The following is a 115,343-nucleotide window of genomic DNA, read 5'->3' as shown; positions in this document are numbered from 1 at the left end:
TGATAGACTCTCCTGATTTCCTCAGTTCTTTCCCGGTCTTCCCCTACAGCTTTATGGGACTCGAATGATATGGCATGTACCTGGGTCTGTTCCAACATTTTTTTCAATTGTTTCCGTGAATTCTTATTTACACTTCCGATCACTGTAAGGACCGGCGAGCTTGAATTAGGAATCTTCAATCGATTTTCCTTGTGTGGTATGGAATAATGGTCAGGCAGGTAATTGGCGATCCCTGCCGATCCCGCCCATGCCACGTCAATATTCATTTCCTTTGTATAATTCAATATGTCTTTCAAATGCTGCTCTTCGGTTGCATCGATGATGATATACGTTATCGAATCCTTTGCAAAACCTAATAACATACTGTTCACATGGTTTTTGCCTTTGTCCAAATCCTTCACTGTAATTGTACCAATTTTATGTGATGTCTGGGCGCCAATCAACTCTGGCAGATAAGATTGGGTCACAGGCGTTTTTGGGTCCTTGGAAATCTCTGTTTCTCCAAGAGGAATACCATTTAAATAGTGGGTAGAATCCAGAATTGATCTTCCATTTTTAGGATAACCCGGAGCGATCATGACTAAATCCGGCCTTACAGCATCATAGATGGCATCGATTTCAGCACCGATATTTCCGCGCATTGTCGAATCTAGCTTTTTGAAGATCGTTGAGAAGCCAGCCCGCTTTAAAAAGCCTGCCGCTGCCTTGACTTTATCATAAGCATCCTGCCTCTCAAGTGAGCGGCTGTCTGTATCAAATACGACGGCATCATAATCCCGTACATTTTCTTCATCCAATCCAAATAGTACGGTCGTTTTAAGACCATGTCGAGCCAATTGGACTCCGCTATCATTGGCGCCAGTTAAATCATCCGCAATAATCGCTAATTTCATTTAAATCCCCTCCAAAGCATGGGCTAGCCTAATTATTGTATTTAGCCACTCCACCCTTCTTATCCAAATGCTTGGATAGGAAGCCGATGAATATCGGGAGAAGAATAGCTGTTGTCACGACACTTGCTGCAATTTGTACAGTAGCAAGCTCCGCATGGATCCCGAATGAAGCATTCGCTGCCACGATAGCCACCGGAGTCCCGACGGCGTTACCCGCAGTGGAGCCTTCAGAAGCACCGACAATCGGGTTCCATCCTATCCACTTAAAGATCAGATACCCTCCTCCACCAGTTAGGAGAACTGTAATCACACCAAGCAATACTCCACTTAATCCACCTTGGATTATCGCTGTGAAATTAATCCCCATACCTAATGAAAAAGCAAAGAATGGAACAAGCTTATCGCTTCCTTTAGAAAGAAAATCTTTCATCTCGGAATCCAAATTCCCTAATACCACCCCGACTAGCAGCGGAAGCAATACGGCTATGAACGAAGTTGGAGAGAACATGCCATCAGCGAAGCCCATTGTCCCGAAAATAGCAAGCGCTACCATTGTTAAGAATGGACCATCACTTAAAGCGAGAAATGGGTAGGCGGCCTTGTCTTCTTCTTTCCCATACTGACCGGCTAATGCAATATAAAGCCCGCCATTGGAATTTGTCATGGCTGCAATAATTGCCAATGGTGCCATCCCTAAGAACAATCCGTTACTATCTGCCAGCCAGAACCCAATTAGGCCGACCAGTGCTCCTAACACCCACTTATATGTTAAAAGTGTAACGCCCTTTTTCACCGAAGTGCCTGCTGTACGAAGATTGATTTGCGTTCCGGCAATTAAGAGGAATAATGCTATCAAAGCACTTGAACTGTTCACGAACAGTGCTTCCGTAAATCCGCCAATCCTTAATAGACTAGGAAATAATGTATTGATAGTGGCTGCCAGCAATAGCGGAACAACCATCATCCCCCCTGGGATACGATCAAGCGTTGCTTTAATTCTCATAATAAAAACCCCTTTGTTTTATTATTAAAGCGCTTACAATATTCATATTAAAATATGATGTTAATAAAAGCAACACTTATAAAAATATAAAACTACTTTTATAAAAACAGTTTAAAAATGCAACACATTAATCAAAAAAAACAAACTTAAAGTCATTCTTTAAGTTTGCGCCATAATGTTGCCCGGTTGATACCCAATCGTTCAGCAGTTTTCGTTTGATTATAATTTTCCTCTTTAAGAACTCGCTGAATGATATACTTTTCCATTTCTTTTAGTGTCGCTTTTTGCGAAACGAAGATATCAGTCGGAATGTTATTATCTTCTATTATTTTCTGAAGGGTTTCCCTTCGTATCACATACTCTTTTTCATTTAAAGCTATTTGCTTAATTAACTGTTTTAAATCGTCGATGTTGTTAGGATACGAATACTCTTCCAGAAGAGCAAGAGCATCACTTTTTATATTCATTGCAGTTGTTCCATACGTTTGATGATAATAGGATAAAAAGAATTTCGTTAAGTCTCCTATATCGCTCTTTCGTTGCGATAAATCCTGCATATGAATCGTGTTTATTGCAAAATGCCCAGCAATGGATTCGTTGACTTGACCATTTGATACAATGAATATCGATAGACTTTTTCTGCAGCAAATGCTTAGAAATTCTCTTAATGGTTCATAATCATTTAGACAATCGATATTCTTCAGAGTTATGGTGCGGATATGCTCAAGAGGCAGTTTGTTAAGATCAGCTTCCTTGAATTCTTTGAAATCAATTATAAGAAGCTTTCCATTTTTAGCTTGTTCATTATGTATATAATGTACAAGAAACTCCTTACCCGTCCCTCGATTTCCTTTTAGGTGAATGATTTCATGATTCTTATAGAGCGATGTTACATTATTTATGAGAACTGTATCCATGGCAATCGGTTCTGAGATGGAAGCTGCCTTAATCTGCACCCCTTTTTGATCGAATCGTTTCATCGAACTGGCATCTAATACATAAACACCATATGATGAGTACAAACCATCATGCCAAAAGCCGTCCACATCTATACTTCTGCCATCCTGTGAAAAACTGGTATGAAGCTGCTTACTTACGTTCACTTCTCCATTCATGGTTCTATATTGATCATCGCTCAATGGGTTGGAATCAAAATCCGTTAAATGCTCATACACGATTTGATTATCACTATTTAAAATGACGATATTATGGACTTCTTTAACTAAAAGCCTTTCATACATCCTATTGATGTCGCTTTTGTAATGAAGATAGGCAATCATTTCCCTAGCATCATTGATGGCCCTTATGATAGATTCCTTTCCCGATTGAATGAGGAATCCTTTCATGCCATAAGAGATGGTAGTATTTATAGTAATCACATCACCAACAATCTGTTTATAGCCCTCGTTTTTCAAAGTCAAGATGAGAGGAGCTACATCTTTTGATTCACGGACCGTATAAACCTGTAAAGGAAGGTCCAATAAGTCGATAATCGATTGGGCGCCTGATGTTATATTTGAAAATCCTACGATGGCCGTTTTATCTTTAAGCTCACTGGCCAATGTCAGGGATCGGATCATATCATAACCGGAAAGGTGCATGTCAATCACTGGGATATTGACCGATTTCTTAATTAACTTGGCCGTTCCTCCCCGGCTGATTATGGCATCCGCTCCGTTTTCCGCTTCCAATTTTGCAAGTTCAACACCCTTTTCCAAGTCGCCTATGGAATACCCTATTTCCAAGTCTGGATAAAGAGGCAAACACGCTTTTATAATTGGAATCATTGATTCATACGGCGCAATGATATGTACTTTCATACACATAACCTACTTTCTTATATATCCGAACCCTACCCTTTGTATGGCAGGGATTTAAGAGCCCTTACTGAGAATTCATTATACCATTATTCTCTTTTCACTTCCTAAAAAGACGATCCTAGTTAATCATGCAAGAGCGGACCATTCTTTCTTTTCGTTACCGCTTTAACAAAAGTGCTTCATTCCATGATAAACTATGTCATATAAAAATGTACGAAATGTACAGCTGCATTTTGTACTGCGGTTTTACTTTCTCAAAAGAAAAGAAAGCCCTTTCATAAACATACATACTAGGAGGGATCATGATGAACACTCGAAGGAATATTTATTTTTTCCATGCACCGAATGCAGAGATGCTTAGCAAGATTGAATACTTGTCAGACTTGGCGAAGCAACATTCGTATGAAGTCATCCAGGATTTCACAAAAGCAAACATCATCGTAAGCATCGGTGATGACGGCACATTCCTGCAGGCAGCCCGTAAAACCGGGTTCAGGGATGACTGTTTATATGCTGGCATTTCCACCACAGGTAACTTGAATATGTATTGCGATTTCCACTTGGAAGATACGGATAAAATGATCGATGCCATGACTAGAGAGCAAATCGAGGTGCGTAAATATCCAACCATCGATATCCAATTGGACGATCAGCCCTCCTTTTATGCCCTTAATGAACTCAGTATCCGGTCTTCCATCACCAAAACGTTCATCATGGATATTTTCATTGATCGACTCCATTTTGAAACTTTTCGCGGGGACGGAATCATCATTGCTACTCCGACCGGAAGCACCGCCTATAATAAATCGGTCAATGGGGCGGTTGTCGATCCCCTTCTCCCTTGCTTTCAAGTGAGCGAGCTTGCTTCCATCAATAATAATACCTATCGGACCTTAGGTTCCTCATTCATTCTTAGCGGTGATAGGACTTTGACCATCCACCTTGAACAAAACGGACCAAGCTATCCGATCATCGGAATGGACAATGAAGCCTTAAGCATCAATCATGTCGAACAGGTAAAGGTCCGGTTAAGCGGTAAAGTCATCAAGACCGTTAAGCTAAAAGACAATTCCTTTTGGGAAAAGGTTAAAAGGACCTTCCTTTGAACGTACTAAAAAGGTACCGGATATGATAGCCGGTACCTTTAAATATGATAAAAATCTTTCGTATTTTGATAAAGGGTTTCATAAACATCCTCAATCGGCAATCCTTTAATTGAAGCAATTTGACGCACACTGTCATGCATCATGCCGGGATGGGTCCATTTCCCTTCGAAAACCCCTTCAAACGGCCATGGGCCATCCGTTTCAATCATCATCAGCTTAAGTGGGTATGCCGAAATTAATTCCTGTATTTCCCTCTCATAACAAACATCAGGTGTAATCGAAATGCGGTAGCCCTTTTCGGCCATTCTTTCGACTGTGCGGATATCTCCTTTAAACCAATGAAAGTGCGCCTTTGTGATTTGATGCTTATCCAAAAGGTCGCAAACGATAGGTGCATCTTCATGGACGGCATGAAGGATAACCGGCTTTTCCATCTCTTTAGCAAAAGCCAGGAACTTCTCCAATATCACTATATACGCTGAGTTATCCATATCGGGATTTTCCTGCCTTAGATAATAGGGCAGTCCAACCTCACCTATGGCAACCATATCTTGACGATGTTCCCGCATCCAGTTCAATAATTCGTTCACTTCTTCATCACTCGGGAGGGGCTGCTCTGGATGAAAGCCAAAGGCTGGCTTAACTCGGGAATCCTCCAGTGAAAGCTGATAATTGTTAATAGAAGAAGCCAAATTCATGGAAACAGTCAGCAAGGATTGCAAATGAACCTTTTCCATGTCAGTCAGAATCTGCTTCCGCTTAACAACATCATATTTATCCAAATGGATATGGCTGTCGATGATTCTCAAATTTAATAGCCTCCTTACTTAAGTAGAAAGAGTTGGCATTAATGCTGCATATAACTCTCTTTTCAAATGAAAAAATTCATCACTAAGAAGCTGTTCTTCACTTCTTGGCCTTGGAAACGGAACTTTGACTTCTTTGATGACCGCAGCCGGTTTTGCAGATAACACATAAATTCTATCGGATAGGAAAACCGCTTCATCTATGCTATGCGTAACAAAAAGCACCGACCTCCGATTTTCCTCCCAAACCGACAACAGCCATTTTTGCATTTGCAATCTTGTCAGTTCATCCAAGGCAGAAAAGGGTTCGTCCAGGCACATCAAGTCCTGTGGACTTAAGATACTCCGGATGAATGCGGACCTTTGCTTCATGCCTCCTGATAATTCATGCGGATATGCTTTCTCATACTCTTCTAATCCAGCTTTCATCAATAGGGCTTTTGCCTTTTCTTTATCTCTGATCCCAGCAAGTTCACTTCCCAGCAAAACATTTTCCAATACCGTTCTCCAAGGTAAAAGGGAAGGCTGCTGCGGCATATAGCTGATATGGCCCTTTAAACCATTTATCTTTTTACCATCCAGTGAAATGATGCCATGATCCGGCTTCAAAATACCTCCGATCAAGTGGAACAAAGTACTTTTACCGCTGCCCGATGGCCCAAGGATCGTGACAAATTCCCCATCATCCACACGAAAATTCATGTTCTCCAATATATTCTGTTTACCATCGAAAGAATAGGAGACATCTTTAATTTCCAGCTTCATCCTTGCCGCCCTCCTTTCTCTTCCAAGAAACTAAGTATTTCTCCAGGAAGGTGATGATTCCAAAAAAGACCAGGCTCATTCCCATAATGATGAAAATGGCAACAAACACCCGGTCTGTCCTGAACGCAGAGGACGCGAGCGTCATATAAACACCAATCCCCGATTTTGCCCCGAGCCACTCTGAAATAACCGCACCCATTACGCTATAGGTGGCCGAAATTTTCAGGCCGGAGAAAATGAACGGGATTGAGTGAGGAAATTCCAGCTTCCAAAATAACTGGTTTTTCCCCGCTCCCATCATCTTGAAATAATGCTTAAGTTCGTATGGTGTCTGGCGAAAACCGTCCAATGATGCAACCGCAACCGGAAAAAAACATACGAGCGAAATCACTATTAGCTTAGGCAGCATGCCAAAGCCAAACCAGATCACCAATAGCGGGGCCAAAACTATGATAGGTATATTTTGTGATAGTATGAGCAGAGGATAAACCGCGTCCTTCACACCTGGAAATAGGTGTAAGGTTGCAGCAACCAATAAGCCGATGCAGCTACCAATAAAAAAACCCGACAACGCAAGCTCGGTTGTCGATATAAGGTGTCCGTAAAGATTGCGCGACGACTCAATTCCTTCAATGAAAATGGCCGATGGAGCGGGAAGCAGCCATTGTTCAACCTTCAATAAGACTGTCACTGACTCCCAAACTATCAGCAACAATAATAAAAGAAAGAAGGGAGCCCCCTTCTTCCAAATTCCCCTTCCGATCATGCCCGATATTTCTCCGTTAACGTATCCATCGTAATCCCGCTTGGTTGATATAATATTTTCACTTGGGAAATGACATTCGGCGATCCTATTTCAATCATTCTTACATTCATTTTTTCTATCACGGCAAAAAGTTCGGAAAGCTCGCCCTCCATTGTCGTTTCAAGGGGGTGAACCTCATACTTGACACCAGATTCTTCAATGATCTTGATTGCTTCATCGACCATAGGGATGACATTTTCCCCTTTAGGAATAATTTGTATACTAATTAATGAATTGGCCATCGTATTTCCTCCTATTTTGGTAAAAATTCATTGGTAAATGCCTTTTCAGGATCGAAATCACCTTCAAGAAGCTTGTTTTCTGTCATCCAATCACTGTAATTCTTCCAGATTTCCAGTTTTTGTTCACCCCAACGCGGAGCATCATCCTGATACTTGGCTGCAAGCCACTCCTGGCTTTTCTTAACTAGTTTTGCATCAAGATCCGGCGCAGACTTAATTAACATGTCTGCTGCATCAGCAGGATTCTTAATCGCAAACTGGTACCCTTTTGATGCTGCATGAACGAATGCTTTAACAGTTTCGGGATCTTCTTTTATCATCTTTTCATTTGTAGTCAAAACAGGAGTATAGTAATCAAGCTTATCAGAGTATTCGGTTAAGTAAACCATATTAAGCTTTTCATTTCGCAACTCAGCCTCAATGCCTGTCCATCCATAATAAATCCAGGCAAAATCTATATCCCTTTTAACCGAAGTGAAAAAATCCATGTCTCCTGTATTGACTATATCCACTTTATTTACATCCGCATTTTCTTTTTTCATGAGTGAATCAATAATGGCCTTTTCAACCGGAGAACCCCAGCCACCATACGTTTTCCCTTCAAAATCCTTGGGAGTTTTAATGTCCTTTGCCTCAGGGGAAGCGAATCCAGAGGTATTATGCTGGATGACTGCAGCAATCGAAACAATTGGCACGCCCTGCACGCGGGCCTGTGTTATGCCCTCCTGGTAGCTCACGCCAAATTCAGATTTTCCTGAAGCGACAAGCTTATCCGCTCCAGCTTCACCTGGCATGATAATTTCCACATCAAGACCTTGCTCTTTAAAGTAACCTTTTTCCTTTGCAACATACAATCCTGTATGGTTTGTATTCGGTGTCCAATCGAGCACGACCGATACCTTTTTTAATTCTTCATTTTTAGATGCTTCTTCTTTTTCATTAGTTCCGCCTGCACCACATCCAGCCAAAAGGAACAACGAAGTTAACAGTGGTAAGAATTTATTCAAGTTATTATCCTCCTACACATCATATAAGATCCATATGCCGGAACCATAATGGGGCTCCAGGGTCTATTCAAATACTGGATAAAAAGCAAAAAACGCCCGAAGATGAATTCGGACGTTAACATACAAAACAGAAAGTCAGTAATAATATGTTCCCTCCGCTGGCATCACCCAGATCAGGTTCAAAGAGTCAGCATCTAAAGGATGCAATCTCAGCCAGCAGTACTGGCCCCCCTACATTTCTCGCACATATGAACTTTTCTCTCTCATTATATCAATTCATAGGGAAAAGGGAATACTAATTTGCTTCTTATCACTAATTTGAAAGGTATTCCTTACTCTTAAGGATATCTAGCAAAACATCTTTTGGAACGAAAATCATTGAAATCAATGTAATTCTGCCTCTTTTCATTCCAATCATTCTTGACTGCAGCGGTGGCTGACAATTTCTAAATAGTCATTTCTTTGCATGCATTCATATAATGAGCATTATCTGTAGACATTTATGTTTACTGGTTTTATAAACCGTTAATTTAATAAGCAAAAGGTGGATATGATCATGATAAAGATTAATCACAGATGGTTAGATGTCAGTCACATCCAACCAGGAATAGCATCTGCTGAGTCGCTTGAAATTCTCCAATTGCTGGATGAAGATACTAACGTTTTTGAATACCGGAATTTTGGAGAGTTTAATTTCGATATACAGCTGAGGAACCGAGTCATAGAAGCAGCTATTGCGTTGGATAAAAGCGGTCCAGAATTTTCCACACTTGAGGAATCTCAATCCAATCAACAATATTGGCACCTTTCAAAGGATGGCACCTTTACCCTTCAGCCAGGGATTCTCCCTCATGCTGCACTCGTTGACATTTTCATGAATGGAAGGCTTTATGCCTTCGAATGCGGGACAGCAATCGTCGTCACTTTTTTAAAGGCCATTTTGGATTCAATCGGCCCTAGGAATTTCGATTACCTTTTTTCAAACCTATTTTTATATGACTGGCGCCCTCCACAGAACATGGAACTTAATATTCACAAAGGGAGGGATTATTTACCAGGCGATTGTGTTTACTTCATAAACCCTGATCATGACGAGACAACTCCTGAATGGCAAGGTGAAAATGCCATATTATTAGGGAATAACCTCTTTTATGGCCACGGGATCGGGATAACGACGTCACAGGGAATCATCGATGAATTAAATAGCAATAGAAAGCCGTACGCAACCATATCAGCATTCCTGACAACGCATATCATTTTCCTGGATAGTTCCTTCTATAGACAATTCCAACTAAATATCCCCCGAGCAAAGCCCGATCACTGTCCTGCCAGCCTTTCCAATTGTATTGTTTCTGAAATAGGTTCGAAGATTTACCTTTCATGACCTCTTTGTTTTATATACCCGCATAAAAAAATGCTTGGGGAGAGATCTCCTCCCAAGCATTTTTTCTTATTCATGCACCAATATTCCCTTTGCCTTTAAGCCTGCGGGCATTCGCCTGACCCCATTTCGTTATGGATAGTGTATAAACGGCCAAGGCTGACCATATGAACAAAAAGGCTAAAAGATGTGCTTTGGTAAAACTTTCATGATAGATGAATACGCCTATTAATAAAGATAAGGTCGGAGCGATATACTGAAAAATGCCAAGCATCGATAACGGGATCTTCTCCGCCCCTTTCGCAAAATATAAAAGAGGCAAGGCCGTGGCAATCCCGCCGCCCACCAGCAGCAAGCTTGTGCTTCCCGCTGTAAAGAACTGCATTTCTGATTGGTTCATCAAGTAAATCAGGTAACCTAGGGCCAGAGGCGTTACCATCATTGTTTCAAGAGTCAGCCCGATCGCCGCTTCAGCCTTGATCATTTTTTTTGCCAGACCGTATAATCCAAAGGTCATGGCCAAAACAAGAGAGATCCACGGGATCGTGCCGAAATGAATGCCCAGGATCAAGACTCCGATTCCTGCAAGCAGGAATGAAATGATTTGGGCCCCGCTCAATTTTTCTTTTAAGACTATCACTCCCAATAGTACACTGACTAGCGGATTGATATAATATCCAAGGCTCGTGTCGAGGATCCGTCCTGTATTAACGGCCCAGATGAACACTCCCCAATTAGCTGTAACAAGCAGTGACGCCGTAAGTAATGCCACAAAGAGTTTGGGATTTCCCAATATGTTTTTGACATAGACAAGAAACGCCTGCCATTTTTTCATGAACATCAATAAAACCAGCATGAACACGAAAGACCATAATACCCTCTGAGCTAAAATTTCTATTGCACCGACTCCCTGAAGGAACTTCCAGTAAATCGGCACGATTCCCCACATCATGTAAGAAAGGGCTGCATAAATCGCCCCTTCTTTTTGTTCATCCACTTTCATAACAAGCCTTCTTTCCATTTACATTCCTTTATCTAATTCCATCTAACAATTTTGTATTTCCATTTCTTTTTTTGCAACTGTTAATTTTTATCATACATGATTTTATCATCGATGACCGTCATGACCGCCTCAGCTTTTAGGAGGTCATCCGGCGCAACAGCAAAGACATCCAGATTAAACACGGTAAAATCGGCATCGTACCCTTTATTGATCACACCGCGGCGTTTTTCCTGGCCGATTGCTGCAGCACTCCCTTTGGTATACAATGCGAAAGCCTCGTAAACGGAAAGCCTTTCAGACAAGCCATATACGGTATGGTCCTCACTATTGATTTTCATCCTTGTGACAGCTGCATGAATGCCCAAAATTGGATTTAATGGCTCAATGGGTGCATCCGACCCACCCGCACAAATGATGCCCAAATTCAAATAGGTTTTCCAGGCATATGAGGATTCCAACAGATTGGCTGGAACCTTTTCTTCCACCCACGGAAAATCGGACGGGACGAAGCCCGGTTGGATATCAAAGATTAACGGCAGCTTTGCCGCCCGCTGCAACAGCTCCGGCCGGACGATCTGTGCATGGATGAGCCGGTCCCTCTGTCCCTCTTGCGGGGGGAGTGCCTCAATTGCATTCAAGACGTATTCAAAAGCGAGATCGCCAATCGCATGGACAGCAATCGGCATTCCGGCAGCCCTTGCTTTTTTCACCCATTCCTGAAGCTCGTTTTCAGTAAATATCGCGACTCCATTCGTATTCTTTTGATCTACATAAGGCTCGCTCAACAGGGCTGTTCGTCCCCCTAAGGAGCCATCCGTAAATATCTTCATGCTGTCGAATTTAATATATCGCGTACCTTTCTGATAACCGCCTCCTGCTGCCAGCATTTCTTCAAACGCTTCATGATGGACAAGCAAGTTCGCGCGAAAGGCCATTTCCCGGTCCTCGATTACCGATTTAAACGCCTGATATGTCGGCATGAAGCCATTATAGTAATGGAGGTCCTCAGTATGTCCGCCAGTCAAACCTAGCTTATATGCGTCTTCTATGGCCTCTGTGAGTGCGTTTTCGATATACTCTTGATCAATGCCGGGAAGACTGTCTAAAATAAGGTTCTGTGCCTGACTTTCTTTAAATAAACCATTTAAACGTCCGTCAGGATAACGGCAAATCACCCCGCCTGAAGGTTCTTTAATATCTTCTTTAATATCCGCTTCCAAAAGGGCGCGGGAATTGACCACCAAGGCATGACGGCAAATCCTTTTCAATACGATGGGATGTTCCGTCGATATCACATCGAGCTCATCCCGTAATATCAATTCAGGACTCGGCCATTCGTTTTCATTCCACCCTTCGGCAACGATCCACTTTCCAGCCGGGGTCTTTGAGCACTTTTCCTTCAAGGATTTCATGATCGACTCCCTGCTATCCATCAAAGAAAGGTCTAAACGAAGCAGCCTTTCACCATGCCCGACCAAATGAAGGTGACTATCCACTAACCCCGGCAGCATCGTTTGTCCTTTTAAGTCGATTTCCCTGGAAATATTGCCGGCATACTCATTTTTCAAATAGCCCTGGCTGCCGGTATCAACAATTACCCCCTTTTCAGTGTAGACTGCCTCCACTTGATCATTTTCTTTAATCATCGTATAAATCGACCCATTGAACCATAACGTTCCCACCGGCTTTACACTCCTTATTAAATGATTGTTACTGTGCAGATATGCAGTAAGTGTACCATCTCATATCACGAATTCCCATATTTATGCTTTTATCCAAGCCCCTGTCAATAAAAAACGCCAGCCTTGGAGGCTGACGGTCATGCATTTCGATCAATTGTTAAGGAGTGCTTCTTCCCTTTTCCGTAAATCCACCCGTTTGATTTTACCTGATGTCGTTTTGGGCAGCTCTTCTAAAAATTCGATTTTCCTTGGATATTTATATGGGGCAGTCAATTCTTTCACGTGCGATTGAAGCGTCTTGATCAAGTCCTGGCTGTTCGGATCGATATCATCCATCAAGACGACATACGCCTTGACCACATTTCCCCTTATTTCATCAGGACTTGCTATAACGGCACACTCTTTAACATATGGATGCTTAACGAGTGCATCTTCCACTTCAAACGGTCCAATCGTATATCCCGAGCTGATGATGATATCATCGGAACGACCCTCAAACCAGAAGTAACCATCCTCATCCTTTTTCGCCTGATCGCCAGTGATATAATAATCCCCACGGAATTGCTGCGATGTCCGCTCGGGATCTTTAAAATATTCTTTAAAGAGTGCAGGTGTATCGACATGTACGGCAATATCCCCCACTACACCAGGAGAACAGGGCTTACCGGAATCATCAATGATATCCACATGGTTGCCCGGTGTCGGTTTGCCCATGGAGCCCAATTTAATTTCCATTCCTTTTGTTACACCTACCAACAGGGTATTTTCGGTCTGTCCATATCCATCACGCACTTCAATATGGAAATGGTTTTTAAAGACCTCGAACACTTTTTGATTTAAAGGCTCTCCCGCTGATACAGCACTATGAAGATGGGATAAATCATAGTCATCAAGGTTTTCCACCTTTGCAATCAATCGATACTCGGTTGGTGTGCAGCATAATGCATTCACTTTGTAGTCCTGAAGCAACTGTAGATACTTTTTCGCCTCGAACTTCCCATGGTAAGCAAGACCGGTCGCTCCCGTTCCTAGAACCGCCAGGAAAGGACTCCAAATCCACTTTTGCCACCCTGGACCCGCAGTTGCCCAAACCACATCCGTTTCGCTGATGCCGAGCCAGTTTGCAGCAGACGTTTTCAAATGTGCATAAGCCCAGCCATGTGTATGGACGACCCCTTTTGGATTTCCTGTCGTTCCGGAAGTATACGATAAGAACGCCATATCCCCACTCTTCGTGTCGGCCATTGTCAGCTGATCGGATTCTTTGCCGGCAAGCTCATTCAAATCCAACCAATTTTCGATTCGTTTTCCGATTGAGAATTTCAGAAGGATTTCCGCTCCTTCTATTTCATTCAATTCATGAGTATATTCATGATAACTGATGATTCCTTTAACATCACCATGGTTGACTCGATACTGCAAGTCTTTCGCACGAAGCATTTCCGAACAAGGTATGACAATCATGCCAATTTTCAATGCGGCTAAATACACTTGATATGCTTCCACCAAACGAGGAATTATGATAAGGACCGTGTCACCTTTACCCAGTCCTTTTTTCTTTAAGGCATTTCCAATTTTATTTGCACTTTTTAATAAATTCTCATATGTAAGTTGTTTTTTATCTCCGGTTTCGTTCTCCCAGAGTACGGCAACTTTTTCTGGATCTTTTGCATAACGTTCCATTTCACTCACTAAGTTGTAATGTTCCGGAGCCAATAAGTCTTCACGCTTCATATTCTTCCCCTCCAATTATGAACTCTTAGTACCTACTCATTATACAAGATACTTCTCTAATATTTCTATTTATTTTTACAAATAAATAAAGAGAGCGGGTTTAGGAATCCACTCTCTTATAGCCTTTTGACAACTCTTAAAGTGAGTTTGTCTGCAGTTTTTCTTTTTAAAAATTCCGCTGATTTCAGAAACCTGCTCTCTTTCCGCCGACTGTCTGCCAAGCCTCCTCGGCGCAAGCGCCTGTGGGGTCTTGGCTAGCCAGTTATTCGGCAGGAGTGTCGCAAATTTCTTCCATCCTTTAAGAAATACTGTAAAAAACTATGAAGGATAAACTAGTTTACTTTTAAAATTTTGGTTCGGGGCGAGAGCAATTCGGAACTCCTTTTGCCGGAAAATTGATGGAACCGCCAGACTGTAGACGAATTGGAGAAGATTAGCCAGTTTCCCTACAATATTTCTTAAAATAGAAGTTCCAGTGATTGGAACGTAAGGTACGAGACTCCTGCGGGAAAAGCGTGGCCAAGGGAGACCCCGCAGGCGAGCGCCGAGGAGGCTCCCGGACCGCCCGCGGAAAGCGAGTGCCTGGAGTGGAAATCATTACACATACCCCCTTTCGGAAATCCGCTCTCTTTCCGCCGACTGTCTGCCAAGCCTCCTCGGCACAAGCGCCTGCGGGGTCTTGGCTAGCCAGTTATTCGGCAGGAGTGTCGCAAATCTCTTCCATCCAATAAGGTTTCATATTATATAAAACAGTAAACAATTATGTAGTAAAACTAAGGAATTTATTAAATCGTTAATTATTCAGCCGTCCACGAATTCAGTCCGCAAACGTAAAGAGAGCGGGTGTTAAAACCCGCTCTCTGTAGCCATATTTATTAAATTATCTGTTGAAGCCTCCGCCTAATTGTTGTTCAGCCATTTGAACAAGGCGTTTTGTGATTTCTCCACCAACTGAACCGTTAGCGCGAGATGTTGTGTCGGCACCAAGTTGTACGCCGAATTCTGTAGCGATTTCATATTTCATTTGTTGTAGAGCTTGTTCCACTCCAGGTACCAATAATTCGTTTGAGCTGTTGTTGTTTGCCATGTGTTTTTCACCTCCTTGTGATTATAGAGTGTGTTAAAACACATGGCTTCATTCGCACTATTTTATTGGTAATTACAGGATATTAAAATAAGTCTTCCATCGCTTCATCCTTATCGAAAGTCTGACCAGGTTTAACTGTCAATACTTCTGTTTCGGAGACTGCTTTTTCAATCAAGGAATCAAAGTCGACGAAGCTTTCATAGTAATTGACTTTTTCACGTTTCGGTTTCGTTTTTGGGCTTGCCGGCGTAAAGACCGTACAGCAATCCTCATACGGCAGATTGGATATTTCAAAAGTATCAAGCTCTCTTGCAATTTTGATGATTTCCGTTTTATCCATGGTAATCAGGGGGCGCAGGATCGGTGTATTCGTCACCTCATTGATGGCGAACATGCTGCTCATCGTCTGGCTCGCAACCTGCCCAAGGCTTTCACCGGTAATCAGTGCCATGGCTTCTTCCTTTTCACGAATTCGATCGGCGACCCGCATCATTAAACGACGGGTAGTAGTCATTGAGTAGTTTTCCGGGATTTGCTTTTGAACCAATAATTGGATTTCCGTAAATGGAACGATATGCACTTTCATGCTTCCATTTATTTCGGCAAGCTTGCCCGCCAAATCAATGACCTTTTGACGTGAACGTTCGCTCGTGAACGGTGGGCTGTAGAAATGGATAGCTTCCACGTCCAATCCCCGTTTCATCGAAAGGAATCCCGCAACAGGGCTATCAATCCCGCCTGAAAGCATCAGCATCGCCTTTCCGCTTGACCCGAATGGAAGACCGCCTGCCCCCTGGATGATTTCACCTGTCAAATACACGGCTTCTCGTCTCACTTCCACTAACAGGTTCAAATCAGGGTTCTTTACATCCACTTTTAAATCCTCTGTATTTCGAAGCAAATGCCCGCCGATTGCCCTGTTAATTTCATCGGTATTAAATGGAAAATCCTTATCCGCGCGTTTTGTCGTGATCTTGAACGTTTTTACCTCTTCAAGAGTATGATTCAGGTAATACAATGCTGCCGTTTTCATCACTTCCAGATCACGCTCTATTTTTATCGCAGGGCTTAATGACTGAATTCCAAAAATGCCTTTCAATCGTTCAATGACAGGCTTATGGTCAGCACCGTTCAGGAGTACGTACATCCGCTCCCGGTTGGCTGTAAGCACTACACCTTCAATATCTTTTAAACTCCAGCGAATATGTGCCTTCATTTTGTCTACAAAGCCTTTACGGTTTCTTTTTTTCGTGGAGATTTCTCCATAACGGATAATTATATGATCAAATTTCATTTTGCAACCCTCATTATTTTTTCTAAATTAGCGACTATTTTCTGTATCGCCGCCAGAACTTGCTTTGCTTCTTCCATTTCATTGCCATAGGTAGTACTGATTCGGATGACGCTTTCGGAACGAGCCGAATTATGGAACATTGCATCCACCGTTTTGCTTATCGTCCTTTTTTTCGAAGAACAGGCACTAGTTGTCGAAACATATATTCCTTCCGATTCTAGTGCATGCAGCAATACCTCGGATTTAAGTCCGGGAACGGAAAAATTCACAATATGTGGTGCCCCTTCTTCAGGACTGTTAACCAATACCCCGTCCATTTCCTTCAAACCTTTATATAAATAAGTTTTGATTTGCTGCAGCTTATCATGATACAGCAATTGATTGTTCATACTAATACGCAAAGCCTTCGATAGGGCGACGATTCCCGCAACATTTTCGGTACCGCTCCTGATTTTCGTTTCTTGATTGCCGCCATGGAAAAGCGGATCGATCCGAACGCCTTCACGAACATAAAGGATGCCCGTCCCCTTCAAGCCGTGGACCTTGTGGCCGGAAATTGTACATAAATCCACATTGGCATCAAGCAATGATAAAGAAACTTTGCCTGCTCCCTGCACATTATCGACATGAAAGAGCACGTTTGGGTAATGTTTTATCAATTTGCCGATTTCAGCAATCGGCTGTATCGAGCCAACTTCATTATTAACATGCATGACGGAAACCAGAATGGTATCCTCCCTCAATGCATCCTTTAGGTCCATTACATCAATTTGCCCAAATTCATTAACGGGAAGATATGTGATCTCATAACCCATTTTCGTCAATGATTGGCATGCATCTTCTACAGAAGGATGTTCAATCGCTGTCGTGATTATGTGTTTGCCGCGATTTCCCTGAAAGTGTGCGGTTCCTTTAATGGCAAGATTATTTCCTTCCGTCCCCCCGGAAGTGAAATATATTTCCGAACTCTTCACCTTTAATAAATCAGCGATTTGCTTTCTTGCAGCGGAAAGCAGTTTTTCGGATTGCACCCCAAGTCCATGAAGTGAAGAGGGGTTCCCGAAATAGTCCGAAGTAACCTTCATGAATGATTCGATTACTTCGGGATATGGTTTTGTTGTTGCACTATTATCAAAATAAATCATGGGCTCACCTTCCATGTTTTTGTATCTATGATGGTCACTCTACTAAATATAAGTTTCAATGTTGCTGTTGCAACATCTAATATTAACATAATTGAATTTGAAAGAGAATGTAAAACACTGGTCCATGAATGATAGGAGAATTGCTTCTTTTTATTCCTCAGAATGATTTAAACTTCCCACCTGTCTATTCACGGTCCATCCGGTAAAAGAAAAAAACCCGCCTTGGCGGGTTTTTAGGAAAGGACTTCTTCTATGTTCGCCCCGATTTTTCGTAAACTGCCTGGGTCGACCTTTTCTATGGCCGTTGCTGCCGTTTCCAACGCTGCTTGATATTCATAGCTTCGGAATTTCGCCTCGGCTTCCCTAAGGCTCTCGGCAACCATATCGTGACTGCTTCGATAGCGATTTCCGAATTGGATCACCTTTTCGGCCAAATACATATGTTCGATTAATTCTTGGGCTTTTTCGTGGACCCTATTCACCTGTTGAACCGCTTTTTCCAAATAAATATAAACAGCTGCCATGTCAAGCGGCTTTTCTTCAAGTTTCCCCTGGACATCATCCATGCTTTCTTTGGCATCAGATAGCACCAATTTATACTCTTCCGGAAGACCCGGAATATTGCTTTTTGCAATTAATCGTCCAGTATCGACCATTTTACGTTTCAATTCAGCCAGTGAATCCCTGGCATCCATTTCATCTTTCCGTAAAGCCTGTAATTTAATCGTGAAGTCTTTCTGATTTTCCTGTAATTCCTTCAACTGTACAGCCAGCCCCTGCATCTCTTCGCTGATAAGGGAGCTTGCCATCACATTATCCTCCATTTTCAATACAAGCAATTGATGGCGTTTCGAAATCTGGGCAATCTGCTTTTCCATTTTCCGTTGTGCATCGAGCTCATTTTCCGTCAGATGATATGTGTGTTGAACATGTATGGTTTCAACTTTAAGTTTATCGTTTTCATATTCAAGGTCACTAATCGTTTTCCTGAGAACTTCATCATTTTTCAAGATATACTGTTTTGAAAGTACTTCTTTTTCCAAAAGGTCATAAAGCACCTCAATGCTTTCGCGCATATCTTTAATGCCTTTATCCACTGCTTCCGTTTCGGCATTTTCCAATTGTGTTTTATATAGTTCCAGCTCTTCCTCAAGCCGGGATATTTCCTGCTCGAATTGGATATGGCTCAACAGATACCCCTGTCCTGACATCTCCTCATAACCATCCTTCAATTCTTGAAGCTGGGAATGCAGCTCGGATTGGCTATCTACCAATAATTTCGGGAGCATTTCCATTTTAACCGACAGAACCGCCAATTTTTCCTTAATGGATAGAACAAGCTCCCTCGCATTCAAATAATTGCCATTCACGGTCTCTTCGTCATACTTTTGAAGGATCTGCAATACTTCATCCAAGGTACTTTCCAGCTTATCAGCAGCTTTCCCGTAATTATGCCTATGTGCAAGCAGGGATTTCTTCAATTGACGGTAGGATTCCTTGATATCCTCAATTTCCAATCGGTTTTTTTCCTCACTGCCTACGAGTTCATTCAGTTCGTATAAGATCTTTTTGATCATTTCCTCGATTTCATTCAGCTTGACTGTAATTTTGCGCTGTACTTCTTTTGATCGGCTGAAACGGTATTTATCGACGAATTCCTCGGCATCGAATAAAAGCTCTTCGACTTCGGGCATATGATCAGTAATGATGGCGTCCCATTCAATGCGCCAGTTTTCGAACATTTCCTCTGTTTCACCTGTCATGTTCAATTGTTTGACTTTAGAAAGCTCTTCCAGCACGGGGCGGTGCATGATGCTTATTTTCCAGGATTCCAGTCGATCGATTTCTTTAAAATATCTCTTTTTGAAAAAATAACCCCAAATGATGAAAATCAAAATTAATACAATTACCCCAATTATGTAATCCATGGTAAGCCCCCTGTTCTAATCCTTACAGTCTTGCCCGTTTATATATCAATTTTAAAAATGTTAAATTTAATGCTTTTATGATACCATGTTAGCAATAATTTTTGACGAGAAAAATGTTTTTTTTGTAGAAAATTGCTACAAATACCTGTTTTTTGGGAGGGAAGGACCATGAAAGCTGACGGTCATGTGCACACTCCGTTTTGCCCTCACGGCTCTACGGATAAATTCGATGAATATATTACGCGGGGAATCGAACTAGGATTAAAGGAAATCACATTTACGGAACATGCTCCATTGCCACGAAATTTTCAAGATCCTACGCCTGAAAAAGACAGCGGCATGGACGCTGCCCTGCTCCTGGATTACTTTCAAGAGCTCCGCGTACTTAAAGAACGCCATAAAGACAAAATCCTGATCAAAACAGGTCTGGAGGTTGACTTTATAGAGGGTTATGAAAAAGAAACAAAAGAATTCCTCGACGAAATCGGAGAATTCCTTGATGATAGTATACTTTCCGTCCACTTCATCAAGCATCAAAGCAGTTGGCACTGCATCGATTTCAGCGAAAATGGGTTTGGTGAGATTGCCAATGAACTAGGTTCAGTGGAATCGGTGTATGCCAAATATTACGATACTCTGGAAAAATCAATAACAACTGATTTAGGCATTTATAAACCAAAACGGATCGGGCATATTACGCTTGTCCATAAATTCCAGCATCGATATCCGCCGGCTTCTAGTTTTGACGAGCGGGTTTACAAGGTGCTCGACATGATCAAAGAACAAAGGTACGAACTAGATTATAATGGAGCCGGGCAGGTAAAGCCGCTATGCCGTGAACCATACCCTCCTGAACGGTTTGCAAAGCGTGCTTTCGATCTCGGCATTCCGCTTATTTACGGTTCCGATGCACATCAGGCTAAGGATTTGGGTCAGGGCCATCAGGCACTGATTGAAGGGTTCAATGGGTAACTCATGTATACACTTCAGCTCCGCCCGGCTAACAGTGGCTGTAGGTCGATGAAAAGGGTATCCTGCAAAAAACGTCCGACTTCATTGGCATATATATTCGTGTAGTAGGCTTCCTGCGGGAACACATGAAGCACATCCATCGCATAATGGGTATGCAGGACAGGGGCCGTCAATAAACCCTTCAACTGCAGCATATACATGGGAACCGAGACCTGCTGGAAACTCCTGCTCTTGATCCCCTGTTCCAAAATATATTGAAAATAAGACTTTTCCTTTGTAAAATAAGTCGAATGAATTTCACGATTTAAATTGGAATCGAGTGAAGATTCCCCATATATGAACCGTGCAGCAAGGAAGTTTTCCCTCTGGAAAGCGAGAATATCCTTTACAAGATTCATCAAGCAATGCTGCGGACCTTTTAGTTCCAGCAGTGTCATGTTCGTCTCAAGGACCAGGATATACTCTTCTAAATAGGAAGTGAAACAGAATTCCAGCAACCCCTGCTTATTCTTGAAATAGTAGGCAATATTCGCAGCGTTCACTTTGGCTTTATTCGCAATATCCCGTATGGATGTAGCATGATAGCCTTTTAAATGAAATAAATGCAATGCAGCTTCCACAATGGCTTGTTTCGTTGGCGTCTGGCGATTCATTCAGGCAATCCCTCGCTTTCTTTGAGACAAGTCTTGTGGACTATTTCTTCACGGAAGAGCCTGAATCCTTTAGTAAGTTCTCGACAATTTCCCAACAATAAAGCAACATGATTAGAAAGTGCTGTAAAAATATGCGGAAGACAGGTGAACGCTTTTGTTTAATGTCGAAATGTATCAAGGAAAAAAAGAAAATAACTATGATCTGGTCCAAAAGCAGCTTCTTGCCTTAATTGAAGATGAAACGAACCGGATAGCCAATTTAAGCAATGCGGCAGCTTTACTTAATCAGTTTCTTGATGAGATTAACTGGGTCGGCTTCTATTTATACGAAGAAGGCCAATTAATTTTGGGACCCTTCCAGGGCCTTCCAGCCTGTGTCCGCATTCCAATGGGCAGGGGCGTTTGCGGGACTTCAGCGGCGACTGAAAAAACCCTTCGCATAGAGGATGTCCACCAATTCCCTGGACATATCGCCTGTGATGCGGCATCAAGATCTGAAATTGTCATACCGCTCATAAAGGATGGCAAATTGATCGGTGTCCTCGATATCGACAGTCCGGTCACGGACCGTTTTGACGAAATGGATCAGCAAGGACTGGAGAAGTTCGCTGAAATCCTTTCCAGGCATCTATAAAGTTAAAGGGAGCGGCAATCCTTGCCTGCTCCCTTTTCCATTAAAGGCCCCATGTACATGTACCCGGTCCTTCCTGAATTCTTCACAATATATAACGCCTCATCGGCCCATTTGATATTTTTCTCCATTCATTATCACGCTTACATTGAAAAAACCTCACTAAAAAATTGCAGTTTTTAAATTTACCTGCTGCGATTCTCTTTATCTACGCCTTTTAATTAATCACAACTGGCCTTGACTCATTGAGCCAAATATTATACAATACTCTTTGTGTAAAATATTGCAGCCTATGTGACAGCCTTTATGTTCTCATTTTGTTCCTCAATACAGAGGTGTATCTCGTAACCCTCTGCTGCTAGGGCGAAGGTACATGAAAACAAAATGGTCATAATCGTACATTCACACGGTTTTTATTTTACCAAAATAAAAACATTTAAAGGAGGAGTCATCCTATGGCTCGTTATACTGGCCCAAGCTGGAAACTATCCCGTCGTTTAGGAATTTCCCTAACAGGTACTGGTAAAGAATTAGAAAAACGCCCTTATGCTCCAGGACAACATGGTCCTAACCAACGTAGAAAAATTTCTGAATACGGAATGCAACTACAAGAGAAACAAAAACTTCGTCACATGTACGGAATCACTGAACGTCAATTCCGCACAATGTTCGACCGCGCTGGCAAACTTAAAGGTGTACATGGTGAAAACTTCATGATTCTTCTTGAATCACGTCTTGATAACCTAGTTTACCGTCTTGGTTTAGCTCGTACACGTCGTCAAGCACGTCAACTTGTTAACCACGGTCACATCACTGTAGACGGAAGCCGCGTAGACATTCCATCTTACAAAGTGTCTCTTGGACAAACAATTTCAGTTCGTGAAAAATCACGTAACTTCTCAATCATTAAAGAATCAGTTGAAGCAACTAACTTCGTTCCTGATTTCCTTACTTTTGATGCTGAGAAATTAGAAGGTACTTTCACTCGTTTACCAGAACGTTCTGAATTGCCTGCTGAAATTAACGAAGCTCTTATCGTTGAGTTCTACTCTCGTTAATAACTTCAAAAACCCCATCCTTGGATGGGGTTTTTTTTGCATCTAAACACCCCTGCATGAGAAAGCCCGGCTGTAATTCAGCCGGGCCTTGAACAATCATTTCACTAATGTATATTTCTTTTTGCCGCGACGAACCAGGATGAACTCCCCTTCAATCTTAGAAGCTTCCGTCACTACATATTGCAGATCAGTCACTTTCTCCCCATTTATGGAGATTGCCCCATTCTGAATATCTTCCCGGGCTTGACGCTTTGATGGCGAAATTTTCGCTTCAACGATTAAATCGACCAAACCGATATCTTCCTTGCTTTCACGTTTGAAGCTAGGAACATCTTTGAAGCCCAATTTGATTTCCGCCGCACTTAAATTCTTCACCTCTCCGCTGAATAGGGCTGCAGAGATTTTGATTGCCTGGTCAAGAGCTTCCTGACCATGAATCAAACGGGTCATTTCTTCCCCTAAAGCTTTTTGCGCTTTACGCAAATGCGGTTCGGACTGTACGGATTGCTCTAACTCTTCAATCACCTCACGAGATAGGAATGTGAAGAATTTCAGGTATTTCACGACATCAGCATCGGCTGTATTGATCCAGAATTGGTAAAATTCATACGGAGTCGTCTTTTCAGGATCAAGCCAAATCGCTCCGCCTTCCGTTTTACCGAATTTCGTTCCATCCGCTTTCGTTACGAGCGGGATCGTCATACCGAATGCTTTTGCATCCTCATCATTGGATTTCCGGATCATTTCCAGCCCAGTCGTAATATTGCCCCATTGATCACTGCCGCCAATTTGCAATTTACAGTTGTAATTGCTGTATAAATGGCCGAAATCAATTCCTTGTAAGATCGTGTACGCGAATTCAGTAAAGGAAATTCCCGTATCCAAGCGGGAAGCAACCGTATCTTTTGCCAGCATGTAGTTAATGCCGATGTATTTCCCGTAATCACGCAAGAACGTGACCATATCGATTTTACCTATCCAGTCATAGTTATTGACCATGATCGCACCATTTTCACCTTCGAATTCAAAGATGTGGGATAGCTGCCCTTTTATGCAGTCGGCATTATAGAGCACTTTTTCCAGCGTTTGCAGCTGGCGTTCCTCTTTTTTACCGCTTGGATCACCGATAAGTCCAGTCGCACCACCCACTAATACAATGGGACGATGGCCATGCTGCTGGAAACGGCGCAATGTCAAGAATGGCAATAGATGTCCGATATGCATACTATCCGCAGTTGGATCGACACCACAGTATAAAGAAATTTTCTCTTTTTCTAAAAGGTTCTTAAACCCCTCTTCATCCGTTTGTTGATAAATAATCCCTCTCCATTCGAGGTCTTTAAGCAATTCCATTTAATATTCCTCCTCATCTTAGAAAAAAACCGCAAAAAGCACACAAAAACGCCCCTTCATAAATATGAAGGGACGAATGAATTCGCGGTACCACCCAACTTGAGGACATACTATGCCCTCCGCTCAAGACGAATAACGGTCGTCAACCGTTTCCTGCTACTAATCATTTCACAGCAAATGCTCCAGGAAGTAATTCATCATACTATTTGTACCGATTTCCACTAACCACCGGCTCTCTGAAACAGGGATAGTCTGACTACTGGGTCCTATCATCGCGATCATTTAATCATTTTATTGTTGTTAATAAACTTTTATCATACATAAGATTCCTTGTCAACATACCCTTACAGATTATAGAAAAATAAGAAAGATGCCCTTTCCCCTACCTGTTGTATGCTATAATATATGTGATTTCAGGGGGTATGATACGATGAATAATAATCAAAAAGATAGATTTCTAACAGTCTGGAAGCAGCTGACCCGTTTTTTTCAAAATGAAAAAACACATAAGAACGCGCGGGTTACATACCAAGTCATTTGGAATTTAACGCTGATCTTCATTATTGTGGGGATTCTAGGATTCTCATTCGCCGGCGGCGTCGGAGCCGGCTATTTCGCTGCCCTCGTCAATGATGAGCCGGTACGCTCAAAAGAAGATTTGAAAAAAGACATTTACAATTATGAAGAGACCTCTGAGGTATACTTTGCTGATGAAGTATACTTGGGCAAGCTTAAGAGTGACCTTGAGCGTGAAGAAGTGTCCATCGATAAAGTTTCCGAGCATCTAAAAAATGCAGTCATCGCTACTGAAGATGAGTATTTTTATGAGCATGACGGGGTTGTTCCGAAAGCTATCCTGCGTGCGATTTACCAGGAATTTTCGAATGCAACCGTCCAATCGGGAGGAAGTACATTAACACAGCAGCTCATTAAAAACCAGGTCCTGACCAACGAAGTATCGTTTGAACGGAAAGCAAAAGAAATCCTGCTTGCGCTCCGGGTCGAAAAATTCTTTGAAAAGGAAGAGATTTTGGAAACGTACTTAAACGTCTCCACTTTGGGACGAAACTCTTCAGGCCGTAACATCGCCGGGGTCGAGTCCGCCGCTGAAGGTATTTTTGGCGTGGAGGCCAAAGATCTGACACTGCCCCAATCAGCCTTTATCGCTGGATTGCCGCAAAGCCCTTTCGGATATACACCATATACCCAGAAAGGAAAATTGAAGGAAAATCAAGAGCCCGGCATCAACCGGATGAAAACCGTTTTAAAGCGGATGTATAGTAACGGATACATAACAAAAGCAGAATATGATAAAGCAAACGCATACGACATTACAAAAGACTTTATCGGTAAAACGGAGATGCCGTCGGAGAAATATCCATGGCTCACCTATGAAATCGAAAAACGCTCCATCGAAATCCTATCTGTCAGTCTGGCAAAAGAAGATGGATATGAAGAGAAAGATTTAAAGAATGATGATTTAAAAGCTCAATATCTAGCACTTGCCGATCGTAAGCTGCGGCAAAACGGCTATCAGATTTATACGACAATCGATAAAAAGATTTATGACAAGATGCAGGAAGTTACGAAAAACTATCCGAATTATGGATACGATAAAACGGCACAAGTCGTCGATCCAGATACGAAGGAAATGAAAACGGTGAGTGAGCCCGTTGAAGCCGGGGCCATTCTCATCGAAAATAAAACAGGAAAAATCATCAGTTTCGTAGGCGGCCGTGATTTCAAGCGGGAACAGACGAACCACGCCACCGCATCATTGCGATCGAACGGATCAACGATGAAGCCCCTGGTGATATATGGCCCAGGCATCGAGCTAGGCAAGATCTCGCCTGGCAGCGTATCGGCTAATGTGCCGATCTCCATTCCAACAGGCGGCAAACCGTGGAGTCCAGGAAACTATGGCGGCGGCAGCTATACGGGAGTATCGACTGCCCGCGAGGCCCTGAAGAATTCCTACAATATCCCGGCAGCGCTCTTTTACAAGAAAATAATCAACCTGAGCCCCGCTTCGTATTTGGAAAAAATGGGCTTCTCCACCGTGACGAAAGGGGATTACTCCAATCTTGCCTTGTCATTAGGTGCGATGGAAAAAGGTGTAACCGTTGAAGAAAACGTCAATGCATTTGGTACATTTGCCAATTCAGGAGAATTCATCGATGCTTATATGATCGATAAGATCGTTTCGAAAGATGGCAAAGTCATCTATCAGCATAAAGTGAAACCAGTGGATGTTTTCTCTCCGCAATCCGCTTACTTGACGCTTGATATGATGCGTGATGTCGTAAACAGCGGGACGGCGTCCTCGGTCAGGAACCGACTTGCCTTCTCAAGCGATTGGGCAGGTAAGACCGGTACTTCACAAAACTATTGGGACGCTTGGTTCGTCGCTACGAATCCCAATGTATCATTCGGTACATGGCTGGGATATGATACACCGAAATCCTTGCAAGGGACCTATAATGGTCTTGAATATAATAAACGTAATATGTATTATTGGGCAGATCTGATCAATGCCGCATATAAAGTCGACCCTAAACTCATTGACCCCGATAAGCGTTTTGAAATGCCGGGCGGAATTGTCAGCCGTTCCTTCTGTGGCGTTTCAGGACTGCTTCCTTCAAGCTCATGCCAAAAGGCCGGGCTTGTCAAATCGGATTTATTCATCGCGAAATATGCTCCATCCAGGGCGGATGATAGTTTCATAGATGGACAATATGTATCAGTCGGCAGCAAACGCTACGCAGCCCTTCCGCAAACGCCTGGCGAATTCACAAGCGGCGGGTTCATGTTGAATCCAGATTCATTTGCAGATATCGGATTGAGATATGTCGTTGACCCGGGCTCCGTGATTCCTGGAGCCGAAAAATCAGGAAATGTCGTCGGGGCGACAGCGAAATTGAATGATAATGGCAAGGCACCAGATCCCCTATCCATAACGATCGGTAACGATAAAATTACATGGGGCTTGCATGATGAAGGAGATGTCGTCGGTTATCGTGTCTATAAAGACGGCAAGAAAGTGGCGAGCATCAATGCTGGGGAGAGCCTTGTTTATAAAGTCGGCTCAGGCGGTTCCTATTATGTAACGGCCGTAGACATAGTCGGCAAAGAATCAGCCCCTTCTCAACGTGTTGAAAGCGGCGCTAAAAAGACCGGTTCAAAAGAAGATTCCACAAAAACTAAAGATGATCGTGGAAAAGATAAAATAGCTAACGAAGATAAAAAAACAGACTCAAAAGAAGAGAACGGTTCAGGTAAAGATAAAGAAAAAGAACCAGAAAAAGAAACGCAAACGGATAATAATAAAGAGCCAGCTCAAGATAAAGATCAAAACAAAGAGAATACAGATCAGGAAAATCAAGAGACCGACAAAGAGCAAGACACCGTCAATGATAAAGAGCAAGACACGGATAAAGCTGAAGAAGAGGAAGAATGACACTCTTTCTTGAACTAAAAACAGGCTGTCGGTTACCCCGACAGCCTGTTTCCTTATACTCTCCCCAAAAAGGCATCCATGGAAGTGACCATGGATGCCTTTTCCTTCTCAATAATCAGTAAGACTAAGTTTTCAATCCTCCATCGATGATAAATCGCCAGTTGGCAGATCAAGTTCCCAAGCTTTCAAGACACGACGCATGATTTTACCGCTTCTTGTTTTAGGAAGTTTATCCCTGAATTCAATTTCACGAGGTGCCGCATGTGCTGCTAGACCATGCTTTACAAATGTACGAATTTCCTCAATCAATTCATCGTTTGCCTCGTATCCGTCACGAAGTGCGATGAACGCTTTGATAATTTCCCCCCGAACCGGATCCGGCTTACCGATGACCCCCGCTTCGGCTACGGCTGGATGCTCGACCAATTTGCTTTCCACTTCGAAAGGACCTACCCTCTCCCCTGCCGTCATGATGACATCATCAACACGGCCTTGGAACCAGAAATAACCATCTTCATCCATATATGCGGAATCTCCTGAAACATACCAATCACCTGGCATAAAGTAAGATTCATATTTAGCTTCATTCTTCCAGACGGTCTTCATCATCGAAGGCCAGCCTTTCTTGATGGCAAGGTTCCCCATTCTATGCGGCGGAAGCTCGTTGCCTTGATCATCCACTATTGCCGCCTTCACACCTGGAATCGGTTTGCCCATCGAGCCAGGTTTGATTTCCAGGCAAGGATAATTGCAGATGACCTGTGCCCCGGTCTCCGTCATCCACCATGTATCATGGATACGGTGATTGAATACCTTCATTCCCCAGCGCACCACTTCCGGGTTCAACGGTTCACCCACACTTAATATATGGCGGAGAGAACTCAAATCGAACCGCTTAACGATTTCGTCACCTGCGCCCATCAGCATCCTGAAGGCAGTCGGGGCACTATACCATACCGTGACACCAAAGTCCTCCAAGGTCTTGTACCAGGATTCAGGCTTGAACCGCCCGCCTACAATGACATTCGAGGTCCCTGTCAGCCAAGGTCCAAATATCCCATAAGACGTCCCTGTCACCCATCCAGGGTCCGCTGTGCACCAATACACGTCCTCATCCTGCAAATCAAGGACCCACCTTGCCGTTTGATAATGCTGGATCATCGCATTATGAACGTGCAGCACTCCTTTTGGTTTGCCTGTGGAACCTGAGGTGTAGTGAAGAATCAGCCCGTCATTCCGATCCACCCATTCAATTTCGAATTTTTTGTCGGCTTCTTTTAATTTTTTATTGAAGTTATGGTAATTTCCTTCTTCTTTTATATTTTCCCCCACCAAGAAAATATGCTTTAAATGGGGTAATTCATCCACCGGGACACGCGGCAAAAGTTCAGGTGTCGTCACTATCACACTTGCCTCACTATCTTCAAGACGGTCCCTTATGGCTCCTTCCATGAAGGCTTCGAACAACGGCCCTACGACCGCTCCCGTTTTAATCGCACCCAACAATGCAAAATAAAGCTCCGGGGAGCGAGGCATGAAGATGAAAACACGATCTCCTTTTTCCACATTGGCAATGTTCTTGAACACATTGGCCGCTTGATTCGTATAATCTTTCATTTCCTTGAATGTATACTTTTCATTTCTTTTATCGTCTTTGTAATAAAGGGCCACTTTATTCTTTTTGTATGTTTCGACATGGCGGTCAATGGCTTCATACGCAAGATTCACTTTACCGGTTTCAGACCAGGAGAATTCCTTTTCCGTCTCAGACCAGTCAAACTTATTGTATTTTTCATCATAATTCTTTAAATTAAAATTACCTTCCACTACTGGTAACGCTTTCACATTCATACGACAAACTCCCCCTTCATTCGGCTCTATATTTTTATTATAGTATAAGAATCGAATTATCTCAATTTTTAAAATATTGAATACTTCCATATAAGGGAAATCCCTTCTTGGTGAATTTTGAAAGCAACTGGTATATTGTTATGGTTAAGGCGAATCCATATGATGGCCGTGAAAGACGAAGCACTGTAACAAAAGCGCCTTGAACTTTCTGAATTATGCCCCTCGTTTTCATGTATAATTTATGTAAGCTTTCCATTCGGTCAGTTTTTAAAAGCAATGCTTCGTATACTCCGGAATGCGAGAGTGTAAGATTACTATATAACAAGGGTGGTGAAAGAATGGAATATAGTAAGACCTTTTACACTAAGGAACTGCAGACATTAAGCGGAACGCTCATCATCGAGGGGCCGTTAAGCGGCGAAAAAATGTCCGCTTATGAGTTTCACGAAGACTTGGTCGCCTTTCGCCCGCCTGCTTTGCAGCATAAAGCGTTAATAGAGATTGCAGACTTGCCTGAGGGCAGGATCTTTATCGCCCGTGAAAATGAAACAATCGTGGGTTATGTAACTTACTTATATCCCGATCCCTTGGAGCGCTGGTCTGAAATCAAGATGGAGGACCTGATTGAGCTTGGTGCAATCGAGGTCATCCCTAAATACCGGGGTGCCTCCGTCGGGAAAAACCTAATCCGCCTTTCCATGGAAGACGATTCGGTTGAAGACTTCATCATCATCACCACTGAATACTATTGGCATTGGGATTTGAAAGGGACAGGTCTGAATATATGGGACTATCGCAAGGTCATGGAAAAAATGATGAGTGCCGGTGGTTTGGTCTACTTTGCAACAGATGACCCTGAAATCAGTTCCCACCCGGCCAACTGTCTGATGGCCCGTATTGGCAAAAGGGTCCCGCCGGAATCCATCCAGAAATTCGACCAATTGCGTTTTATGAATCGGTTTATGTATTAAAGAGGCGAGTAAGAGGAGGAAGGAAAATGATTGTTGAAACAATAATGAATGAGGATATTATCACCCTCACTCCAACCGATACAATCCATAGCGCTGTCTTGATCATCAAGGAGAAGCGAATTCGCCATATCCCGATTGTCGATGACAGCTTTCAACTTGTGGGATTAGTCAGCGACCGTGATATTCGGGATGCTGCCCCTTCTATATTCCGTACCGAAGAATACAAAAATGATTTACAAAAACCACTATCAAGCATCATGAAAACGGAAATAATCACAGGGCACCCGCTGGATTTCGTGGAAGAAATCGGGGCTGTTTTCTGTGATAACAATATCAGCTGCCTTCCAATCGTAAAGGGAAGGAAGTTAGTGGGAATCATAACCGGTTCTGATTTACTTCATTCATACGTTGAGTTGACTGGAGTCAATCAGCCCGGTTCCCAAATCGAAATCAGAATCCCGGATAAGGCAGGTTCCCTTCATGATATTGCCCATATTTTCAAAAGGCGCAATACGAATATCCTGAGCACCCTCGTTTATCCTGAAAAAAATGGAACCGACTATAAAATTCTTGTAATTCGTGTACAGACGATGAATCCATTTATGGTGGTGGAGGATTTGAAGAAAGAAGGCTATACCGTTTTATGGCCTAGTCTACCGGGGTTTTCACATGAATGATACATCCCTTTTCGTATATTCGGATGAACTCCTTACCTACAAATTCAACGATGAGCATCCATTCAATCAAAAACGGCTTAAACTCACGCTTGATTTATTAAAAAAACACCATGCAATCAATGATGATCAAATTATCAAGCCCAGAATGGCAACCGATGCAGAATTGGAACTGATTCATGATCACCATTATGTAAACGCTGTCAGGTTGGCAGGCCAGGGAAAGCTCCCCCCTGAAAAGGCTGTGAATTATGGGCTAGGAACGGAGGATACCCCCATCTTCCCCAAAATGCACGAAGCAAGTGCATTGCTTGTAGGCGGTACCTTAACGGCTGTGGATGCCGTCATGACCGGCCAGTCCCTGCACGCACTTAATCTTGGCGGTGGCCTGCATCACGGTTTCCGCGGAAAAGCCTCGGGCTTTTGCATTTACAACGATAGTTCGGTCGCGATTAAATACCTGCAAAAAAAATATGGGGCGCGTGTCTTGTATGTCGATACCGATGCACATCATGGTGATGGAGTCCAATGGTCATTTTATGATGACCCGGATGTTTGTACACTATCCATCCATGAAACGGGCCGCTACTTATTTCCCGGCACCGGCAATATTAACGAGCGAGGCCAGGGAAAAGGCTACGGCTATTCATTCAACATCCCGGTCGATGCGTTCACTGAAGATGAATCATGGCTCGATTGCTACATGGCTTCCTTTAAAGAAGTCATTGAATTCTTCAAACCGGATGTCATATTAACGCAAAACGGAGCCGACTCCCATTATTACGATCCGCTCACCCATTTATCAGCCACCATGAAAATTTATAGGGAAATACCAAAGCTGGCCCACGAAATGGCCCATAAGTATTGTGAAGGACGGTGGATTGCAGTGGGCGGCGGCGGATATGATATATGGCGCGTCGTCCCGAGGGCTTGGGCGAGGGTCTGGCTTGAAATGACGAATAATGATATATCAGGTCCCCTATCAAAGGAATGGCTCGATTGCTGGCAGCCTGAGTCCCCTGTTCCCCTGCCGAATGAATGGGATGACATGGAGGATATATATGAACCCATTCCGAGGAAGCCTGAAATTACCGAGAAGAATGCCCTGACGCTTGAAAAGGTCCTTTATCCCATCAGGTCTTCCAGGCAAACAACGAAAAGCAATGAACAAAGTTAACCAAAAGATCGTTGAAAAACGATCTTTTTTGTTCGGGGCAAACATTTGAGAAACAAAAAGAGAGTGCCCTCGGGACACTCTCCAAACCAGTTTATTTCGTTGATTGACGGTTTTCAATCCGATGTGGCAGGATCACTTTTTCAAGACCTTCCTCCACTTGTTCTTTATTCATCAACTTTGTAAGAAGCCTCATCGCAACCGCACCAATATCATATAAAGGTTGAACGATCGTCGTGATTTGCGGACGCACCATCAAGGTCAATCTCGTGTTATCGAAGCTGATCACTTCAAAGTCTTCCGGTACATTAAACCCTTTGTCCTGAGCGGCATGGACAATTCCAAGCGCCATTTCATCAGCACCGGCTATGAATGCTGTCGGTCTGTCTTCAGCTTCCAGGTACTTTTCAAAAGATTCAATTCCTGAATCATATGTATAATCACCTTCAACGACATAACTTTCATCAAATGGAAGCCCAGCTTCTTTCAATCCTCGTTTATAACCAGTCAATTTCATTTCATTAATCAACGCCGAAGGGTTTCCGCTTACAAAAGCGATATGCTTGTGGCCTTTTTTAGCGAAGAAGGTCACTGCGTCGAATGCCGCCGCCTCATAATCAATATTGACCGATGGAACTTGTCCGCTTTCATCCACCGAGCCTGCCAGAACGATTGGAACAGGTGAATTCTTAAACTCTTTGACATGCTCATCAGAAATGTTGCCGCCCATGAATACGATACCATCCACTTGTTTTCCAAGCATCGTATTCAGCAAATGGAATTCCTTATCTATATTCTCATCAGAACTGCTTAGAATGATATTGTATTTATACATGGTGGCTATATCTTCTATGCCCCGTGCCAATTCTGCAAAAAAGATGCTTGAGATATCCGGGATGATGACCCCGACTGTAGTCGTTTTCTTTGAGGCAAGTCCCCTTGCCACTGCATTGGGACGGTACCCTAACTTCTCAATTACATCTGAAACTTTCTTCCTTGTTGCAGGCTTTACATTTGGATTCCCGTTAACTACGCGGGAAACGGTGGCCATGGAAACATTCGCCTCACGCGCCACATCATAAATGGTTATATTATTCATTTATCCATTCCTCCATTTCTTTCATTTTCCCCATAAAAGACCCGAATTATTTCGGAAAATAATCTTTTATGCGTTTTTCTCTATAAGGAAGATTATTTTAGGAACGATCTGCCTAACAAAAAATGCAGTCCTACTCTCTTCTCAGTCAAATATTCAATACCCTATTCAAGTATAAAATTCACATAGATATCACTTTATGTATGACTCAATCTTCCGAACAGTTCTCATTCTTGTTATTTATCATACGATAGTCGAATCTTTCCTGCAATCCAATAGTGCTCATTTCGAAGCTTTTTCTGCAAAAACTAGTATTTTACCATTAAAAAAAGCCCTTGCCAAGTTGGTAAGGGCCGTAAATAGATCATTTAAAGAATTTCTTAGCTTATACAGTTACCCAGTTCAAACGTTTAATCTCTTCGTAGAATTCATCAAATTGTTTGAAGTCCATTTGCTGTGCAGAATCCGATAAAGCAACGGAAGGATCTGGATGCACTTCAGCCATAACACCGTCAGCACCGATTGCAAGAGCCGCCTTAGCCGTAGGAAGCAGAAGATCGCGACGTCCAGTTGAATGCGTTACATCAACCATGACCGGTAAATGAGTTTCTTGTTTTAAAATCGGTACAGCAGAGATATCAAGTGTATTTCTTGTTGCTTTTTCGTAAGTACGGATACCGCGCTCACAAAGGATGATGTTGCCATTGCCCTGCGACATGATGTATTCCGCTGCATGAATGAACTCTTCAATCGTTGCCGCCAGTCCACGTTTTAAAAGAACTGGTTTATTTACAGCACCTGCCGCTTTTAGCAAGTCGAAGTTTTGCATGTTGCGCGCCCCGATTTGGATGACATCGATATGATCGATTGCCGCTTCGATATCGTTGGCACTCACGATTTCACTGATTACAGCCAAGCCGTATTCATCAGCAACACGTTTAAGTATTTGTAATCCTTCCAAACCAAGCCCTTGGAAGTCATATGGAGATGTACGTGGCTTAAATGCACCGCCGCGCATCAATTTCAAACCTTTAGCTTTAATGACTTCCGCCACCGCAGCTGTCTGTTCATAAGATTCAACGGCACATGGTCCGAAAACGAAGCTAGGGATCCCGTTACCGACCAATTCACCCTTAATGTCGATGATCGTGTCTTCAGCCTTTTGTTTTCTCGATACAAGAAGCGTTTTCTTCTGATCATCTTTTTGTAACTCCAAGCCCAATTTAAAGATTTCTTTGAAAATATGTTTAATCGAACCAAGATCAAGCGGTCCTTGATTATTGGCTTCGATAAGATCCAGCATTGTTCTTTCACGGACCGGATCGTAACGGTTTACACCTTGTTTTTCTTTAACGCGACCAATTTCCTGTACAAGTTCAGCACGTTGATTAATAAGATGTAATAACTGAAGGTTCACATCATCCAGTTGATTACGAAGTCCATCAAGCTCTTTGTTGCTCATTACAAATCCATCCCTTCGTTTTTTAAAATAGAAATCGGTTCAGCGGACTCAAACTAAAAAAAATCCCATCCGGATCCTCGAACATCCACCCCGATTGTTTTATCAATGAAAAATTTAGAATATTTCATGTATGATTAAATCAATTATAAATGAAGTGTCCATAAATGTCACTATATTTTTCTTTAATAATTAAACGCTTTTAAGCATTAAAGTTATAAATGCATAAAACTAGGTGCCGCTCATGCCAGAAAAACGATTACACAGAATATTGAAACACGATCCGTTGTAGGAATTATATTGGAAATAGAACAGGAAAGCTATCATTTAATTGATCATTTTTCACAAGAGCATAGAAAAGTTTAAATCTTCTGCCACTTGTCCGAAGCCGAGAAATGTTTAAAGAGGTTTTACGGAAAGGCCTTCCTAGAAAAGGTTTCCCCAGGATTAACATCCTTAGGCCCGCCAATCAATGGAATAATAAAAGGCCGGACCCCTTACCAAAGGGATCCAGCCTTCCATTCATTCTGTAATGGCCTTGCTCAATGAATCATATGTAATCCGCCAATGAGATTCATTCCAGACAGGTTTTCCACTTTTAAAAAGGATGGCCTGAGGTGATTGATGTTTGACCTCAAAGGTTTCTGCTACATAATTGGATAGTGGACGAGCTTCCTGGACGGCCAAATAGGCCGTTTTAAGTTGTTCGTTCCCTAAGATGTACCTCTCATATTGTTCAAATGCTTCAGCGCTGACAGGGCATGTTACGCTATGCTTGAAAAGCAGGAATGTATCCTCTTTTAGAAGCTCATTGAATTGTTCTTCTGTTTCGATTTTGCTCATGACCATATAGCAGTCTCCTTTCCTTGTCATATAAATTTTACCATCAAAAAGGCGATGAAGCCATCGAAGCACTTCACCGCCTTATTCTTCGTCCCTTAATGACTCTTCATTCCCATTAAAGAAGCCAGGGAGTTTAATTCTTTAGTTTACTCTCCGTTTCATCAAATGCCTTTTTCGCTTCATCAAGTTTTAATTTTGCCGCATTCTTGTTTCCGCTTGTTGGATCTGCTGAATTATTTTCCGAATCATTGCCGTTAGCAAAGTTCGTTTCGACGGATACGATAGGAGCATCGGTAGTTCCGGTTACATCAATATCCTTATTGCTTGAATTCGTTGTATCATCAGCAGCGTCGCCGTTTTCTTTTCCTGTTTTCAGGCTCTTCACTTTGTTGACGATATTCGAAGATTTATTGGAAACGATTTCCGTGACGGAGCTTGTTTTTTCTTTTGCAGTATCAGCAAGGACTGTACCTTTTTCCATTGCCGTTTGTCTTAATCTTTCTGTTTTCTCGGAAATGTTTCTAGCTTGTTCATTGAAGTCATTCCTTAATTCCTTGCCTGTTTTCGGAGCCATGAACAATGCTGTAGCCGCTCCGATCATCCCGCCGATCAAGGCGCCAATCATAAAGTCCTTCGAATTGATCGAGTCGCGTTCGTCCTCATAAGATTTCTGATAGTCCTTTGCCGCAAATTCTTTTTGAGTCATAATACATTCCCCTTTCAATTTTCAGTTCATTTTTTATTTAACTAGATTTTAGGATCTAGAACGTAAAAACCTTTTTTTAGGCAGGTTATCTGTTTCAAGCGCTTCCCTTTCTAACTCCGCCCTTTCGGTTGGAGTCGGGGCAGCCTGTTTGCTTCTGGCCTTCCACTTGTCTCTGATCTCCATGGCAACATTACTCCATTGTACAATTTGTGAGATTCGGTCTTGATTATTATCAATCTCAGCCTGCACTTTATGGGAAACCTTTTGGATGGAAGAATTGAAGCTGGAGATGGATGTGCCTACATCCTTCACCGCATCCACCACCGTGTTCAGGTTTTCTGACTTGTGCTGCAAATCTTCAGCCAACGTATTCGTTTTATGTAATAACTGAGTAGTTTCGAGCGTTATGCCCTGCATTTGGCTCTCTAGTCCTGTCAGCGTCCGGGCCACACTGTCCAGGGTAGTTTGAAGTGATGTCAGTACCTTTGTTAGGAAAATAACGAGTACCAAAAAAGCTATCGCTGCAACAGCAGCACTTACGTATAAAATAATCTCCATTGGAACACCTCCGAAAAAAATCGACTTATTTAATAGCTGTTAGATATTAATTACCCCTTCCCTAATATTATAAACGTATTTATTTTTTCAATATACCCTATCAAACCCTAATCTGGAAATATTGTTGTCTGCATCCAGTTCCTCCGTAAGTTCATGGGTCACACTTATGGCAGGAAATCGGGTATGATAGAAAAGATAAGTCGAATTTAAACAATGGAGGTATTTTTTATGAAAGATCCCAGAATTGAAACATTGTCCAAAAACTTAATCAATTATTCCGTGAAGCTTCAAAAAGGTGAAAAAATCTTGATCGAAAACTTTGGTTTGCAGCGTGAGCTTGTTAACGCACTTGTGAATGAAGCCTATGCAGCAGGTGGTTACCCATTCGTCCTTTTAAAGGATCACCAAGTGGATCGTGCCTTGCTGATGGGTGCCAAAGAAGAACAGTACAAGATGATGGGTGAGTTTGAAGCAAACGTAATGAACCAGATGGATGCCTATATCGGGCTTCGTGCCGGGGATAATATCAATGAACATTCCGATGTCCCTTCAGAGAAGATGGCGATTCATGGACAGACAGTCGGTAAAGTACATAGAAATATCCGCGTGCCAAAAACAAAATGGGTCGTGCTTCGCTACCCGACAAATTCCATGGCCCAATTAGCCAAAATGAGCACAGAAGCATTCGAAGACTTTTATTTCGAAGTCTGCAACCTCGACTATGGCAAAATGAGCGCAGCGATGGACAACCTTGTTGAATTGATGGATAAAACGGATAAGGTCCGCTTAACTGGGCCCGGTACGGACCTAACTTTCTCCATCAAAGACATTAAAGCCATCAAATGTGCGGGTGAGCTGAACATTCCTGACGGTGAAGTATATACGGCTCCGGTTAAAGATTCCATCAATGGAGTTATTTCGTATAATACTCCGTCCCCTTATCAGGGTTTTACTTTTGAAAACGTGAAGTTAACATTCAAGGATGGAAAAATCGTTGAAGCGGTTGCGAATGATACGGAACGCATCAACAAAATTTTTGATACTGATGAAGGCGCACGATATGTCGGTGAATTTGCAATTGGTGTAAATCCTTATATTCTACACCCGATGCAAGATATCCTCTTTGATGAAAAAATTGATGGAAGTTTTCATTTCACTCCCGGACAATGCTATGATGATGCCTTTAACGGAAACCATTCAGACATTCACTGGGACCTGGTCAATATCCAGCGGCCTGAATATGGCGGAGGGGAAATCCATTTTGATGACGTCTTGATACGTAAGGACGGACGCTTCGTTTTACCGGAACTGGAAAATTTAAATCCAGAAAATTTAAAATAACGTAAAATAAAAAAAACGACCGACCCGCTCTAACGGGACGATCGTTTTTTTATTTTACCTGCAGTGAATGCTCATAGGCTGCTTGGAACTTTTGAATGTCCCCTGCACCCATGAATAAAACGACACTGTTTTCATGATTTTGCAATATTGATGTTGTGTTCTCCGTAATCAGCTCGGCTCCGGGAATCTTATCTTGAAGGTCTTCAATCGATAACTTCCCTTGATGTTCACGAGCAGATCCAAAAATTTCACATAAGTATACTTTGTCGGCCAAATTCAAGCTGTCGGCGAATTCATCAAGGAAAGCCTGAGTTCTCGAGAAAGTATGCGGCTGGAATACCGCAACAACTTCACGCTCTGGATATTTCTGACGCGCCGAGTCGACAGTTGCAGAGATCTCGGTCGGATGATGTGCATAATCATCAATGATGATCTGACTTCCGATTTCTTTTTCTGAGAACCGGCGTTTAACTCCGCCAAAAGTCCGCAATTGGGCTTTCACAGCTTCCGTATCCAAGTTTTCATATTTACAAAGTGCAATGACACCAAGTGCATTCAACACATTATGCTTTCCAAAAGTAGGAATAGTGAATGTATCATAGTAATTGTTCCTTACATGCACATCAAAAGTCGTGCCATCCGGAGTGACGGAAACATTTTTCGCTTGAAAATCATTTCCTTCTGCAAATCCGTAAAAAATAACCGGTACTTTCGCCTGAATATGTGGTAAATGTTCATCATCCCCGCACGCAATGATGCCTTTGTTGACTTGAAGGGCCATCGTTTGGAAAGCCTCGAACACGTCTTCGACATTGGCATAATAATCAGGATGATCAAAATCGATATTCGTCATGATTGCATAATCCGGATAATAGGAAAGGAAATGACGGCGATATTCACATGCTTCGAATACGAAGTAATCAGAATTCACGATTCCTTTACCCGTTCCATCCCCAATCAAGAAGGATGTCGGTTTAGCGCCCCCCATCACATGGGCAAGTAAGCCGGTCGTCGATGTTTTACCATGCGCTCCCGTAACCGCCACGCTGATGAAGTTTTTCATGAAATCACCTAGGAAACGGTGATAACGGATGATCGGCAAATCAAGTTCTTTTGCCTTCACGATTTCCGGATGACTATCCGGAAACGCATTTCCTGCAATGATGGTCATTCCAGGTTGAATATTTTCCTCGTTGAAAGGAAGGATTTTAATCCCGGCTTTTTCTAATGCCAATTGTGTAAAAAATTCTTTTTCGTAATCGGAACCCTGCACTTCAATATTCATATCATGCAGTATTTGTGCAAGAGCACTCATACCCGACCCTTTAATTCCCACAAAATGGTAAGCAGTCATAAAGCGAACCTCCACCAATCGTCTACCTGTATGACAGTATATGACGTCATCTTTTATTTGTTTTTTCATTACGAGACTTGTTAGTAACGCAATTTCTTCATAGGTTTTTCAAGCTTATATTTTCAATCATTCATCAACAAAAAACTATTATATCACTTTTTTATTCATTCATCCATGTCAGGCAGATGCCAATTTATCAAATCATTGGCTTTTCCCTTAATTAAAGTGATAAAAAAGGGTTTTCACCCCTTCACATTATATACAATTTCCTTTTATTAGGTTCTCTTAATTAACATGTAAAAATTCCAGTTCTTCTTCCGTAATCAATACATCCCTGGGCCTTGAACCCCTGGATTCGGAAACTACTCCATGTTGCTCCATCATTTCAATTAGGCGCGATGCACGGTTATAACCGACACGGAAGCGCCTTTGGACACTAGAAGCAGATGCAGCCTGCTGGCTCACGACAAATTCACAGGCCTCGAAAAACAGTTCATCCGCTTCTTCCGTGACTTGGGCCCTGTTCAGCAAGTCTTCCTGCTCGAACAGGTATTTTGGCTGCTGCTCCAGTTTAACATGGTTAACGACCTGGTCGATTTCTTCATCACTAACAAAAGTCCCTTGCAGGCGCACCGTTTTTGAAGAGCCGTTTTCAGCGAATAACATATCTCCTCTTCCCAATAATTTTTCTGCACCGCCGCTATCGATGATCGTACGGGAGTCGACTTGTGAAGAAACCGAAAAAGCGATCCTTGTCGGGATATTTGCCTTGATCAATCCAGTTATGACATCGACTGAAGGTCTTTGAGTGGCTACAATCAAATGGATGCCGCAGGCACGGGCCTTTTGGGCAATCCGGCAAATTGCTTCCTCTACATCAGCCGGGGACATCATCATTAGATCCGCAAGCTCATCGATGATCACCAGGATATAAGGCAGCTTGCTTGAATATTGACCGGCTTTTTCCGCTTGGTCATTAAAGCGGGTGATATCACGGACACCGGCATGTACAAACAATTCATAACGCCGTTCCATCTCCTCTACAGCCCACTTCAACGCAGCCGTAGCGGCTTTTACATCGGTTATGACTGGACTGACCAAATGCGGGATCCGGTTATATGGGGCGAGCTCAACCATTTTCGGATCGATCAACAGCAATTTCAACTCCTGCGGTGTCGCTTTATAAAGCAAGCTTACCAGCATGGTGTTGATACAGACACTTTTCCCCGACCCCGTTTGCCCGGCTATCAATCCATGCGGCATCTTTCTCAAATCGGTGATGATTGGCTGACCGGATATATCGAGCCCTAAGGCCACAGCAAGCGGTGATTCATGCTCTTGAAACTCAGTACTTTCCAAAACCTCCCGCAAAAATACCGGTTTGCTTTTCCTGTTCGGAATCTCTATGCCAATTGTATGTTTACCCGGAATAGGCGCTTCCATCCGCATATCTTGAGCAGCAAGGCTTAGTTTGATGTCATCCATCAGGTTCGTCACTTTATTCACCTTCACTCCCGGTTCCGGATGCACCTCGAAACGGGTTACTGCCGGTCCTTGAGTGACATTGACGACCTTTGCACGGACATTGAAATTTTTCAATGTCTCATCAAGTAATAAAGTCTGTTCCTCGAGCCACACATCATCATGCACAGCATAAGTGGGAGGTGTCAGCAATTCGATATTAGGAAACACATAGTATGGATTTTCATTTTCATCCGCTTCGACGGAGCCAAAAACTGCCGGGATTTCGCCCTTACTGCCTTCTGCCGCTTCCTCTGTATATACTGCTTCTTGATACCCGTGTCCAGAAATCGGGGATTCCTGTTCCAAGAGCGGCTTAGGGTTGGAACCGATGTTGGATTCGACTGTATTTTCAGGCACAGCAGCGACGGTTTCGGAACCAACCTTAGCGTCCGAAAAGGTAAGTGATATGGCCGGAGTCTGCTCTTTCGGAATAACTCTGCCTTCCTCCTGTTTCCGTTCAGGAATGGCGGTTGGTTTCGCTTGTCCTGCCTCTGTTTGGGCAGAATCATCCATTGGCCGCTTATCAGGTGATACTACTGCCCTTTCCGAATTAAGGCTTTTTTTTTCCGGCATCATTTTATTCATGAAGTCATTTTTTTTCCGATCTTGCTTAAGCATCATCACATTAAATGGGATATGTTTTTTCGGACGTTTGTGCTGCACTTCAGGTATTGCCTCAGATGGGTCTTCAGGCATTGTCCCTTGACTAACGGATGGTTGATTTGATTGTACAGCAATCTCCCCAGGAACCGATATCGCTTCAGGCGGTGTGTCGTCCGTCTGTTCCATGATGGATACAGCGACTTCGCGTCCAAATTCTACTTCGTCCTGTTCAATAGCCTCTTTTTCCACCGCAGGCTCAATTATGTTGGGCTCGATTACTGCTTGTTCTGGCAGTGTCTCAATGGAATTCCTGCGAAAGAAAGCGGGTATCTCTGAATCTTCCAGTTTTTCTTCCGCTTGTTCCGGTATAAGAACGGATGGTTCTGTCGTCAATTCCTCATGTGACACTTCTTTTGGAATTTCAGGAATCGATGCTGGAATCCCGATATCGGGTTCTTCCTTTTTTAGGACGGGCATTTTGCTTTCTAATTCATATTCGACAATTTCTTCAGAAACGACTGTTTTTTTTTCCGGACGACGGAACCCATAAATGGGTGAAGGGATTTCCGTCGGACGGAATGGAGTATTTGAAGGGACTATTTTTGAGACTTCCTCCCGTTCGAAGTTTCTCCGTTTTGGTTCAGGATCCCTCACAGGCCTTCTTGTTTCTTTGGCCGCGCTCCCCTTTTTGGGTTCATGATCTTCCCTGTTTCTTTCCCTAGGCTTTCTTTTGCTCTGTTCACGATCTGGAATGAGCGGAAACTTGAACTGCCCTTTTGGATATTGAAACAGGATTTTCGTATCAGGGTCTGGCGTCTGCGACATTTTTTCCACTTTTTGATTGTAAACCTTTATTTCTTCTTCCTTTGACTTCGCAAGCTTTGAAAAATCCATTTTCCTTAATGTCTCTTCATCAAGCGGTTCATCTATAATAATCTCTTCAATTTCAATAATTTCCTCTGCTTGGAACCATTTTTTCATCTTATTTAGCCATTTCAAAACTATCACTCTTTCTACATCTGTAGTTATGTAACTAATTCTACCAGTTATTTTAAAAATATCGAGAAAATTTAAGCTAAATTGGGATTAGTATCTATTTTTTTATCGCACTCTTACTAACTTAACGTATTTCGCAGAACTCCTACCCTATTAAACCCCTTCTGGTATGAGTTTAAACCTGCACTTCGTGAAATAACATTAGCCCTTAGTCTACTATTTAAATAAAACACCGCTGTTAAATCGCGTTTACAAAGAGATTAAGTTTTCATGCGGCGCAAGAAGCAGACTGGTCAATTCATTGAAGCATCCTTCACGAAACCTCCGGTGGCATCCTGAAACCCATAAAACACCGTTCGTTAATACCGAACGGTGTTTTGTGGGTTTCCTCACTTTTTTGCAAACAAATATACCAATGGAACTATTCCCATTCATAAAAATCGCATACAACTTGGGCCACTGATTTGGATGCGATCAAAAGGGCATCTTCATCAATGTCGAATTTGGGATGGTGATTGAAATATGCCTTCTCCACCCCTTTTGGTTTACAGCCAATGTAAAAGAAGCAGCCAGGAATCTTTTCTGCATAATACGAAAAATCCTCTGAACCAGAGAAAACCGGAAATTCCATAACCTTTTTAATATCTTTGTCTTTCATGCTTTCCAGGCTATTTTTCACGAATCCAGTCAATTCAGGGTCATTATATAACGGAGGATAATCAGGCACATATGTTAGTTCGCACTGAACATCAAATTCCGTTTCTATCCCTTTAACGATGCGGTGGATTTCCCTATCGATCAGCTGTTGGGTCTCTGCTGTCATATAACGGACATCCCCTTCAATTTCTATACGATCTTTAATGACATTAAAGCTTCCTTTTCCATCGAAGGAGCCGATTGTGACCACGCCCATATCAAAAGGGTTCAAGCGGCGGCTGATCACGGTTTGTACGGCTGTCACGAAATGGGCGCCTGCCACAATGGCATCATTGGCCATATGCGGGGACGAACCATGGCCGCCTACACCCTTAATCGCCAGCTTGAAATAGGTCCGTCCAGCCATCGAATAGCCGCCGTGATACCCGACAACCCCTGCAGGATGGGACGGAAATAAATGGATTCCAAAAACGGCATCAAGTTCATCCAAAAACCCTGATTCCATAATGCTCTTTGCTCCACCTGGGGGTGTTTCTTCTGCATGTTGATGGATTATTTTAATCGTACCGGATAGGGAATCTTTAAGCTCATTGATGCAGTCTGCCAGAACCAATAAATAAGCGGTATGCCCATCATGTCCGCAGGCATGCATGACACCTTCATTTTTTGAACGGAACGGGACATCCGCTTCTTCTGTAATCGGCAACGCATCGAAATCCGCACGGAGACCTATCGTTTTCCCAGGTTTTCCGCCTTCGATCGTTACGATGATCCCTAATCCATTTCCTACATTCGTTTGAATCGACACATCCTTACCCTTATAAAAATCAATGATATATTGTGCCGTTTTTTCTTCTTTGAAGGATAGTTCCGGGTTCTCGTGTAAATGACGGCGGATTTGAACCATTTCCCCTTTACGGGCTTCCAGCATGTTCATTAATTTGCTTTTCACGTTCACGTTTATTCTCCCCCTTATTTCAAGTTGAGCATATTAGTAAGTTCCATGTTCGGTGCATGCCTTCCGATACAAAGTGCCAATTAAAAAAGGGCAGAGAAGGATTGCGTAAACTTACCGCTCCCCTTCTCTGTCCTTTTCACCTGAGAGTTTAGCTCCATTTTTGGTCATGGAGATTTCCCCTTTGGTGGCACACTGCTTCCTGCGCACTCTCCAGAGCTGCGTCCAGCTGCGGTTCCATTTACCTGAGAGATTTGCTCCAAGGGATCTTTTTGGAACTTGCTCCTTCGGTGGCTCAATGCTTGCACTCTCCCACAACATTCATCCGCTTGTTCTTTTTATATTCTCAAAATATTCCAATTATATTATCGCCGATTAAAAAATAAATATCAACTCTGAGTTATAAACTCTATTAAACTTTAAAAGGACCGCTGCCAGATGCTGACACGGTCCTTTTGTGATTCATTATTGTTCAGGCTTTTTGTTTTTACCCATAATGAAGATGGGCTCCAACTCATTTTCTTCGTAAAGGAATGATAGAGCCGTTATCGGAACATGACCGCTGGCAAAGAAGCTCATCGCCATTTGCGCAAGAATATCATAGCCCGTATCATTCTTCACATCGGCAATGATGATGACATCCTGATGGGGAATGGCCACAGCCATGGTTCCCTCGATCTTGTCCTTCATTTCCCGAAGCCATGATTCATTTAAAATCCTGCTGGCATCATATCCATCATTCGTGTTCAAAAAATAAAATGCATTACCTGCAACGATATCCGACTTCATTTCAGTGGTGAGGGAACGGGCATTGAATAGGGCAATTTCACGGATCCTGTCACCCTGCCAATTTTCCCGTTGAATCATCTTTTCATCTATAAGACGGTAGGTTTTCCCTAAATCAAGGGCATAAAAAACCCGGGTTTCAGCCGTATGCTCATCGAATAAAAACGGATTTCCTTCTTCGGATTCCATTGGAAAGGAGGTCGAGCGGATGACTGGGAAAATGAATTTCTCCTTGCCTTCCATACTGTGTTCTTCCCCCATCACATTCAGGGCCTCTTCCACGTAATAGGTAATTTCATCGATGGCCTTTTCCTGTACGTTTTCATAGTTAGCAAGCACAGGAGGCAACTCGATGGTGATCCCCTTCCCGGTCTTCACATTTTCCACCCGTAACGTATCTTGCTTGCTATCGAATTTGAATGAGCGATTCTCATCTTTTAAACGCTCCTTCAAGATATTTTTCAGCTTCGTGCTGTCCATTTTCATGACTGACCCTCCTCTTCATTGAAAAATCCCCAGCGAGAAGGGGAAATTGATTATAGTGATTGAATGAATTCCTCAATTTGTTCTTGCGTTTTGCGATCCTTGCTCACAAATCTGCCTAGCTCCTTGCCATTATCATACGCAATGAAACTTGGTATACCGAATACATCATTAGCCGCACACACATCGATGAATTCATCACGGTCCACATAAATGAATGTAAAGTCAGGAAATTTCGTTTCAATCTCCGGCATTATCGGTTCGATTACACGGCAATCTCCACACCATGTTGCTGAAAAAAGAAAGATATGTTTGCCTTCATTTTTAAATGCATCATATTGCTCTACTGTTTGTAATTTTTCCATTTGTATATTCCTCCTGCTCTAAATGACACCTTATTTTTTATAATCCCATCATACCAGAGTCTCCAGGAATCAACCATTAATACGGATCGGTTGAAAGTCACTGGTCCTCTTATTTCTGGGGCACGGATGAAACGATTTCCATCATTTGTTTTGCATCGGTTTTTAATTGGTCTTTATCCGTTTCGGTTGTCAGCTTCACTCCGCCGATCCCCACTGCAAGCTCATACTTTTCTTTCGGTATCTCTTTAATCGAAATAAAGCCGAATTTATCATCGGTTTGAAAAGAATGCAGTACTTCAAATTGATCCTCTTGTTCCTTTATGGCCAAATATAACACGGAGCTGTCTTCTTTTTCATTCGGATTGACAAATAATATATAAATCTTATCACCTTTTTGTAAAATCAAATTATTATCATGTTCTTCCACAACTTTAAAATCGTTTGGCAGATAGACCTGAATTAGGCCTGCCTCTTGATTGGGCTGTTTTTCATCGTCACGAAAAGCCACTTCAGCAGCCTTCATTGCCTTTTCGGTTTGTCTTTCGATACCTGAGCAGCCCACGATCAAACTGCTTATCAACAGGAAAACAAGAAAATTCTTATTCGATAAAGCCATCGTCATTCCTCCAGCCGTCTCTTTTACTACCATATGGATAATATTATCCTTATTTACGGAATTCATCCATTTTCTAAAAAACATGGTACAATGAAAGCAATTTTATTATCGAGGAGGAAAACAATGAAGTTAATCGTGTATCTTGCTGGGGAGATCCATTCAAATTGGAGAAGCGAGTTGAGAGATAAGGCCGCTGCACTGAAGCTTCCTTTAGAATTCGTCGGCCCGATGGAAAATCATGAACGCTCCGATAATATCGGTGAAGATATCCTCGGGGAACAGCCGAATCCTATCCTGAAGGATGCGGCCGCTTCCCAAATCAATAATTTACGGACAGGTCTTTTGATGAAAAAAGCCGATCTTGTCGTCGCCCTGTTTGGTGAGAAATATAAACAGTGGAATACTGCCATGGACGCAAGCACCGCCGTTTCCCTGGGTAAACCGCTTATTTTGATTCGCCCGGAATCCCATCACCATGCTTTAAAGGAATTATCGGAAAAGGCGAGTGTCACGGTCGAATCCGTGAACCAAGCCATGAAGGTGCTTTCTTATATTTTTGAAGAAGGGCTGTAAATCTCCCTGTCCCTTAACCTTCCAGCTCAAGTATGAAGGATTTTTGTTTACCCAAATAAAAAGCTTGCAGGAGAAAGTTAGATTCCTAACCTCACCTGCAAGCGAAAAACGAATAAATTTTGATGGTTGAACACTATTTCTTTTTAATGGGAATCCAAATTTCGGAGTAATAGTCTGGGTTTGAAGCGTCGTCATTCGTGTATACTTCCAATTCGGGAGTGCCGGCATGTTCATGACCGCTGGAAGGAAACCATTCGGAAAAAATTCGCTTCCAAGCTTGTTGGATGCTATCAGGCATAGGTCCGTGAACTTCAAATACACCCCACTTGGAAGCCGGTATCGTAAGGGTCGAAAACTCTTCAGGCGCTTCCCCGGCATACTCTGCACCTATCCAATAATCCATCGTTTCATTTTTTTCCACAGCCCGCTTATCGATACATACACCAAGCAAGCCATTTATTTGGCCATTGTTCAGCTTCGCTAACCTATCTCCTGTTCCATCCGAATTGACTTTCTCCCACAACTTTGGAATCCCGATCAAATTCTCTTCATTGACCAAGGAAAACTCTTGCTTGATTCCAATCAATTGAAAGGAATCTCTTTCAAGGATATTGTATTTCATCGGTTTTGCCCCTTTCAGAATAACCTGTATCATCAGGCGTTCATAGAATTTCAGCTTCCCCATAAACTTTCGGGCTTCGCTTGGAGATACCCCATGCTGCCTTCGAAAAGCCTTTGAGAATGCCTCGGGGTTGTCATAGCCGTACTTGTAGGCTAAATCAATGACCTTGCCATTTGTGGATGAAATCTCCTGGGCCGCCAAGGTCAGTCTTCGACGCCGGATATATTCACCAATGGAAATATCCGTTAAAATGGTGAATGTCCGTTGAAAATGAAAAGCTGAAGCATTCGCCTGCCTGGAAATGCTCTCGATTGTCAGGTCCTCCAATAAGTGCTCTTCGATATAGTCGATGGCCTTTTGGATTGATTCAACCCACCACATATCCGCTCACCCCTTGTCACTATATTAGCAAAGCCGCTCAATAAAACCCTGTCTTATTCTGCTCTGTTTTGGCAGTGTTCGTTTCCATCATTCGAAGCCCGCCTTTCCATGGCAGTGATTCAAAAATCCTGCTTTTTCATTTTCAGCTTATATTCGTATTGACCGGCTAACATCCTCATGATATGAAGGAACATTTCGCCCCTAGTGATTCGCTCATTTGTAAATACGCCGATCGCTCCTTCCTTTTTGCTAATATTCTCTTGCCTTGTGAAGGCATCCATCACCGGGCCCAACTCTTCACCGTCCAGCAGCCTCCCGGCAACAATTCCCGGTACCGGGATTCTCGCTCCGGCAGCTACAAAGACCTCGCCGTCCCTCGTGGCCATTGCACCCCAATTGCACAGAAACAGGGCTTGTCCCATTTTCACGACACCGCCTTCAAGTCCGATACCCATATCGGCATCACTGTGAATCAAGCAATTCCGGGCACGTGTCATTGCCCCCTCCATCGTTTCCTCGTCTGAAAAAGGCTGTTCCGGGACCCCGCTCTCCACTTGAAGCGAAATGATTTTAGCATCTTCATATACACCAAGCACGGCACTTATTTTCGCCGGATTCTTACTGCCTACTGCTATTTTCAATATAATTACCTTCCTTCTATGTAAAAAAAAGCTGATGGAAAAGGATTCATGACAGCATCCCTTTCCATTTCAGCTTCCTCCATCAACCGTTTTTTATCAAGGTCTCGAATGTCGTTTTATCACAGGAACGAACCAATTTACCAATCAGTTCTCGTGCAGCGGCATAATCATCAATATGAATCATGGATGCATGTGTATGAATATAGCGGGAACAAATGCCAATCACCCCGCTTGGAATGCCTTCGTTTGAAATATGGACTTGCCCTGCATCCGTGCCGCCTTGGGAAACGAAATATTGATACGGAATCTCATTCGACTCTGCCGTATCAAGGATGAATTCCCTCATGCCGCGATGCGTTACCATCGAACGATCGAAAATGCGTAGCAGTGCCCCTTTTCCAAGCTGACCAAATTCACTTTTACTGCCGGACATATCGTTCGCCGGACTTGCATCCAATGCGAAGAAAAGATCCGGTTTGATCATATGAGCTGCAGTTTGAGCGCCCCGTAATCCCACTTCCTCCTGGACAGTTGCCCCGGAATATAAGACATTCGGTAACGTTTCACCTTTTAAATCTTTTAACAATTCAATCGCAAGTCCGCAGCCGTAACGATTATCCCACGCTTTTGCGAGGATTTTCTTCTCATTGGCCATCGGCGTGAATGGACAAATCGGTACAATCTGCTGACCTGGCTTAATACCGATCCTCTTAACATCTTCCTTATCATCCGCCCCGATATCAATCAGCATATTTTTGATATCCATTGGTTTTGAGCGTTGCGACTCATCAAGCAAATGAGGCGGAATCGAACCGATGACACCAATGACAGGACCGTTATCAGTTATGATTTCGACTCTTTGGGCCAAAAGCACTTGACTCCACCAGCCTCCTAGGGTCTGAAAGCGGATCATTCCATTTTCCGTTACGGAGGTAACCATGAATCCCACTTCATCCATGTGCCCGGCAACTAGTACAGTCGGACCATCCTCATTGCCTCTTTTTACGCCAAATATTCCGCCAAGGCGATCTTGGACGATTTCATCGGAATACTTTTCCAGCTCACTTTTCATGAAACTCCGAACTGCATGTTCATTTCCCGAGGCTCCCGGTAATTCCGTCAATGTTTTAAAAAGCTCCAAAGTCTCATGATTCATTTTTCTACCCCTAACCTATGTATTGTTTCTTACTATTTTACAGAACTTAGCATCGTGTTACACTAGAAAGTTCTAATTTATCAGTTAATGGGTAAAATTTCAAATTATTAGTCAAATAAAGCGTTCTTCTGTATACTGGAAGAAGTGATTTTAAAAAATGCAATGGAGGAGAAATCAATGAATTGGAAAACGTTTTTACTGGGTACTGCAGCCGGGTTTGCTGCGGGCTATGCGACAAAACAACTATTGGATCAATCTAGTAAACCTTCTCCCGATAAAGTCTTGGCCCAAGTGAAGGAAACAGTCAAAAAAGATGGAAATATATATGGCTCATGGATCTTGATGAAGCCGGAAAACTATTCAAAAAATGATTTGGACTATGAAGTGTACAAAGGCGGGATCACCAGAAACACAGAGGGTAAACGCGAGCAATTCGAATTTGTTGCAGATGCTTCAACAGGAACGATATTGGAGCTTAATGCGCAAAATGATTGAAACATAAAAGGAGGTCCGTCAAAATGACGTCCTCCTTTTGCTTTACCGCTTCCGCTTCAATTCGTCTATTATCTCCTTACCCGTTCCATCCCATTTGATGGCACAGTATTGTGCATCATGGTAAAAGCTGTACCAAGACCCATTTTCCAGTCCGGATTTCATCCACTTTTCCTTCGCTTCGATGGAAGTCATCGGATAATCATCATATGCGAGGACCCAGAGGACATTCGCATGGGCATGCGTCGGCATAATATCTGCCATGTGAATCAATCTATCCCCGGCATCCTCAATGATGATGATCGCATGGCCATCACTATGTCCCCCAGTATGGATCATTTTAATACCGTCCGTAATTTCCTGCTCACCTTCAAAAGGACGTACAAGAGAAGCGACAGCCTCCCAGTTTTCTGCCCAATATGTACTTTTTGATCGAATATTCGGGTTTTTCATTTCATCCCATTCAGTTTGGGTTGTAATGATTTCTGCACGCTCGAAAACAGGCACCCAAGTATCACCATCACGTTTCGTCAAACCGCAGGCATGGTCGAAATGTAGATGGGTCATTAAAATGTAATCGATATCATTTGGCTGAAGCCCAAGTCTGCCAAGATCTTCGACAAGATTGGATTCCTCCGTCACCCCAAAATTCCGTTTCTGCTTGTCATTCAGCTTTCCATTGCCAATACCGGAATCTATAAGCATGTTCAATCCATTAGCCTGCACCAAAATCGGATCCGTTCTTAGTTCGATTTGGTTATTTTCGTTAACAGGATACTTCTTGGACCAAAGCGGCTTCGGTACAACACCGAACATCGCACCGCCATCCAAGTGAGTCACACCGCCATTCAACCATGTTAATTTAATTTCCCCTATTTGCATCTTTTCCATTATACCCCTCCTCTTCCTATAGTTTAACACCCACTTCCATATATTGAAATTGATAACGATCAAGTCATCCTTGTGATAGAAATACACCCGATAAACAGATAAAAAACCAGATGCTGTGCACCTGGTTTTTTATCTATTTATGATTATTGGAACATTGCTTCCAATCTGTATATCCGGTTGCCTTTACTCGAGAACTTTTCTTCATATTCAGTCATGATATTGCCTTCAAAATTGCTGTTATGCAGATCAAGGCTTACATATTTCAAGAGCATGCCGTATTCGGAAATACTCTTCAAGGAAGATTCGAATAACCCTTGGTTATCCGTCTTGAAGTGGATCTCGCCATTGTCTGGCAGGATGCCTTCATATACTTCGAGGAAGGTCTTATACGTTAACCGACGTTTTGCATGACGTGATTTCGGCCACGGATCAGAGAAGTTCAAGTAGACGCGATCCACGTCACCTTTTGCAAAATAATCCCCCAAGTTCGCTGCGTCAACATTCAACAGCTTTAGATTTGGAACATCCGCTTCAATCAGCAAGTCCAATGCAGCTACAATGACGCTTCCATATACTTCAATTCCAATGAAATTCACATCAGGATGGGCTTTTGCCATTTCTGTGATGAATCGGCCTTTGCCCGTACCCACTTCAATATATAACGGATTATCGTTACCGAAAACTTCATGCCATTTACCTTTATGGCTCACTGGCTGCTGAATTACATATTGTGGAAAATCATTCAAACGGTCTTCAGCCCAAGGTTTATTTCTTAAACGCATGATGACACCCCTATTTATAATATAATCGTTCAAACCATACCACGAGTGGATGGATTCCTGCAAGTTGATTTTTTCAGGAAAAATCCTGCATGCACCGACTTAACAAATAAAAAAACTGCCGGCCATCCAGGCGACAGTCTCTGTAGTTTTCATGTATAAAACTTTCCGCAAAACACACCATAAATAAGTGAAGGGCAGGCAAGAACCACCTGAGAATCCCTTGAATCCATATTTAAGAAAGGAGAGGTATTATATGCCGCTTTCCCATGAACATCAAATGTCACTATTGAAAGATATATTGACCAATCATCAATCAGACTGCTGCGGATCCGTTTCTGAATGTGAACAGGTTGAAAGGCTCGTCAAATCCTTAATGATCAATATGGATATAGACAGCAATGTAAAAACGGTACTGACGGAGATTTACGAATACAGCCAGACTGGCATCGGTACCGCCGATTTAGATGCACATATTTCAACCCACCAGAACGACTTGTCCCAGTGGGTGGATGATATAGATCAATTCTGATCAGCCAACCATCAATAATGCTTCCAGTTTTTGCAGTAATTCATTTCTTTCCTCGTACCGCTTTCTGCGATGATGCCATTGGATGGAAAGCACAAGTTGTGAAACCGTGTGCCATTTCATCCTCATCTCCAGGCCTGCGTCTAGCTTCTTGCCGTATCGGGCAAGCCATTGATTCCATTCTTCCCTTGGGACATATGAATACAGGAGTATGCCGAGGTCAATGGCTGGATCGCCAATGACCGCTCCGTCCCAATCAATCAGGAACAATCCGTCGGTTTCGGTCATGAGCCAATTATTATGGTTCACATCACAATGACAGACGACTTTTTCGTCGCATTCAATCAACAGGAGATTATTTTGTAAAAAATGGATGGCCTGCTTGATTATCGGAATATCCGTAACATCCGAAGATAACCCGGTTTCTATGTCTGTAAGTATACTTTCAGGTCGTAAAGGGGATTTCCCAAGCCTTTTGAGCATGCTTAACAAAGGATCGGATTGATGAATTTTTTGAAGCAGCTTTGCGACTCTTATATTGTTCATTTCCTGCTGAGATAGCTCCCTGCCTTCCATCCAATGCTGGGCCGTAATTACATCCCCGTTTTCCAGGCGTTTTGTCCACATTAACTTTGGAACAATGCCCTCAGCTGAAAGAACAGCTAAAAATGGCGATGAATTTCGTTTAAGGAAGAGCTTCTGCCCCTCTTTCTCGGCAATAAAGGCTTCTCCCGTAGCTCCTCCAGCAGGGGATATATCCCACTCCTGACCTAATAAATGTTCCAACTGGTTCACCTTCGATTTCCTCGCTTAATCATACAAATGTGGGTACGTTCACCTAGTGTATGTATTACCACTACTTTGAGTCCATGTTTTATAAAAAATCCGCCTGCTGGCGAAGCTGCATATATACTTGCATCGGGATGATACCCGCAATTAAAAACATCCTCATTTTAGAGAAATAAAAAAATAGCTATTGAGCAATTAAACAATAGCCATAAATTAAATTTTAGTTGAAAAACGGTTTCTTCGTCAAGTACTATAAAACGATTATACGCATAAAACAAAAACAAATAAATCATTTCATATTTTTGTATCGGTTATCACCCTTGAACATGACGCGCAATTTCTCTTTCAGAACCACTGCAGCTACTTCGTTCCTACCAACAATTTCCCCGTCAGACTGGATTTTTACTGAACCTTGATTCTTCATTTTTATCATTTTACCAGAAAAAGAATCAACATTTTTAATGTTGAGGTGACCGCCCCATAAAACGGTGATGAAAACGGTTAATAATTTCAACATAGTAATATCATGGACTGCAATCACGTTCAACCTGCCATCATCCACCTTCGACAATGGTGAAATTTTCATTCCACCTCCAAAGTAGGGCTGGTTCGCAATAACGATGAACCATACCTTTTTCAAAAGATGCCGTTTTCCATCAATGATCAATTCCATGCAGCTGGGCTTGTAAGAAAATAACATTTTTATAAAAATCAACAGATAAATTAATTTACCCGCTCTGACAAAATTAAACCATTTTTTCAGGGGGGCACGGTTTGCTTCATCGGAAATTTCAGCATCAATGCCCATTCCCAGGCTGTTCACAAAATAACCCACCTTGCCATTCGTCTCGAACTGTCCAATATCAATGGTATTAAAGGCATTATCCTGAAATAAGGAAAGGGCTTCTTCCATATTCTCAGTTTTTTGAATGCCCCTTACATAATCATTGCCGGACCCAGCCGCAAGGGAGCCGATGATTGCGTGAGGGAAACCAATGGCGCCATTTATCATTTCATTAATCGTGCCATCTCCCCCAACAGCAATCACCCGGGTATCCTGATTAGTCCCTGATAGTATTTCCTTCGTCAATCTTAGCGCATGCCCCTTTTCCCGTGTGAAAAACACCTCATGGGGAACAGCTTTTGATTTCAGTATTTCCTCGGCTTTTTTCCAAATCTTTAAACTCGCTTCATTTCCAGCCACTGGATTGACAATGAAATACACCGTTTCATTAAGGTGCGGCATATTCATTTCCTTCTGGTTGGTTATATTCGGCTTCCCATTCCGGTCGCAGGCTTGATGTAGTTTGGCAATATTCAAGCAATGCCTGCGCCCCTTTTAACTGCTGTGCCTTAAGAGGAGACGATATTGCCCGCATCCTTTCAAACCATTCCGGGAAGGTCCGTTTATCCAATACCGTAATATCATAAGGGGCTTCGGGATAATCGACATATCCATTCCGGGATAAAATCACCTTTTTTATCGGCATGTTCACTTCATATAGCTCAAATAACTGGGAGACGATGTTCGTCATCCGATTTGCGCCCAACAAAGGATTAAGCACTTTTTTATCTGGATGCTTATGATGCCTGCGGACCCAGAACCGATCACTCGAACCGATGAATGCAGCGTCTTCTTCCGCTTCCAGAAAAGTGATGCACCAAGCATCAACAGGGGTCAATAAAATGACTTCGACTTCAACAGGCGCATTTTTCAATAGAAAGATAGGTTTATATAATACGAGAAACGTATCCGGAAAACGCTGCAGAAAAAAGCGGAGCCTCTCATCCAAAATGAATGATTGGTCCACAAATGACTTTTCATGAAGCGTCGAACTACCCCACTTCATTTGAAAGCGGAGTAATTGATTTAAATAATTTTGCTTTAATTCATCCAGACTGGCCGGACGGAACGGAAATCTTAATGAAAAAACATTAGCATCTTCATTCTGTGCCGGTATTGGCAGTTCTTCTGCTTCTGTCTCCTGTTTACCTGCCCGGTGGAAGATGCCTTTAACCTTTTTCAACAGGCCCTTCGACTCTTCCTGAGGCGGATCGAATTTGACTTGTGTTTCAGAAAGCTCGCTATACAACCGATCTAGCTCGCCCGCATTATAAGCAGCCTTCAATTTATCCCATTGCTGTTTTTTCAAACGTGCAAATTGCGTTGGATAACGATAAATATCCTGCTCATACCGGGAAATATAATCCTGCATCTTTATGAGCTGTGCCATTTGACCACCACCCATCTCTCTATTTTTGAAGGTTTATCGTGAAAACCTTCTCGTATGAAGGGGAAGCTCCAAGATGTGTTTGATATAACGCAACCTGATCTGCTTCAAAATGCTTATCCTTCAAATTCGCTATCTGGCGGACGCTCTCCAACGAAAAGGGACTTTCACCCTCGAATTTTCTTGCCAGCGTTATATGAGGCTTAAAAGGCTTTTTATCAAGTTCAAAACCCGCTTCGATACAAGAATTATAGACTTTCCTTTGGATGGCAAATAGCCTATCTTGCTGCTTGACGCCTGCCCAAAGGATCCTTGGACTGTCACTCCTGCCAAAACCGCCGATATCGCCGAGTTCCAAGCCGAATGAAGCCTCATTGGAAAGCTCGCTTTCCACACGCCCCATAGCATCCTCTTTCAATGTATCGGGAGCATTTCCCAAAAATGCCATCGTAATATGATAATCGGCTGGATGCAGCCATTTCTTAAATGGAAATTCTGGCTTCATTTGTTCCGTAACAGCATTTAAAGAAGCCTTAATATCATCAGGCAATACTAAAGCAAAGAAAAAATGAGTATTCATGGTCACGTTCATTCCTTCCTATTTTCCCTTTAATTTTACCATAATTCCCATTGCATATACCTTTTCTTGGGCTTCCTAATAAATATTCCCTCCATCAGGAATATTCCAAATCTTACTTACTATGAAAGCGGTCCAGGAGGGATTTTTTCGGGCTGGGTCGGATTATAGCCGAGTTGGGTCGGATTATCCGCGAGCTGGGTCGGATTATCTCCGCGCTAGGTCGGATTATACCCGAGCTGGGTCGGATTATACCCGAGTTGGGTCGGATTATCCGCGCACAAGGTCGAATGATCACCCCGCTAGGTTGGATTATCCGCGCACAAGGTCGAATGATCAACCCGCTGGGCCGGATTATCCGCGCACAAGGTCGAATGATCAACCCGCTGGGCCGGATTAACGAAACACACAGCAAAAATCCAAACAAAAAAGGACCAAAGATTGGTCCTTCCCTGCTTCTTTTAACTGAAAACTGTTTCGTAAAGCAGGAACAAGTTCAGTCCAATGATAAGGACAGCTATAAGCCAAGCTACGCTCGAGGTGATTTTATGGTTGACCAGGCTGCCCATGATTTTTTTATTGCTTGTAAACAAGATCAAGGGCACTAGGGCAAACGCGATGCCAAACGAGAGTACAACTTGGCTCATCACAAGTGCTTTGGATGGATTCACTCCCCATAATATTATGAGCAGGGGCGGAACGGTTGTAATGATCCTTCTCAAATAAATGGGTATATGTCTTTTAATGAATCCCTGCATGACTACATCACCGGTCATTACACCAACGGATGAGCTGGATAAGCCGGCAAATAAAAGTCCTATTCCAAAAAACATCGCGACTGATGGTCCAAGCATGGCCCCGAACTGTTGGTAGGCAACATCCAAGTCCTCAACCAGTGCTCCATTCTTATGAAATAGGGCAGCTGAAACGATGACCATGGCGGCATTGATCGCACCTGCAATCAACATGGCGATGACAATGTCAATGAGCTCAAAACGATAAATCCTTTTTCTTTCCAAATCGTTTACTCCGACTATTCTTCTTTGCGTCAAAGATGAATGAAGGTATATCGCATGGGGCATAACGGTGGCTCCAAGCATACCGGCTGAAAGTAAAATACTGTCCACTCCCTCAAACTTTGGAGTGAAGAGTCCTAAAACAACGGCTGATGTATCAGGTTTTGCATAAAAAACTTGAGCACCAAATGCTATCACAACTACAAATATCATGACAGTGATCAGAGCTTCGAATGTACGATAACCCCTGCGCTGGATTTCCAAAATGGCAAAGGAACCAATCGCTGCAATTATTGCCGATGTGATAAGCGGTAAGTCAAATAGCAAATAAATCCCTAGTGCAGCTCCTATGAATTCAGCCAGGTCGGTTGCCATTATAACGGCTTCGGCCTGAATCCATAAGAAGAAAGATGTTTTTTTCGAAAATTTTTCCCTGCATAACTCTGGAAGGTTCTTTCCAGTGGCTATTCCCAATTTAGCTGATAGTGATTGTATTAGCACAGCCATTAAATTGGATGCGAAGATAACCCATAATAGCGTATAGCCATATTTTGATCCGGCTGTAATATTGGTCGCATAATTCCCTGGATCAATATAGGCCACAGCTGCTATAAAGGCAGGCCCTAGATAGGGAAGAAGTTTTTTTATTCCTCTCGAAGAAGATTGATGCAACGCATCGGACATATCTATGTCAACTCCTTTTTATACGCAACTTAAATTGTTGCGACAGGTAAACTTTTTAGGTTATTAGCAAGTATATTCCTGGTTCTTGAAAATGTCAAAAAGGGAGGATTGCATATGGAGTAATTAACTCGGAGATGTCTATCTCGCTTCCGACTACACATAAAAAAACCCCTTTGCCAATAGTGGCAAAGGGGCTTTTTTTTCTAGTTAACGGAACCGCATTGCTTTTCGATTTCCTCGGAAAACAGTTTCTGCAGTCTTCGGGTAATCGGACCGGGTTCCCCGGCTGCAATCGATTGGCCATCGATGTTTATAATTGGTGTCACTTCGACGCTAGTGCTTGTATAAAGGACTTCGTCGGCTGCCATCATGTCTTCGACCGTGAAGGCTTCTTCGACATAGGGAATCCCATGATCCGCGCAAAGCTTCAGCATCACCTGACGGGTAATTCCATTCAGGATCAAGTTTGTGGCCGGATGCGTTTTAAGTTGCCCATCCACCACGATTGATACATTTGACGAACTACCCTCCGTCACCGTACCATCACGATGCTGGATCGCTTCATCACAGCCTGCTTCGATCGCTTGCTGTTTAGCCATTATATTACCAAGTAGATTTAAACTCTTGATATTACAGCGCAGCCAGCGTATATCGTCGGTGGTAACAGCATTGACCCCTGGCTTCATTTTGCCTGTATAAGGCATTTCCTTTGTATAGGCGACAAAGACCGGTTCCACCTCTGCAGTTGGAAAAGAGTGTGTACGCGCAGATACTCCTCTTGTCAGCTGCATATAGACGATACCGTCCTTCAGTTGATTTTCAGCGATCAGCTTTTTCATGCGGGTTTTGATTTCCGCTATGGTTAAGGGAACCTTCATCTGTATCAACTTCGCACTGTCGATCAGACGGTTCAAATGCATGTCCCCTGTAAATAATTCACCATTATAAACCCGGATGACTTCATAGACGCCATCACCGAATTGATATCCCCGGTCTTCAATATCTACCTTTACTTCGGACCTGCTTTTAAGGTCGCCGTTAAAAATGATTTTTCCCATGTCTTCTCCCTCTTTACCTCTTATTTAGCCAATTCATGAATGGCACGTGCATAAATGGACGTAGCCTTAAGCATATCCTCAATATCAATATATTCATCTTTCTGATGCGCAATGTCTTCGCTGCCTGGGAAAAGTGGGCCAAATGCAACGCCTTCTTTCAATGAACGGGCATATGTGCCGCCGCCAATCGAAAGAAGCTCGGCTTTATCACCTGTCTCCGCTTCATACACTTCCTGCAAGGTCTTGATCAAGAAGCTTTCACTGTCCACATAATGTGGAGTTGAATGCGAATTAGTCTTCACTTTCAAATTATATGCCGCAAGCCTTTCTTCCAGCGCCGCCTTTTGCTGTTCCCACTCAAACGTGACCGGATAACGCATGCTGAAACCGATCGAGCTGTCGCCTTGTTTAGAATAATTGAAAACGCCGGCATTGATCGTCAATTCTCCTGTTTGCTCATCCGAATAAGCCACACCTAAATTATTTCCGCGGGAATCTTCGAACAAACGATCCTTGATGAAAGTGAAGTAAGCTTTCGCATGCGGATCAAGAGTGAGATCAGCTAAAAATACGGCTAAATGTAGACCTGCATTTCTTCCGTTGTTCGGTTCCATCGCGTGTGCCGAGACACCATTCATTTCAAGCAGCACTTGATTTTTTTGCGGAACGGCTTGCCCCTCCAATGAGTACTTTTGCAAATAATCCTGATAGTTTGCCGCCACTTCAGCAGTGTTGTCCGTTTCCACAATAGCCGTCGCAAAATCCGGTACCATATTCGTCCTTCGACCTGAAGAAAACTCGATGACATTCACGTCTGAGTTCGTGCCATTTCCTGCATCGGCAGGATGGATAACCGAGAAATCCCAGATTCCTTTTTCCGCACTGATGATCGGGAAATCAGCATCTGGTGCGAAGCCTATCGAGGGCATTTCCTCCACTTCAAAGTACCGGTCAACGCAGCGCCAATTCGATTCTTCATCGGTTCCAATGATCATCCTCACACGTTTGTTCAAAGGTTCTCCTAGCTCCCGGACCAGCTTCATCGCATGATAGGCAGCCATCGTCGGCCCTTTATCATCGATTGCACCGCGAGCATATATGCGGCCATTGCGGATTTCAGCGCCGAACGGCTCCGAACTCCAGCCATCTCCCTCAGGTACCACGTCGACATGGCATAATATCCCGATTAACTCCTCGCCTTCACCCATTTCAATATGACCAGCAACATTATCGACATTTTTCACAGTGAAACCGTCTTTTTCGCCTAATTGAAGCATGAATTCAAGAGCTTCCTTCACCCCTTTACCGAATGGGGCCTCCTCTGTAGGATTTTCCTCATCCAGTACACTTTTTATTTTCAATAAGTTTTGAGTATCCAGTAATAAGTCCATTTTCCGTTTTTCAACTTCTTCTCGCCAATTCAATTCACTCAAAATACGACAACTCCTCTTTTATATATATTTTTCATTTTATCACTTTTACTACCACATTCGCCAAGCGTTGCTACCTATTCTTCGTATTCCCGTATTATTGCTACCGTCAAACTACCGATAAAAGCCCTTACATAAATAAAAAACACCCCGTTGATTTCCTCTCCAGGCACTTGCTTTCCACGGGCGTTCCGGGAGCCTCCTCGGCGCTATACGCCTCCGGGGTCTCCCTTGGACGCGCTTTTCCCGCAAGAGTCTCGCACACCTGTTCCTTCAACAAAAATTTAGATAGACTTCCTTTTGTCTACAAAAAAACACCCTCTTTTATTAAAAAGAGGATGATTTCATTAAACTATCGGCATCCATAAGCTTTGTAACTTTTCGGTTTAGCCTTGGGATATATAATGCTAAAAACAAAGAACGTCCTAAACTGAAAGCCAGGAATGCAAGCCATAATCCATGATTGCCATGATTGCTGACTGCTGCGAATTGGACTATTAGAAAAGCCATTAGTGCAAGGAGCATCGAGTTCCTTACTGGAACGGCTTCAGTCGCTCCGGTGAACACTCCATAAAAAATGAGTCCGATAAAGGCAGTGAACGGGAATAGAACTATCCAAAGTCCATATTCATGGGCCAATTCGATGACGCCGGGAATATCCGTGAAAAGGAGAATGACCTCATCGCTGAATAGATAGTAAGATGCGGCAAGTATGAACGAAGCATACAAGCCCCACCGTGCCGATAGTGAGAGTGTTTTTTTATAAAGGTTTATATCCCTCGAACCAATCGCCTTCCCGACCAGAAGACTCGATGCATTCGCGAAGCCATCAAAGCAATAGGCCATCAGGTAATGGATTTGAATGAGTACGGCGTTTGCCGCCAGTGTCTCTGTCCCGAAAGTGGCTCCCTTGGCCGTAAAAAGATTGAAAACCGTGATCAGGCAAATGGTCCTGATGAATAAATCCCTGTTGACCACCATCATTTTTTTCAGGGAAGCCCGATCGAACCCCTCCCGGAATGAAAATGAATCCGGTACGTTGACCGCTTTCCGGATCACCCACAAGCCCAGGAAAAACGCGGCAATCTCTGATATCAATGAAGCGGCAGCAACCCCTGATACAGACCATGAAAAGCCATTTACAAAAACGAGGCATAAGACTATATTCATCACGTTCATGAAAACTTGAATGAACAAAGATGTTTTTATCCTGGATTTCCCGATTAACCAGCCTAAGATGACATAATTCAATAGCGCAAAAGGTGCCCCCCATATCCGGATGCCGAAATAGTCTGCGGCAAAGGCGGAAACGTCCGATTCCGGACCGATTGCGCCTAACGAAACATTCAAAATGGGCTTCTGGATCACGATAAAAAGCAGACCGATGATCGCTGCTATGAAAAATGGCCGAACCAAGGCCATCAGGCTTTGCTTTTCATCCCTTGCCCCCTCCGCTTGTGCAGCGAAGGCAGATGTACTGACCCGAAGAAAACCAAAAAGCCAATACATCGTATTAAAAATAATGGTTCCGACAGCCACCCCGCCAATATAGGCGGGATCGCTCAACTTTCCAACCACAGCCGTATCGACCGCACCGAGCAAGGGCGTACTCATCGTCGAAATCGTAAGCGGGATGGCCAAGGAAAGATACATTCTGTTATTCATAAAATGATGACCTCCAATGTACAGAAAAGTTCTGAAAAGTTAGAATTGGAATGACGTTATAAAAATTTGTATCCAAAGTACAAAAAGTTTGCAGTATTCCATTTTAATCACTAGAATTGAACATATGGTGCTCCCCAACATGCATACGATGCCTCTACAAGATTACTTGTTAATCGGTTCAAATAGAACGGATTAAGCTATTTTAGATATTGATGATCTACGGTATCAAATTTGTAGATTAAAAGATTGATAACGCTCTCAACATGGGAATTCCTTTTTCCACAAACGTACATGAATTTTTTTACCCAGCAAGAAAAAGCAAAATCGCAAGCGAAAAAATAAAAAGCTTGACGGATTTTAAAAGGAGTTATAGTATTGCTCGTTGATAATATAACTTTTGAACTATGCTTGAACATATATTCATCGTTATAACAACCAATTAGGAGTGATCATGATGGGAAGATTGACTAATAAAGTAGCCATTATCACTGGCGGAGCATCTGGTATGGGCAGGGAAATGGTTGACCTATTCACAAAAGAAGGAGCACAAGTCATTGCTGCTGATATCAATGAAAAAGCTGTAGCTGTTGTGAATGAATTGGATAACGTCCATGGAGCTGTACTTGATGTATCTTCAGACGAAAGCTGGAAAAAAGTGACGGATGAAGTTATCGCTAAATTTGGCAAGATCGACATTTTGGTTAACAATGCCGGTATCTCAACGGAAAAAGGCATTAACGATACGTCATTGGCCGATTGGCAGCTAATGTTAAGCATCAATGGATTTGGACCATTCCTTGGAATGAAACACGTTGTTCCTTACATGGCTAAAGAAGGTAAAGGCGCAGTCGTGAACATTTCTTCCTTTACTGCTCAAATCGGAATGGGCTTAAACTCTTATTCTGCTTCAAAAGGTGCCGTTCGTGCTATTTCCAAGGCTGCCGCAACGCAATATGGCCGCATGGGTGTCCGTGTCAACGCTGTATTCCCTGGTATCATCGAAACACCGATGACTCAAAAATTAGAAGAGTCAAAAGAGTTAGTGAACCAAATGATCAAGGCAACACCATTACAACGCTTGGGCCAGCCGGCGGATATTGCAAATGCCGTGCTTTATCTTGCTTCCGATGACGCTTCATACGTAACTGGTGCCGAGCTTGTCATCGACGGTGGATACTCAGCTCAATAATTATAGGCAGAAATGGAAAAACCCGTTTCTGGAATCCAGAAACGGGTTTTTCTGATTCAATAAAGAAATTTTGAAGTTGAAATGATTTAAGTTAACACACCAATGAAATAGCCAAAAGTCGTAAATACCAAACACCAGCTGAAAGCACCTGCTCCGGCAAAGATAAAGTACTTTCGTTTCCCCATTCCATTCATACCGGAAATGTAACTGGCGAAGTGACGGACTCCTGGGATGAAATAGGCTATGATAATGGTCCAAGGACCGTATTTATTGAACCATTTCTCCAATTTTTCCAACCTCGCGGGGGTCATTTTGATCCACTTACCATACTTCCTCAAAAAAGGCTTCCCTACCTTTTTCCCGATGAAATAACTGAAAAGCATCCCGGATATCGATCCAAGGAAACTGACAAGGAATGCTCCCTGGACATTCAAAACGGAAATGGATGACAAATAGCCGACAAAAGTCATCATGAACTCATCAGGAACCGGCAAGCCGATAATCCCAATGGCCAACAGCGCATATATCGCGAAATAACCATAGTTTGATATTAAATCCTTTACTATATCCATCTATAGTACTCCATCTCAGCACCCTTTTTTAAAGTAATCCAATTTCTTATGCGGGCCTGGGTAACGTGATTACTTCTTTTTAATAGGATAACCTAATTTAACCCAAATGAGTTGATTTTCATAAAAAAAGATAAAAAAAGTAGAATTGACACGTTTTTTGTTGAAAAACCTGTATGACAATGGAATGTAAAACGCAACAATAAAGCGGACTCTAAACCTGAGTCCGCTTCTTCTTATTTCACAATCTTTATTTCATTGATCGGCCAATACACTAGATTCGCCTTGCCTACAATTTCATCGACGGAAATCGTGCCGATTTCACGGCTATCCAAACTATTTTGGCGATTGTCCCCCATAAGGAACAGCTGACCTTCCGGCACAGTCATGCTGCCTGTAATATCTTCGAGCTTGAAGGATTCAGTCAGCGGCACCCCTGCCATCTGATTCTTATATTTGTCCAAGTATGGTTCTTCATAAGCTTTCCCATTAATATAAAGCGTATCATCTTTATATTCAATATGGTCTCCTGGCAGACCGATAACCCTTTTTATATAATCTTTATCTACCGTTGCATGAAAAACGACAATATCAAACCGGTCGATATTATCGATACTCGTTCCAAACTTGGTAAGAACAATTCTCTCGTGGTCTTGCAGAGTCGGCATCATTGACTCACCGTCCACGACAATCGGTGCAAAAATATACGTTCGAATTAAAAAAGCTAGAATGACTGCAATCAATATCGCTTTTATCCATGAAAAAACTTCTTTTCTATTTTCCAATCGAAGTCCCTCTCTCTGTTTTTTATTCATGCCATTATATCATAATCCTTTAATGATCACGTCATACAAATACCCACATTTTACACATTATCAATTACTTCCATTTTTCATATTGGATATCGATGCTTTCCAACTCTATTTCCCTGCGCTGCATTTTGGCTGGACAAATCGCATTATATGTACGTACTTTCTCATTTATTTCATCAATTCGTTTCATTATTTCAGATTCAGGTCCATTCATTTTTTTCAATCGAACCAATCCGGATAACTCTTCCCGAATTTCTTTTTGCCATTTTATCCAAAGCGGAAGGTAGCCGGCATCCTTGGCCTTTGCCAAGAAATTGTCATATATATTTCCCGATAACGCCGACTCCGGAAGCGGTTTTCCAAAGCCAGGATTATTCTTCAACCCGCCGTCACGTTCATATTCCTTAAAAATCTGATCCATCCAGTTTACATGCCCGTGTTCTTTGCCCATAAACAATCCCCCTTCAGATCACTTCATGTTACATCTATTTACAATTATAACATTTTTATCAATATCCACTCCACCCTGAAAGACACTTTCTACTATTATATATGCATACCTTTCAGCCAAATACATTTAGACATCAAAAAAGGATTCCCTATGACGGGAATCCTACAGACTGTAAACAAACTCGTTGAAAATCAAGTTTATCTACAGTTTTTATGAGGGTTTGTAAAATCTCGGATGTCGATTGAAACGTAGGGCACTCGCTTTCCGCGGGCGGTCCGTTAGCCTCCTCGGCGCTTTTGCGCCTGTGGGGTCTACCCTCGACTCGCTTTTCCAGCAGGAGTCTCGCACACCCGCTCCAATCAACTTTTTTTGAAATTCAGATAAACCCTTGCCTACAAATTCAAGGATTCCCCCTATTGCGGGAATCCTTTTTTGCCATCTATTTAACTGTGATTTTCCTTTTTACTTCTGCCTTGTTCTTCGATTTATCCGTAACTGTGTAAGTCAATGTATAGTTACCTTTTTTCTTCGTATTCACAGTCCCTGTTATTTTGATCTTACTTGATAAACTTCCATCAAGATTATCTTTCGCAGATACACCTGATTTAGGATTGAATGTCGAGTTATAGGCAATGGTTTTGCTTTTGGCACCGGAAATGACCGGCTTGGTGCTGTCTACCGTAATCTTTCTTGTGACTGTCGCAGTATTTTTCGATGAATCAGTGATTGTATACTTTAATGTATACGTTCCCTTTTTCTTCGTATTCACCGTACCTGTCACTTTGATTTTACTTGTCATGTTGCCATCAAGGTTATCTTTCGCAGAAACACCTGATTTAGGGTTGAATGTCGAATAATAGGCAACTGTCTTACTATTGGCTCCCGAGATGACTGGCTTGGTGCCATCAATCGTGATCTTCCTTGTAACTGTCGCTGCATTTTTCGATGAATCGGTGACCGTATACTTCAATGTATAGGTCCCCTTTTTCTTCGTATTGACTGTACCCGTCACTTTGATTTTACTAGTCAAGTTGCCATCGGCATTATCCTTGGCACTCACGTTCGTTTTTGGACTGAATGAAGAATTAAGTTTGATGGTTTTATTCCCGGCACCTGAAATCACTGGCTTGACTTGATCATAAACAGTTATTTTCCTTGTGACCTTGGCAACATTCCCAGCCTTGTCGGCTACCGTATAAGTCAAATTATAGGTGCCCACTTTCTTGGTATCCACCTTACCTTCGACACGTATGACACTCGTTAAGTCACCATCTTTATCATCCTTCGCCTTTATGCCGGTTTTAGGATTGAAGGTTGAGTTGAATGGTATCGATTTACCGGCAGCTCCTGAAATCACAGGCATATCCGTATCCTTGACAATCGATGGCCCATTGGAGATGTAAGCCGATGAAACATACCCCTTAATACTGTTGTCTTCCGTTTGTACGGGGTAAAAGACAAATTTATTTCCCGTAGATTCGTGATAATCAAAATTCCCTGTGATGATCATGCTTGTATTTGGTGGCACACGTACTGCACCTGCCGTAGTGCTTATTTTTTTCCTGATATTCGCACTGGATGTCGTCACAACTTTGTCTCCTGCCTTGAACCAATAAACGGAGTCATGCGTTTGATCTGTCAGTGTGTATTCAAGATTTTTAAAGATGATATTTTCGGTGCTTTCCCGGTCATATTGAAAGTCCGTTGTTTTGAATGGATATTTGGCCAGTTTTGTGCCATCCAAATAACTTTGTTTTTCTATCTCAGCAAAAACTTCCTCTTGGTAGGCACTCGCATTTCTTTGTCCGTTTTCCTGGTAAAGAGGACTGTTCACCGGTTTTGTCCCATTGTATGCCATGACAGGGAAATACCAATTTTCGATGACCCTGCGTCCTGCACCTTTGATCTTCGGCAAATCACTTCTTGAATACATGCCACTCAGGACCTCGACGCCTGCCTCGATATTGTAGACTATATCATTTTCCAGCTTTTTCTGATCATATCCAGTTTTATTGGTAAGCTGCATTAGACCGATACCGCCATCGTCGGATTTAATCGGTTTACCGTCCTCATTAAATTGCCTCCAATCCCCGTTTTCCTGTGTAGCCACCGCTTTTACCACTTCAGGGGGGATTTCAGCCTCTATTGCTGCATTCGTCAGTAAGCAGTTAATCTGCTTATGGGAAGGATTTTCATTGGGTTGAATCTCACCGAATGATGAACACGCATTGGTAATACCAGACTCCGCAAAAGCCTGTCCATTGAACAATCCGAGTGTTAAACAGGTCAGTGCCCCAACCTTCAATAATGGTATTTTCATTGATCGAACTCCAGTCTATTTATATTTAAATCTATAATAATAGTAACATGATAGACTGGTTATTGCAGGTATAAAAAGGTATATACTCCTATAATATCCTTACAGCAAATAAAGGAGCTTACCCGCATTTTCGGGCCAGCTCCTTTATTTTCAAATCACAGAACTATGTATGGTGTCGTATTATACGATCACTTCCACCGTTTCCCTCGGCTTCCTTACAAGGCACATGATTCCCGGTACGATGAAGAAGATAAGCGGCCAAACATGAAAGATCGTCAGAATGCCCGTAATGATCAATAAGATTCCGGCTCCCTTCGCTTTGCCGCCTTTTAATAGAAAGATAGCAATCAAACCGCCTGCCAAGGCAATGAACAGCGATATGATTCCAGCCCATAATAAGCCCATGAAAAGTTTGACTGACATATCTATCTCAGATGAAGAAAACTCCTGAGAATCTGTCATTAATGAGTAGTCCACCATTTCTTTCAAATCGATACTGTTGATATAAACGGCCGTTATGATCGTCACGATTAAAAAAATTGCAGCGATGCTCACGCCTATGATACTTAATACGTATTCCCATGTCCGTTTCATTTGCTTCGCCTCCCTGGAAAAGTCACTTATATATAATACCCAATCCGGGAAGGAATAAAAGACTTTTATTCTTTACTTCTTAAAATCTTACGAGCGTCCATTTGGCAAGGCTAATCCAATCTACCCCTGCCATAACTCGCAAACAGGAAACCGACCCGGAGATACGGCCGTCACTCATCCTTCTTTTTCAATCGTTCATTTAATTCATCTCTTTTATTTTCAAGGTTATTCATTTTTGTCATATGTTTTATAAAGAAACGGATCGACTTCACAACCATTACGAATAGCAGAACTAGCAGGGCAAGGTAGAATAATTGCCATAAAATATCAACAATATTAAACATTAAGTCACCCCCTGTCTATGAATGGTAAACATCAATTCTGGCCAATAAAAGCAGTAAGTGATGCCTTTTTAAACTTTCCGCATTTTGTTATGTCCCGTAATTAAATGATAACACGATAGACCATAACACTGAATGCAAACAACAGTTCTGCAGGAATGATTAACGAAGCCCCTCCAAAGGAAATAGACTCTGTTATTATCAGAGCCTATAAAACATACCTATTCACGATTAACTCCACCAATTGTTCGACAGACGGTTCATTGGGCATCATATCCAATGTAAATCCATAGTCTTTAAGTCTATTGCCGGTACTTTCCCCGATTACCCCAATGGAGGCTTGATTTAGCAGCCCTTCAACATCCACGTCTGCCTTGTTCCCATATTGCATCAGCATATCAACAGAATGCCGATTCGAAAAAAGCACCGTTCCGACAGCTTTCCCGTCCAGCATTCTCGGAAGGATTTCAAGGAATCTTTCATCGACGAATTTATCGATTGATTGAAAATAGTCTCCGTCCCCATGGTCCGGATCTCTTTGATCTCTGTTTCGATCTCCGACAACCAACAGTGTTCCGGCTTTCGCCATCTCGGATTTGAGTTCTGCCATCAGTCCCCGTTGCTGTAAAGCCTTTTTTGATTTCCTTGATAACACATAAAGTTTCGAAGAAATCCGTCGGAAATCAATAGCATGTTCAGTGAGTGAATCCAAGAATCCATGGACACTTTCGGGGGAAGTGAAGAGTATTCGATCATACGAAAGAAAAGAGAGCAGCTGACTTTCTTCCATTTTCACTTTTGCCGCATTCCATTTAGGAAACTCGATGACTTCGCCGCCAAGTTCTTGCAGGGCTTCTGCCAAGGAACTCTTTGCCGTTCCGGTCCGGGCCACTAAAAACCGCTGTCCATATAGTGGCTTCTTTTCGAACCATTGCAGTTTGCCCCTTAGTGAAATGATATCCCCGACCAAGGTGATCGCAGGATTGCCAAGCGACCTTTCACTTACCCTTTCGACGATATCAGCCAAGGTCCCCTCGACACTTTCCTGACTTCCATATGTGCCCCATTGGATGACGAGTGCCGGCGTGTTCCCCGGCTTTCCATGATTGATCAAATTTTCACGGATATAAGGAAGATTGGCCACACCCATATAAAAGGCGACCGTATCTATACTTTTCACAAGCCCGTTCCAATCTATATCCTTCTTCGTTCGGTCATGGCCCGTCACCATCGCAAAGGAGCGTCCGAAATCCCGATGTGTGACGGGTACTCCTGCGTATATCGATGCAGCAATGCTGGACGTAACCCCCGGAATGACTTCGAATGGGATTCCCTCATCCTTCAACGATTCCGCTTCCTCCCCGACTCTTCCAAAAACGGCAGGGTCACCGCCTTTCAAACGGACGACCCGCTGCCCTGCCTGTGCTTTGGAAACAAGCAGCTCATTGATTTCCCCTTGACTGATGCCAGTAGTATAAGGTGTCTTGCCACAATATATCAATTCACACTTGAGGGTGGCAGCCTCCAACAGTTTGGGATTTAGCAATCTGTCATACAAAATGACGTCCGCTTTTTCAATCGCTTTTTGACCCTTTACGGTAATCAGGCCCATATCACCCGGACCTGCACCCACAAAATAGACCTTGCCATTGGCCATGCTGAACTCACCCCTATCTGCTTGCTATTCCCTGATAATATTTCACCAGCTCCACCATTGCACTGCCCATCCGTTGATCTTCAGGATAAATGACCCGCTCTATCCCTTCATCGATTACCACCTGCGCCGTTACCTTTCCGACCGCAAGAGCAATTACATCTGATGCAAACAGGTCGGCTATCTTATCCTCCACACCTTGTTCACGGACAAATCTCATTAAATTTCGCGGCTGCGGTGCACTCGTGAACACAACCGAATCGATTTTGCCTTCAAGGAGTTCTTGGATCAGCTGCTGCATCGTTTCCTTTTCGGGCGGTATATGTTCATATGGCAGGATTTCTTTATGCTCCACTTTTTGTTCATCCAACCAGTTCATCAAAAGTGGCGCCGGATCGCCGTGAAGCTGCAAAGCGACCTTTACACCTCCTGGCAGATGGCCTTCCAGATTGCGAACAAGCCCTGCCGTACTGCCATCATCATCACGGATTAATGGCTGCAGGCCAAGCTTTTTCAGCATATTCACCGTTTTATAGCCCCTAGCTGCAATTTTCATAGACTGCAAGGCTTCTACGAAACGATCTCCCGCTTCCATCTTCACGGCCGTTTTATATAATAATTCCGTCCCCACTCCCGTCGTGAGGATAATCCAATCGAACTCCCCTTCCATCAACCGGGTGACATCCTCTTCCAAATGGGAATCATCAAGGAATACCGTCCCCTGTGCCGGGCGAACGAGCGGGACTCCCCCAAGATTTTGAACGATTTTACTAAGTTCTTCCGTCTTCCTTGCTCCCAATAAAGCAACGGTCCTGCCATTAAGCTTACTCATCCATGCCCCTCCTATATGTACATTCAATTAAATCCATCTCACCCATTATACAAATTTTCAGTCTTTGAAACTATAAAAAACCAATTCCATATCAAAATCAACGCTTTTTCTTTCTTTTATCCTATATGAAATCAATCGAAAGATGAATTAGCAGCACCTTGCTTTTTTTAAGTCCCACCCTCGTAAGTTTCGGGCTTTTACTCGTGAGTTTGGAGCAAATACTCGTGAGTTTCCAAGAAAGTAAAACTGATCTGGAGTTCACTCCAGGTTGTATACTGTGTTCATCATTTAAAAATAATTATGTAAGGGGATATAGTTTGCCTGAACACCGGCAATAAAAAAGCTGCCATCAGGACAGCGATTTACTTTTGTTAATTCTTGTTTAGTGCCCTTTGGGCAATATGTTTCTGTTCTTTTTTCACAAAAACATCATATTGAGTGGTTTCATCGCGATTTTGAAAGCTTTCAGAGCCTAAATTCATAGGCGTTTTCGTTTTGAATTGTATCCCTTCCCTTTCCAATTTCGCAACCGCCTTAAAATAATTTTCATTCCCGAATGCTGAATAAATACATGTCCAATATTTATAGGAAATTAGTTTGGCAGTTACTGCACATGCAATCACGAAGACTAGTATTCCAATCATTATATACACCATTTAGCTCCCTTTCATTTCGGACTTTTTTGAAAAGCCATCCTGTACACTATATTCTTTGCCATATATAACATTTCCTTTTTAAGTAAAAAAGGAGACCCCAGTTTCGGGTCTCCTTCTTCATATCTTCATTATTTTTCCGGCACGTTACATGAATCGTCCGTACAAGCGTCGCCTGTTGCTGGATCATTCACGATCGTAAGCGGATTTTCCTCAGCCCATACTTTTTTTAGCGTATCCAGGAACGCTTCTGTTGGCTGGGCACCAGAAATTCCATACTTGCGGTTAATGACGAAGAATGGCACTCCTGTAATACCAAGCAGGCTTCCTTCTTGCTCATTTCCCCTAACCTCTGCAGTGAATGCCGTTCCTGCCAGCATGGCCTCCGTCTCGGACTTTTCAAGGCCAACCTCTTCAGCCAAACTAGCCAATGTAGCGTGATCTCCAATATGTTTGCCTTCCGTAAAGTAAGCTTTAAATAGGCGTTCATTCATTTCTTTCTCTTTACCTTTTGATTCAGCAAAATGCATCAAGCGGTGGGCATCGAACGAATTCGTTAAGACCACTTTGTCCAAATGATAATCGAGTCCCAATTCTTTGGCCTGTTGAGTCAGGTTTTGGCTGTTTGCTTCCACCTGTGCTTGAGACATGCCGTATTTCTTGGCCAGCATTTCATTTTGAGTCATATTGATATCCCGTTCAGCTTCTGGGTTCAACTCAAAACTCCGAAATGAAACCTCTACCTGTTCTTTATTTTCAAACTGCTTTAACGCCTCTTCGAATCGACGCTTTCCTATATAACAGAACGGACATTGATAATCCGACCAAATTTCCACCTTCATGTAAATACCTCCTTATTTCAAATGCAATCGCATTAAGCACATTATATATTCCTAGGTATCCTCTTGCAAGGATATTACCCTAGACACTCATTTTCAAAATTGGTAAAGTCGACTTTTTTCATGAATTCTTCCAATGTATAGCCCTTTAGCAGGCGCAATGTTTCCTTTTCGGCTTCGTTCATGATCTCCTCCAAAGCCGTATCCAGCTGTTTCACGACTTCACCGCATTCGCTCGTTTCCATACAAACAAGACATTCCGGCCGTACCGCTTGATACACATCGGCCAAAGTCAGCTGAGAGGCAGGCACCTTCAAGCTGTATCCGCCTTCCCGCCCTTCCTTTGTTTCGACGATCCCCTCAGCTGCAAGCTGAGCCATCACCCTTCTTAAAAAAGTGGCATGTGACTTCACCTTTAAAGCGATTGCCGAACTTGTCAGGAGCTTTTCGCTTTGTGCGAGCCAAACCAGAGAGTGAATGGCAATAGCGAACCGCGGCGGCCCAATTTGATTGTTTCGATTACCTGAAGACAAGATTATCCCCCCTTATACTCTTATCCATTGTAAGGCCATTATACTATGTTACGTTCTCTCGAACAAATAGGCCCCTTTGACTTAATAGGCACAATCATATAGTCTGAATAGTAAATCTTTATTACAGGATAACTTCCATGAAGGAAAATACCCCTATTTACTCGTCATCCTTGGGGCAATGCTTTGGGGAACGACCGGAACGGCCCAGTCATTCGCCCCCGATGGAGCCCATCCCATTGCAATAGGTGGTGCGCTGCTTGCGCTGGGGGCCGGAGCTTCATATACGGTATACAAACTGGTTAGTTAGGATTTTTTCGTAGCCCAGGTGAAATCGTCAAAGAGATGATTCCGCATAAGAGCCGACTCCGATCCATTACATGGGGATATTGATGAACCAGGAGCTGTCCTAAAGTGAAAAAAAGTCAGGATAATCTCCTGGCTTTTTTTCACTTTACTTACTATTGAATCAGCCTTTGAGTTTTACTAAGTAAAACAAAAACCAGACGGCATGGTTTTGTTCATCCGCGGCAGCACGCCGGAACGCCTTTCTAATGGTTCTATCAGCCGCACCATCTGCGACATCCTGATAAAAATCTACTGTTTCCTGTTCATCTTGAACGGCAAATTCCAATCCAGCTGCATAGGAGTCCGGGCATGGTTCCGTCACTTTAGGCTGTGGCTGCATCCCGGTCAAGCTGTTGTATATCCGGGTGAATGCTTGAAAATGTTTTATTTCATCTTCCCTTATTTCAATGATTTGTTTCCTCTGCTTTTCATCCGGCGCTAATGCTGCCAATTTCTCATAACACTGGATGGCACTGTACTCGCCATTTATCGCCTTTTCAAGCTGAATCAACATATCCTGCTGTCTGTTCCAATCACCTTCATACATATCATGCCCATACATGGCATAACCCCTCTCTGTTCTTTATCCCATATAGTATGAATAACAGAGAACCAGGTGCCCATCAAATAAATGTTTGCCTTCAAAATATGAATTTGAAGAGAATTCTCACCGCCCACGTTTTCTGCCATTTGGCTGTATAAATAAAAGAGGAATGGGATCTTATGATGGAATATATGGCTTTAAGGCCTTTTTACATGAAAAGGGTGTCTTCGTACAGGCAAAACACCCCTTTCAACTTCTACTGAATGATTTGTACATTTTCATATAAATAAGCTTCTTCGGGTGCCTTTATTTTATTCGACTCTTTTAAATCGATCACCGGTACGGGTTCCCCTTTATAGCTTCCTTTTTTTAATGTTCCTGTAATCGTATACCAATCATTCGTCTTCATTCCTTCCACATTCCCGTTTACCATATATCCGTATAACGTCGCATCGACCACACAGCAGGACATGGAGAGGCGGGAGATGGCCATTTGTTTTTTCGTAAATGTATCCTCACGGTATATGAACCCCGAAATCTCTATTTCCTTACCCTCTATCGTATCGAGGTTGTTCAGTAAATCATCCAGCACTTCAAAATAATTATCATCGGTTACGGAGATTTTCTCCCCATTCGCATGTTTCCCTGAATCATAAGAACTTACCATCTGTGCCTGCTGCTTCGCCATCCCTCTTTTCGCCAGCACTTCCCCGCTTAATGTAAAATCGGTCAAGGTGAAGCCAAGAAGAATCGGAATGAAGAACAAACTATATTTCAGGACCAGTGCGGACGAGGAAGACTCTCCCTTCGATCCGCAATCACAATGTTGTTCACCCTGTTTTTGTTTTTTCATTCGGAGAAGGCTGATCACTAAAAAAGCAAAAAGCGCTGCCAATGCATATGGAACCATTTTGGGTGCAATCAATTTGGTTAAATATCCTGAAACATACAATTTAAAGATCATAAGGCCAATTCCAAGCAGCAGCAATCCTTCAAGTCTTTGGATAAAAAAACGTTTCATCAGAAGCCCCCCTTACTGATCAATCCGCCTGCAATCAGGCACAGGCTGAAGACGACTGCGAAAACAAGCAAGACATACGTGACGACGAAGCTCCGTTTAAAACAGGACATCATGATCAAAACATTTTTCAAATCCAGCATGGGGCCAAATACAAGGAAACCCAGTATCGAGCCTGGCAGAAAACTATGGGAAAAGGAGGCCGCAACGAATGCATCTGCTGATGAACAGAGTGAAAGCACAAATGCAATTCCCATCATCAACGCCGTGCCTTTTATTGGCGCTTGACCAATATCGGCCATTACAGATCGATCCATGAACACTTGAAATACACTGGCAAACAAGGCCCCGATGATAAAGTATCTTCCGACCATAAAAAATTCCTGTGAAGTATGATCAATGAAGCTTGTCCATTTACTGGACTGACTATCATGTTCATGCCCATGTACCAGTTCCAGCTTGTCCTCTTTCACCACATCTTTAGTGCTGAATAAATGAATAAATAAACCTGCGATTATGGCCGTCAGGACACAAAGAATGATTCTTCCATATAGAATGGAAGGTTTATTTTGGAACGCATAATAAGTTGAGCCGAACACGATGACATTCAATATTGGGGCTGTTACGAGCAAGACCACACCTGCATGGACCGGGACACCTTTTTGAATCAATCTCCGGACGACCGGGATGATTGCACATTCGCAAACCGGAATGATAAGCGCCGCCGCTATCGATGCAAAAATGGCGGTCAGGGGTCTTTTTGGTATCATCCGCTGAATGATTTCTTCACTGATGAACAGCTGGATGAACGATGAAGCAATGGCCCCGAGGAACAGGAAAGGAATCGATTCTAAAAACAATCCCAAAAACACGACGAATACAGAGTGAAGCATCGGGTAGCCCGAGAAATCAATCGCTTTGGGAATGAATACATCTCCTAGAAAAAAGAATGCCAGCAGCAAAAACAGCAGTATCACTAACAGCAAATTTCCCGTGTAGCGTTTCAAAAGCATATTTAACCACCTCGCAAATCATAATTATTACGATTTAAGTTTGGATTCGGTCTAGTATATGCTTTTGATAGGATGATCAGAACAAGAAAAAAGAGAATGGTAGACATTCCCCACCCTCATTTATTTCTTCGATATAGATCCCTGCTCTTGTAGCCCTCTCCTAAAATCATTTTCATTTCCTGGCGCCGTTTCACTTGGGTCGCCTCTTGTTTTGCACTATACACGTAACGGGCCCAATCCTTGCGATACCCTGGGGTAAGTGATTGATAGAACGCAAGCAAATCTGGAGAATCGTGTAAATCTTTCTCAATTTCAGAAATCATTTCGATATAATCATCTACTGATTGGCTTGCTTTGGTAGATGGACGGTTTCTATTTTTCGAATCTTCTTTCAGTCCGACTACCGTAAAGACATCATCCAACCCAACCATACGTGCAAACTTCAGGTCACTCGAGCCAACATAACCTTCATCATCCGCACCAAGGCCTTGCATCAGATCATCACGATGAATATATGTAGCATAACCCTTATTCCCCTTCTTGGGGTACGCCAAATAAATATAGCCGTTTTTACTCAAATGATTCTTCTCGATTACCTTATCCACGATTCCTTTTAAAGAACCCATATCCAATACAAAGGCAAATATAAGATCATAGGCACTTTCATTAAGCTCTGTATCGTAATCCGGCAGCTCTGTTAAATAATCCGCCCCGGCTGGCAGATTCAAGACTGCTACCCGTTCATATTTATGTAAATTCAGTTTTTCGACTATTGTTTTGCCCATTGGCATTCACCATCCCAGTTCATTTTTGTCTCTCTTCAGTTTATAAGCACCCCATTGCGTTAGCAACTTTCCGTATTCAAGAGAAAAAGGACGGGAAATAATGCTCCCGCCCTTTTTAAATATATTGGCTCATGCCCTTAGAAAAAATCAATTCCAGTGCCCAGCTACCTCGAGTTTCCTTTTTCCTTTGAAAGCAAGGATAATCAAAGCTAAATTGATGATTAACATGATAGCGATCGCATAGAGTACGGATGTATAGCTACCTGTGAATTCAAAGATATAACCGTATCCCGGTAAAGCGACAATACCAGCGACAGCTAAACCTACCACAGCAGAAGCATAGATTTCACTGTATTCTTTATTGCCGAACAAAGCAGTTGTCAGCAGCGGTCCCAATGTGCCGATAGATGCAACTACAAATCCATAGATAGCAATGGCCAATGTAAACATTCCTGAATTTTCCGGAATGGCTAAAAGGATTACAATTGGAACCAAACCTATTATCATCGCAAAGAGTGCTGTGTTTTTCGCTCCAATTTTATCCGAAAGAACACCGAAGGCTAAAGCACCTAATAACACACCAACCGACCAGCCTCCCATTGCATTACCCGCAAATGTAACATCATAGCCCAAGCCCATCGCAAATGGTGCAACATGCTGACCAAAGCTTCCTATTGCCGTTATAAAGAAGAAAAATAGGAGCAATGCATAAAATGCAGAGGATTTTCTTGCTACTGCTGCTGTAACCCCTTTATTAGTAACTGCTTTAGGAATTGCCTTTTCATCACTTTCAGATTCGTCTTCCCCAAGCCGCTGCATACCTTTTTGCTGTGGGGCCATCCTAATCGTTAAAAGTACGATTGGTATTACGATTGCCATCACCAATACACCTAAAATGATATACGTATTTCTCCAGCCTTGGCTATCTATTAAATTACCTGCCATTGGTTGAAGGATTGCCCCGAATAACCCGCCTGAAGCCACCATGATTCCCATTGCCAGGCCATTATGCTTTTTAAACCAATTATTGATCAATACTGGCCCAGCCATTTGGCAGACAAAAATTGATCCAATTGACATAGGGATACAGAACAAGTACCAGCCCCATACGGAATTCATTAAACCAAACATAGCAAATGATCCTGCTTGTAAAACAACTCCTATTACCAATATTGTTCTAATATCATATTTCGCCATCATTTTACCTGCAATCGGCAGGAAAATCATGGTGACGATTGATGAAATGCTGAAGTACAAGGATAAGCTTCCCATCCCGAAGCCCAAATCCTCTGTCACAGGTGTCAAAAACAATCCGCCTGCAGTCATAATGCCGCCTTTGGCAATACCGACCATAATAGCCAATCCAGCTAATAGCCACCAAGCAAAGTGAATTTTTTTCTTTTTACTCATTGATGTTTCCCCCTAAGCTCTCGTATTGCATCAAAATCCCCGCAGTAAAAGCCAGTAGCGTCATCGATTTGAAATAACACTACTGGTTATTAATGGACATTATCTAACTCCATATATCCAATTATTGTTTAATCCTCAAAAACACCCAGCTAGCATCCGCTTAACGTAGTTTAATGGAACCGCCATCCACCATGATTGTTTGACCAGTAATATAATCAGAATCCTCACTTGCCAAGAATACAGCTGTACGTCCGATGTCACTTTCAAGCTCACCAAGTCTTCTTAGCGGAATTTTCGCAAGCATGTTTTGATAATATTCTGGCTGCTCCTCTGCCCATTGAAGCATGCCTGGTGATTTGGCAATCGGGGCAATGATATTTACATTGATGCCGAATGGACCGAATTCATTTGCTGCAACACGGGTAATTCCACGGATTGCTTCTTTTGCTGCTGCATACGTACCTTGATTGACATCACCATTAATCCCGGCACCTGATGCAAAGTTAATGATTTTACCCTGTGTTTCTTTTAAGTATGGCAATGCAGCTTGCATGAAGTAGAAGGTTGGATAGAATCCGGTATTAAAGGATAAATCCAATTCTTTTTGTGTTGTGTCAGCAATGGAAGCCATTCTTGAAGCGTGTGCATTATTTACCAAGATATCAATTTTCCCGAATTTATCAGCCACTTCTTTAACGATCGAAGCCAATTTGTCATGCTCTGCAAGATTAGCTTGAATGAAAATGGATTCCGGTTGATATTCTTGTAATTCTTTTATGGTTTGGTTCCCAAGCTCTTCATTTAAATCGATGATCGCCACTTTTGCTCCTTCTTTAACGAAAGCCATGGCCATACCTTTACCAATACCGCCAGCTGCCCCAGTGATGATAGCGGTTTTCCCTTGAAGTCTACTCATTTTTCTATCCCCTTTTATACATGTATTTTTTGAAATGCAATGAACTGCTTCTCTATGCATATATCTTGCTTTTATATCGGTATCGTGAATATGCACATTAGCATGAACCAATAATATAAAACGTTGACTTGTAAGTCAATCAAAAAGTTGACTGATGAGTCAATCAAAAAAGTATTCGCTGAAAAACGAGGATAACCTCCCTTTTCTATCGAATATGTTAGTGAATGTTAAAAAGCCCCATCACTATTTTTTTTGATAAACTTATATGGTAGAGTGTTTATGGACAGAAAAATTTCCTACCGGTCGTTTTTTAAAAATTACCCATATGCATCAGCGATGAAATATTATTCAGCAAGTGAGGAATCAACGATGGCTCCAAAAAATGATGAACAATTTAAGATAATCCGAGATCAACGCTATGAAGAAATCAGCAGTGCTGCACTGAAGATTTTCGCACGCAAGGGCTTTGCTGCAACAAAAATCAGTGATATTACTTCATCCGTGAATTTAAGTCATGGACTGTTTTACCATTACTTCAAATCTAAAGAGAATATTTATGTTTCCATTATCATGAACGTAATGGATATGTTTATTGAAACAGTGAATGAAGCGGAAAATAGAAAAGGCACACCTTGGGATCAACTGGTTTGGTTCACTGAACTTACTTTTTCCGGTTCACCAGAGGAAGCCTTGGATCGCCGTGTTCTTGTTATTGAAGCCCAACATTCCGACACGCTCCCTGATGAGATTAAACAAGAATTGAATCAAAAATATGCCACAGCCATGAGAGGGATTGCCCGTATTATCAGTAAAGGACAGCAGGATGGAATTTTTGTGGATGGTGACCCGTTGGAACTGGCCATTTACTTCATTTCACTTAATCAAGGACTTTTATTATGGAATTCAAAAGATATCCATCCCATTAAGGTTTCCGTTAACCAAGTAATGCGTCAATTACAGGCATAAACTTAAGTAATGTGCATAGGCATTAGGGTATCAACACTCCTGAAAAAATGATTTTCCTAGAAATGCAGACCTGACTTCAGATCTGTATTTCTACCTCAAATCAAAACATTATAAATACCGATAAACAATGTGTTTTCGTTGTACTATAAGAAATATCTTTTAACACTCTTTTTTAAATAGAAAACCTGGTTAAAAGCATAGTCTCACACTCCTTCAATCATCATGAATCCACTTTAAATCAGGTGTTTTTTCCGTAGTTTTTATGCATTCTTTATGCAATCAGATATCCCTTTGTTTTTTCTTATATCAAAAAATTCAGTGATGCTTTCATATGGGGGTGTCACAAAAGGGGAGTTCTCATGAATTTTATCGAGTATGATTTGCTATTTGAATCAAGAAAACAGTTAATAGAAGAAATTACGGAGTTGGATGAAAAAATGCTCCACCATAGGCCTGTGCCTGAAGTATGGAACATCGCCCAAATTTGCCATCATTTATATCTTACGGAACAGGTTTTTACAGAAGTTATAGCAAAAGGCATTCGGGAAAGGGATTTTAATAATATCATTCAAAAAAACATTTACTTCGTTACTGATAGAACAAGGAAATTCTCATCCCCTGAGGTCATTTCACCCTCTTCAACCCCATTTCAATTATCGAGCCTTATGGATTTGCTGGCAGAATCAAGAGATCGATTATTACAGGTTCTTTATGATATGGATTCAGATATCTTGTTGAACAGAAAGAAAGCCAAGCATCCCCTGTTCGGGGACCTCTCATTGGATCAATGGATAGAATTATTATCCTTACATGAACAAAGGCATATCAACCAGATACAAGAAATAAAGTCCTCCCTTATATAAGCCATTCAATGACTCCATTAGTAATCAGCCGGGTACAGCATTTAAGTCGATTTCCAATAAATAAAGAGACCACTTCATTTTGTGGTCTTCTTTCATGCTTACTATGAAACGAACGTGACTGTCAGGGGCTGCACCAAATTGTTGGATGGGCATAACCCATATTTAACCATTCCGGTATCAAGATGATACTTTTAGTTTCCTTTTGATTTGTGTTGCGAAGATTTCAAGACAGATTGCAATTATCAGGATAAAATAAGTGATTGCTCCAATTTCACTCAAGTCAAAGTAAAATCCACTTGCCATGAACATATCAAAGCCGATTCCTCCTGCGCCTGCCGCTGCGCCCATTGCGACCGCCACTGCAAAATTGATTTCAAAGCGCATGAAGGTCCAGGAAATGATATAAGTAATCGAAGATGGAATGATGACTTGAAACACGATCTGCCACCAATTCGCACCGCTTGCTTGCAGGGCTTCTATAGCACCTTTATCAATTTCCTCGAAGGATTCCGAGTAGGCCTTTACAAGGTAACTTATGGAGTGAAACGTCATCCCTATAACTGCCGCTACACTGCCCAACCCTGCTGCGACTGCAAAGATGAGGACCCATAACACGGTAGGAACGGCTCTAATCAGGGCAACCGATCCCTTTATGATCACCGATAATGGCTTGGACGAGATATTTCCAGCCGCTAAAAGTCCCAACATCAGGGCAATGATTGCACCAAATATTGTCGTCAAGAAGGCTAAACCTAATGTAATCGACACCTGATAAAGCGCTTGAGCAAAGGTAAAGTGCTTCAGATGCGGCTCAAAAAACATGGTCTTCAAATTGTCGACCGTCAATGATAGCGCGTCCCACAGTTTGACATCCTTATAATCAAAACTGGCAAAAGCGTATATGGTCAAACCTGCTAGTAGCAGCACACACAACCTAATGGCGATTGAAGATTTCGAGAAGGGCTTTTTGGATAGCCGTTCAAGTAGCATTTTATCTAAATCCTGGCCAGTAGGAGAAGGAAATGGTTTGATTGGACCCTCTGCCTGCATTATAAAATCACCCTCCTCACATAATTTGAGATCAATTCAATAGATAATATCGAAATGATGATCGTAATGACGACAAGACTGGCAATGTCATAACTCAAGTTTTTATAATAAAGATTAAACGTAAAACCAATACCCGATCCTGTAAGCAGTCCAACCAATGTTGCATTCCTGATATTCGTTTCAACCATAAAAAGTACCCAGCTGATCATTTGCGGAATGGTTGAAGGTATAACAGACTGCGAAATTACGGTTAGATAACTTGCGCCGGTTGTCTGCAAAGCCTCTACGGAACTGCAGCTCACTTCATCGATCGTTTCAATAAAAGCCCTTGTTAAAAAACCGAAAGATCCGAAAAACAAGGCAAAATAACCGGTCAAGGAACTTTGTCCAAATGAAAATAACAGAACCAACGCCCATATTGAGACATCAATATTCCTAAATAAAACTGCTATCCCACGGCTAAAACCTCCGAAAAAGGCATTCACCCTTGTCGTATTGGAACCCAGTATCGCAAATACAAAGGCCAATATTCCTGCTAATGTGGTTGCAGCAACGGATATTAAAAGTGTTTCTTTCAGCTTTATCAAAATGTCCGGGAGTTTGGTAAGGGAATCCTTTGTTGGATAAAAATTCGATAACGACCATTGTATGGCCTTAGGAACGGAAGTAACCCCTTTTGCGATGCTGAATTCGGTAATGATGATGGAAACAGCCGTCGCAGCCCCAATGAGCAAAAACAATACAAGTGAATTTCTTCTCTTTTTTGCAAAAACATCAGCCGACATGGGAACCTCCCAAATCAAAAATCAACTTTCCTTCATCCGATCCATAAATCTGATGGATATCATTTGAGGTTATATTTTGAGTTGTGCCATTGAAAACAACCTTGCCACCATTCACACCGATAATTCGATCCGAATATTTCAGGGCCACATCGACTTGATGCAGGTTGACAACAACTGTGATTCCCATGGAAGAGCATATATTCCTTAAATGATCCATGATCACCTTGGAAGAATTCGGGTCAAGAGAGGCAATCGGTTCATCGCACAATAGCAATTTAGGATTTTGGATAAGTGCCCGCGCTATACCAACCCGTTGTTTTTGGCCACCGCTCAACTGATCGGACCTTTTATAGATTAGATCTTCCAGACCGAGAATTTGGAGAACTTTAGCAGCCTGAAGTTTCTCCTCTTCACTATAAAGGCCAAGGATTCCAGCCAGTGTAGATTTATAGCCTAAACGTCCATGGAGGGTATTTTCAATCACACTTAATCTATTTACAAGATTGTAATGTTGAAAAACCATCCCTATTTTCCTGCGTACTTTCTTTAACTCCCTTTTATTCACCTTGTATACATGATCATTATCAAAAATGATTTCTCCGCTAGAAGCATCGATCATTCTATTGATGCATCGAAGAAGAGTTGATTTCCCTGCACCGGATGGCCCTATGATCGAAACGAACTCTCCTTCTTTCACAGTGAAGTCAATATTGGATAACGCCTTTGTACCATTTCCAAAATGTTTTGAGACATTTTTCACTTCCAATAATGTTTTCATGTATGATCCTCCCACATTGTATTGCCTTTATTTAGATAATTCCCGAATTGGATTGAACCAGTCATCCTCAACTTCTACCAATCTTTCTTTTCCGCTCACCCTTTTAAATAGCCCTGATAACTTAGAGTCTTCTGGTACAAAAACTTTCTCGTTATTTGCCATTTCATCAGAAATCAACGTTTTAAGGATTTTTTCACGTGTTTCCTCACTGACTAATTCCGTGTTAACAACGAAAGGTGCATTCAAAACTGGTGTCACTGAAATGAGTGAGAATGTCTTATCTACAACTGTGTTAAAGGGTTCAGCTGCACCCTTCTTTACCTTATACACGGCACCTGCTTTATTCTCTTCCCCATCAGCCAGCTCCACATAATTATTGACACATGTGTCACAAAAAGCTGCCACGTCCGCTTTCCCGGTCAAAAGATTTACAGCGGATCCTTGGTGTGAACCGCCATAAAGCACTTCACTGAAGAATTTATCTTTCCCGCCTTCCAATAAATCCTCGGCCTTTAATTCCTTAAACTTATCTTGCTTCGAGAAATAATCAACGATTCCTGTGGAAGGAACTTTGAAGCCAGATGTAGAGCTATTTGATACGAAAGAGAACTTTTTCCCTTGGATACCGTCTATCTTATATTCGTCGTTAGTTTTATAGTCATCTGCATTTTGAACAGCCAGCCAGCTATTATAGACTGCATCATCCAACGTACCTGATTCACCGCTTGGAACAACTAGAGGTTGAACACTATCATTTTTGTTGTTTGCTTCAATATATCCTTGTGCTCCCAGGAATGCCATATCTGCGTTTCCATTAGCAATTGCCTCGATTGCAATGTTATAATCCGTAGTGGTCTTATGTTCGACTTTCTTTCCTGTGGCATCTTCTAAGATCTTCCCGATTTCATCGCGGGCTTCCCCTAAATCTTCCCCTGATTCATTTGGCAGCCATGCTATGGTTAATGTATCATCCTCATTTGCACCTGTTGAACTACTAGAAGAGCAGCCTGTAAATACCAGCAAACTAACTAACATCAATATGGACATCATCGACTTTTTCACGTTAAATCTCCCCTCCATTTTATACAGTCTTTTCTTATTTCAGTCACTTCCCATATAACAATACCGGTACAATACTAACCTGCTGTTAAGGAGGCTGAATATTCAGTAAAATTTGCGTGAATTCATCATTAAATTTTTTGAATAGCATGATTAAAACATCCATCCTGCATGCTATATTCCTTAGTTACTAACCGATTCATGAACTCCAAGTCATGAAAAATGCCCAACATTGTCGTTCCTTCGTTCATTAGCTGTTCAAGGAGGGTTTTCACCTTCACTTTAGAATCGTGATCCAAACTTGCAGTAGGTTCATCCAACAGAAGGAGCCGCGGCCTTTTCACCATCGCTCTTGCTATATTTAACCTTAGCTTCTCTCCTCCTGAAAAAGTGGCAGGGTAACTGTCCCAAAGCTCTTTTCCTATTTCAAAGTGATTGAGGATTTTTTCTGTTTCGATATTGGCCATTTCCCTGGTTTGTCCCATTTCAAGGATGGCCCCGGTAACGAGCTGCCTTGCTGTAGTTCTTGGCATGACATTTAAAAATTGGGATACATAACCTATCTCATGCTTACGCATGTAAATCATTTCCCTTTCCGTTGCTTTTGCCAGATTGATCGCACCATAGTGGGAAGAATCATACCAGATGTCTCCCACTTGAACCCGATAAGTACCGTAAACCGATTTTAGGATCGTTGATTTGCCGCTGCCGCTCTTGCCTGTAATGCCAATGAATTCGCCTTTTTTCACTTTGATCGTAATGTTGCTGACCGCATGGATATTCTTGCGTTGATTATGTAAAATAAAAGACTTGGATAAATTATTGATCTCCAATATGTTCTCCACTTTGCCACCCGCTTTCTAGAATTTATATCCTGTAATTCGTTTTTTGAATCAATTTTCCATCTACAATCACGGTTGTTATCACAGGGAAATCACCAGAAATTTTTTCAATAATAAGTATGTCAGCCTTTTTCCCTTCGTGAATCGATCCAATTTCGTCCTCCATCTTGACTGCCTTTGCAGGATTTAACGTAACTAGCTTAAACATATCGACAAGATCCATTCCATGGTTTTCGACTAATTCAAACATTGAATGCAGAAGGGCTGCAGGGTAATAATCACTGCATAATATGTCTATGCTTCCATCCTGAATGGCTTCAGTGGCACTTAGGTTCCCGCTGTGAGAACCTCCCAAAAGCACATTTGGTGCACCGGCTATAGTATACATCCCCATATCATGGGCCTTACGGGCAATCTCAAGTGTGATTGGAAATTCACTTATACTCGTTCCAAAGCTGTGAACCAATTCAAGCTTCTCTATTGAATCATCATCATGTGAGGCAACGGCAATATTGTTTTCCCTTGCCAGCAGTGCGATTTCCTTCATTCTTTCAATCGTCAGCTTTTCCTTCACTTGATGAGTCCGGATCATGACATCAATGGCTTCATCACTATAATCGTTATACCCTCTTAAAGTGTTTCGATAAATCTCTAGATGCCGATACTGCCCTTGTCCTGGAGTGTGGTCCATGAATGAGACCAGATGCACTTTCTTTTCCGTAACATATTCTCTTAGACTATCAATATCTTCCAAATTATCGATTTCATAACGGGCATGAAACCGATGACGTACTAGGTGCTTCATCTTATGTGTTTGATCAATTAAGTCAATAAGCTTCCTAACATTCTCAGGCTCCCGAATTGGCTTATATGCGTATTCAGTGGATTTATAGAGCGACAGTGAGTGGAACATGGTCGTGATCCCGTGCGTAATCAGTTCCTTTTCCGTTTCTCTTAAGCTCAAATTAAAATTCATTAAAGAAGTCGGGCGCGGCGCAGTCATATGTTCAATATAATCCGAATGGAGATCAATAAAACCGGGTGAAACATATCCGCCCATAGCGTCCAGCACTTCGATCTCAGGACTTCTTTCTATTTCTCCCACAGGTGCAATCCGGCAAATTCTATCATCCTTAATTAAGAGATCATGGTCCATCAGGATCGAGTCTTCCGTTATTATCTTTCCATTTTTAATCAGCAACAATGTCTCTTCCCCCATTTTCTTTAGTTTCTTTTACAGCAGCGAGTGTACTAATTGCTGGGTATAAGGATGCTGTGGATCTTCGAGTATTTGATCGGTTAAACCTTGTTCGATTACTTTACCCTCCAGCATAACGAGCGTACGGTCTGCAAGCATTCGGATTACGCCCAAATCATGGGAAACCAATACAATGCTAATATTCAAATCTCTTTGGAGGCCTTTAATTAAATCCAATACACTTGCTTGAACTGATAAATCCAAACCTGTGGTGACCTCATCCAATAGCAGTATGGGTGGATTGTTGGACAATGCTTTGGCTATCTGGACCCGTTGCTGCATTCCGCCTGAGAAATTCCTTGGTTCCTCTTTCATTCGATGAATGGGAATATTGACTGCTTCCAGGAGCTCGGCGCCTCTTGATTCCATGCTGCCAACATGTCTGTTCCCAGCTGAAATTAACTTCTCGGCAATATTGCCTATCGAGGAGAAATCCATTTTCAACCCTAGAATCGGGTTTTGATAAACCTTTCCCATCAGGTGGTTCCGAACGTATCTTTTTTTCTGGGCAGACTCCATGAATAAGTTCTTTTTTCCATCCTCAAAGCCAGCCACATACAGTTCTCCCTCTGTCACTTCTTCGTCAAAATACAAACTTTTCATTAAAGTGGATTTGCCGCTGCCGCTTTCCCCTACTATTCCGAGAACTTCACCTTGATACAAATCAAATGTCAGATCTCTGCAGGCATAAACCGTCCCGCATTCGTGACAATAGTTTTTCGTCACTTTTCCTGATTTCATATGTTTGCATATCGAGCATCCGTCACCATACTGTTTGTTCATTTTTTTAACTGATAATACGGGCACCTCAAGCACAGACATTTAATTCACTCCCAATGATTGTTTTTGATTGACCATTTCAAGGCAATTGCTTGTATCATTGCATTGGAAATACGTTTCACCTGACTCCTCATCAACAAGTTCATCCAAAAACACATCGTTGGACCCGCAGAGAATGCAAGCATGATTTGCAAAAGACTCGATTTGAAATTCATAATCATCAAATGCCAAAGATGATACATTTGTATATGGAGGTACTGCATATACCTTTTTCTCCCTGCCTGCACCTAGCAAAATGAGCGCTTCATTATCGTCCAGCTTGGCATTATCGAATCTTGGTATAGGACTTGGTGCCATGACATACCTGTCACGAACCATCACCGGATGGTCTGCATCCGTCGCCATTATTCCGTACTTCATAATTTGTTCAAATAACATAAGCCATGCTCCGCTATACTCTCTCTCAGCATGCAGCTTTTTCGTTTCATGTTCGCTCGGTTCAAAATTCCTTAAAGGTTCCGGTAACGGAACTTGAAGAATTAAAATCTGGTCTCGTTGCAGCGGCACTTCCGGCACCCTGTGTCTAGACTGGATTAAAGAGGCTTCTTTTGTGCTATCCGTTGTCCTTACCCCAGTAGTATCAGATACGAGTTTTTTTATGTTAACGGCATTAACGGATTCATCCGAGCCTTGGTCGATTACCTTAAGGACGTCATCCTTTCCAATCAATGACAATGTCAACTGCAGGCCGCCTGTGCCCCAACCACGCCCAATCGGCATTTCCCTTGAAGCGAATGGGACTTGATAACCCGGAATGGCAATCGCCTTCAGTGTCGCCCTTCTAATCTCCCGTTTCGACCCTTCATCAAAGAATGCAAAATTATAGGTCTTATTCATGCAATCCAACCTCCTGCTCTGTGGTCTTATCTTTCGACTTCCGAATGCTATCAAGCTTGGACTGGAACGTAACATAATGAGGCATCTTCAAATGGGAGATGAAGCCCGTTGATTCCACTGAATCTATATGATAAAGAACGAATTCCTCGTTGTGACTTGGAAACTCCTTGTTGGGTTTTTCCAGGCAATTATCCAAGATGCCCATTGCGATTGCTTTCGTTTCATTTTGTCCCATGCACATGCCATAGCCAACTTCAAACTCTATTTCTTTTTTGCCTTGCTCTTTCTCTACCGTAAGCGGAATGAGCATCTCTGTCTCAGTTGCTGTGAAATCCCCAATATAATAGCTATCTTGCTCTTGCCCGTCGTCCAGCAACGGGTGATCGAGATGAACTGGCAGCTGGCCTACGCGCAGCTCCCCTACTGTCGGGTGCAGTGCACCATATCCACGGATGACTGCATAAGCAAGCGATGTCACTGCACCGGTTTGGCCTCTTGTTAAAATTTGCAGGCGTTCACTCCGCATTGAAGGAAACTCCAGACTTTTCCTTGTCACATCCCCAGGCTGCAAATCATTGTTTTCACAGCTTGCTAATAAGCCTTCACTTCTTAGGTAGTCCAAAACTTTAGGCAGGGAATTTAAATCATCCATTTGGCTCTGATATTCCGTTGAACGATTTTCTTCTTGAAAAGCCCGTAACCAGCCTTGAATGCTAATATCCGATTCATTTTCCAGCTCCGAATCTAGCAACCTATGTGTATAATCGGTTGTTGCACCTAAAATCTGCCCGCCAGGTACATCCTTAAAACTAGCTGAAATTCGCCTTTCCACCTTCATATTTTCAGAACTGATCACTCTTGAAACATGCTTTCGCGGCAAAGTGGATCGATAAGCTCTCAAGAGGAAAACAGCTTCTTCCGGATTGCCTTCAGCCTGTTTAATAGCAAGTGCAGCCAGTGATTGATCATACAAACTGCTTTCTGACATAACCTGATCAATCAACCCTCTCATCCCAGCTTCTATCTTATGCAGCTCTATAGCCGTCCCTTTTTTGACCCGTTCATACTTTAAGCGTTTGATGGATTCCTCAATCGCCGTTGTTCCTCCCTTTACTGCAACATATCCCATATAATCTCACCCCCATTTTCTTTGATTTGAGTCGTTCTCGGTAAAGCTATTAAACGATCTTTTTGATCCACAAAATACATATCGATTCCTAACGGGAATTCTATGTTTTTTTCGTTCCTTGCACCAAGCCAGGCGGAGACATTTGGGAGGCTTATGAATGATTCCTCTTGAATTCCCGGTCCTGAAAGGATCATTGAATCCCCTTTCGTTATATCCGGCACTTCTAGAATGATCATTGCCGATTCATGGGGGTTCAACAGATTTCCTATCTTTGCTTTATTTATCGCTTCCTTCCTTTGCTCCTCGGAGGCATCATGTAAAATAAAAATATAATCCGCTTCCGGCAAATCGACAGGCTTCGAATAAGTAAGCTGATTGATCATTCTTGACACCGCCTCCCCCTCCTTTGCAATGACATTAAAAGTCACTTCAGGGTCAAGTACAGTAAGTGCAAGCAGAATAGTAGAAGATAAGCATTCCATTTGAACATCCAATGTCTTGGCTTCCCTCTCCAAAACCACTAAAGTTCCAGGTCTTGAAGTCGCCGTTACAAGCTTTCTATAAACAGTTTGTATATCATGAACTACATCCAAATTCATTGCTTTCCCCCCTCTTATTGAACATCCATTGTTTCAAAATTAACTTTGGTTCTTAAGATTGATCGATTCAGCTCTTGAAGATTTTTCTGTATATTCTTCTTCTCATTTTCTAAAGCATGTGACCATAATCTTGTTTCTCCAAGATCAGCCTGATAAGCAGCATCAATGATCGCTAAACTTTGTGCCAGCTCTTCCCGATGTCCCTTAACGATACCAATCCCGATTGAATCCTGGATTTGGACCGTGCATTCTGTCACCAGCATTTCCCCTAGATAAAACAAGCTCTTTTTTGCCGTTTCCCTTGTCTTTAGCAACACGAGGGCACTTTCTGGCTTTTGAATGACGGTAACTTTATATTTCATTGCTATTTCCTTGGCAAATTCCTTTGCAATGTCCTCAGAGCCTTGTATCAAAATCTCGGTTCTTTCCCTTCTTCTCATTCCATTGGCCTCCAATGTTTTAGTTTCAAGCTAACATCTTCAATGTATCTTGTTGCCAAGTGAACGTACGTTAAGAAAGAGTAAATCTTGTATGGAATTTGTTAAAGCCGGACCTACATTATTCAAATTTCGTGCTTCACTCGTGAATTCGGAGCATTTACTCGTGAGTTCCGTACTTTTACTCGTGAATTCGGGACATTTACTCGTGAGTTTCTTACTTTTACTCGTGAATTCAGGGCATTTACTAGTGAATTCGACCGATATCTGGAATGGAAGTTTTTATATAACATATGTGAAACAATCGCTCCGATAGATTATGACCGTGTGCTCAAGGACTTGATTACTTCGCTTATCCTGGCATACTGATTCCACTTGCAAAAGTGGAATTAAACTTGAACACTGCAAAATATCCCGTTCGAATAAAGTAGGAAAAATCACATTCAACGTGCTGCTGCTGGATCCGAATTCTACAAAGCCACGCTGCCGATAATATTGAAACATGGAGGTTATATCCGGACCGTCCTTTTCTATTTCAGGAAATGTTGATTTTGCTACAAAAGATGTATGAAGAGCAATCGGGAAATCGTCCATTAACCTAAGCCTGCCAATTTTAAAGACCTTGTCATCACTTTCCACCCCGAGGCTTTGAAAGATCTTCTGATCATAAGAAATTTCTTCGCAAAAAATAGTACTCGTTTGAAAGGAAAACTGAAATTCTTTCATTTTCTCGGTGAAACTAACATCTCCGGATAGAATTAACGGAATTTGTTTCTTGGTTTCCTGGACATAACTTCCCTTACCTTGCTTCGAATAGATAAAGCCTAAATCTTGAAGCTGCTCATATGCTTTCCTGACAACCATTCTTGGTACATTAAATTGATCGGCGAGTATATGCTCTGAAGGTAACTTTTTATCAAATTGAAAGGTCCCACTCTTAATTTCAGATATCAAATGATCCACTAAAAAGTTTTTTTCCGCCAACAAAAATCCCCCTTTACATATAATTTCCTTGTTACTGTCAGTGTAATGAGAAAATATGAAGCTATCATGATTTTCTTGTAAAAAAAAAGTCCTGGTCAATTACCAGAACAAAAGGAATCACTTATTTTATCAATCTTTTTCCATACAATCCCCTGCATGTTCAGTCTTTCAAATTCCTAGTCCAGCATGTAAGCATGCCGCTCTCACAGCAAAATTCCTGGTTTCATAGATCGATATTTTTCAATATCACATCATTAATGGCCATGCTTTTTTTCCTTAATTTCAAAGCAGCCACACATTCCTTTCCTGGGCTCATACTGCCAAGACGAATCGGCTTCTCCCCATAATCCCCATGAAAATCCGAACCCCCTGTCTTAATGAGATTATATTGATCTGCATATGAAATCGCTCTTTCCTCTTCTGCATGCCCATGATGCGGGTGAAGAACTTCAATCCCTTCAAGCCCTGCTTCTACAAGCTCAGGAATAATTTCAAAGCTCCCGTATTGTCCAGGGTGAGCAAGGACCGGGACGCCTCCGGCAGCTCGAATCGCCTTTACAGACAGAATGGCATCCACATACTCCATAGGAATAAAGGCAATGCCTGGCACTTCTCCATTTTGGCCGCGACTGAAGATTTTCTTATACAAATCACCATAGATGGAATCCGTATACCCCGATTCCCGTAGCGCTAGCATAATATGCTGTTTATAAACTCCGGTTCCTCCCCTGAATTTAGAAACCTGATCCCAAGTTATTCGATAGCCTGCATGAATTAGTCGTTCCACCATTTTTTCAGAAGCTGCATTCCTTTTTTCAATCAATGGATTACAAAGCTCCTCAAGTGCCTTATGACCAGGCTCAACAAAATAGCCCAGAATATGTACACGCCTGCCTCTTGCAAAGTCATAACCAGACACTTCTATACCAGGGATGATTTCAATTCCTATTTCCTTTCCCCGTTCCACCATCTCTTGCAACCTTATCGTTGTATCGTGATTCGTAATGGCTAAATGACCAATGCTCTCCCTTTTTGCAACCTCCAATAGTTCTTCAAAAGAACTGGAACCATCTGAAATGTTCGTATGACAATGTAATTCAACCTTCACGCCAATCCCCCCATTCTTTTTCGTTACCCATTATCATTTTAACTTAGTGCCATGTCGGTCAACGTTAAGATGATGTAAAAAAACGTAAAGGTGTAAAAGTCATACAAATTGGTGAAAATACTTAAGTATTTCAGGCTGTAGATAAATAAAAATGTTCTAGTTGATTTCAGAAACCCGCTCCCTTTCCACCGACTGTCTGCCAAGCCTCCTCGACTTAAACGTCTCCGGGGTCTCGGCTAGCCAGTTATTCGGCAGGAGTGTCGCAAATTTCTTCCATCCATTAAGGATTACAGGAAAAAAAACATGAAGGATAAACTAGTCTTAAATAGGATTCGGAATAAGACGAGCCAGCAGTTTTTTCTTTTAAAACACAAAGTTGATTGGAACGGAAGGTACGAGACTCCTGCGGGAAAAGCGAGTCCAGGGGAGACCCCACAGGCGCAAGGCGCCGGGAAGGCTCCCGGACCGCCCGCGGAAAGCGAGTGCCTGGAGAGGAAATCAACGTTCCCATTTTACAAACCTACAAAAAAGCTGTCGGCAAATAATTATTATCTAGTTTGTGAACAAAAAGGTTCTATCTAAATAAAACAAAGTTGATTGGAACGTAAGGCGCGAGACTCCTGCGGGGAAAGCGCGGCAAGGGAGACCCCGCAGGCGCGCGCCGAGGAGGCTCCCGCCCGCCCGCGGAAAGCGAGTGCCTGGAGTGGAAATCATTTTCATTGTATATTTCGCTTCCTATCCAGTTACGGATTTTCCATCAAGCTGAAATAAAATCAAAATAAAACCATTAAAAATTTTGACTTACTGTCAAAAATGATGTACATTACCTATTGGGCGAACAATTTTAATAAATAAATATAAAAATATTCGTATATAGAGGTGCATAACATGGAAAACGTGTTTGATTATGAAGATATTCAATTAATTCCTGCAAAATGTGTAGTAAATAGCCGTTCTGAGTGTGATACATCCGTTACTTTGGGTAAGCATACATTCAAGTTACCTGTAGTACCTGCCAATATGCAAACGATCATTGATGAAAAGATTGCCATGTACTTGGCTGAAAACGGTTACTTTTATGTAATGCATCGTTTTGAGCCAGAAAAACGAGTGACTTTCATTAAAGACATGCATTCACGAGAATTGATCGCTTCCATCAGCGTCGGCGTTAAAGAAGAAGAATACGGTTTCATCGAACAGTTATCGAGTGACAACATTGTGCCTGAATACATTACGATAGATATTGCACACGGACATTCCAATGCCGTGATAAAGATGATACAGCATATTAAAAAACATTTACCTGAAAGTTTTGTCATTGCAGGAAATGTAGGAACTCCTGAAGCGGTACGTGAATTGGAACATGCCGGTGCAGATGCTACAAAGGTGGGCATTGGACCAGGTAAAGTATGCATCACTAAAATCAAGACTGGATTTGGCACGGGCGGCTGGCAATTAGCTGCACTTCGCTGGTGTGCAAAAGCGGCAAGCAAGCCAATCATTGCAGACGGCGGCATTCGCACGAACGGTGATATTGCCAAATCGGTTAGATTTGGAGCTTCGATGGTCATGATCGGTTCACTATTTGCTGGACATGAAGAATCTCCAGGTCAAACGATCGAGAAAGATGGAAAGGCCTTTAAAGAATACTTTGGTTCAGCATCTGAATTCCAAAAAGGTGAAAAGAAAAACGTTGAAGGCAAAAAGATGTTTGTCGAGCACAAAGGATCTTTGGAAGATACGTTGAAGGAAATGGAACAAGATCTTCAGTCATCCATTTCATATGCAGGTGGTACCAAGTTGGAAGCCATCAGGAATGTGGATTATGTGGTCGTTAAGAATTCAATCTTTAACGGTGACAAAGTTTATTAAGAAGTAACGTAAAAACGGCCTAATCAATGGATTAGGCCGTTTTTTTAATTATACCTTTTTAACAAATTGGGATTTTAATTTCATTGCACCAAAACCATCAATCTTGCAATCAATATCATGATCACCATCAACTAGACGGATGCTTTTGACTTTAGTGCCCATTTTTAAAACGGATGAGCTCCCTTTCACTTTAAGATCCTTGATTACCGTAACGGTATCACCATCGTTCAAGGCATTTCCATTAGCATCTTTGATAACCTTCTTTTGATCACCATTTTCCGTTTCCGCTTCCACCGTCCACTCATGAGCGCATTCCGGGCAAACAAAAAGACTTCCGTCTTCGTATGTATATTCTGAATCACATGCAGGGCAATTAGGAAAATCAGACATAATTTCACTTCCTCCATTCGTTATTCCCAATTTTAATATAATAATGGTTTACATACAACCAGTAGGCTATACTGCTCCTGTCCCCCCCCTTCCTCTAGAACCTATAAAGGTTTTACTATATACTTTTAAGAAAAAGCTGGAAAGTGCGGTGAATCCATTGTTTAAACTTCTATTGATAGAGGATGATACGACGTTATTCAATGAAATTAAAGATAGATTGGCGCAATGGTCTTATGATATTTACGGAATTGGCGATTTTAGTAAAGTGGTTCAGGAATTCACGGACATAAAACCTGATTTGGTCATCATTGATATACAGTTGCCGAAGTTTGATGGATTTCATTGGTGCAGAATGATCCGGGCCCATTCCAATGTTCCCATCATCTTTTTATCATCACGCGATCATCCGACCGACATGGTGATGTCCATGCAGCTTGGAGCTGATGATTTTATCCAGAAGCCTTTTCATTTCGATGTACTCATCGCAAAAATACAGGCCACCCTCCGCCGGGTATATAATTACAATACCGAAAAAATCGAATTGAAAACCTGGTGCGGCGCAACTGTGGATTATGAGAAGAACACGGTATCGGCCGAGACTGGTACAATCGAATTGACGAAAAATGAAATTTTCATCTTGAAAAAGCTCATTGAACAGAAAAATAAGATCGTAAGCCGCGAAGAGTTAATCAACAGCTTATGGGATGACAAACGTTTCATAAGCGATAACACCCTTACAGTGAATGTGAACCGTTTACGAAAGAGGTTGGATGAACTGGGTTTAGGGCATTTTATCGAAACGAAGGTCGGACAGGGCTATATCGCCGTAGAAGAGGCAAATGCATGATCAGAAAATATCTCATGGAAAGGTTCAGCTGGATCACATTCTACATAATTCTTCATCTATTCATTATCTTTGTCGCTTATCTTGATTCGGCTATTCCGTTAAAGCCAATACTGTATATTGCCTTTTTATCATTGCTCATGTTCAGTATCTTTTTGATTTTCCGCTATAAAAAAGAAACTTCCTTTTATAAAAGTCTAGAAGCGCGGGAAGACAACCTGGATATAACGAATATAGCCGAACCAGAGAGCCCTTTCGAAAAAATCATAGAAAACAGCATCATTAACCAAACCGAAGTATTGAAGCAATCCGCAGCAATTGGCCGAATGACTTTAGAGCAGGAGAAGGATGAATTATTATCTTGGATTCATGAAGTGAAGACACCATTGACAGCAATGCATTTAATGATTGACCGCTTGGATGATGAATTGCTGAAATCGCATTTGACTTATGAGTGGCTGCGCATTCACCTTCTTCTTGATCAGCAGCTCCATCAAAGGCGCATGCCTTTCATCGAAAATGATTTGTATATAGAGAAAACCGATTTGGAAACAATAATCTTTGATGAGATTAAAACGCTGCAATCATGGTGCATTCAAAAAGGGATCGGCTTCGACATACAATTGGATGTAACCGAAGTGCTTACTGATGCCAAATGGCTGGCCTTCATCATGAGACAGCTCTTGACCAACTCCATTAAATACAGTGAAAACTCAGATATCACGATATATTGCCATGAACAAGCCGGACAAACGGTTCTTGAAGTCCAGGATTCCGGACGGGGCATTGACCCAAAGGATTTATTCCGCATATTTGATAAAGGATTTACCTCCACGACAAACCATCATGACAATGCGGCAACCGGCATGGGGTTGTATTTAACCAAGAATGCGGCCGAGTCCCTATTCATCTCCATTGATGTTAAATCAGAGCTTGGAACCGGGACGACCGTTACCTTGACCTTCCCAAAAAGAAATGATTTCGTGAATATCACAAGCATGTGACAAAAGTGTCACATGCTTTTATTCTTTGTTCGTCCAAACGAAGGAAAAGAAATACATGGCCTTTTATAATGAGGATATAGAAAAAAAGGAGTGTATCCAAATGAATATATTAGAAGCGAAAAAAATCCATAAAAGCTATGGTAATAAATTCAATAAACAAGAAGTATTAAAGGGTCTCGATATAAGCATACAAGAAGGTGAATTCGTAAGTATCATGGGTGCTTCCGGTTCAGGAAAAACGACTTTGCTGAATGTCCTTTCCTCGATCGATAAAATCAGCAACGGCACCATTACGATCGATGGAAAAGAGATTTCAGGGATGAAAGAAAAGAATTTGGCCGAATTCCGGAAAAACCATCTAGGCTTCATCTTCCAGGAATATAACCTATTGGACACACTGACTGTCAAAGAAAATATCCTTTTGCCCTTATCCATTACAAAAACGCCCGCTAATGAAGCGGCACAAAAGTTTGATAGCGTGGCGAAGGAACTGGGCATATATGAAGTGAAGGATAAATACCCAAATGAAATTTCCGGTGGTCAAAAACAGCGTACGTCTGCAGCACGGGCTTTCATCCATGATCCAAGCATCATATTTGCCGATGAACCGACTGGGGCGCTTGATTCAAAATCAGCTTCCGATTTACTGAACAAACTGAGCGAAATGAATAAAAAGCGCAAAGCGACCATCATCATGGTAACCCATGATCCAGTGGCGGCCAGTTATTGCAGCCGAGTCATTTTCATTAAAGATGGTCAAATATATACACAATTGAATAAAGGTGAAGAATCCAGACAAACCTTCTTCAAGGACATCATGAAAACACAAGGTGTATTGGGAGGGGTTCAAAATGAGCATTAATCAACTCATCTTGCGAAATCTGAAGAAAAATCTGAAGAACTATTATCTGTATGTGTTTGCCCTGGTCTTCAGCGCTTCCCTTTACTTTGCTTTTGTCACCTTGCAATATGACCCATCGCTGGATGAAGCGGAGGGTACGGTGAAAGGGGCCGCCTCCATCAAGGCTGCATCAATCCTGCTTGTTGCGATTGTTTCCATATTCCTTTTATATGCCAATAGCATTTTCATAAAAAGACGCAGTAAAGAAATTGGCTTATTCCAATTGATAGGCATGACGAAGAACAGGATATTCCGTATCCTTAGTGTGGAAAACCTGATCCTGTATTTCTGTTCCGTATTCCTCGGAATCTTTGTAGGGTTTGCCGCTTCAAAATTGATCATCATGATACTATTTAAAATAATGGGTATCCAGGCGATCGCGACTCTTAAATTTTCTTTTCAGCCGCTAGTGCAAACCTTGCTCGTTTTTAGCGCCATCTATCTTTTAATCATGTTGATGAATTATACCTTCATTAAAAGGCAAACCATTCTATCATTATTTAGAGTGACTTCAATGACGGAAGGAAAAGTGAAAAAGGTTTCGATGTTCGAAATGATCCTCGGGATATTCGGGATCATCCTGATCATTGCTGGCTATGTCGTTTCATCCAAATTATTCGATGGAGCTTTTACAGAGATGACCGAGCTTTTTATGGCCATGATATTCATTTTGGCAACCGTCATCATCGGTACCTATCTGTTCTATAAAGGATCCGTAAGCTTCATCTTTAATATCATCCGTAAAAAGAAAAATGGCTATTTGAACATTAATGAAGTATTGTCCCTTTCATCCATCATGTTCCGGATGAAATCGAATGCGATATTATTGACGATCATCACGACCGTTTCCGCTTTGGCGATCGGGTTATTATCATTAAGCTATATCTCCTACTACTCAGCGGAGAAAATGGCACAAAGCAGTATCCCCACCGATTTTTCGATGACGGATAAGGGAGATGCGAATACATTCAAAAAAGCTTTATCCGACAGTAAAATTGATTATGACGAAAAGGTGATCGATGTCATTCAAGTGGATGTCAATGTAAAGGAAATTATGGAGACTAGCCTCGAAGGAGTGAACTTTGATCCCGACATCATGACCGTTCCCGTCATCAGTGATGAATCCGTTAAAGGAATCAACCTCGCTGAAGATGAGACCCTTTTCAGCGGATACAGTAATATGATGGAGAAGGTCATGTCCTTGAAGGATTCCGGAAAGATTGAACTGAAGGGCAAAAATGAAGTGATTCCGCAAACATATATGGGCTTGAATGATGATACCTTCCTGTCCTATTACTTCACGAATGGCGGACTGCCCGTTGCCATTGTAAACCAAACGATATTCGACCGTTTGAAAAAGGATGTCGACCCGAAAATCCAAAAAGTATCATCCGTTAATATCGGCATTGATGTGAAGGATGAAGCTGAACTTGAAAAAGCGAATGATCTATTCAATAAAATGAGTTTTAAAGAAGAACATGTGAATGATTCCCAATTTGAAATGTTCAACACCCAGAAGAAGAACATGGGGCTTATCATGTTCATCGTCGGCTTCTTAGGGTTAACCTTCCTCATCACATCCGGCTGTATCCTATATTTCAAACAAATGGATGAAAGTGAAGGTGAAAAATCCAATTATACTATCTTAAGAAAACTGGGATTCACGCGTGGTGACTTACTAAGGGGAATCCAAGCAAAACAAGTTTTCAATTTCGGCATTCCTTTGGTCGTCGGTCTGCTTCACAGTTATTTCGCAGTCCAATCAGGATGGTTCTTATTCGGGACCGAAGTTTGGACACCGATGATCATCGTTATGGCATTATACACGGCATTGTATTCGATCTTCGGAATCCTATCCGTATTTCATTACAAGAAGGTCATTAAAGAATCTCTATAAACCGCTAAAAGCTCCAGGGCCCATGAGGCCCTGGAGCTTTTTCCGTTCCCTTTAAAGTACCCCAGCCGGTTTCATCATTTCTTTGATCAATTCCCTGTTGCGCTTTTTAAAGATTTCATTATGGGAAGAAACCATTCCCACTCCGTGAGCGTCAGGCTGGATATATTGCTTTGCCTTGTTTACGGCATTTGCAGCATCTTGAAAAGTGCCTGCTATCAGGTTCAATTTACCTTCATGACTTAAGATATCACCGGCAGCGTATATTCCATCCATCGAGGATTCACTTGAAGGAGTACCTTCAATATAATAATTGTCGGCTATGGCAATATCCACTTTACTATTTCGAAGCAGAGATGTATCACGCTCATAACCATGATTGATGATGACTTCATCGATCGGCAAGTAAGAAACCTCTCCCGTTGCGTGATTCGTCAGTTCAACATGTTCAATTGATTCATGATCAGCGCAGGCGATCAGTTTTGTAATCGTCGTATTCAAGAAACAAACAGCAGAGCTTTCCATCAATTGCCTTGCTTGTGATTCATGACCTGCTAAACTATCTTTCCTGTATGTCAGATACACCTTTTTGGCGATGGGCTCCAATTCATTTGCCCAGTCTATTGCAGAATTCCCGCCGCCTGAAATGATCACCGTCTTATCCTTGAATCGATTGAAAGACTTAACAGTATAGTTTAAATTGGAGACTTCAAACCTTTCAGCCCCGTCTATTTCCAACTTTTGCGGATTCAGAATTCCGCCGCCAACCGCGACAATGATCGTTTTGGAAAAGTGCATTTGCCCTGAAGCGGTATGTAAAATGAAGATACCTTCTTCATTACGTATGATTGATTCCACTTTTTCATTCAAGACGACTGTTGGATTGAATGTTAAACCTTGCTCCACTAACTGCTCAATTAATTTTTCCCCAGTAGTGGGTGTCAGCCCTCCTACATCCCAAATCATTTTCTCTGGATAGACATGAATTTTCCCGCCTAGCCGTGGCTGGTATTCAATCAGTTTAACTTTCATTTCTCTAAGTCCGCTATAAAAAGTGGAGTAAAGACCTGCTGGCCCTCCCCCAATAACCGTTACATCAAATAAATCTTGCTGTTCCATTTACGTCCACTCCCCGGTAATCAAATGTGATTGATTATCATTCTCATTTAATCGTACACTCTTTTCTCACTTTTTACAATATGGATTTATTAAAAAACTCTGTTCATTTTAAAAATCAACAGAGTTTTTTTATTCCAATCACTAAAAACTTACCATTCATTAAGTACGTATGAATGATAAGTGGAGTATTACAATTAGAATGTAAAATTAGGTTAAAAATGGAATAAGGGTATGGGACGTCAATGAATATTATTGCTAAATTATTTTTATCCTCGGTCTTAACATCGCCCCGTGGTTGGCGATTGATAACTACTTCGTAGGTACTTCCACTTGCTGTATAAGTTGATATGCTTTCAAAGCCATTTCAACGTTTAATCTGTTCTCCGGCATATCAAAATCAAGATCAAGAATCTTTTTTATCTTTTCCAGCCGATGATAGAGTGTTTGTCTTACAACATGTAATTTTTGAGCAGTAAGCTTCTTTGAGCGATCAAGCTCAAAGTATTTTGCTAATGTCAGAAGCAATTCCGTTCCATATTCCTTATCATAGGATATTAAAGGAGAGAGATAGTCTTCAATAAAATGTGCTGTATCTTGATCATGCTGAATTAATTGTATCAATCGAAAGATGCCAAGGTCTTCGTAAAAGGCACTTGTCGAAAACATACGATAATTTAAAGCTAACTGCGCTTCTCGATAACCAGTATGAGCATCCAAAAGTAACTGGTATTGTCGCCCAACGCCTATACGGATTTGGCTAGATTCACCTTCTTTAACATATAGCAACGCATTGATCACTTTCAAGAAGCGTGCCTTAGAGGAATCGGCAGTTCCAAGATCAATAGCTAATACAATAATCTGATTTCTTACAGATGTGATATAGGGTGTAAAAGAATATTTTGCGAACCCAGACCGAATTTTTAAAGAATAATGATAAATAGCGGATTCATTTTCTTCATCCGATAAACTTAATGAAGACGGATGAAAAACATCTTCGATATCAATGATTGCAATTCGATAATGTATAGAAGCGCGCTTCGATTTTAAAGAAATAAATCCCCTTGCCTGTTCCTCATTATTGATGCGTCTATTAAGTAAATCATTTAGCCATGTAGATTCTAAACGTAATCGTTTTTCATCCAAATAATGTTTGCGCAATAAGTCTTGTGAGATTGCTAGAGAAGCACGATCAAGGATTAGGAAATCAAATTCATCCAATTCACGATCTAAAACCATAACAAGGTACGCCCAGATTTGATCCATTGCTCCGATCGGTTGGAGAAGAATAGTATGGTTCAATGCCTTCCATTCAACGGGCGAATCATTTGTAATTCGGTCATGCCAGTGTTCTTTATCTTCATAAATCGTGTGAAGTAGCTTTTCCATAAATTCATTTTTCAATCCTGGAATCGAAAAAGGTGTTCCTTCTATAGGAAGATAGATTATTGGTGCTTCTGTCTTCTGTTGCAACAACTTTAAAATATTTGATAACCCATGAGTAGTGAGTGACAAAGAATGGAACTTTCTGGAAATAGAATCTAGTGTAACCAACTTCTCATGATGAGAATTAATGATAAACGAATGTAGATCCTGTGCTATTTCGACGAAATTTATGAATTCTTTGAAAATAATAATCGGAAAGTTATACTCATTTGCCATCTCGATCATTTCTTTAGGGACCTTGTCGAAGTGGTGTCCAAGTTCTATACATAAACATGAGGCCTTGCGTTCGATAAGATTTAACAAAAATGAAGTATTAGAGGAGTCTCTCCATTCAAACCCAAATCCGGTGGAGAGTATCAGTTCCCCTCCCTGAAAGATGGTATCATCAAAAAACGGAATTTCAAGGACATGTGTCCATTTGACTTGACGGTGCAACCCATTTGCCCCCGCAACTACCTCCGTCTTTGAAAAGAGTGAGCGCTTAAGAACATCTTGTACTGTAAGCATATGTACCTCCTCATTTAATAATGGTTAGCTGTATCATCTTATTATAACTATACTAGAAAGTCTAAGCCCATAAAATATGGTACCCTATCTCTGTTTAACCCCAAGTAATACGACCAATGTCTATAAGTAAGTTCTTTTACGTGCTTTGTTGAAAACCTTAATCAACCTGATAATCTATCATAATTCTCACCATTATTCATCAGTTATATGTGTGCATGAACGGTGGAGTACTGAAACTTTAAACGACCAAAACATTCGATAAACAATGGAAAAATCATCACTTTTCACCAATGCTATATTCATAAAAGTACAAAATGGCCAAAAGTGCTTGGTTAAAAAAAAACTAATATAAATTTAACCCCGTGTCTAATGAAAGGGTTATCATTTCCCTGTAAGATTTTAGAATGTTCAATAAATTAAATGCAATTAAAAAGGAGAATGAACAATGATAGTAGGAGTTCCTAAAGAATTAAAAACTGCAGAGACTAGAGTGGGATTAAATCCAACATGGGTAAAAAAATTAACAGCTTACGGTCATGAAGTACTAATACAAAGCATGGCAGGAGAAGCTAGTGGTTTTTGTGACGAGAAATATGTTTTGGCTGGAGCAAAAATAGTAAACACGATTGACGAAATTTATGAGAAGGCAGAATTTGTTGTTAAAGTGAAGGAACTTCAACCCTATGAATACGGCCTTCTTAAAGAAGATCAAATGATAATGGCATGGTTTCATTTGGCGGAAGATGTAAATCATGAAATGACACAGGCATTACTAGATAAAAAAGCCATTTCATTATCAATGGAATTAATCGTTTTACCTGACGGGACAAGACCTACCATTAAACCAATGAGTGAAATTGCCGGAACATTAGCAATGCTTGAAGCAGTCAAATATGCTCAATATGGTTATGGCGGAAAAGGTATACTTCTCCGGAAACTGGCCGGTTTACCGTCGAGCACTGTACTCATACTTGGTGGTGGCAATGCTGGACTCAATACTGCGCAAGTTGCTGTGGGTCTTGGATTGAATGTAACAATCATGGAAGCATCAATGAAACGCATTGATTATTTGAACAACCAGTTGCCACAGGTGGACATTTTGGGTTGGGATAAAGATATGATGTTTGAAGAACTTATTCAAAGTGATGTTTTAATTAATACAATTTATCCGATGCCAGGGGTAACCGAGCCTCTCATTACACGAGAGATGGTCAGTAAGATGAAACCTAATTCTATTATTATTGATATTGCAGGAACGGGTATAATTGAAACCTCACGTTATACGACTTTAGAGGATCCAGTTTACTACGAACAAGAAGTCCTACATTACTGTGTCCCGAATATGCCGGCTCTATGTCCACAAACCTCGACAAACATGATGCTGATGACAACCGGCCCATATATTATGAACATTGCGAATAATGGTTTGAAAGAGGTTGTAGAAAATGATGTAATAGTAAGAAATTGTATCAGCACTTTGAACGGTGAAATTGTTCATCACGAAGTTGGGATCAATCATGACATGCCTTATACAGATATAAAAACGGAGTTACTATTGTCAAAATAATAAAGCGTTCTTAGAGTCATCTCATATCCTACGTTTCATTTCGATTGATTAGAAATCAGTGTACACGTTATTGAACAAGTCGCTACTAAAGAAATTCCAGGAGTCAGTAAAGATGCCGGCGAGAAGATTTTTGCAGGAATTATCTTTGTTATTCTGCAGACGGAATTCCTTACGAGGAATGGGGAAACAAGACAACAAATTCATGGATAATTCAAAGTAGGCTCCCTAGCATCTTTCTGACTTTTTTATGATTTCTAGAAAACCACGCATTAAAAAAGATGTAATAATATTGATCCTATTTCTTGTAAAAAGTTAAATCAGGTAAAAGAGGAGAGTATTTTACATGTCGAATTTAAGTAAAACGGATAGAACACTGACACTCATTCCAGTTGTATTGTTTGGTTTTTCATTTATGGGGTTAACCACAGCTTTTACTACGTATGGTATTGCGGCCAATATTTCCCACGGTACGGTTCCGGGAGCAATGATAGTTGCTCTAGTGGTAATGATGTTTACTGCTTACAGTTATGGGAAAATGGCAATTGCGTTTCCATCTTCAGGTTCTGCATATGTTTATACGCAAAAATCGCTCAATCCCTCTGTTGGATTTCTTGTCGGATGGGTGATCTTAATGGATTATTTATTTATGCCCATGGTGAATTATTTAGTATTTGGTATTTTTTTCTCAGCAGCCTTTCCTACAATTCCAAGTTACATTTGGATTTTAGGTATGCTGATTCTCGTCACTTTTATTAATATTAAAGGATTGAAGATTGCCACAAATGTAAACGCATTCATAACGATTTTTGCTTTTCTTTTTATCGTTATCTTTATAGGTTTTTCCATTAAGGAAATTTTTATGGGAGAAAGCACGGCAACTCTTTTATCTCTTGAGCCATTCTATAATTCGAAAGAACCCTTTTCTTATACAATAGCTGGAGCAGCTTTATTATGCTTTTGTTTCCTTGGGTTTGAATCAGTTACAGCGTTTGCGGAAGAGACAGTGAACCCTAAGAAAACAATTCCCCGAGCTGTTATTTTAATTACTCTTGGTGGTGGTTTAATCTTTACAAGTGTTTCATATTTCTCGTATCTTGTATGGCCAGAGTATAACACATTTAATAATCCTGATTCGGCTGCCTACGAAATTATTAAACTTGTTGGTGGAAAGGCGATGTACTCAGTATATCTTGCGCTTTATGCATTAGCTGTATTGGGTAGTGCCATGTCGTCCCAGGCAAGTGCATCACGAGTCCTCTATACGATGGGGCGAGATGGACAGTTTCCTAAAAAGTTCTTTGGCAGCCTGCATCCGAGATATAGAACACCCGTAAATAATATACTGATCATTAGTTTTGTCTCTTTGCTTGCTTTATTTTTAAGTTTAGATCTTGTAGCATCATTTATTAATTTCGGGGCGTTTCTTGCGTACACTTGTGTTAATATTTCCGTAATTGCTCATTATTATATTAGAAATAGAGAACGTTCGGTTAAAGGAACTGTCTTATATTTATTTGTTCCTATTATTGGAGCTGCCCTTGATATTTTACTTCTTGTGAATCTTGATGCGCACTCAAAAGTACTTGGAGTAAGTTGGTTAATAATAGGCTTCATTTATTTACTTGTATTGACAAAAGGACTTAAAAAACAGCCACCAGTATTAAAAATCGAAGAAAATTATAGTGTAGATTTAAAATAAAGTCACGCTGTTTATAAAAAAGATGAAAAACGGTTTAGACATAAACTATTGTCGGTATGAGACCTACAGTTCATTACTGGATTATCTATCGAATGGTTATCTAACGAAAAGATTGATGTCGTAAGTCTTCCACCTTGTAAAAAGAAATAAAGAATATAGAGATAACAATCAGTCCAAAAGTGAAAAAGTGCAGACATATCTCATTCCCAATCGAGAATGAAGGATATGCTGCACTTTCTTCGCACTGAATGTTAGTTTGAACGAGGTCTTTTCCCATCCGCTATTAGAAGGTTGATGGTATCTATGAGTTCAGGCAGTTCCTCCATCGTTTTGATGGTGAAGTCTGCGCCGTTTTGCATAAATGTGTCTGCCGTTTTAGAGATGAGGTTTTGTTTATCTCGTTCTGGTAAACTCGTATACTCATCCAAACTCAATCCCATCTCGGAGCTTCCGACAATGATTCCGACCGACCATACTCCAGCATTCACTGCCTCTTGCATATCGGAAATGGTATCGCCCACCTTCACTACTTTCCATGAAGCCGCTAACTTCAATTTTTCCATATTCCTATATATCATGTAAGGATAAGGCCTTCCAATCGAATCGGTTTGATCCGGGGTTACATGGAAATCCGGCCGATACCCTTTTTGCAAAGCATTTGCTACGACGACCTCCATCATTGTATCCGTATATCCCGTTGTCGACCCAATCTTCAAGCCCCGATTCCTTAATGCTTCCACCGTCTCGATAACCCCCGGAATGGGATCTGTATAATCCGCCAATGACATCATCAATGCCGGTTCGAATTCAGCATATAGTTTTTCAACGTCTTCCTCATTGAATGGCCTTCCGTATTGTTCCTCCCATAACGAAGATATCCTTGGCATGGTCAGCATCGCACGAATATGGTCGATTTTCAGCATGCCCATCGGAGCTCTGGCTTCCTCCATCGTCACGTCCAGTCCAGCATTCTTAAAGATATCCACAAAAACATTCACTGGTGCAAAACATCCAAAATCCACAGCTGTTCCTGCCCAATCCAAAATGATTCCTTCTACCTTATTCATACTGTCACCACTTTCATATATTTTTCTACGATCCTGCCAAGTTCCTCGATATCTTCTTCATGGATTTCGCCAATATTGCCAATTCGGAATGTATCTATGTCAGTAAGCTTTCCAGGGTATATTACGTATCCCCTCTCTTTGATAAAATTATAGAAGTCCTCAAAATCAAAGGCTTCAGTTGGAAAAAGGAAAGTTGTAATGATAGGCGATTGTTTATCAGGTGAGATATATGCATGAATGCCCAATTTTCCCATCAGCTCCCTCAGCCTGTCATTATTATTTTTATAGCGGGAGAATCTAGCTGGGATGCCGCCTTCTTCCGTTAATTCTTCCAACGCTTTAGCAAACGCGGCCACTACATGTGTTGGAGAAGTGAAACGCCATTTCCCATCCTTGTCCATCTCTTTCCACTGATCATATAAATCCAAGGACAAACTGCGGGCATTGCCTTCACAAGCCAATAATTTCTCAAGCTTTACGATGACAAAACCAAAACCGGGGATTCCTTGAATGCATTTATTTGCACTGCTGATCAAATAATCAATTCCGAGTTCAGGCACATTCATGTCAACTCCGCCAAAGCTGCTCATCGCATCAATGATCAAGATTTTTCCTTGTTCCTGTGATATCTTCGAAACCATTTCTATCGGATTTAAAATCCCTGTCGTCGTTTCACAATGAACCATTGCTATATGTGTGATGTCACGATCATCCAGTAAAATGTTTCGGATTTCAGCTTCATTTGGAAACTCATTGTACTCAACGCCATACTCCACATGATTCAGCCCGATGCACTCCGCCATTTTCACAATCCGTTTCCCATATGCACCATTCGTTATGATCAGCACTTTATCGGATTTTGAAAGTGCAGTCGTCAGCACAGATTCTACAACAAACGAGCCGCTTCCCTGCATAAGTACAGCCGTATATTCTCCGTTTGCAGCATACGCCAATTCAAGAAGCTGAGATCTGATTTTTTGTGTAATTTCTTTATAATCATTTTCCCACGTACAGCGGTCAACAAGCATTTCCTGTTTCACCGTACTTGTAGTGGTCAGCGGTCCAGGCGTTAATAGTTTATAGGTATTCATTTTACTTCACTCCTCACTGTATTTATCATTGTGCCGATTTAAAGAACTCTTGATGCTGTTTTAATAATTCAACCGTTAGGGGCTGCTTGTATTTCTTAGGATGGGCCGGTTTGTTCTTTTCCGTTACCTTTTCACCTTCATAAAGTGCGACCGGGTAATGTTTCAGCAATTCTTCTCTAGCATCTTTACTGATTGTTTCTGCCATTTTCATTGCTAAACTTGTTCTACCTTCATTATCTTTATTCACGACAGCCACAGATTCCGTGTAGGAGAAATTCCCCTCAACCGGATCGACGAACTTGATCGGTAAGCCCGACTCTTTAGCCATCACGGCTTGGTAGCGTAAACCAAAACCGGCAGCCACTTCCCCTGCTTGAACTTTATTGATTGGACCTGAACCTGAGCTTTCAAGATGCGGACCGCTATTAGCTATTAAGTCATGGAGAACCTTTTTCCCCTCTGCGTCACCGTATTGACTGATTATTGCTTGAACTAAAAGCCACCCTGTTGAAGAGTCCAGGATATTAGGAATTGAAACGAACCCTTTATATTCCGGCTTTGTCAAATCCTTAATCGAGGTAGGCATCGGCAGGCCTTTTTGTTTAAGCACTTCCGTATTTACAAAAATGGAACCGGTATTTGCCAAAATCGGCGTGTAATAGGCTGGATTTTTTTCCAAAGCTTTTGCACTGAATGACAGGTCCTTGAACATGGAGTGCTGATCTTGGGCACTTTCAATGAAATAGGAACTCATCGTCACGACATCGGCCTCGATTTCAGCGCCTTCTGCGAGCAGTTTCCCTCCTAATTCAGATGTGCCTAATGATTGAAGGACGTATTTCCCTTCATATCCGGCATCTTTCAGGGAAGTCTCCATTGCTGCAGTGGCTTCTTCATCTCCATTCGTATAAATGACCACCTTTTCCTCATCCGCTTTGCCGCTGTTACGGCCGACCAATACAAATACCAAACTTAAAGCAACTAAAGAAAGTAAGGCTATCTTCAATGTTTTAGACATAATATCCCCCTCATTAATGTTTGAATTGTCTTTTTTGATAATGATCACAAAGCAGCTTCACGACTAGATTTGTAAAAAAGATAAGTAAAGACAGGATGAATATTTCATTGAATTTCGCAAAATGCTGAAGCTCTTTAATTTTACTGGCCACTAATGTGGTTTGGGCCGTGACCAAAAAGATGATTCCGCTGATCGTCACCATACTATTGATGAAATAGTAGCTGAACATCTCGATCACCGTAGATGCCGAATTTGGCAGAATGACACGATAGATTGTCCTGATCCAGCTATCCCCCAATAGATTCCCGGTGGTTTCCCAACCAGGGTTCATTTTGGATAAAGAGTTCTTCGCCATTAAATAGGGTGTTGTAAAGAAGTGGACAATGTTACATAGAATGATGATGGCAAAGGTTCCCTTCCAGCTGCTGCCGTTGAACAGCAGCAAATACGATAAGCCCAACACCATTCCCGGTACTGTATTCGTCAGCATCGAAATGACATCCATTGACGATTTCCCCTTAAGGGGCGTCCGGACATTCAAAACCGCAGAGCTAAAGGCGATGAACGTTCCCATTACAGCCGTCATCAAGGCAACGAATAAGGAGTTTTTATAAACTGCCGTTAAATCGCTTGATTGGAATGTGTCGATAAAGTGCTTTATGGTGAACGAGAGATCGTAAGGGAAACTAGTTAAAAATGGTGCAATGAACATGACCGCAAATACAGAAAACATCCCTATCAAGACCAGCAGCGAGATACCCCCAAAACATATATCCCTTCCTATGTGCTTCGTCAATTCGATATCGCTGAACTTGTCATAATGAAAATTAAGTTTTTCGAGATAGTTTAATAGAAAAACACTGAATACTACCGGAATGAGCATGAGAATGGCAATCACTGCACCGTTATTGAAATCAGGGATTGAACCTAGCATGACTTGATACAGCTGCGTCGCAACAACGGAGTAGGTCCCGCCGACTGAAGCCGGTATCCCAAAATCGGTGAAGCTCAAGATGAATGAAAGTACAAAGGCTCCTCCCAAAGTTCCCGATAATGGCCGTATGATCGTATTCATGAAACTTCTTATCGTTCCGTCACCCATTAATTTTGAAACGATGATGAACTTTTTATCCATGTACTTGAAGGAATTATTAATGAGCAGAAAAGCTGATGGCAATGTATAAATCACATAACCTATCAATAATCCATTAAATCCGTATATATCGAATAGATTCCTTCCAAAAATCTTCGTTATGATTCCTTGATTTCCAAAAGAGTAGATGATCGCAAACCCGAAAGTTATCGTCGGAAGCAGCATCGGAATAAGGATCCCTGTTTTAATTACACTTTTTAACGGCCTATATAATCGGGTGCAATGGATGGAATAGGCCAGGAAAAAGGCTAAAACGGTCGTAATGACGGCTGTGAGCCCTGAGATTTTCACGCTGTTTCCAAATGACATCATCAGCTCTGCATTTGAAAGGACCGTTAGATAATTCGAGAGACTGATTCCATCAGCCGTTTCAAAAGAACGGACGAACAATATCCCAAGCGGCAAGAAAAGAAAAGCGGCAAATAGCAGTAAGATAGGTATATAAATGACTCTCATTGCCGGTTTTACATCAGGCATACTTTTCACCGAATAAGTTGTAAATATTTTCTCTCTTGATCTCCAGTTGTTTAAGAATGAATTCCTTCACAAAATCATTGGCTGGCTGATTGATGATTTCTTGAGGCGATCCAAATTGAGAAATATTCCCTTGATTAATGATCAAAATCTTATCGGACATCGTCAAAGCCTCTTCCGGGTCATGTGTCACTATGATCGTCGTGAGCTTAAATTCTCGGGCAATGGATTTGATGCGTTCCTTTATCGATTCCTTGATCACACCATCCAAAGCACTCAGCGGCTCATCAAGTAATAGGATTTTCGGTTTCATTACAAGAGTCCTTGCGATCGAAACCCTTTGTTTCTGACCCCCGGATAATTCGCTGATCCTTTTTTTTAAATGCGGTGTTAATTCCAGAAAATCTATGTATTCTTGAAGCTCTTCCTTGGAAACGGATCCCTTCCTGTTCCTCAATCCATAAACGATATTTTCATAGGCATTCAAATGCGGGAAAAGAGCGTAATCCTGGAAAACTATATTAAATCCCCGGTCTTTCATGGGCACGTTACTCAAATCGGTATCATTGAAAATGATTTTTCCATGATTGATACCCGTCAAGCCCAAAATTATATGTAATAAAGTAGTTTTGCCGCTTCCACTTGGTCCTAATAGTGAAACGATCTCCCCCGTTTTTATTTCAAGATTTATATTATCCAAAACTGATTTTCCATCGAATTGCTTGCTAATATTTTGTAATTTTAGCAAACCGTTCACCTCCTTTAATACACCCTTAGTATAAAAGCCATTTGTAAAACGAATTTGAGATTTTTGTAAATACTCTGTAAATATTGAACACTTTATTACTAACTTAATACTAACTTTTGACCAACTAGTGATATTTTTATCATCTATATGTTGAATATGTTCGCGGTAAACAGTACACTTAAACTGAATATCAGGAAGATAGATATGAAGAATAGGCGGGTGTAACTTATGCTTCCTCTTGAAAGGCAAAAGAAGATCATCGAGTTATTAACGATTAGAAAAGTTATGAAGATTGCCGAGCTTACTGAAGAAATGCAAGTTTCCATCGAAACCATCAGAAGGGATATAAACCTTCTTACAGGGCAAGGAAAAATAGAAAAGATCTATGGCGGCGTTAAGCTGGTTCAATCGAAGTTTGGAGAGTCGACGATAGATGAACGGATGTTCAGTCAATTAGAAGAAAAGGAATCCATCGCTCAAAAATGCAGTGAGTATATCGACGATGGTGATTGCATTTATATCGATAGTGGTTCAACAACCTATCAAATCGCTAAATATATAAAACAGAAAAAGAAACTGACCGTGATAACCAGTTCGATCCCCGTTGTAAATGAGCTCATTCATAGCGACATCGAGATATTGATCATTGGCGGGAAAGTCAGGCGAAATGAACAATCCATCGTTGCATTTGACTACTTATTCAACTTTAGTGAATTGAATATTACAAAAGCATTCATTTGTGCGAGCGGCATAACCGTTGAAAAAGGCATATCCGACTATAATTTAGAAGAAGCGAACACACGAAAAAAAATCATAGATCTATCCCAAGAAGTCTATGTTGCCGCTGACAGCACAAAGTTTGGGAAAGACGTGACCATCGGGATATCTTCACTGGATAAAATCGATTACATCATAACCAACGATCATTTACATAAAGATTTCATCTCTTCATTTAAAGAGACCGACACACATTTGATTCTTTCTTAAAAGCAAGAAAAAAACGGGAACTATACAATAGTATAATTCCCGTTTTTTTGTTCAAGTTGCAGTTGATTTCAGAAATCCGCTCCCTTTCCGCCGACTGTCTGCCAAGCCTCCTCGACGCAAGCGTCTGTGGGGTCTCGGCTAGCCAGTTTTTCGGCAGGAGTGTCGCAAATTTCTTCAATCCAGAGAGTTTTCATCCTATAAAACAGTAAAAATACGTGAAAGATAACCAAGTTTTGTTTGAAAAATGTGGTAAAAAAACCCCTCACTAAAATCATGAGAGGGATCGGGATGAGACCATTCCTAAATAAAAAACTGTGTCCTCCATCAATGGAGAGTGAAACTCAGGCTAATTTCTGGTTTTGACTCTGACCGGGCCCGGGCGATTCCCATAAAGTTGAGCCTAGTACCTCAATTAAAATTCCTTTCATGCTGAAGGAGCCATTCCTTTCTCCATAAGCCACCCGCATAACCAGTTAATTTCCCATTTGAACCTATTATTCGATGACAAGGAATCACGATGCTTAACTTATTTCTGCCGTTAGCGCTCCCTACTGCCCTAATGGCTTTTTCATTACCGATTGAAACGGCGATGTCTTTATAGGAACCCGTGTTAGCGTACAGGATTCCTGTTAATGCGTTCCACACGTTTTTTTGGAAGATGGTCCCTTCAAGTATATAAGGAAATGTAAATTCCCTGCGTTCACCTTTGAAATACTCATCAAGCTGACTAAAGCACTCCGCCAAAACCTTGGGCGTTTGCTCTTGCATAATATTTATCTTTATATCCCTTTCAGCGAACAGTATGGAACAAATGGCATCATTCGTTCCTGATATCTCGATAACTCCAATCGGCGATTCATAATCTAGTTTATATAATTCAGGCATATAAGGAACTCCATTTCTGTATATGTGGCTTACATTCGATTCTTAAGATTCATGTTACGATATTCACTTGGAGTACAATTTTTCAAACGGCGAAATACTTTATAAAAGTTTGAAGGGCTTTGGAAGCCCACTTCAAGGCAAATCTCAAGGTTCGTTAGACTTGTGCTTGTTAGAAGGTATGAAGCTTTATCCACTCTTATTTTTTCCAAGTACGAACGGGGAGTTTCTAATGTTTCCTTTTTGAACAGCCGCTCCAGATAATAGGAACTTACACCGACATGATTGGCAATATCCTTTAATTCCACTTTTTGATTATACTGATTTACCAAGAAAGCAATGATATCTCTTACAAGTCCCAACTGAGGGGAATCATCAACTTCCGGTTGGCATCGTTTGCAAGCACGGAAACCAGCCTTTTCAACTACATCGATGTCATGATAGAATTTCACATTTATTTTTTTCGGCTTCCTTGACCTGCAGGAAGGGCGGCAATATATTTTAGTTGTCTTTACTGCGGTAAAGAATAGTCCGTCATATTTAGGGTCGCAAGCAATGATCTTCTCCCACATTTCTTCAAAAGTAAGATTTATAGCAACAGCCATTATACTCCGCATCCTTTCAGGTTTAGTTCCCATATAAATGTGAGGTGTCATTTAACTCTACTATTCGTGCTGTCTCTCGTTCTATCAATGCAAAGACTTTATCGGATAGGGCATTTCCGAAACTGAGACGTTTTACGCCTAATTCCTCAAGCTCCTTACCATTCGTCAATCCAGGCAAAGATAATACATTAAGGGGAGCGCCTACATTCAAAGTGATTTCCTTTATATCATCATGGTTCGTTAATCCAGGGATGAATATTCCGCTGGCACCACTCTCCACATACGCTTTTGCCCGCTCTGCCGTTTCCTGGAAATGATTTTCTTTTTGAAAATAAGTATCTGTTCTAGCATTGATGTAAAAACCTTCATACCCATTATAATCCAACGCTTCCCTTATTTTTAATAGTAGGCTGCAGTGTTGAGATATATCTCTTAGACCTTTTTGTTTTTTGAATGAATCCTCAATATTGATCCCGGCTACACCGACGTCTGCCGTCCTTAACACATTATCGACAATCTTTTCTTCGGTTTCACCATAGCCTGCTTCAATGTCCGCAGTGACGGGAATTTTCACATTATCCGCAATTAGTTTAATAATACCTAAATGTCTTTCAAAATCAATCAATTCGCCATCAGAATAACCCAGGGAGTTGGCAATTCCCCAGCTTGTCGTTCCAATCGCCTTGAATCCTGATTTCTCGAGAATCAAGGCCGATAATAGATCCCAGGCATTCCCCAATATCAACAGGTCCTTCGAAAAGTGTAATTCATTGAATTCCTTAATGTTAGTCATTATAGATGCTCCTAAAATTTATTTGACCTCATTTTAACAATCAACCCAGCTCCAAATCGTCCTCATTCTTGCTCTTATGGTCCATTTCAAATAATGATTGTGCTGGATTCCCGTGACAAATAAAAAAAATGCCCTTTCATACCAGGGCATTTCAGTTTGTATACAAAAGGGTTCTATCTAAAGTTATTACAAAGTTGTTTGGAACGGAAGGTACGATACTCCTGCGGGATGAGCGAGTCTAAGGGAGACCCCACAGGCGCAAGTGCGCCGAGGGCGGACCACCCGCGGAAAGCGAGTGCCTGAAGTGGAAATCAACGTCTAAATTTGTACAAGCCATAAAAAAACTGTAGGAAATTCCATTATTATCGGGTTTATCTACAGTATGTAAGGTGTATCATGGCACATTCCTGTTGTCGACAAAAGAGGTTTCATCTAAATGTTAAAACAAAGTTGTTTGGAACGGAAGGTGCGAGACTCCTGCGGGAATAGCGAGTCCAAGGGAGACCCCACAGGCGCAAGTGCGCCGAGGAGGCTCCCGGACCGCCCGCGGAAAGCGAGTGCCTGAAGTGGAAATCAACGTC

At 41.8% G+C, this 115,343-nt stretch carries 110 protein-coding genes, 1 pseudogene, 2 riboswitches and 1 other annotated feature (1 of these 114 cut by a window edge); of the genes and pseudogenes, 27 read left to right on the top strand and 84 right to left on the bottom strand.

What is annotated here, in order from left to right:
* The 3 genes from ACSR9O_RS19755 to ACSR9O_RS19745 all read right to left on the bottom strand — a co-directional run.
* Window positions 1–893, bottom strand: partial view of a four-carbon acid sugar kinase family protein gene (locus ACSR9O_RS19755; RefSeq protein ID WP_230176738.1) — the 5' portion only. Its footprint begins 400 nt before the window's first position; 893 of the gene's 1,293 nt are visible here — the first part of the coding sequence; it begins with the start codon at window positions 891–893; its stop codon lies off the left edge, out of view.
* Between the two features lie 28 nt (window positions 894–921).
* Complete coding sequence (locus ACSR9O_RS19750) at window positions 922–1,896, bottom strand: 2-keto-3-deoxygluconate permease (RefSeq protein ID WP_101222938.1); 975 nt, start codon at window positions 1,894–1,896, stop codon at window positions 922–924.
* 152 nt (window positions 1,897–2,048) lie between these two features.
* Entirely contained in the window at window positions 2,049–3,716 is a 1,668-nt protein-coding gene (locus tag ACSR9O_RS19745) for a PrpR N-terminal domain-containing protein (protein ID WP_491724959.1), read from the bottom strand.
* A gap of 305 nt (window positions 3,717–4,021) precedes the next feature.
* On the opposite strand from ACSR9O_RS19745, the gene ACSR9O_RS19740 reads away from it, so the two are divergent.
* Entirely contained in the window at window positions 4,022–4,822 is an 801-nt protein-coding gene (locus ACSR9O_RS19740; RefSeq protein WP_101222940.1) for an NAD kinase, read from the top strand.
* A 38-nt stretch (window positions 4,823–4,860) separates the two neighbouring features.
* Here ACSR9O_RS19740 and ACSR9O_RS19735 read toward each other — a convergent pair whose 3' ends face one another.
* Genes ACSR9O_RS19735 through ACSR9O_RS19715 form a run of 5 tightly spaced genes read right to left on the bottom strand, consistent with a single transcriptional unit; the run spans window position 4,861 to window position 8,447 of the window.
* Window positions 4,861–5,631 carry a TatD family hydrolase gene (locus tag ACSR9O_RS19735; RefSeq protein WP_260358319.1) on the bottom strand — a complete coding sequence of 257 codons (771 nt, stop codon included), beginning with the start codon at window positions 5,629–5,631 and terminating at the stop codon, window positions 4,861–4,863.
* Window positions 5,632–5,649: 18 nt separating this feature from the next.
* The gene (locus ACSR9O_RS19730; RefSeq protein ID WP_101222942.1) at window positions 5,650–6,393 is read right to left on the bottom strand and encodes an ABC transporter ATP-binding protein; all 744 of its coding nucleotides are present in this window, start codon (window positions 6,391–6,393) and stop codon (window positions 5,650–5,652) included.
* Window positions 6,377–7,159: an ABC transporter permease gene (locus tag ACSR9O_RS19725; RefSeq protein WP_101222943.1), complete on the bottom strand. Its 783-nt coding sequence runs from the start codon at window positions 7,157–7,159 to the stop codon at window positions 6,377–6,379. Before ACSR9O_RS19725 ends, ACSR9O_RS19730 begins: the two co-directional genes overlap by 17 nt.
* Window positions 7,156–7,440 carry a thiamine-binding protein gene (locus ACSR9O_RS19720; RefSeq protein ID WP_034309193.1) on the bottom strand — a complete coding sequence of 95 codons (285 nt, stop codon included), beginning with the start codon at window positions 7,438–7,440 and terminating at the stop codon, window positions 7,156–7,158. The genes ACSR9O_RS19725 and ACSR9O_RS19720 overlap by 4 nt, the downstream gene beginning before the upstream one ends.
* An 11-nt stretch (window positions 7,441–7,451) precedes the next feature.
* Entirely contained in the window at window positions 7,452–8,447 is a 996-nt protein-coding gene (locus ACSR9O_RS19715) for an ABC transporter substrate-binding protein (RefSeq protein WP_101222944.1), read from the bottom strand.
* Between the two features lie 133 nt (window positions 8,448–8,580).
* A riboswitch (TPP riboswitch) is annotated at window positions 8,581–8,690 on the bottom strand.
* 313 nt (window positions 8,691–9,003) lie between these two features.
* Here ACSR9O_RS19715 and ACSR9O_RS19710 point away from each other — a divergent pair.
* A complete protein-coding gene (locus ACSR9O_RS19710; protein WP_230176735.1) occupies window positions 9,004–9,831 on the top strand; it encodes a TGL-type protein-glutamine gamma-glutamyltransferase in 828 nt (275 codons plus the stop codon).
* Window positions 9,832–9,901: 70 nt separating this feature from the next.
* On the opposite strand, the gene rarD is transcribed toward ACSR9O_RS19710, so the two are convergent.
* The 7 genes from rarD to ezrA form a co-directional block, all read right to left on the bottom strand.
* Complete coding sequence (gene rarD / locus ACSR9O_RS19705; RefSeq protein ID WP_101222945.1) at window positions 9,902–10,831, bottom strand: EamA family transporter RarD; 930 nt, start codon at window positions 10,829–10,831, stop codon at window positions 9,902–9,904.
* An 80-nt stretch (window positions 10,832–10,911) separates the two neighbouring features.
* Window positions 10,912–12,513 carry an amidohydrolase gene (locus tag ACSR9O_RS19700; protein ID WP_260358322.1) on the bottom strand — a complete coding sequence of 534 codons (1,602 nt, stop codon included), beginning with the start codon at window positions 12,511–12,513 and terminating at the stop codon, window positions 10,912–10,914.
* A 150-nt stretch (window positions 12,514–12,663) separates the two neighbouring features.
* Window positions 12,664–14,247, bottom strand: a complete 1,584-nt coding sequence (gene mbcS / locus ACSR9O_RS19695; RefSeq protein ID WP_491724958.1) for an acyl-CoA synthetase MbcS — start codon at window positions 14,245–14,247, stop codon at window positions 12,664–12,666.
* A gap of 880 nt (window positions 14,248–15,127) precedes the next feature.
* The gene (locus ACSR9O_RS19690; RefSeq protein WP_034309203.1) at window positions 15,128–15,334 is read right to left on the bottom strand and encodes an alpha/beta-type small acid-soluble spore protein; all 207 of its coding nucleotides are present in this window, start codon (window positions 15,332–15,334) and stop codon (window positions 15,128–15,130) included.
* Window positions 15,335–15,416: 82 nt separating this feature from the next.
* Entirely contained in the window at window positions 15,417–16,628 is a 1,212-nt protein-coding gene (thiI, locus tag ACSR9O_RS19685) for a tRNA uracil 4-sulfurtransferase ThiI (protein WP_491724957.1), read from the bottom strand.
* On the bottom strand, window positions 16,625–17,773 hold the full coding sequence (locus tag ACSR9O_RS19680; protein WP_491724956.1) for a cysteine desulfurase family protein: 1,149 nt from the start codon (window positions 17,771–17,773) through the stop codon (window positions 16,625–16,627). The genes thiI and ACSR9O_RS19680 overlap by 4 nt, the downstream gene beginning before the upstream one ends.
* Window positions 17,774–18,006: 233 nt before the next feature.
* On the bottom strand, window positions 18,007–19,701 hold the full coding sequence (gene ezrA, locus ACSR9O_RS19675) for a septation ring formation regulator EzrA (protein WP_491724955.1): 1,695 nt from the start codon (window positions 19,699–19,701) through the stop codon (window positions 18,007–18,009).
* Window positions 19,702–19,869: 168 nt separating this feature from the next.
* Here ezrA and hisJ point away from each other — a divergent pair, with 168 nt between their 5' ends.
* Window positions 19,870–20,673: a histidinol-phosphatase HisJ gene (gene hisJ, locus ACSR9O_RS19670; RefSeq protein WP_452444559.1), complete on the top strand. Its 804-nt coding sequence runs from the start codon at window positions 19,870–19,872 to the stop codon at window positions 20,671–20,673.
* Between the two features lie 14 nt (window positions 20,674–20,687).
* On the opposite strand, the gene refZ is transcribed toward hisJ, so the two are convergent.
* Window positions 20,688–21,326 (bottom strand): forespore capture DNA-binding protein RefZ, encoded by a 639-nt coding sequence (gene refZ, locus ACSR9O_RS19665; RefSeq protein ID WP_101222952.1) that lies wholly within the window; start codon window positions 21,324–21,326, stop codon window positions 20,688–20,690.
* A 154-nt stretch (window positions 21,327–21,480) separates the two neighbouring features.
* Here refZ and ACSR9O_RS19660 point away from each other — a divergent pair, with 154 nt between their 5' ends.
* On the top strand, window positions 21,481–21,960 hold the full coding sequence (locus ACSR9O_RS19660; RefSeq protein ID WP_491724954.1) for a GAF domain-containing protein: 480 nt from the start codon (window positions 21,481–21,483) through the stop codon (window positions 21,958–21,960).
* Window positions 21,961–21,962: 2 nt separating this feature from the next.
* Here ACSR9O_RS19660 and ACSR9O_RS19655 read toward each other — a convergent pair whose 3' ends face one another.
* On the bottom strand, window positions 21,963–22,088 hold the full coding sequence (locus ACSR9O_RS19655) for a hypothetical protein (RefSeq protein WP_260358325.1): 126 nt from the start codon (window positions 22,086–22,088) through the stop codon (window positions 21,963–21,965).
* Between the two features lie 324 nt (window positions 22,089–22,412).
* Here ACSR9O_RS19655 and rpsD point away from each other — a divergent pair, with 324 nt between their 5' ends.
* Entirely contained in the window at window positions 22,413–23,015 is a 603-nt protein-coding gene (gene rpsD / locus ACSR9O_RS19650) for a 30S ribosomal protein S4 (RefSeq protein WP_034309220.1), read from the top strand.
* A gap of 96 nt (window positions 23,016–23,111) precedes the next feature.
* Here rpsD and tyrS read toward each other — a convergent pair whose 3' ends face one another.
* Window positions 23,112–24,368 (bottom strand): tyrosine--tRNA ligase, encoded by a 1,257-nt coding sequence (gene tyrS, locus ACSR9O_RS19645; RefSeq protein ID WP_101222954.1) that lies wholly within the window; start codon window positions 24,366–24,368, stop codon window positions 23,112–23,114.
* 65 nt (window positions 24,369–24,433) lie between these two features.
* Window positions 24,434–24,650 (bottom strand) — a binding site (T-box leader).
* 148 nt (window positions 24,651–24,798) lie between these two features.
* Here tyrS and ACSR9O_RS19640 point away from each other — a divergent pair.
* A complete protein-coding gene (locus tag ACSR9O_RS19640) occupies window positions 24,799–27,825 on the top strand; it encodes a transglycosylase domain-containing protein (protein WP_491724953.1) in 3,027 nt (1,008 codons plus the stop codon).
* Between the two features lie 132 nt (window positions 27,826–27,957).
* On the opposite strand, the gene acsA is transcribed toward ACSR9O_RS19640, so the two are convergent.
* Window positions 27,958–29,676: an acetate--CoA ligase gene (acsA, locus tag ACSR9O_RS19635; RefSeq protein WP_101223490.1), complete on the bottom strand. Its 1,719-nt coding sequence runs from the start codon at window positions 29,674–29,676 to the stop codon at window positions 27,958–27,960.
* A gap of 338 nt (window positions 29,677–30,014) precedes the next feature.
* Here acsA and ACSR9O_RS19630 point away from each other — a divergent pair, with 338 nt between their 5' ends.
* The 3 genes from ACSR9O_RS19630 to ACSR9O_RS19620 are packed head-to-tail and all read left to right on the top strand — an operon-like array spanning window position 30,015 to window position 32,498.
* Window positions 30,015–30,647: a GNAT family N-acetyltransferase gene (locus ACSR9O_RS19630; RefSeq protein WP_034309235.1), complete on the top strand. Its 633-nt coding sequence runs from the start codon at window positions 30,015–30,017 to the stop codon at window positions 30,645–30,647.
* Window positions 30,648–30,673: 26 nt separating this feature from the next.
* On the top strand, window positions 30,674–31,324 hold the full coding sequence (locus tag ACSR9O_RS19625; protein WP_101222957.1) for an acetoin utilization AcuB family protein: 651 nt from the start codon (window positions 30,674–30,676) through the stop codon (window positions 31,322–31,324).
* Complete coding sequence (locus tag ACSR9O_RS19620; RefSeq protein ID WP_101222958.1) at window positions 31,317–32,498, top strand: acetoin utilization protein AcuC; 1,182 nt, start codon at window positions 31,317–31,319, stop codon at window positions 32,496–32,498. Before ACSR9O_RS19625 ends, ACSR9O_RS19620 begins: the two co-directional genes overlap by 8 nt.
* A gap of 91 nt (window positions 32,499–32,589) precedes the next feature.
* Here the strand turns inward: ACSR9O_RS19620 and ccpA are convergent, their stop codons facing one another.
* From ccpA to ACSR9O_RS19595, 5 genes are all read right to left on the bottom strand, one after another.
* Complete coding sequence (gene ccpA, locus ACSR9O_RS19615) at window positions 32,590–33,594, bottom strand: catabolite control protein A (RefSeq protein ID WP_101222959.1); 1,005 nt, start codon at window positions 33,592–33,594, stop codon at window positions 32,590–32,592.
* A gap of 382 nt (window positions 33,595–33,976) precedes the next feature.
* Window positions 33,977–35,053: a bifunctional 3-deoxy-7-phosphoheptulonate synthase/chorismate mutase gene (locus ACSR9O_RS19610; RefSeq protein ID WP_101222960.1), complete on the bottom strand. Its 1,077-nt coding sequence runs from the start codon at window positions 35,051–35,053 to the stop codon at window positions 33,977–33,979.
* A gap of 519 nt (window positions 35,054–35,572) precedes the next feature.
* Window positions 35,573–35,899 carry a bacillithiol system redox-active protein YtxJ gene (gene ytxJ / locus ACSR9O_RS19605; RefSeq protein ID WP_054400017.1) on the bottom strand — a complete coding sequence of 109 codons (327 nt, stop codon included), beginning with the start codon at window positions 35,897–35,899 and terminating at the stop codon, window positions 35,573–35,575.
* Between the two features lie 127 nt (window positions 35,900–36,026).
* Window positions 36,027–36,599, bottom strand: coding sequence for a YtxH domain-containing protein (locus tag ACSR9O_RS19600; RefSeq protein WP_230176732.1), 573 nt, complete (start codon window positions 36,597–36,599; stop codon window positions 36,027–36,029).
* 48 nt (window positions 36,600–36,647) lie between these two features.
* Window positions 36,648–37,157 (bottom strand): DUF948 domain-containing protein, encoded by a 510-nt coding sequence (locus ACSR9O_RS19595; RefSeq protein ID WP_101222962.1) that lies wholly within the window; start codon window positions 37,155–37,157, stop codon window positions 36,648–36,650.
* Between the two features lie 228 nt (window positions 37,158–37,385).
* On the opposite strand from ACSR9O_RS19595, the gene ACSR9O_RS19590 reads away from it, so the two are divergent.
* On the top strand, window positions 37,386–38,498 hold the full coding sequence (locus ACSR9O_RS19590) for an aminopeptidase (RefSeq protein WP_491724952.1): 1,113 nt from the start codon (window positions 37,386–37,388) through the stop codon (window positions 38,496–38,498).
* A gap of 49 nt (window positions 38,499–38,547) precedes the next feature.
* Here ACSR9O_RS19590 and murC read toward each other — a convergent pair whose 3' ends face one another.
* The 6 genes from murC to ACSR9O_RS19560 all read right to left on the bottom strand — a co-directional run bounded on the left by murC (window position 38,548) and on the right by ACSR9O_RS19560 (window position 46,903).
* On the bottom strand, window positions 38,548–39,852 hold the full coding sequence (murC, locus tag ACSR9O_RS19585) for a UDP-N-acetylmuramate--L-alanine ligase (protein ID WP_101222964.1): 1,305 nt from the start codon (window positions 39,850–39,852) through the stop codon (window positions 38,548–38,550).
* A gap of 285 nt (window positions 39,853–40,137) precedes the next feature.
* A complete protein-coding gene (locus ACSR9O_RS19580) occupies window positions 40,138–42,978 on the bottom strand; it encodes a DNA translocase FtsK (RefSeq protein ID WP_491724951.1) in 2,841 nt (946 codons plus the stop codon).
* Window positions 42,979–43,396: 418 nt separating this feature from the next.
* On the bottom strand, window positions 43,397–44,584 hold the full coding sequence (locus ACSR9O_RS19575) for an amidohydrolase (RefSeq protein WP_101223492.1): 1,188 nt from the start codon (window positions 44,582–44,584) through the stop codon (window positions 43,397–43,399).
* A 225-nt stretch (window positions 44,585–44,809) separates the two neighbouring features.
* Window positions 44,810–44,912: riboswitch (glycine riboswitch) on the bottom strand.
* 140 nt (window positions 44,913–45,052) lie between these two features.
* Window positions 45,053–45,859 (bottom strand): DUF1444 domain-containing protein, encoded by an 807-nt coding sequence (locus ACSR9O_RS19570; protein ID WP_101222965.1) that lies wholly within the window; start codon window positions 45,857–45,859, stop codon window positions 45,053–45,055.
* A 50-nt stretch (window positions 45,860–45,909) separates the two neighbouring features.
* On the bottom strand, window positions 45,910–46,221 hold the full coding sequence (locus ACSR9O_RS19565) for a thioredoxin family protein (protein WP_101222966.1): 312 nt from the start codon (window positions 46,219–46,221) through the stop codon (window positions 45,910–45,912).
* A gap of 109 nt (window positions 46,222–46,330) precedes the next feature.
* Window positions 46,331–46,903 carry a hypothetical protein gene (locus ACSR9O_RS19560; RefSeq protein ID WP_491724950.1) on the bottom strand — a complete coding sequence of 191 codons (573 nt, stop codon included), beginning with the start codon at window positions 46,901–46,903 and terminating at the stop codon, window positions 46,331–46,333.
* A gap of 57 nt (window positions 46,904–46,960) precedes the next feature.
* On the opposite strand from ACSR9O_RS19560, the gene ACSR9O_RS19555 reads away from it, so the two are divergent.
* On the top strand, window positions 46,961–47,410 hold the full coding sequence (locus ACSR9O_RS19555) for a YtoQ family protein (RefSeq protein WP_101222968.1): 450 nt from the start codon (window positions 46,961–46,963) through the stop codon (window positions 47,408–47,410).
* A gap of 133 nt (window positions 47,411–47,543) precedes the next feature.
* On the opposite strand, the gene ACSR9O_RS19550 is transcribed toward ACSR9O_RS19555, so the two are convergent.
* The 3 genes from ACSR9O_RS19550 to ACSR9O_RS19540 all read right to left on the bottom strand — a co-directional run bounded on the left by ACSR9O_RS19550 (window position 47,544) and on the right by ACSR9O_RS19540 (window position 50,210).
* Window positions 47,544–48,413, bottom strand: coding sequence for an AraC family transcriptional regulator (locus tag ACSR9O_RS19550; RefSeq protein WP_491724949.1), 870 nt, complete (start codon window positions 48,411–48,413; stop codon window positions 47,544–47,546).
* Between the two features lie 119 nt (window positions 48,414–48,532).
* Complete coding sequence (locus ACSR9O_RS19545) at window positions 48,533–49,054, bottom strand: DUF84 family protein (RefSeq protein WP_491724948.1); 522 nt, start codon at window positions 49,052–49,054, stop codon at window positions 48,533–48,535.
* Window positions 49,055–49,136: 82 nt separating this feature from the next.
* Window positions 49,137–50,210: a M42 family metallopeptidase gene (locus tag ACSR9O_RS19540; protein WP_491724947.1), complete on the bottom strand. Its 1,074-nt coding sequence runs from the start codon at window positions 50,208–50,210 to the stop codon at window positions 49,137–49,139.
* Window positions 50,211–50,387: 177 nt separating this feature from the next.
* Here ACSR9O_RS19540 and ACSR9O_RS19535 point away from each other — a divergent pair, with 177 nt between their 5' ends.
* Window positions 50,388–50,705: a PepSY domain-containing protein gene (locus tag ACSR9O_RS19535; protein ID WP_101222972.1), complete on the top strand. Its 318-nt coding sequence runs from the start codon at window positions 50,388–50,390 to the stop codon at window positions 50,703–50,705.
* Between the two features lie 42 nt (window positions 50,706–50,747).
* On the opposite strand, the gene ACSR9O_RS19530 is transcribed toward ACSR9O_RS19535, so the two are convergent.
* Together ACSR9O_RS19530 and trmB are read right to left on the bottom strand one after the other, a co-directional pair.
* On the bottom strand, window positions 50,748–51,593 hold the full coding sequence (locus ACSR9O_RS19530) for a YtnP family quorum-quenching lactonase (protein ID WP_491724946.1): 846 nt from the start codon (window positions 51,591–51,593) through the stop codon (window positions 50,748–50,750).
* Between the two features lie 143 nt (window positions 51,594–51,736).
* Entirely contained in the window at window positions 51,737–52,375 is a 639-nt protein-coding gene (trmB, locus tag ACSR9O_RS19525; RefSeq protein ID WP_101222974.1) for a tRNA (guanosine(46)-N7)-methyltransferase TrmB, read from the bottom strand.
* Window positions 52,376–52,628: 253 nt separating this feature from the next.
* Here trmB and ACSR9O_RS19520 point away from each other — a divergent pair, with 253 nt between their 5' ends.
* Window positions 52,629–52,904, top strand: coding sequence for a YtzH-like family protein (locus ACSR9O_RS19520; protein ID WP_101222975.1), 276 nt, complete (start codon window positions 52,629–52,631; stop codon window positions 52,902–52,904).
* On the opposite strand, the gene ACSR9O_RS19515 is transcribed toward ACSR9O_RS19520, so the two are convergent.
* The 4 genes from ACSR9O_RS19515 to thpR form a co-directional block, all read right to left on the bottom strand.
* A complete protein-coding gene (locus ACSR9O_RS19515) occupies window positions 52,905–53,687 on the bottom strand; it encodes a phosphotransferase family protein (RefSeq protein ID WP_063232868.1) in 783 nt (260 codons plus the stop codon). It lies immediately after the preceding gene.
* Between the two features lie 292 nt (window positions 53,688–53,979).
* On the bottom strand, window positions 53,980–55,011 hold the full coding sequence (locus tag ACSR9O_RS19510) for a diacylglycerol/lipid kinase family protein (protein WP_491724945.1): 1,032 nt from the start codon (window positions 55,009–55,011) through the stop codon (window positions 53,980–53,982).
* A complete protein-coding gene (locus ACSR9O_RS19505; RefSeq protein ID WP_260358340.1) occupies window positions 54,923–55,924 on the bottom strand; it encodes an NERD domain-containing protein in 1,002 nt (333 codons plus the stop codon). The genes ACSR9O_RS19510 and ACSR9O_RS19505 overlap by 89 nt, the downstream gene beginning before the upstream one ends.
* A gap of 19 nt (window positions 55,925–55,943) precedes the next feature.
* Window positions 55,944–56,501, bottom strand: coding sequence for an RNA 2',3'-cyclic phosphodiesterase (gene thpR, locus ACSR9O_RS19500; protein ID WP_491725491.1), 558 nt, complete (start codon window positions 56,499–56,501; stop codon window positions 55,944–55,946).
* Between the two features lie 121 nt (window positions 56,502–56,622).
* On the opposite strand from thpR, the gene ACSR9O_RS19495 reads away from it, so the two are divergent.
* Complete coding sequence (locus ACSR9O_RS19495) at window positions 56,623–56,898, top strand: hypothetical protein (RefSeq protein ID WP_491724944.1); 276 nt, start codon at window positions 56,623–56,625, stop codon at window positions 56,896–56,898.
* 61 nt (window positions 56,899–56,959) lie between these two features.
* Here ACSR9O_RS19495 and ACSR9O_RS19490 read toward each other — a convergent pair whose 3' ends face one another.
* The 4 genes from ACSR9O_RS19490 to ACSR9O_RS19475 all read right to left on the bottom strand — a co-directional run bounded on the left by ACSR9O_RS19490 (window position 56,960) and on the right by ACSR9O_RS19475 (window position 62,351).
* Window positions 56,960–58,198 (bottom strand): Nramp family divalent metal transporter, encoded by a 1,239-nt coding sequence (locus ACSR9O_RS19490; protein WP_363320589.1) that lies wholly within the window; start codon window positions 58,196–58,198, stop codon window positions 56,960–56,962.
* A gap of 203 nt (window positions 58,199–58,401) precedes the next feature.
* Window positions 58,402–59,256, bottom strand: coding sequence for a D-amino-acid transaminase (gene dat, locus ACSR9O_RS19485; RefSeq protein ID WP_491724943.1), 855 nt, complete (start codon window positions 59,254–59,256; stop codon window positions 58,402–58,404).
* A 20-nt stretch (window positions 59,257–59,276) separates the two neighbouring features.
* Window positions 59,277–60,689, bottom strand: a complete 1,413-nt coding sequence (gene pepV / locus ACSR9O_RS19480; RefSeq protein ID WP_491724942.1) for a dipeptidase PepV — start codon at window positions 60,687–60,689, stop codon at window positions 59,277–59,279.
* Window positions 60,690–61,013: 324 nt separating this feature from the next.
* On the bottom strand, window positions 61,014–62,351 hold the full coding sequence (locus tag ACSR9O_RS19475) for an MATE family efflux transporter (RefSeq protein ID WP_101222982.1): 1,338 nt from the start codon (window positions 62,349–62,351) through the stop codon (window positions 61,014–61,016).
* A gap of 454 nt (window positions 62,352–62,805) precedes the next feature.
* Between ACSR9O_RS19475 and ACSR9O_RS19470 the strand changes: the two genes are divergently transcribed.
* Window positions 62,806–63,540 carry an SDR family NAD(P)-dependent oxidoreductase gene (locus tag ACSR9O_RS19470; RefSeq protein ID WP_101222983.1) on the top strand — a complete coding sequence of 245 codons (735 nt, stop codon included), beginning with the start codon at window positions 62,806–62,808 and terminating at the stop codon, window positions 63,538–63,540.
* A gap of 86 nt (window positions 63,541–63,626) precedes the next feature.
* Here the strand turns inward: ACSR9O_RS19470 and ACSR9O_RS19465 are convergent, their stop codons facing one another.
* The 11 genes from ACSR9O_RS19465 to ACSR9O_RS19415 form a co-directional block, all read right to left on the bottom strand.
* The gene (locus ACSR9O_RS19465; RefSeq protein WP_101222984.1) at window positions 63,627–64,112 is read right to left on the bottom strand and encodes a DedA family protein; all 486 of its coding nucleotides are present in this window, start codon (window positions 64,110–64,112) and stop codon (window positions 63,627–63,629) included.
* Between the two features lie 233 nt (window positions 64,113–64,345).
* A complete protein-coding gene (lepB, locus tag ACSR9O_RS19460; RefSeq protein ID WP_101222985.1) occupies window positions 64,346–64,924 on the bottom strand; it encodes a signal peptidase I in 579 nt (192 codons plus the stop codon).
* A gap of 64 nt (window positions 64,925–64,988) precedes the next feature.
* On the bottom strand, window positions 64,989–65,372 hold the full coding sequence (locus tag ACSR9O_RS19455; protein ID WP_101222986.1) for a DnaJ family domain-containing protein: 384 nt from the start codon (window positions 65,370–65,372) through the stop codon (window positions 64,989–64,991).
* 439 nt (window positions 65,373–65,811) lie between these two features.
* Window positions 65,812–67,692: an immunoglobulin-like domain-containing protein gene (locus tag ACSR9O_RS19450; RefSeq protein ID WP_491724941.1), complete on the bottom strand. Its 1,881-nt coding sequence runs from the start codon at window positions 67,690–67,692 to the stop codon at window positions 65,812–65,814.
* 180 nt (window positions 67,693–67,872) lie between these two features.
* A complete protein-coding gene (locus tag ACSR9O_RS19445; protein ID WP_260358345.1) occupies window positions 67,873–68,286 on the bottom strand; it encodes a DUF4064 domain-containing protein in 414 nt (137 codons plus the stop codon).
* A 170-nt stretch (window positions 68,287–68,456) separates the two neighbouring features.
* On the bottom strand, window positions 68,457–68,630 hold the full coding sequence (locus ACSR9O_RS19440; RefSeq protein WP_157831021.1) for a hypothetical protein: 174 nt from the start codon (window positions 68,628–68,630) through the stop codon (window positions 68,457–68,459).
* A gap of 205 nt (window positions 68,631–68,835) precedes the next feature.
* Window positions 68,836–70,284: a uroporphyrinogen-III C-methyltransferase gene (gene cobA / locus ACSR9O_RS19435; protein WP_491724940.1), complete on the bottom strand. Its 1,449-nt coding sequence runs from the start codon at window positions 70,282–70,284 to the stop codon at window positions 68,836–68,838.
* 13 nt (window positions 70,285–70,297) lie between these two features.
* Window positions 70,298–71,113: a uroporphyrinogen-III synthase gene (locus ACSR9O_RS19430; protein ID WP_101222990.1), complete on the bottom strand. Its 816-nt coding sequence runs from the start codon at window positions 71,111–71,113 to the stop codon at window positions 70,298–70,300.
* A 371-nt stretch (window positions 71,114–71,484) separates the two neighbouring features.
* Window positions 71,485–71,766 (bottom strand): hypothetical protein, encoded by a 282-nt coding sequence (locus ACSR9O_RS19425; RefSeq protein ID WP_101222991.1) that lies wholly within the window; start codon window positions 71,764–71,766, stop codon window positions 71,485–71,487.
* Window positions 71,767–71,897: 131 nt separating this feature from the next.
* A complete protein-coding gene (locus tag ACSR9O_RS19420) occupies window positions 71,898–72,608 on the bottom strand; it encodes a DsbA family oxidoreductase (protein ID WP_101222992.1) in 711 nt (236 codons plus the stop codon).
* Between the two features lie 74 nt (window positions 72,609–72,682).
* Window positions 72,683–73,138, bottom strand: a complete 456-nt coding sequence (locus tag ACSR9O_RS19415; RefSeq protein ID WP_230176720.1) for an RrF2 family transcriptional regulator — start codon at window positions 73,136–73,138, stop codon at window positions 72,683–72,685.
* Window positions 73,139–73,316: 178 nt separating this feature from the next.
* Between ACSR9O_RS19415 and ACSR9O_RS19410 the strand changes: the two genes are divergently transcribed.
* Complete coding sequence (locus tag ACSR9O_RS19410) at window positions 73,317–73,445, top strand: hypothetical protein (RefSeq protein WP_491724939.1); 129 nt, start codon at window positions 73,317–73,319, stop codon at window positions 73,443–73,445.
* Window positions 73,446–73,604: 159 nt separating this feature from the next.
* On the opposite strand, the gene ACSR9O_RS19405 is transcribed toward ACSR9O_RS19410, so the two are convergent.
* Window positions 73,605–74,045, bottom strand: coding sequence for a ferritin-like domain-containing protein (locus tag ACSR9O_RS19405; protein ID WP_230176719.1), 441 nt, complete (start codon window positions 74,043–74,045; stop codon window positions 73,605–73,607).
* A 121-nt stretch (window positions 74,046–74,166) separates the two neighbouring features.
* Here ACSR9O_RS19405 and ACSR9O_RS19400 point away from each other — a divergent pair.
* Window positions 74,167–74,313: pseudogene (locus ACSR9O_RS19400) on the top strand (hypothetical protein); the annotation flags it as partial.
* On the opposite strand, the gene ACSR9O_RS19395 reads toward ACSR9O_RS19400, so the two are convergent.
* The 5 genes from ACSR9O_RS19395 to ACSR9O_RS19375 form a co-directional block, all read right to left on the bottom strand.
* Window positions 74,284–75,048, bottom strand: coding sequence for a TIGR03943 family putative permease subunit (locus ACSR9O_RS19395; protein ID WP_101222995.1), 765 nt, complete (start codon window positions 75,046–75,048; stop codon window positions 74,284–74,286). The pseudogene ACSR9O_RS19400 and the gene ACSR9O_RS19395 sit on opposite strands and share 30 nt — an antisense overlap.
* On the bottom strand, window positions 75,048–76,058 hold the full coding sequence (locus ACSR9O_RS19390) for a permease (protein ID WP_101222996.1): 1,011 nt from the start codon (window positions 76,056–76,058) through the stop codon (window positions 75,048–75,050). Before ACSR9O_RS19390 ends, ACSR9O_RS19395 begins: the two co-directional genes overlap by 1 nt.
* A 116-nt stretch (window positions 76,059–76,174) precedes the next feature.
* Window positions 76,175–76,843 (bottom strand): YdeI/OmpD-associated family protein, encoded by a 669-nt coding sequence (locus tag ACSR9O_RS19385; protein ID WP_230176717.1) that lies wholly within the window; start codon window positions 76,841–76,843, stop codon window positions 76,175–76,177.
* 147 nt (window positions 76,844–76,990) lie between these two features.
* Window positions 76,991–78,253: an MFS transporter gene (locus tag ACSR9O_RS19380; protein ID WP_491724938.1), complete on the bottom strand. Its 1,263-nt coding sequence runs from the start codon at window positions 78,251–78,253 to the stop codon at window positions 76,991–76,993.
* A 160-nt stretch (window positions 78,254–78,413) separates the two neighbouring features.
* On the bottom strand, window positions 78,414–79,169 hold the full coding sequence (locus ACSR9O_RS19375; RefSeq protein WP_101222999.1) for an SDR family NAD(P)-dependent oxidoreductase: 756 nt from the start codon (window positions 79,167–79,169) through the stop codon (window positions 78,414–78,416).
* 279 nt (window positions 79,170–79,448) lie between these two features.
* Between ACSR9O_RS19375 and ACSR9O_RS19370 the strand changes: the two genes are divergently transcribed.
* Window positions 79,449–80,135 carry a TetR/AcrR family transcriptional regulator gene (locus ACSR9O_RS19370; protein ID WP_230176715.1) on the top strand — a complete coding sequence of 229 codons (687 nt, stop codon included), beginning with the start codon at window positions 79,449–79,451 and terminating at the stop codon, window positions 80,133–80,135.
* Window positions 80,136–80,494: 359 nt separating this feature from the next.
* Window positions 80,495–80,998 (top strand): DinB family protein, encoded by a 504-nt coding sequence (locus ACSR9O_RS19365; RefSeq protein ID WP_491724937.1) that lies wholly within the window; start codon window positions 80,495–80,497, stop codon window positions 80,996–80,998.
* A 177-nt stretch (window positions 80,999–81,175) separates the two neighbouring features.
* On the opposite strand, the gene ACSR9O_RS19360 is transcribed toward ACSR9O_RS19365, so the two are convergent.
* The 13 genes from ACSR9O_RS19360 to ACSR9O_RS19300 form a co-directional block, all read right to left on the bottom strand.
* A complete protein-coding gene (locus tag ACSR9O_RS19360; protein WP_101223494.1) occupies window positions 81,176–81,988 on the bottom strand; it encodes a PhnE/PtxC family ABC transporter permease in 813 nt (270 codons plus the stop codon).
* 59 nt (window positions 81,989–82,047) lie between these two features.
* Complete coding sequence (locus tag ACSR9O_RS19355) at window positions 82,048–82,833, bottom strand: PhnE/PtxC family ABC transporter permease (RefSeq protein ID WP_101223002.1); 786 nt, start codon at window positions 82,831–82,833, stop codon at window positions 82,048–82,050.
* Window positions 82,823–83,611, bottom strand: a complete 789-nt coding sequence (gene phnC, locus ACSR9O_RS19350; protein WP_101223003.1) for a phosphonate ABC transporter ATP-binding protein — start codon at window positions 83,609–83,611, stop codon at window positions 82,823–82,825. The genes ACSR9O_RS19355 and phnC overlap by 11 nt, the downstream gene beginning before the upstream one ends.
* A 27-nt stretch (window positions 83,612–83,638) precedes the next feature.
* Complete coding sequence (gene phnD / locus ACSR9O_RS19345) at window positions 83,639–84,673, bottom strand: phosphate/phosphite/phosphonate ABC transporter substrate-binding protein (protein WP_491724936.1); 1,035 nt, start codon at window positions 84,671–84,673, stop codon at window positions 83,639–83,641.
* Window positions 84,674–84,801: 128 nt separating this feature from the next.
* Window positions 84,802–85,515, bottom strand: coding sequence for a phosphonate C-P lyase system protein PhnL (locus ACSR9O_RS19340; RefSeq protein ID WP_101223005.1), 714 nt, complete (start codon window positions 85,513–85,515; stop codon window positions 84,802–84,804).
* Between the two features lie 22 nt (window positions 85,516–85,537).
* The gene (phnM, locus tag ACSR9O_RS19335) at window positions 85,538–86,716 is read right to left on the bottom strand and encodes a phosphonate metabolism protein PhnM (protein ID WP_491724935.1); all 1,179 of its coding nucleotides are present in this window, start codon (window positions 86,714–86,716) and stop codon (window positions 85,538–85,540) included.
* A 30-nt stretch (window positions 86,717–86,746) separates the two neighbouring features.
* The gene (locus ACSR9O_RS19330) at window positions 86,747–87,592 is read right to left on the bottom strand and encodes an ATP-binding cassette domain-containing protein (RefSeq protein ID WP_101223007.1); all 846 of its coding nucleotides are present in this window, start codon (window positions 87,590–87,592) and stop codon (window positions 86,747–86,749) included.
* Window positions 87,593–88,447 (bottom strand): alpha-D-ribose 1-methylphosphonate 5-phosphate C-P-lyase PhnJ, encoded by an 855-nt coding sequence (locus ACSR9O_RS19325; RefSeq protein ID WP_491724934.1) that lies wholly within the window; start codon window positions 88,445–88,447, stop codon window positions 87,593–87,595. It abuts the gene before it with no gap.
* Window positions 88,440–89,576, bottom strand: coding sequence for a carbon-phosphorus lyase complex subunit PhnI (locus ACSR9O_RS19320; protein WP_491724933.1), 1,137 nt, complete (start codon window positions 89,574–89,576; stop codon window positions 88,440–88,442). Before ACSR9O_RS19320 ends, ACSR9O_RS19325 begins: the two co-directional genes overlap by 8 nt.
* On the bottom strand, window positions 89,558–90,175 hold the full coding sequence (phnH, locus tag ACSR9O_RS19315) for a phosphonate C-P lyase system protein PhnH (RefSeq protein WP_491724932.1): 618 nt from the start codon (window positions 90,173–90,175) through the stop codon (window positions 89,558–89,560). The genes ACSR9O_RS19320 and phnH overlap by 19 nt, the downstream gene beginning before the upstream one ends.
* Window positions 90,176–90,189: 14 nt before the next feature.
* Window positions 90,190–90,615 carry a phosphonate C-P lyase system protein PhnG gene (phnG, locus tag ACSR9O_RS19310; protein WP_230176707.1) on the bottom strand — a complete coding sequence of 142 codons (426 nt, stop codon included), beginning with the start codon at window positions 90,613–90,615 and terminating at the stop codon, window positions 90,190–90,192.
* Between the two features lie 279 nt (window positions 90,616–90,894).
* Window positions 90,895–91,596, bottom strand: a complete 702-nt coding sequence (locus tag ACSR9O_RS19305; RefSeq protein ID WP_491724931.1) for a GntR family transcriptional regulator — start codon at window positions 91,594–91,596, stop codon at window positions 90,895–90,897.
* Between the two features lie 223 nt (window positions 91,597–91,819).
* Window positions 91,820–92,704, bottom strand: a complete 885-nt coding sequence (locus ACSR9O_RS19300) for a PHP domain-containing protein (protein ID WP_491724930.1) — start codon at window positions 92,702–92,704, stop codon at window positions 91,820–91,822.
* Window positions 92,705–93,592: 888 nt separating this feature from the next.
* Here ACSR9O_RS19300 and guaC point away from each other — a divergent pair.
* Window positions 93,593–94,576 carry a GMP reductase gene (gene guaC / locus ACSR9O_RS19295; protein ID WP_491724929.1) on the top strand — a complete coding sequence of 328 codons (984 nt, stop codon included), beginning with the start codon at window positions 93,593–93,595 and terminating at the stop codon, window positions 94,574–94,576.
* 48 nt (window positions 94,577–94,624) lie between these two features.
* Here guaC and ACSR9O_RS19290 read toward each other — a convergent pair whose 3' ends face one another.
* A complete protein-coding gene (locus ACSR9O_RS19290; RefSeq protein WP_101223017.1) occupies window positions 94,625–94,966 on the bottom strand; it encodes a zinc ribbon domain-containing protein YjdM in 342 nt (113 codons plus the stop codon).
* Between the two features lie 157 nt (window positions 94,967–95,123).
* On the opposite strand from ACSR9O_RS19290, the gene ACSR9O_RS19285 reads away from it, so the two are divergent.
* The 4 genes from ACSR9O_RS19285 to ACSR9O_RS19270 all read left to right on the top strand — a co-directional run bounded on the left by ACSR9O_RS19285 (window position 95,124) and on the right by ACSR9O_RS19270 (window position 99,612).
* Complete coding sequence (locus ACSR9O_RS19285; RefSeq protein WP_054400643.1) at window positions 95,124–95,813, top strand: response regulator transcription factor; 690 nt, start codon at window positions 95,124–95,126, stop codon at window positions 95,811–95,813.
* Complete coding sequence (locus tag ACSR9O_RS19280) at window positions 95,810–96,814, top strand: sensor histidine kinase (RefSeq protein ID WP_491724928.1); 1,005 nt, start codon at window positions 95,810–95,812, stop codon at window positions 96,812–96,814. The genes ACSR9O_RS19285 and ACSR9O_RS19280 overlap by 4 nt, the downstream gene beginning before the upstream one ends.
* Before the next feature lie 100 nt (window positions 96,815–96,914).
* Window positions 96,915–97,676, top strand: coding sequence for an ABC transporter ATP-binding protein (locus ACSR9O_RS19275; protein WP_101223495.1), 762 nt, complete (start codon window positions 96,915–96,917; stop codon window positions 97,674–97,676).
* On the top strand, window positions 97,666–99,612 hold the full coding sequence (locus tag ACSR9O_RS19270; RefSeq protein WP_491724927.1) for an FtsX-like permease family protein: 1,947 nt from the start codon (window positions 97,666–97,668) through the stop codon (window positions 99,610–99,612). The genes ACSR9O_RS19275 and ACSR9O_RS19270 overlap by 11 nt, the downstream gene beginning before the upstream one ends.
* 51 nt (window positions 99,613–99,663) lie before the next feature.
* On the opposite strand, the gene ACSR9O_RS19265 is transcribed toward ACSR9O_RS19270, so the two are convergent.
* The gene (locus ACSR9O_RS19265; RefSeq protein WP_260358373.1) at window positions 99,664–100,728 is read right to left on the bottom strand and encodes an NAD(P)/FAD-dependent oxidoreductase; all 1,065 of its coding nucleotides are present in this window, start codon (window positions 100,726–100,728) and stop codon (window positions 99,664–99,666) included.
* A 309-nt stretch (window positions 100,729–101,037) separates the two neighbouring features.
* Complete coding sequence (locus ACSR9O_RS19260; protein WP_491724926.1) at window positions 101,038–102,678, bottom strand: PucR family transcriptional regulator; 1,641 nt, start codon at window positions 102,676–102,678, stop codon at window positions 101,038–101,040.
* Window positions 102,679–103,123: 445 nt separating this feature from the next.
* Here ACSR9O_RS19260 and ACSR9O_RS19255 point away from each other — a divergent pair, with 445 nt between their 5' ends.
* Window positions 103,124–104,245, top strand: a complete 1,122-nt coding sequence (locus ACSR9O_RS19255; protein WP_491724925.1) for an alanine dehydrogenase — start codon at window positions 103,124–103,126, stop codon at window positions 104,243–104,245.
* Between the two features lie 343 nt (window positions 104,246–104,588).
* Window positions 104,589–105,944, top strand: coding sequence for an APC family permease (locus ACSR9O_RS19250; RefSeq protein ID WP_101223023.1), 1,356 nt, complete (start codon window positions 104,589–104,591; stop codon window positions 105,942–105,944).
* A 251-nt stretch (window positions 105,945–106,195) separates the two neighbouring features.
* On the opposite strand, the gene phnX is transcribed toward ACSR9O_RS19250, so the two are convergent.
* The 5 genes from phnX to ACSR9O_RS19225 are packed head-to-tail and all read right to left on the bottom strand — an operon-like array spanning window position 106,196 to window position 111,495.
* Window positions 106,196–107,011: a phosphonoacetaldehyde hydrolase gene (gene phnX / locus ACSR9O_RS19245; RefSeq protein ID WP_230176698.1), complete on the bottom strand. Its 816-nt coding sequence runs from the start codon at window positions 107,009–107,011 to the stop codon at window positions 106,196–106,198.
* Window positions 107,008–108,102 carry a 2-aminoethylphosphonate--pyruvate transaminase gene (gene phnW / locus ACSR9O_RS19240; protein ID WP_101223025.1) on the bottom strand — a complete coding sequence of 365 codons (1,095 nt, stop codon included), beginning with the start codon at window positions 108,100–108,102 and terminating at the stop codon, window positions 107,008–107,010. The genes phnX and phnW overlap by 4 nt, the downstream gene beginning before the upstream one ends.
* A gap of 25 nt (window positions 108,103–108,127) precedes the next feature.
* On the bottom strand, window positions 108,128–109,120 hold the full coding sequence (locus ACSR9O_RS19235) for an extracellular solute-binding protein (protein WP_230176696.1): 993 nt from the start codon (window positions 109,118–109,120) through the stop codon (window positions 108,128–108,130).
* A 13-nt stretch (window positions 109,121–109,133) separates the two neighbouring features.
* Window positions 109,134–110,750 carry an ABC transporter permease subunit gene (locus tag ACSR9O_RS19230; protein ID WP_101223027.1) on the bottom strand — a complete coding sequence of 539 codons (1,617 nt, stop codon included), beginning with the start codon at window positions 110,748–110,750 and terminating at the stop codon, window positions 109,134–109,136.
* The gene (locus ACSR9O_RS19225) at window positions 110,743–111,495 is read right to left on the bottom strand and encodes an ABC transporter ATP-binding protein (protein ID WP_101223028.1); all 753 of its coding nucleotides are present in this window, start codon (window positions 111,493–111,495) and stop codon (window positions 110,743–110,745) included. Before ACSR9O_RS19225 ends, ACSR9O_RS19230 begins: the two co-directional genes overlap by 8 nt.
* Before the next feature lie 228 nt (window positions 111,496–111,723).
* On the opposite strand from ACSR9O_RS19225, the gene ACSR9O_RS19220 reads away from it, so the two are divergent.
* Window positions 111,724–112,482 carry a DeoR/GlpR family DNA-binding transcription regulator gene (locus ACSR9O_RS19220; protein ID WP_491724924.1) on the top strand — a complete coding sequence of 253 codons (759 nt, stop codon included), beginning with the start codon at window positions 111,724–111,726 and terminating at the stop codon, window positions 112,480–112,482.
* A 408-nt stretch (window positions 112,483–112,890) separates the two neighbouring features.
* On the opposite strand, the gene ACSR9O_RS19215 is transcribed toward ACSR9O_RS19220, so the two are convergent.
* From ACSR9O_RS19215 to ACSR9O_RS19205, 3 genes are read right to left on the bottom strand one after another with little or no spacing between them, the layout of a single operon-like run.
* Window positions 112,891–113,367: a methylated-DNA--[protein]-cysteine S-methyltransferase gene (locus tag ACSR9O_RS19215; RefSeq protein WP_101223031.1), complete on the bottom strand. Its 477-nt coding sequence runs from the start codon at window positions 113,365–113,367 to the stop codon at window positions 112,891–112,893.
* A gap of 29 nt (window positions 113,368–113,396) precedes the next feature.
* The gene (locus ACSR9O_RS19210; RefSeq protein ID WP_101223032.1) at window positions 113,397–113,969 is read right to left on the bottom strand and encodes a bifunctional transcriptional activator/DNA repair enzyme AdaA; all 573 of its coding nucleotides are present in this window, start codon (window positions 113,967–113,969) and stop codon (window positions 113,397–113,399) included.
* Window positions 113,970–113,991: 22 nt separating this feature from the next.
* Window positions 113,992–114,762, bottom strand: a complete 771-nt coding sequence (locus tag ACSR9O_RS19205; RefSeq protein ID WP_491724923.1) for an isocitrate lyase/PEP mutase family protein — start codon at window positions 114,760–114,762, stop codon at window positions 113,992–113,994.
* Window positions 114,763–115,343: the final 581 nt, after the last annotated feature.

The sequence above is a fragment of the Peribacillus sp. B65 genome, assembly GCF_058513295.1.
This window is presented reverse-complemented; position numbering and strand designations above follow the sequence as displayed.

Excerpts from the sequence above, each read along its gene's own strand:
- ACSR9O_RS19260 (WP_491724926.1), bottom strand. The coding sequence starts at position 102,678 with ATGCTTACAGTACAAGATGTTCTTAAGCGCTCACTCTTTTCAAAGACG.
- ACSR9O_RS19235 (WP_230176696.1), bottom strand. The coding sequence starts at position 109,120 with ATGTCTAAAACATTGAAGATAGCCTTACTTTCTTTAGTTGCTTTAAGT.
- ACSR9O_RS19690 (WP_034309203.1), bottom strand. The coding sequence starts at position 15,334 with ATGGCAAACAACAACAGCTCAAACGAATTATTGGTACCTGGAGTGGAA.
- ACSR9O_RS19490 (WP_363320589.1), bottom strand. The coding sequence starts at position 58,198 with ATGTCCGATGCGTTGCATCAATCTTCTTCGAGAGGAATAAAAAAACTT.
- ACSR9O_RS19630 (WP_034309235.1), top strand. The coding sequence starts at position 30,015 with ATGGAATATAGTAAGACCTTTTACACTAAGGAACTGCAGACATTAAGC.
- ACSR9O_RS19590 (WP_491724952.1), top strand. The coding sequence starts at position 37,386 with ATGAAAGATCCCAGAATTGAAACATTGTCCAAAAACTTAATCAATTAT.
- trmB (WP_101222974.1), bottom strand. The coding sequence starts at position 52,375 with ATGCGTTTAAGAAATAAACCTTGGGCTGAAGACCGTTTGAATGATTTT.
- ACSR9O_RS19370 (WP_230176715.1), top strand. The coding sequence starts at position 79,449 with ATGGACAGAAAAATTTCCTACCGGTCGTTTTTTAAAAATTACCCATAT.
- tyrS (WP_101222954.1), bottom strand. The coding sequence starts at position 24,368 with ATGGAATTGCTTAAAGACCTCGAATGGAGAGGGATTATTTATCAACAA.
- guaC (WP_491724929.1), top strand. The coding sequence starts at position 93,593 with ATGGAAAACGTGTTTGATTATGAAGATATTCAATTAATTCCTGCAAAA.
- ACSR9O_RS19495 (WP_491724944.1), top strand. The coding sequence starts at position 56,623 with ATGAAAGCGGTCCAGGAGGGATTTTTTCGGGCTGGGTCGGATTATAGC.
- ACSR9O_RS19680 (WP_491724956.1), bottom strand. The coding sequence starts at position 17,773 with ATGATTTATTTTGATAATAGTGCAACAACAAAACCATATCCCGAAGTA.
- thiI (WP_491724957.1), bottom strand. The coding sequence starts at position 16,628 with ATGAAATTTGATCATATAATTATCCGTTATGGAGAAATCTCCACGAAA.
- ACSR9O_RS19710 (WP_230176735.1), top strand. The coding sequence starts at position 9,004 with ATGATAAAGATTAATCACAGATGGTTAGATGTCAGTCACATCCAACCA.
- ACSR9O_RS19440 (WP_157831021.1), bottom strand. The coding sequence starts at position 68,630 with ATGTTTAATATTGTTGATATTTTATGGCAATTATTCTACCTTGCCCTG.
- ACSR9O_RS19505 (WP_260358340.1), bottom strand. The coding sequence starts at position 55,924 with ATGGCACAGCTCATAAAGATGCAGGATTATATTTCCCGGTATGAGCAG.
- ACSR9O_RS19270 (WP_491724927.1), top strand. The coding sequence starts at position 97,666 with ATGAGCATTAATCAACTCATCTTGCGAAATCTGAAGAAAAATCTGAAG.
- ACSR9O_RS19215 (WP_101223031.1), bottom strand. The coding sequence starts at position 113,367 with ATGCCTGAATTATATAAACTAGATTATGAATCGCCGATTGGAGTTATC.
- ACSR9O_RS19380 (WP_491724938.1), bottom strand. The coding sequence starts at position 78,253 with ATGAGTAAAAAGAAAAAAATTCACTTTGCTTGGTGGCTATTAGCTGGA.
- ACSR9O_RS19395 (WP_101222995.1), bottom strand. The coding sequence starts at position 75,048 with ATGAAACGTTTTTTTATCCAAAGACTTGAAGGATTGCTGCTGCTTGGA.
- phnC (WP_101223003.1), bottom strand. The coding sequence starts at position 83,611 with ATGAAAACATTATTGGAAGTGAAAAATGTCTCAAAACATTTTGGAAAT.
- ACSR9O_RS19475 (WP_101222982.1), bottom strand. The coding sequence starts at position 62,351 with ATGAATAACAGAATGTATCTTTCCTTGGCCATCCCGCTTACGATTTCG.
- ACSR9O_RS19320 (WP_491724933.1), bottom strand. The coding sequence starts at position 89,576 with ATGGGATATGTTGCAGTAAAGGGAGGAACAACGGCGATTGAGGAATCC.
- acsA (WP_101223490.1), bottom strand. The coding sequence starts at position 29,676 with ATGAATGTGAAAGCGTTACCAGTAGTGGAAGGTAATTTTAATTTAAAG.
- ACSR9O_RS19550 (WP_491724949.1), bottom strand. The coding sequence starts at position 48,413 with ATGTGGTGGGTTGAATCAATCCAAAAGGCCATCGACTATATCGAAGAG.
- thpR (WP_491725491.1), bottom strand. The coding sequence starts at position 56,501 with ATGAATACTCATTTTTTCTTTGCTTTAGTATTGCCTGATGATATTAAG.
- ACSR9O_RS19455 (WP_101222986.1), bottom strand. The coding sequence starts at position 65,372 with ATGGGCAAAGAACACGGGCATGTAAACTGGATGGATCAGATTTTTAAG.
- rpsD (WP_034309220.1), top strand. The coding sequence starts at position 22,413 with ATGGCTCGTTATACTGGCCCAAGCTGGAAACTATCCCGTCGTTTAGGA.
- ACSR9O_RS19325 (WP_491724934.1), bottom strand. The coding sequence starts at position 88,447 with ATGAATAAGACCTATAATTTTGCATTCTTTGATGAAGGGTCGAAACGG.
- ytxJ (WP_054400017.1), bottom strand. The coding sequence starts at position 35,899 with ATGGTCATGAGCAAAATCGAAACAGAAGAACAATTCAATGAGCTTCTA.
- rarD (WP_101222945.1), bottom strand. The coding sequence starts at position 10,831 with ATGAAAGTGGATGAACAAAAAGAAGGGGCGATTTATGCAGCCCTTTCT.
- refZ (WP_101222952.1), bottom strand. The coding sequence starts at position 21,326 with ATGAATCGCCAGACGCCAACGAAACAAGCCATTGTGGAAGCTGCATTG.
- phnX (WP_230176698.1), bottom strand. The coding sequence starts at position 107,011 with ATGAATAAGGTAGAAGGAATCATTTTGGATTGGGCAGGAACAGCTGTG.
- ACSR9O_RS19470 (WP_101222983.1), top strand. The coding sequence starts at position 62,806 with ATGGGAAGATTGACTAATAAAGTAGCCATTATCACTGGCGGAGCATCT.
- dat (WP_491724943.1), bottom strand. The coding sequence starts at position 59,256 with ATGGGAAAAATCATTTTTAACGGCGACCTTAAAAGCAGGTCCGAAGTA.
- ACSR9O_RS19570 (WP_101222965.1), bottom strand. The coding sequence starts at position 45,859 with ATGAAAATGGACAGCACGAAGCTGAAAAATATCTTGAAGGAGCGTTTA.
- ACSR9O_RS19530 (WP_491724946.1), bottom strand. The coding sequence starts at position 51,593 with ATGGAAAAGATGCAAATAGGGGAAATTAAATTAACATGGTTGAATGGC.
- phnG (WP_230176707.1), bottom strand. The coding sequence starts at position 90,615 with ATGAGAAGAAGGGAAAGAACCGAGATTTTGATACAAGGCTCTGAGGAC.
- ACSR9O_RS19555 (WP_101222968.1), top strand. The coding sequence starts at position 46,961 with ATGAAGTTAATCGTGTATCTTGCTGGGGAGATCCATTCAAATTGGAGA.
- ACSR9O_RS19430 (WP_101222990.1), bottom strand. The coding sequence starts at position 71,113 with ATGAGTAAGCTTAATGGCAGGACCGTTGCTTTATTGGGAGCAAGGAAG.
- ACSR9O_RS19405 (WP_230176719.1), bottom strand. The coding sequence starts at position 74,045 with ATGTATGGGCATGATATGTATGAAGGTGATTGGAACAGACAGCAGGAT.
- ACSR9O_RS19610 (WP_101222960.1), bottom strand. The coding sequence starts at position 35,053 with ATGAGCAACAAAGAGCTTGATGGACTTCGTAATCAACTGGATGATGTG.
- ACSR9O_RS19410 (WP_491724939.1), top strand. The coding sequence starts at position 73,317 with ATGCTTTGGGGAACGACCGGAACGGCCCAGTCATTCGCCCCCGATGGA.
- ACSR9O_RS19595 (WP_101222962.1), bottom strand. The coding sequence starts at position 37,157 with ATGGAGATTATTTTATACGTAAGTGCTGCTGTTGCAGCGATAGCTTTT.
- ACSR9O_RS19520 (WP_101222975.1), top strand. The coding sequence starts at position 52,629 with ATGCCGCTTTCCCATGAACATCAAATGTCACTATTGAAAGATATATTG.
- ACSR9O_RS19330 (WP_101223007.1), bottom strand. The coding sequence starts at position 87,592 with ATGTCTGTGCTTGAGGTGCCCGTATTATCAGTTAAAAAAATGAACAAA.
- ACSR9O_RS19560 (WP_491724950.1), bottom strand. The coding sequence starts at position 46,903 with ATGAATTCCGTAAATAAGGATAATATTATCCATATGGTAGTAAAAGAG.
- phnH (WP_491724932.1), bottom strand. The coding sequence starts at position 90,175 with ATGAATTTGGATGTAGTTCATGATATACAAACTGTTTATAGAAAGCTT.
- ACSR9O_RS19275 (WP_101223495.1), top strand. The coding sequence starts at position 96,915 with ATGAATATATTAGAAGCGAAAAAAATCCATAAAAGCTATGGTAATAAA.
- ACSR9O_RS19450 (WP_491724941.1), bottom strand. The coding sequence starts at position 67,692 with ATGAAAATACCATTATTGAAGGTTGGGGCACTGACCTGTTTAACACTC.
- ACSR9O_RS19205 (WP_491724923.1), bottom strand. The coding sequence starts at position 114,762 with ATGACTAACATTAAGGAATTCAATGAATTACACTTTTCGAAGGACCTG.
- ACSR9O_RS19620 (WP_101222958.1), top strand. The coding sequence starts at position 31,317 with ATGAATGATACATCCCTTTTCGTATATTCGGATGAACTCCTTACCTAC.
- ACSR9O_RS19280 (WP_491724928.1), top strand. The coding sequence starts at position 95,810 with ATGATCAGAAAATATCTCATGGAAAGGTTCAGCTGGATCACATTCTAC.
- phnW (WP_101223025.1), bottom strand. The coding sequence starts at position 108,102 with ATGAATACCTATAAACTATTAACGCCTGGACCGCTGACCACTACAAGT.
- hisJ (WP_452444559.1), top strand. The coding sequence starts at position 19,870 with ATGAAAGCTGACGGTCATGTGCACACTCCGTTTTGCCCTCACGGCTCT.
- ACSR9O_RS19255 (WP_491724925.1), top strand. The coding sequence starts at position 103,124 with ATGATAGTAGGAGTTCCTAAAGAATTAAAAACTGCAGAGACTAGAGTG.
- ACSR9O_RS19535 (WP_101222972.1), top strand. The coding sequence starts at position 50,388 with ATGAATTGGAAAACGTTTTTACTGGGTACTGCAGCCGGGTTTGCTGCG.
- ACSR9O_RS19290 (WP_101223017.1), bottom strand. The coding sequence starts at position 94,966 with ATGTCTGATTTTCCTAATTGCCCTGCATGTGATTCAGAATATACATAC.
- ACSR9O_RS19720 (WP_034309193.1), bottom strand. The coding sequence starts at position 7,440 with ATGGCCAATTCATTAATTAGTATACAAATTATTCCTAAAGGGGAAAAT.
- ACSR9O_RS19730 (WP_101222942.1), bottom strand. The coding sequence starts at position 6,393 with ATGAAGCTGGAAATTAAAGATGTCTCCTATTCTTTCGATGGTAAACAG.
- ACSR9O_RS19600 (WP_230176732.1), bottom strand. The coding sequence starts at position 36,599 with ATGACTCAAAAAGAATTTGCGGCAAAGGACTATCAGAAATCTTATGAG.
- ACSR9O_RS19750 (WP_101222938.1), bottom strand. The coding sequence starts at position 1,896 with ATGAGAATTAAAGCAACGCTTGATCGTATCCCAGGGGGGATGATGGTT.
- ACSR9O_RS19725 (WP_101222943.1), bottom strand. The coding sequence starts at position 7,159 with ATGATCGGAAGGGGAATTTGGAAGAAGGGGGCTCCCTTCTTTCTTTTA.
- ACSR9O_RS19375 (WP_101222999.1), bottom strand. The coding sequence starts at position 79,169 with ATGAGTAGACTTCAAGGGAAAACCGCTATCATCACTGGGGCAGCTGGC.
- ACSR9O_RS19365 (WP_491724937.1), top strand. The coding sequence starts at position 80,495 with ATGAATTTTATCGAGTATGATTTGCTATTTGAATCAAGAAAACAGTTA.
- ACSR9O_RS19250 (WP_101223023.1), top strand. The coding sequence starts at position 104,589 with ATGTCGAATTTAAGTAAAACGGATAGAACACTGACACTCATTCCAGTT.
- ACSR9O_RS19355 (WP_101223002.1), bottom strand. The coding sequence starts at position 82,833 with ATGTCGGCTGATGTTTTTGCAAAAAAGAGAAGAAATTCACTTGTATTG.
- cobA (WP_491724940.1), bottom strand. The coding sequence starts at position 70,284 with ATGGCCAATGGCAAGGTCTATTTTGTGGGTGCAGGTCCGGGTGATATG.
- murC (WP_101222964.1), bottom strand. The coding sequence starts at position 39,852 with ATGACTGCTTACCATTTTGTGGGAATTAAAGGGTCGGGTATGAGTGCT.
- mbcS (WP_491724958.1), bottom strand. The coding sequence starts at position 14,247 with ATGAAGCGTGAAGACTTATTGGCTCCGGAACATTACAACTTAGTGAGT.
- ACSR9O_RS19360 (WP_101223494.1), bottom strand. The coding sequence starts at position 81,988 with ATGCTACTTGAACGGCTATCCAAAAAGCCCTTCTCGAAATCTTCAATC.
- ezrA (WP_491724955.1), bottom strand. The coding sequence starts at position 19,701 with ATGGATTACATAATTGGGGTAATTGTATTAATTTTGATTTTCATCATT.
- ACSR9O_RS19230 (WP_101223027.1), bottom strand. The coding sequence starts at position 110,750 with ATGCCTGATGTAAAACCGGCAATGAGAGTCATTTATATACCTATCTTA.
- ACSR9O_RS19540 (WP_491724947.1), bottom strand. The coding sequence starts at position 50,210 with ATGAATCATGAGACTTTGGAGCTTTTTAAAACATTGACGGAATTACCG.
- ccpA (WP_101222959.1), bottom strand. The coding sequence starts at position 33,594 with ATGAATAATATAACCATTTATGATGTGGCGCGTGAGGCGAATGTTTCC.
- ACSR9O_RS19390 (WP_101222996.1), bottom strand. The coding sequence starts at position 76,058 with ATGCTTTTGAAACGCTACACGGGAAATTTGCTGTTAGTGATACTGCTG.
- ACSR9O_RS19465 (WP_101222984.1), bottom strand. The coding sequence starts at position 64,112 with ATGGATATAGTAAAGGATTTAATATCAAACTATGGTTATTTCGCGATA.
- ACSR9O_RS19445 (WP_260358345.1), bottom strand. The coding sequence starts at position 68,286 with ATGAAACGGACATGGGAATACGTATTAAGTATCATAGGCGTGAGCATC.
- ACSR9O_RS19210 (WP_101223032.1), bottom strand. The coding sequence starts at position 113,969 with ATGGCTGTTGCTATAAATCTTACTTTTGAAGAAATGTGGGAGAAGATC.
- ACSR9O_RS19640 (WP_491724953.1), top strand. The coding sequence starts at position 24,799 with ATGAATAATAATCAAAAAGATAGATTTCTAACAGTCTGGAAGCAGCTG.
- ACSR9O_RS19420 (WP_101222992.1), bottom strand. The coding sequence starts at position 72,608 with ATGAAGGTGGAAATTTGGTCGGATTATCAATGTCCGTTCTGTTATATA.
- ACSR9O_RS19265 (WP_260358373.1), bottom strand. The coding sequence starts at position 100,728 with ATGGAACAGCAAGATTTATTTGATGTAACGGTTATTGGGGGAGGGCCA.
- ACSR9O_RS19220 (WP_491724924.1), top strand. The coding sequence starts at position 111,724 with ATGCTTCCTCTTGAAAGGCAAAAGAAGATCATCGAGTTATTAACGATT.
- ACSR9O_RS19740 (WP_101222940.1), top strand. The coding sequence starts at position 4,022 with ATGAACACTCGAAGGAATATTTATTTTTTCCATGCACCGAATGCAGAG.
- lepB (WP_101222985.1), bottom strand. The coding sequence starts at position 64,924 with ATGAATAAAAAACAGAGAGAGGGACTTCGATTGGAAAATAGAAAAGAA.
- ACSR9O_RS19655 (WP_260358325.1), bottom strand. The coding sequence starts at position 22,088 with ATGGAGAAAAATATCAAATGGGCCGATGAGGCGTTATATATTGTGAAG.
- ACSR9O_RS19625 (WP_101222957.1), top strand. The coding sequence starts at position 30,674 with ATGATTGTTGAAACAATAATGAATGAGGATATTATCACCCTCACTCCA.
- ACSR9O_RS19745 (WP_491724959.1), bottom strand. The coding sequence starts at position 3,716 with ATGAAAGTACATATCATTGCGCCGTATGAATCAATGATTCCAATTATA.
- ACSR9O_RS19565 (WP_101222966.1), bottom strand. The coding sequence starts at position 46,221 with ATGGAAAAATTACAAACAGTAGAGCAATATGATGCATTTAAAAATGAA.
- ACSR9O_RS19385 (WP_230176717.1), bottom strand. The coding sequence starts at position 76,843 with ATGGGCAAAACAATAGTCGAAAAACTGAATTTACATAAATATGAACGG.